70 protein-coding genes, 1 tRNA gene and 1 pseudogene (1 of these 72 running past the window's edge) are annotated in these 115,343 nt (G+C 36.5%); 38 read left to right on the top strand and 34 right to left on the bottom strand.

Annotation, left to right across the window (positions count from 1 at the left end; all coding sequences use genetic code 11):
- Nucleotides 1–1,797, bottom strand: the 5' portion of a protein-coding gene (pheT, locus tag GQR60_RS06045) for a phenylalanine--tRNA ligase subunit beta (protein ID WP_124992078.1). 654 nt of this gene lie to the left of the window's left edge; only the first 1,797 of its 2,451 coding nucleotides appear in the window; it begins with the start codon at nucleotides 1,795–1,797; its stop codon lies beyond the left edge, outside the window.
- Nucleotides 1,798–2,141: 344 nt separating this feature from the next.
- On the opposite strand from pheT, the gene surE reads away from it, so the two are divergent.
- The 3 genes from surE (at nucleotide 2,142) to lpxB (ending at nucleotide 4,431) form a co-directional block, all read left to right on the top strand.
- Complete coding sequence (gene surE / locus GQR60_RS06040; protein WP_124992077.1) at nucleotides 2,142–2,924, top strand: 5'/3'-nucleotidase SurE; 783 nt, start codon at nucleotides 2,142–2,144, stop codon at nucleotides 2,922–2,924.
- Entirely contained in the window at nucleotides 2,908–3,207 is a 300-nt protein-coding gene (locus GQR60_RS06035; protein WP_124992076.1) for a hypothetical protein, read from the top strand. Before surE ends, GQR60_RS06035 begins: the two co-directional genes overlap by 17 nt.
- Before the next feature lie 96 nt (nucleotides 3,208–3,303).
- On the top strand, nucleotides 3,304–4,431 hold the full coding sequence (lpxB, locus tag GQR60_RS06030; protein WP_124992075.1) for a lipid-A-disaccharide synthase: 1,128 nt from the start codon (nucleotides 3,304–3,306) through the stop codon (nucleotides 4,429–4,431).
- Nucleotides 4,432–4,454: 23 nt separating this feature from the next.
- Here lpxB and GQR60_RS06025 read toward each other — a convergent pair whose 3' ends face one another.
- Both GQR60_RS06025 and GQR60_RS06020 read right to left on the bottom strand, forming a co-directional pair.
- Complete coding sequence (locus GQR60_RS06025; protein WP_160463428.1) at nucleotides 4,455–5,198, bottom strand: GIN domain-containing protein; 744 nt, start codon at nucleotides 5,196–5,198, stop codon at nucleotides 4,455–4,457.
- Entirely contained in the window at nucleotides 5,188–6,297 is a 1,110-nt protein-coding gene (locus tag GQR60_RS06020) for an acyloxyacyl hydrolase (RefSeq protein WP_124992073.1), read from the bottom strand. The genes GQR60_RS06025 and GQR60_RS06020 overlap by 11 nt, the downstream gene beginning before the upstream one ends.
- A 195-nt stretch (nucleotides 6,298–6,492) precedes the next feature.
- On the opposite strand from GQR60_RS06020, the gene gldF reads away from it, so the two are divergent.
- The 6 genes from gldF to GQR60_RS05990 all read left to right on the top strand — a co-directional run bounded on the left by gldF (nucleotide 6,493) and on the right by GQR60_RS05990 (nucleotide 13,900).
- Nucleotides 6,493–7,224: a gliding motility-associated ABC transporter permease subunit GldF gene (gldF, locus tag GQR60_RS06015; protein WP_124992072.1), complete on the top strand. Its 732-nt coding sequence runs from the start codon at nucleotides 6,493–6,495 to the stop codon at nucleotides 7,222–7,224.
- A 12-nt stretch (nucleotides 7,225–7,236) separates the two neighbouring features.
- On the top strand, nucleotides 7,237–8,949 hold the full coding sequence (gldG, locus tag GQR60_RS06010) for a gliding motility-associated ABC transporter substrate-binding protein GldG (protein ID WP_124992071.1): 1,713 nt from the start codon (nucleotides 7,237–7,239) through the stop codon (nucleotides 8,947–8,949).
- A gap of 298 nt (nucleotides 8,950–9,247) precedes the next feature.
- Nucleotides 9,248–10,378, top strand: coding sequence for a DNA polymerase III subunit beta (gene dnaN, locus GQR60_RS06005; protein ID WP_124992070.1), 1,131 nt, complete (start codon nucleotides 9,248–9,250; stop codon nucleotides 10,376–10,378).
- Between the two features lie 101 nt (nucleotides 10,379–10,479).
- Nucleotides 10,480–11,247, top strand: a complete 768-nt coding sequence (locus GQR60_RS06000; protein WP_124992069.1) for a 3'-5' exonuclease — start codon at nucleotides 10,480–10,482, stop codon at nucleotides 11,245–11,247.
- 10 nt (nucleotides 11,248–11,257) lie between these two features.
- Nucleotides 11,258–11,869: a fumarylacetoacetate hydrolase family protein gene (locus tag GQR60_RS05995; protein WP_124992068.1), complete on the top strand. Its 612-nt coding sequence runs from the start codon at nucleotides 11,258–11,260 to the stop codon at nucleotides 11,867–11,869.
- A gap of 234 nt (nucleotides 11,870–12,103) precedes the next feature.
- The gene (locus GQR60_RS05990) at nucleotides 12,104–13,900 is read left to right on the top strand and encodes an AMP-dependent synthetase/ligase (protein ID WP_124992067.1); all 1,797 of its coding nucleotides are present in this window, start codon (nucleotides 12,104–12,106) and stop codon (nucleotides 13,898–13,900) included.
- 70 nt (nucleotides 13,901–13,970) lie between these two features.
- Here the strand turns inward: GQR60_RS05990 and GQR60_RS05985 are convergent, their stop codons facing one another.
- The 5 genes and pseudogenes from GQR60_RS05985 to GQR60_RS05970 all read right to left on the bottom strand — a co-directional run bounded on the left by GQR60_RS05985 (nucleotide 13,971) and on the right by GQR60_RS05970 (nucleotide 17,707).
- Nucleotides 13,971–14,840 carry a class I SAM-dependent methyltransferase gene (locus GQR60_RS05985; protein ID WP_124992066.1) on the bottom strand — a complete coding sequence of 290 codons (870 nt, stop codon included), beginning with the start codon at nucleotides 14,838–14,840 and terminating at the stop codon, nucleotides 13,971–13,973.
- Between the two features lie 117 nt (nucleotides 14,841–14,957).
- Complete coding sequence (locus GQR60_RS05980; protein ID WP_160463427.1) at nucleotides 14,958–15,383, bottom strand: GNAT family N-acetyltransferase; 426 nt, start codon at nucleotides 15,381–15,383, stop codon at nucleotides 14,958–14,960.
- Nucleotides 15,364–16,056, bottom strand: a complete 693-nt coding sequence (locus GQR60_RS20375; RefSeq protein ID WP_442358282.1) for an NfeD family protein — start codon at nucleotides 16,054–16,056, stop codon at nucleotides 15,364–15,366. Before GQR60_RS20375 ends, GQR60_RS05980 begins: the two co-directional genes overlap by 20 nt.
- A gap of 51 nt (nucleotides 16,057–16,107) precedes the next feature.
- Nucleotides 16,108–16,743: pseudogene (locus tag GQR60_RS20485) on the bottom strand (NfeD family protein); the annotation flags it as partial.
- 157 nt (nucleotides 16,744–16,900) lie between these two features.
- Nucleotides 16,901–17,707, bottom strand: coding sequence for an EI24 domain-containing protein (locus tag GQR60_RS05970; protein WP_124992063.1), 807 nt, complete (start codon nucleotides 17,705–17,707; stop codon nucleotides 16,901–16,903).
- Nucleotides 17,708–17,876: 169 nt separating this feature from the next.
- Between GQR60_RS05970 and purB the strand changes: the two genes are divergently transcribed.
- From purB to GQR60_RS05955, 3 genes are all read left to right on the top strand, one after another.
- Nucleotides 17,877–19,214 (top strand): adenylosuccinate lyase, encoded by a 1,338-nt coding sequence (gene purB / locus GQR60_RS05965; protein ID WP_124992062.1) that lies wholly within the window; start codon nucleotides 17,877–17,879, stop codon nucleotides 19,212–19,214.
- Nucleotides 19,215–19,318: 104 nt separating this feature from the next.
- Nucleotides 19,319–21,145: an ABC transporter ATP-binding protein gene (locus tag GQR60_RS05960; RefSeq protein WP_124992061.1), complete on the top strand. Its 1,827-nt coding sequence runs from the start codon at nucleotides 19,319–19,321 to the stop codon at nucleotides 21,143–21,145.
- A 131-nt stretch (nucleotides 21,146–21,276) separates the two neighbouring features.
- Nucleotides 21,277–21,432 (top strand): hypothetical protein, encoded by a 156-nt coding sequence (locus tag GQR60_RS05955; RefSeq protein WP_154675800.1) that lies wholly within the window; start codon nucleotides 21,277–21,279, stop codon nucleotides 21,430–21,432.
- A gap of 76 nt (nucleotides 21,433–21,508) precedes the next feature.
- Here GQR60_RS05955 and GQR60_RS05950 read toward each other — a convergent pair.
- Nucleotides 21,509–21,581 (bottom strand) — tRNA-Trp (locus GQR60_RS05950).
- Between the two features lie 256 nt (nucleotides 21,582–21,837).
- Here GQR60_RS05950 and GQR60_RS05945 point away from each other — a divergent pair.
- Nucleotides 21,838–22,281 (top strand): (4Fe-4S)-binding protein, encoded by a 444-nt coding sequence (locus tag GQR60_RS05945; RefSeq protein ID WP_124992060.1) that lies wholly within the window; start codon nucleotides 21,838–21,840, stop codon nucleotides 22,279–22,281.
- Between the two features lie 34 nt (nucleotides 22,282–22,315).
- On the opposite strand, the gene GQR60_RS05940 is transcribed toward GQR60_RS05945, so the two are convergent.
- The 14 genes from GQR60_RS05940 to GQR60_RS05875 all read right to left on the bottom strand — a co-directional run bounded on the left by GQR60_RS05940 (nucleotide 22,316) and on the right by GQR60_RS05875 (nucleotide 46,823).
- A complete protein-coding gene (locus tag GQR60_RS05940) occupies nucleotides 22,316–23,182 on the bottom strand; it encodes a DUF4249 domain-containing protein (protein WP_124992059.1) in 867 nt (288 codons plus the stop codon).
- A 4-nt stretch (nucleotides 23,183–23,186) separates the two neighbouring features.
- A complete protein-coding gene (locus GQR60_RS05935) occupies nucleotides 23,187–25,769 on the bottom strand; it encodes a TonB-dependent receptor (protein WP_124992058.1) in 2,583 nt (860 codons plus the stop codon).
- Nucleotides 25,770–25,777: 8 nt separating this feature from the next.
- Entirely contained in the window at nucleotides 25,778–26,728 is a 951-nt protein-coding gene (locus GQR60_RS05930) for a FecR family protein (RefSeq protein WP_160463426.1), read from the bottom strand.
- Between the two features lie 144 nt (nucleotides 26,729–26,872).
- On the bottom strand, nucleotides 26,873–27,421 hold the full coding sequence (locus GQR60_RS05925; RefSeq protein WP_124992056.1) for an RNA polymerase sigma-70 factor: 549 nt from the start codon (nucleotides 27,419–27,421) through the stop codon (nucleotides 26,873–26,875).
- Nucleotides 27,422–27,563: 142 nt separating this feature from the next.
- Nucleotides 27,564–27,857: a ribosome hibernation-promoting factor, HPF/YfiA family gene (gene hpf / locus GQR60_RS05920; RefSeq protein WP_225441357.1), complete on the bottom strand. Its 294-nt coding sequence runs from the start codon at nucleotides 27,855–27,857 to the stop codon at nucleotides 27,564–27,566.
- Between the two features lie 355 nt (nucleotides 27,858–28,212).
- The gene (gene bglX / locus GQR60_RS05915; protein ID WP_124992055.1) at nucleotides 28,213–30,486 is read right to left on the bottom strand and encodes a beta-glucosidase BglX; all 2,274 of its coding nucleotides are present in this window, start codon (nucleotides 30,484–30,486) and stop codon (nucleotides 28,213–28,215) included.
- Between the two features lie 32 nt (nucleotides 30,487–30,518).
- A complete protein-coding gene (locus tag GQR60_RS05910; protein ID WP_124992054.1) occupies nucleotides 30,519–31,979 on the bottom strand; it encodes a glycoside hydrolase family 30 protein in 1,461 nt (486 codons plus the stop codon).
- Nucleotides 31,980–32,072: 93 nt separating this feature from the next.
- On the bottom strand, nucleotides 32,073–33,608 hold the full coding sequence (locus GQR60_RS05905; RefSeq protein ID WP_124992053.1) for a RagB/SusD family nutrient uptake outer membrane protein: 1,536 nt from the start codon (nucleotides 33,606–33,608) through the stop codon (nucleotides 32,073–32,075).
- A gap of 103 nt (nucleotides 33,609–33,711) precedes the next feature.
- Nucleotides 33,712–36,777, bottom strand: coding sequence for a SusC/RagA family TonB-linked outer membrane protein (locus GQR60_RS05900; RefSeq protein WP_124992052.1), 3,066 nt, complete (start codon nucleotides 36,775–36,777; stop codon nucleotides 33,712–33,714).
- Between the two features lie 360 nt (nucleotides 36,778–37,137).
- A complete protein-coding gene (locus GQR60_RS05895) occupies nucleotides 37,138–38,871 on the bottom strand; it encodes a glycoside hydrolase family 9 protein (RefSeq protein WP_124992051.1) in 1,734 nt (577 codons plus the stop codon).
- A 13-nt stretch (nucleotides 38,872–38,884) separates the two neighbouring features.
- Complete coding sequence (locus GQR60_RS05890; RefSeq protein WP_124992050.1) at nucleotides 38,885–41,317, bottom strand: GH36-type glycosyl hydrolase domain-containing protein; 2,433 nt, start codon at nucleotides 41,315–41,317, stop codon at nucleotides 38,885–38,887.
- A gap of 63 nt (nucleotides 41,318–41,380) precedes the next feature.
- Nucleotides 41,381–42,985, bottom strand: a complete 1,605-nt coding sequence (locus tag GQR60_RS05885) for an MFS transporter (protein ID WP_124992049.1) — start codon at nucleotides 42,983–42,985, stop codon at nucleotides 41,381–41,383.
- A gap of 9 nt (nucleotides 42,986–42,994) precedes the next feature.
- Entirely contained in the window at nucleotides 42,995–43,735 is a 741-nt protein-coding gene (locus GQR60_RS05880; protein WP_124992048.1) for an NUDIX hydrolase, read from the bottom strand.
- A gap of 691 nt (nucleotides 43,736–44,426) precedes the next feature.
- Nucleotides 44,427–46,823, bottom strand: coding sequence for a response regulator (locus GQR60_RS05875; RefSeq protein WP_124992047.1), 2,397 nt, complete (start codon nucleotides 46,821–46,823; stop codon nucleotides 44,427–44,429).
- 490 nt (nucleotides 46,824–47,313) lie between these two features.
- Between GQR60_RS05875 and GQR60_RS05870 the strand changes: the two genes are divergently transcribed.
- The 4 genes from GQR60_RS05870 (at nucleotide 47,314) to glpC (ending at nucleotide 53,260) form a co-directional block, all read left to right on the top strand.
- Nucleotides 47,314–48,777: a hypothetical protein gene (locus GQR60_RS05870; protein ID WP_124992046.1), complete on the top strand. Its 1,464-nt coding sequence runs from the start codon at nucleotides 47,314–47,316 to the stop codon at nucleotides 48,775–48,777.
- Between the two features lie 336 nt (nucleotides 48,778–49,113).
- Nucleotides 49,114–50,739 (top strand): anaerobic glycerol-3-phosphate dehydrogenase subunit A, encoded by a 1,626-nt coding sequence (glpA, locus tag GQR60_RS05865; RefSeq protein WP_124992045.1) that lies wholly within the window; start codon nucleotides 49,114–49,116, stop codon nucleotides 50,737–50,739.
- Between the two features lie 12 nt (nucleotides 50,740–50,751).
- Nucleotides 50,752–51,993: a glycerol-3-phosphate dehydrogenase subunit GlpB gene (gene glpB / locus GQR60_RS05860; protein WP_124992044.1), complete on the top strand. Its 1,242-nt coding sequence runs from the start codon at nucleotides 50,752–50,754 to the stop codon at nucleotides 51,991–51,993.
- Nucleotides 51,994–52,000: 7 nt separating this feature from the next.
- Nucleotides 52,001–53,260: an anaerobic glycerol-3-phosphate dehydrogenase subunit GlpC gene (glpC, locus tag GQR60_RS05855; protein WP_225441356.1), complete on the top strand. Its 1,260-nt coding sequence runs from the start codon at nucleotides 52,001–52,003 to the stop codon at nucleotides 53,258–53,260.
- Nucleotides 53,261–53,613: 353 nt separating this feature from the next.
- Here glpC and GQR60_RS05850 read toward each other — a convergent pair whose 3' ends face one another.
- The 3 genes from GQR60_RS05850 to GQR60_RS05840 form a co-directional block, all read right to left on the bottom strand.
- On the bottom strand, nucleotides 53,614–53,817 hold the full coding sequence (locus GQR60_RS05850; protein ID WP_124992043.1) for a hypothetical protein: 204 nt from the start codon (nucleotides 53,815–53,817) through the stop codon (nucleotides 53,614–53,616).
- 44 nt (nucleotides 53,818–53,861) lie between these two features.
- Nucleotides 53,862–55,376: a Do family serine endopeptidase gene (locus GQR60_RS05845; protein ID WP_124992042.1), complete on the bottom strand. Its 1,515-nt coding sequence runs from the start codon at nucleotides 55,374–55,376 to the stop codon at nucleotides 53,862–53,864.
- 117 nt (nucleotides 55,377–55,493) lie between these two features.
- Complete coding sequence (locus tag GQR60_RS05840) at nucleotides 55,494–55,937, bottom strand: Hsp20/alpha crystallin family protein (protein WP_124992041.1); 444 nt, start codon at nucleotides 55,935–55,937, stop codon at nucleotides 55,494–55,496.
- Between the two features lie 521 nt (nucleotides 55,938–56,458).
- Between GQR60_RS05840 and GQR60_RS05835 the strand changes: the two genes are divergently transcribed.
- Nucleotides 56,459–57,355, top strand: coding sequence for a hypothetical protein (locus GQR60_RS05835; RefSeq protein ID WP_124992040.1), 897 nt, complete (start codon nucleotides 56,459–56,461; stop codon nucleotides 57,353–57,355).
- 9 nt (nucleotides 57,356–57,364) lie between these two features.
- On the opposite strand, the gene GQR60_RS05830 is transcribed toward GQR60_RS05835, so the two are convergent.
- The gene (locus GQR60_RS05830) at nucleotides 57,365–59,761 is read right to left on the bottom strand and encodes a hybrid sensor histidine kinase/response regulator (RefSeq protein WP_124992039.1); all 2,397 of its coding nucleotides are present in this window, start codon (nucleotides 59,759–59,761) and stop codon (nucleotides 57,365–57,367) included.
- A gap of 585 nt (nucleotides 59,762–60,346) precedes the next feature.
- On the opposite strand from GQR60_RS05830, the gene GQR60_RS05825 reads away from it, so the two are divergent.
- On the top strand, nucleotides 60,347–61,879 hold the full coding sequence (locus GQR60_RS05825) for an alpha-N-arabinofuranosidase (RefSeq protein WP_124992038.1): 1,533 nt from the start codon (nucleotides 60,347–60,349) through the stop codon (nucleotides 61,877–61,879).
- Between the two features lie 285 nt (nucleotides 61,880–62,164).
- Here GQR60_RS05825 and GQR60_RS05820 read toward each other — a convergent pair whose 3' ends face one another.
- From GQR60_RS05820 to GQR60_RS05795, 6 genes are all read right to left on the bottom strand, one after another.
- Nucleotides 62,165–63,772, bottom strand: a complete 1,608-nt coding sequence (locus GQR60_RS05820; RefSeq protein WP_124992037.1) for an alpha-N-arabinofuranosidase — start codon at nucleotides 63,770–63,772, stop codon at nucleotides 62,165–62,167.
- A gap of 27 nt (nucleotides 63,773–63,799) precedes the next feature.
- Nucleotides 63,800–64,834, bottom strand: coding sequence for an arabinan endo-1,5-alpha-L-arabinosidase (locus GQR60_RS05815; RefSeq protein WP_225441355.1), 1,035 nt, complete (start codon nucleotides 64,832–64,834; stop codon nucleotides 63,800–63,802).
- A gap of 22 nt (nucleotides 64,835–64,856) precedes the next feature.
- Nucleotides 64,857–66,467, bottom strand: coding sequence for an arabinan endo-1,5-alpha-L-arabinosidase (locus GQR60_RS05810; RefSeq protein ID WP_225441354.1), 1,611 nt, complete (start codon nucleotides 66,465–66,467; stop codon nucleotides 64,857–64,859).
- 236 nt (nucleotides 66,468–66,703) lie between these two features.
- Nucleotides 66,704–68,281, bottom strand: a complete 1,578-nt coding sequence (locus GQR60_RS05805) for a RagB/SusD family nutrient uptake outer membrane protein (RefSeq protein ID WP_124992035.1) — start codon at nucleotides 68,279–68,281, stop codon at nucleotides 66,704–66,706.
- A 25-nt stretch (nucleotides 68,282–68,306) separates the two neighbouring features.
- Nucleotides 68,307–71,321: a SusC/RagA family TonB-linked outer membrane protein gene (locus tag GQR60_RS05800; protein WP_124992034.1), complete on the bottom strand. Its 3,015-nt coding sequence runs from the start codon at nucleotides 71,319–71,321 to the stop codon at nucleotides 68,307–68,309.
- Between the two features lie 137 nt (nucleotides 71,322–71,458).
- Nucleotides 71,459–75,829 (bottom strand): two-component regulator propeller domain-containing protein, encoded by a 4,371-nt coding sequence (locus GQR60_RS05795; protein WP_124992033.1) that lies wholly within the window; start codon nucleotides 75,827–75,829, stop codon nucleotides 71,459–71,461.
- 293 nt (nucleotides 75,830–76,122) lie between these two features.
- Here GQR60_RS05795 and GQR60_RS05790 point away from each other — a divergent pair, with 293 nt between their 5' ends.
- The 6 genes from GQR60_RS05790 (at nucleotide 76,123) to GQR60_RS05765 (ending at nucleotide 84,224) form a co-directional block, all read left to right on the top strand.
- Complete coding sequence (locus GQR60_RS05790; protein ID WP_124992032.1) at nucleotides 76,123–76,803, top strand: NUDIX hydrolase; 681 nt, start codon at nucleotides 76,123–76,125, stop codon at nucleotides 76,801–76,803.
- A 167-nt stretch (nucleotides 76,804–76,970) separates the two neighbouring features.
- Nucleotides 76,971–78,455, top strand: coding sequence for an L-arabinose isomerase (araA, locus tag GQR60_RS05785; RefSeq protein WP_124992031.1), 1,485 nt, complete (start codon nucleotides 76,971–76,973; stop codon nucleotides 78,453–78,455).
- 81 nt (nucleotides 78,456–78,536) lie between these two features.
- Nucleotides 78,537–80,393 carry a sodium:solute symporter family transporter gene (locus GQR60_RS05780; protein ID WP_160463425.1) on the top strand — a complete coding sequence of 619 codons (1,857 nt, stop codon included), beginning with the start codon at nucleotides 78,537–78,539 and terminating at the stop codon, nucleotides 80,391–80,393.
- 91 nt (nucleotides 80,394–80,484) lie between these two features.
- Complete coding sequence (locus tag GQR60_RS05775) at nucleotides 80,485–81,171, top strand: L-ribulose-5-phosphate 4-epimerase (RefSeq protein WP_124992030.1); 687 nt, start codon at nucleotides 80,485–80,487, stop codon at nucleotides 81,169–81,171.
- A gap of 38 nt (nucleotides 81,172–81,209) precedes the next feature.
- Nucleotides 81,210–82,922 carry a ribulokinase gene (locus GQR60_RS05770; RefSeq protein WP_124992029.1) on the top strand — a complete coding sequence of 571 codons (1,713 nt, stop codon included), beginning with the start codon at nucleotides 81,210–81,212 and terminating at the stop codon, nucleotides 82,920–82,922.
- Between the two features lie 180 nt (nucleotides 82,923–83,102).
- Complete coding sequence (locus GQR60_RS05765; protein WP_124992028.1) at nucleotides 83,103–84,224, top strand: aldose epimerase family protein; 1,122 nt, start codon at nucleotides 83,103–83,105, stop codon at nucleotides 84,222–84,224.
- A gap of 78 nt (nucleotides 84,225–84,302) precedes the next feature.
- On the opposite strand, the gene GQR60_RS05760 is transcribed toward GQR60_RS05765, so the two are convergent.
- Nucleotides 84,303–85,361 carry a M24 family metallopeptidase gene (locus GQR60_RS05760; RefSeq protein ID WP_124992027.1) on the bottom strand — a complete coding sequence of 353 codons (1,059 nt, stop codon included), beginning with the start codon at nucleotides 85,359–85,361 and terminating at the stop codon, nucleotides 84,303–84,305.
- Nucleotides 85,362–85,632: 271 nt separating this feature from the next.
- On the opposite strand from GQR60_RS05760, the gene GQR60_RS05755 reads away from it, so the two are divergent.
- The 13 genes from GQR60_RS05755 to GQR60_RS05695 all read left to right on the top strand — a co-directional run.
- A complete protein-coding gene (locus GQR60_RS05755; protein ID WP_160463424.1) occupies nucleotides 85,633–89,670 on the top strand; it encodes a hybrid sensor histidine kinase/response regulator transcription factor in 4,038 nt (1,345 codons plus the stop codon).
- An 876-nt stretch (nucleotides 89,671–90,546) separates the two neighbouring features.
- On the top strand, nucleotides 90,547–90,765 hold the full coding sequence (locus GQR60_RS05750) for a hypothetical protein (RefSeq protein WP_124992025.1): 219 nt from the start codon (nucleotides 90,547–90,549) through the stop codon (nucleotides 90,763–90,765).
- Between the two features lie 153 nt (nucleotides 90,766–90,918).
- Entirely contained in the window at nucleotides 90,919–93,330 is a 2,412-nt protein-coding gene (locus tag GQR60_RS05745) for a glycoside hydrolase family 127 protein (RefSeq protein ID WP_124992024.1), read from the top strand.
- A 38-nt stretch (nucleotides 93,331–93,368) separates the two neighbouring features.
- Complete coding sequence (locus GQR60_RS05740; RefSeq protein ID WP_124992023.1) at nucleotides 93,369–95,774, top strand: glycoside hydrolase family 127 protein; 2,406 nt, start codon at nucleotides 93,369–93,371, stop codon at nucleotides 95,772–95,774.
- 41 nt (nucleotides 95,775–95,815) lie between these two features.
- Nucleotides 95,816–98,179, top strand: coding sequence for a glycoside hydrolase family 127 protein (locus GQR60_RS05735; protein WP_124992022.1), 2,364 nt, complete (start codon nucleotides 95,816–95,818; stop codon nucleotides 98,177–98,179).
- 219 nt (nucleotides 98,180–98,398) lie between these two features.
- Nucleotides 98,399–101,398 (top strand): SusC/RagA family TonB-linked outer membrane protein, encoded by a 3,000-nt coding sequence (locus tag GQR60_RS05730; RefSeq protein WP_124992021.1) that lies wholly within the window; start codon nucleotides 98,399–98,401, stop codon nucleotides 101,396–101,398.
- A gap of 10 nt (nucleotides 101,399–101,408) precedes the next feature.
- Entirely contained in the window at nucleotides 101,409–103,025 is a 1,617-nt protein-coding gene (locus GQR60_RS05725) for a RagB/SusD family nutrient uptake outer membrane protein (protein WP_124992020.1), read from the top strand.
- Nucleotides 103,026–103,181: 156 nt separating this feature from the next.
- Nucleotides 103,182–104,378: a glycoside hydrolase family 27 protein gene (locus GQR60_RS05720; protein WP_124992019.1), complete on the top strand. Its 1,197-nt coding sequence runs from the start codon at nucleotides 103,182–103,184 to the stop codon at nucleotides 104,376–104,378.
- A gap of 15 nt (nucleotides 104,379–104,393) precedes the next feature.
- Nucleotides 104,394–105,218: a M90 metallopeptidase family protein gene (locus GQR60_RS05715; protein WP_124992018.1), complete on the top strand. Its 825-nt coding sequence runs from the start codon at nucleotides 104,394–104,396 to the stop codon at nucleotides 105,216–105,218.
- A gap of 86 nt (nucleotides 105,219–105,304) precedes the next feature.
- Complete coding sequence (locus tag GQR60_RS05710) at nucleotides 105,305–107,575, top strand: S9 family peptidase (RefSeq protein WP_124992017.1); 2,271 nt, start codon at nucleotides 105,305–105,307, stop codon at nucleotides 107,573–107,575.
- 260 nt (nucleotides 107,576–107,835) lie between these two features.
- Entirely contained in the window at nucleotides 107,836–108,741 is a 906-nt protein-coding gene (locus GQR60_RS05705; protein ID WP_124992016.1) for a helix-turn-helix domain-containing protein, read from the top strand.
- A gap of 728 nt (nucleotides 108,742–109,469) precedes the next feature.
- Entirely contained in the window at nucleotides 109,470–109,655 is a 186-nt protein-coding gene (locus GQR60_RS05700; RefSeq protein ID WP_124992015.1) for a hypothetical protein, read from the top strand.
- A gap of 507 nt (nucleotides 109,656–110,162) precedes the next feature.
- The coding region (locus GQR60_RS05695) for an MBG domain-containing protein (protein WP_225441353.1) at nucleotides 110,163–115,343 on the top strand (5,181 nt) is incomplete at its 3' end.

The following is a 115,343-nucleotide window of genomic DNA, read 5'->3' as shown; positions in this document are numbered from 1 at the left end:
GTTTTCTTCATTCTTAAAGTGTTGGTACGATTTACCAAACTCATAGAATTTTAAATCCATATTTCTACGGTTGATATTGTAAGCAATGCATTCCAGTCCACCAAAAAGGAGACTCTGACGCATCGCATTTAAATCGGAACTAAGTGGGTTGAAAATACGAACAGTATTCTCTGGTTTCAAGCTTTCCAAGTTCTCGTAGTAAGATGCTTTGGTCAGCGAGTTGTTCATGATCTCGTTGAAACCAGAATACGACAACAGATCTGCAATGGTATTTCTTAATTTGTGCTCGTCTGGTTTTGGAGCATAGCTTAATGATGCATTTACCTTACCGGGAACTTCAACATTGTTGAAACCATAAATACGCAATACTTCTTCTACAATATCGGCTTCACGTTTTACATCCACACGGTATGGAGGAACCAACAGGTTCAATGTATCATCATCTTCTTTTTCGATACCGATTTCAAGAGCTGTTAAAATGTTTTTGATCGTTTCCTTACCAATTTTCTTACCGATTAAACGCTCGATACGATCAACGCTTACCTCAACTTTAAAATCGGCAACCGGGTTCGGATAAATATCAATCACTTCCGATGAAATGATGCCACCTGCAATCTCCTTAATTAAAAGAGCTGCACGTTTCATCGCATAAATGGTATTGTTGGGATCAGTTCCACGTTCAAAACGGAAAGAAGCATCAGTATTTAAACCATGGCGACGAGCCGTTTTACGAACAGATACTGAATCGAAATAAGCACTTTCAAGAAATACAGAAGTAGTTGATGCGCTAACACCCGATTCTAATCCTCCGAATACACCTGCAATACACATCGGCTCTTCAGCGTTGCAAATCATCAGGTCGTTTTCGTTCAATTCCCTTTTTGTTTCGTCAAGAGTTGTAAATTGCGCTCCACCAGCCAGTGTTTTTACAATTACTTTATTCCCTGCTATTTTCGAGTAATCGAAAGCATGCAATGGCTGACCGGTTTCAAACAATACAAAGTTGGTGATATCCACTATGTTGTTAATCGGTTTTAAGCCAATTGCTTTCAAACGGTTTTGCAGCCATTCCGGTGATTCTGCTATGGTAACACCACTTACACAAACACCTGAGTAACGGTGACAAGCTTCGAGGTTTTCAACAACAACCTCGATTGGAGTACTGTTGTTTTCAACTTTAAAAGCTTCAACCGAAGGCATTTTATATTCTATGGCTTTTTGCTGCTTTAAGTAAGCTGCCAAATCTCTGGCAACACCAATGTGAGATGCACCATCAATACGATTAGGAGTCAAGTCAATTTCAATGGCAATATCGTCTTCCACATTGAAATACTTAGCTGCAGGTGTTCCTACAACAGCTTCCAAAGGAAGTTCCATAATTCCCTCGTGACCTGTACCAACACCAATTTCGTCTTCGGCACAAATCATACCTAGTGAAACCTCGCCTCTAATCTTCGATTTCTTAATGGTAAAGCTTTCATCACCATCGTACAAAACAGTTCCAACTGTGGCTACTACCACTTTTTGTCCCGCTGCAACATTAGCTGCACCACAAACAATTGGTAATAATTCTTCGCCATTCACATCAACACTTGTTATGCTCAAATGATCCGAATTTGGATGGGGAATACAAGTTTTCACTTCACCAATAACCAAACCTTCCAAGCCACCTTTAATGGATTGGATTTTTTCGATTCCACCAACTTCCAAACCAATTTGAGTTAGAATGTCATCCATTTCAGCAGGTGTAAGATCAATATCAATGTAATCTTTAAGCCATTTGTACGATACCTTCATTATATGTGTATTTTATCAGATAGTTTTCAAATTTATGGATAAAGTGATGCATTTACTTCACCTTATTCTACAAGCTTACAAAAGTAGAAATTTTACCTCCAAGTAACAAGTGGGATAGAGGCTTTAAATTAGTAAGCTTTAAGAAAATGAATTAAGCACTAAGACATTCGTTTACTCATTATACTCAAAGTAATGCATAGGGAATGTAAAGACATTAAGAGACCTTCTTTGTGTTCCTTTGTAAAATCCTTGGCGTTTCCTTTGCGGTTAAAATATTTATCGTTCCAGGAAATTGATTATTGCCCCGAATTCGAATATATTTGTAGAATTATCAAAACAAAACTATGAGCGAACTGAAAGAGAAACCAATCATACTTGTAACGAATGACGATGGCCTTAATGCCAAAGGAATAAAGGCTTTGGTGGCTATGGTTAAAGATTTTGGCGATATTTATGTGGTAGCGCCAAATCGGACAAATTCCGGTAAATCGAATTCCATAACTGTTGAGATTCCTATTCGAATTAAGAAAGTTCGGGATGAGGAGAACCTTCATATTTATAGTTGTAAAGGAACTCCTGTTGATTGTGTTAAGCTCGCATTGAATAAGATTTTGCCAAGAGTACCTGATTTTCTGGTTTCAGGGATTAATCATGGCGCAAATACATCGGTAAGTGTTTTGTATTCCGGTACAATGGGCGCTGCTATCGAAGGTTGCATCAATGGAATTCCATCCATCGGATTTTCCTTAAATGTATTTGATGCTGATGCTGATTTTACCCAATCAGTAAAGTATGGCCGTAAAATATTCGCTAATTTGTTGCAGCATGGGTTATCAACCGGTGTTTGTTTAAATGTGAATTTCCCTAAAGATGAGATCAAAGGCATTCGTGTGTGTCGGCAGGCTGCCGGCAGGTGGAATGAGGAATTTGACCACAGACAAGATCCTTTTGGAGGAGATTATTACTGGTTGACCGGACATTTTAAGAATGCAGAGCCTAATAATGAGGAAACCGATGAGTGGGCCATTAAAAATGGATATGCATCGGTGGTTCCAACTCAAATTGATATGACAGCACACGCTTTATTAGAGAATTTAAAAAAATGGAATTATGAAGTCCAGGATTAATTCAACCCCTTTGGGATTGATTATTGGGATTTTGGTTCCTATTCTCTCAATTCTTCTTGTCTTTGCTGTCAGATTTAAAGCCGAGATGAGCTTAGAGACGTTTGTCGATAGCTTGTTAGTTCATAAAATTTACACAAAGGTAATGGCACTTGGAGTGTATTTTGGGAACATTGTTTTCTTCTTTCTTTTTATCAAAACGGATCTGCTAAAAGCAGCCAGAGGAGTATTACTGGCAACTATTTTGTATTCATTCGCGATCATGATTTTCCGTTTTGGGATGTAATTTGTATAGATATAAGATGTTAGAAGTGAGATATGAGACAGTGACGTGTAAATTATTTCAGTTCTTAAATCTTACTTCTCAAATCTATTTTGAAAAATGAAATACTATATCATCACAGGGGAGGCATCGGGAGATCTTCACGCATCGAATTTAATGAAAGAATTGAAAATTCAGGATCCGGAAGCTGAATTTCGATTTTGGGGAGGTGATTTAATGCTGGCACAGGGTGGTGAACTGGTAAAGCATTATCGCGAAACAGCTTTTATGGGTTTTTTGACTGTGGTGAAAAACCTGGGAAAGATAAAAGCGAATTTTTCTCTTTGTGAAACAGATTTGCTGAGATTTAATCCGGATGTTTTGATTTTGGTTGATTACCCAGGATTTAATTTGCGTATGGCAAAATTTGCCAAAAAGCATGGGATTCGTGTTCATTACTACATTTCGCCTAAAATTTGGGCTTGGAAAGAATCCCGGGTGAAGAAGATTAAAGCCTATGTAGATCGGATGTTTACCATTTTTCCTTTCGAGACTGAATTTTATCAGAAGCACAATTTTGAGGTGAGTTTTGGTGGAAATCCACTTTTAGACGCCATTGAGAATCGTCCGAACAAAGAGGAAGGTTTCCCTGATTTTATTAAAAGGAACAAACTGGGTGAAAAACCAATTATTGCTTTACTTGCCGGATCGCGTAAGCAGGAAATTGAGCGGGTGTTGCCTGTTATGTTGGAATGTGTAGATTCTTTTCCTGATCATCAGTTTGTAGTTGCAGCAGCTCCATCAATTGATGCGGAATTTTATGCTTCTGTGGTTGGCGATCAAAATGTGCAATTTGTTTATGGGCAAACCTATGATTTACTGCAGCAAGCGAAAGCCGCTGTTGTTACTTCGGGAACTGCAACTTTGGAGACGGCATTGCTTCGTATTCCTCAGGTAGTTTGTTATCTAACTGGAGGAGGGAAGTTGTTATTTACAATCGGGAAGCGGCTTTTAAAGGTGAAGTACATTTCGCTCGTTAATTTAATTATGGATCAATTGATTGTAAAAGAGCTGATTCAGCATACTTGCAATAAAGAGATGATAACACAGGAACTGAATCAAATCCTTTTCAATAAAGAGTACCGTATTCAAATGCTTTACAATTATCAGCTGTTAAACGAAAAGTTAGGTGGCGCAGGAGCATCAGCACGCTTTGCTAAAATGATTTACGAAGATCTGCAGCGGTAGAAAAGCTGACAAATTGTAGCATGCTATTCCGGCAATACCTTAGCTGTAGGACTTTGGTTGTTAACTTGTATCCGACTGATTGTAACAGCAGGATTTCCTTTGTAATACATGTCTCCGCTGCTGTAAATGGTCACGTTTAGTTCGTTTTCGGCCCAAACATGCGCTTCGCCAATTCCATTTTGTGCCAGATTTACTTTTTTGCTTTGTAACTCAGAAGCTTTAATGTTGATAATGCCGTTCAATACATAATTTGAAGTTGGGCAAATGCCTTTAAATTCATATCCTCCTGCTGCCGTTCCAAAAGAATGAAAATCGAGGAAATCATACTTTAAATCCAGCTTCATTTCTATCAATTCACTTTTTGAAGTGATGTCGATATCCAATCGATTTCCACTTAATACTCCTTTGCTGGAAAAAGAAGCCGGAGCATTTGCTGTAATTAGTTTGAGTTCTTTTAAATGAATTTCAGCTTCGATTAAATCAAAAATTTTAAGATTGTTTTTATGAGAATGATCAATAGTAAGGTTTTGATCGCTTATAACAACAGACGCTTTCGAAATAATGTTCTTACCACCTTTTAACAGAAGAAATTCTTCTTCATCTTTCACTAATGTTATTTTGAATGTGTTGAGATTTTTAATACTGGAAATCTCAGGCAGATCAATCCTTTTTACCGTGTACTCTCCTTCATCCTCAAAAGGATTCAGGGTTTCACAAGATGTTAGTGTGAGAAGTAATAAAACGAATATGTAAATTTTATTTTTCACTTTTGTCTTTTTTGATTCGATACCCGATTCCCCATTCTATATAATCGGCTTTTCCCATATGTGCTTTTAAGCTCAAACTGGTTATTAAATGCTTATTGAGTATGTAACGAATGCCAAGTCGCGTATAAATAGGTTTCTCAGGCTCAGTTTTATAATAGGTGTAAACGCCGATGTTGGCAATGATACTAAATTTCTCTATAACAAGATCATGAGAAATAAAAATTGCTTGACTAAAACGATTCTCAAAGTCTGTCTCAGGTTCAAAATCCCATTTTCCTCTGTTGGCTGCTTTATTGTAAAATAAATCAATTCCAAAGCCTATTTTTTGTTTTGCATTAATCCCGAAAGAATAATTCCCTGTTAAGCTGGATGTGTAATATTTGTGATGATCTTTCTCCGAAGCCTGCTTAATTCCATTGCCCCAAATCAATACAAATTCATCGGGCAATTTCTCTTCTATTACTGCCGGGGTGAATGATTTTCGGCTTTTTTCATTCCAATAGTACTTTACCCCAAAATTACTTGTTAAAATATTTAGTCCCTTATTGGGAGCACTAATTGCACCATTTGAAATGTGATTGAATCCAAGTCCCGCATTAATTCCCCATTTAGAATTGATTGAATAGCTTCCCTGAGCAACTAATTTAAAAAAAGCATTGAATTTGGTGCCGATGGCCAGGTTTGTGTAGTTTTTAACCGGGTCGAAGTGTTTTTTTGTATAACCAAGTCCAATTCCTAATTGTGTGTTCACTTCCCATTTATTACCTCGCGATAGGGGGAAGTTTATGTATGGAAAAACAGCGGTTACATTCCCCAATACCTTATTGTTACCCAAACTGCCATGATACAATCCAAGGCCAACTTCAGGTTGTTTGTACAACTTAGCCCAGTTCTTTTCATTTGATGGTATGTAACCCATATTTAATTCTACGGCAGAAATTTGATCATTTATTAAATAGCTGATGGATTTATGATGAGGCATAACCACTCCGTAATGATATCGAATAGTAGTAGTGAATATGTCCTTATTGTTTTTTTCCTGGGTAAATGCAGTTTTACAGAAAAGAAAAAATATAAAAAGGAGAAAGTAGTTTTTCATTTTATGGTATTGATTTCATCAAAGCTCATTGTTAAATGTTAACTTAGAATTTATCCGAAAAAGTATCGTTTTCAATTGAATTTTGTAATCACGGATCAAATTTATGTAAGTTAAATTGATTTCGCAAAGAGTTTTTTCAACTGGAATAATTTTGCAAATTTGTAGAATAAGAATTTTTAACCAGAACCTAAATATATGTTGCCACTGCTTAGCAAGGAAATCAGGACTTTTTTCAGTTCAATTTCCGGGTACTTAATTCTTTCCATATTTTTAATTGCAACAGGATTATTTGTTTGGGTTTTTCCGGGCAATTCAAATCCTTTGGATTCAGGATATGCGAATTTGGATGTTCTTTTTGAAATGGCACCCTGGATTTATTTGTTTTTGATACCGGCAGTATGCATGCGATTTTTTGCAGAAGAGAAAAAACAGGGTACAATTGAACTTTTAATGACTCGTCCAATATCCGATATGGGAGTTGTGTTGGCAAAATATTTTGCAGGTCTTGCTGTTGTTACATTTTCTCTATTGTTTTGTCTGGTTTACTACTACTCCATTTACTATTTGGGCAGTCCTGCTGGGAGTATTGATTCCGGAGCATTTTGGGGATCTTTTATTGGCCTGTTCTTATTGGCAGGAGTTTATGTTTCGATAGGTGTGTTTGCCAGTTCATTAACAGATAATCAGATTGTTGCTTTCTTATTGGCTTTGGTGTTTTGTTTCATTTTCTTTATTGGTTTCGATTATATAGGTGAGATTAACAGCATGCAATATTTGCAAAACCTGATTGTTTCGATGGGAATTAATGAACATTACAGATCCATTTCAAGAGGAATTGTTGATTCCCGGGACTTGCTGTATTTTATAGGGATTATAACGGCTTTTCTTTTGCTGACGCGGACAGTTCTTAAGAGCAGAAAATGGTAATTGAATTTAGATATGGTACGAAATAGAAAATTAAAAGACCTTTTTCAATTGCTGATATCACTGTTGGCTTTGGTAATTGTTATTCAAGTTTTACAAATGTATTTTTTTCGTTTGGATTTGACTTCCGAAAAACGATATTCTTTATCGGATAATACTAAGGAATTAGTGTCTCATTTAGAGAAAGACTTATATTTTGAAGTGTACCTTTCTGGAGATTTACCTTATGGATTCACAAAACTGCAAAAGGCCTGCCTGGAAATGATTGATGAGTTTTCGTCTTACTCCAATGTTAATATATTGTATTCTTTGATCAATCCTAATGATGTTTCTAATCCGAAAAAACGAAAAGAATTTCTTGATCAATTGGTGAGTAGAGGCTTGAAGCCAATTAATCTGCAGGAGAAAACCACTGACGGCAGCTTAAATCAGAAGTTGGTGGTTCCTGGAATTATTGTTCATGACAGAGAGAAGGAGACTAGTGTTCATTTGTTAAAAAGTGTGGCTGGTTTATCATCCGACCAAAATTTAAATCATTCCATTGAGGAGCTGGAGTTTGAACTGACCTCGGCCATTCGAATGTTACAGAATAATATTCCAAAAGAAATAGCATTTCTTACCGGACATGGTGAATTGGGAGAGTATGAAGTGGCTGATTTTACAGCTTCTCTTCTGCAGCGTTATGAAGTGAATAGAATTAATGCTAAGGATTTAAATATTAAAAAAAATAGGTATTCAGCCTTGGTAATTGCACAACCCCGTAAGGAGTTTTCCGAAGAAGATAAATATCAGATCGATCAGTACGTGATGAATGGCGGACGCGTGATGTGGCTGGTTGATGAGGTGATTGCTTCGATGGATAGTTTGGTGACTAAGGAGAGTACAATGGCCTTTTTTCAGCCATTAAATATGGAAGACCAATTGTTTAGATATGGAGTCAGAATTAATCCTGATTTAGTAATGGATGTTCAGAGTCAGCTGATTCCTGTGCAAACAGCTTTACCTGGTCAGCCAGTTAAGTTTACGCCGGCTCCTTGGTATTACTCACCGCTTTTGGCAGCTCCCGATTCTCATCCAATCACACGAAAATTAAATGTGATAAAAGCTGAGTTTGCAAATTCGATTGATTTTGTAGGTGATAACAAACAGATAAAAAAACAGGTTTTGTTGGCCAGTTCAGAATATACAAGGCTTGAAAAAGTTCCCAAACCAATTAGCCTGAATATTGTAAATCAAAAAATGGAGGCATCCGACTTTCCTGCCGGATCAAAAAATATTGCGGTTTTATTAGAAGGGATATTTCCATCTGTTTTTCAGAATAGAATCTGGAAAGGAATCAATAAAAATGATTTTAAACCGGAAAGTGTGCCAACTAAAATGATTGTAATATCGGATGGTGATGTAATTAAGAACAGGGTAAGAGGAGTGGGGAATAATCGCCAGATTGAAGCTTTGGGATACGACAGATATAGTAAGTCAACATATGGCAATAGAAATTTTTTACTTAACTGTGTTGATTATTTGTGTGATGATAATGGATGGATGCAATTACGGTCAAGGGAAGTGAAATTAAGAATGCTGAACAAAACCAAAATTAGATCGGAAAGATTGTTTTGGCAGCTTGTGAATGTGTTACTACCTCTAATTCTACTTCTTGTTTTTGGGCTTGTTCGTTTCTATGTCAGAAAACGAAAATTTGCGTCATCGGTTGACTCAAATATTGCTTAGAAATACTATTTTTGTCGCCGCTAAAGTAAAGTTTAAGAAGGTCTTCTTTTATTCTGAGTTTTATTTTTATGATTTTTATTGTGGTGCAATAAAGAGTATTAAGGGTAAATGACATCCATTCAATTAAATAGTGATTTTATTTACTGGAACCAGCTTTGTTTTTTGAATGAAGATTGTCAGGATTCCTTAATAAATTTGTATATTCACCACTTATTATTTGTCCTTTGCCACAATTGAATATTTATTGTGTTAGGGTTCCTGATTTTGAATTTTTGGTTAATTTTAAAATATTATGCAAATGAAATTTGTAGTATCAAGTACAGAATTGTTAAGTCATTTACAGGCAATTAGTCGTGTTATTAGTAGTAAGAATACCTTACCTATTCTCGACAATTTTTTGTTTGAATTAAAAAATGATCAATTGGTAGCTACTGCTTCGGATTTAGAATCTACCTTAATTACTACAATTCCATTAGAGACTTCGGTAGGCGAAGGGGTAATTGCTTTTCCAGCTAAAATTTTGACTGATACTTTAAAAGAATTTCCAGAGCAACCACTTACATTCGATATTGATCTGACTTCTTTGGCAGTGAAAATTACTTCCGAAAACGGGGTGTTTAGTATTGTTGGTCAGAACGGAGAAGATTTTCCAAAACTTCCTGCAAAACAGGAAACTAATTTGGTGAATATTTCGGTTGAAGGTTCAGTTCTATTAACTGGTATCAACAAAACATTGTTTGCAACGGCTGATGATGAACTTCGTCCGGTGATGAACGGGATTTTTGTAGAATTGGGAAATAACGACCTTACTTTTGTGGCCTCTGATGCTCATAAATTAGTTCGTTACAAAAGACTGGACGGAAGATCCGAGGTTGAATCATCGTTTATTTTGCCAAAGAAACCAGCATCGCTATTGCGTAATATTCTTCCGAAAGAAACGAATCCTGTTCGCGTAGAGTTTGATGAGAAAAATGCCTTTTTTACTTTGTCGAATTACAAGTTGATTTGTCGTTTGGTTGAAGGAAACTATCCAAGTTACAACTCGGTTATTCCTAAAACCAATCCTAATAAATTAACGATCGACAGGGTTGAACTATATAATACATTAAGACGGGTTTCTGTATTTTCAAATCCGGCAAGTAACCTAATTAAATTTGAATTGAAAGCAAATGAATTGGTTGTTTCTGCTCAGGATATTGATTTTTCAATATCAGCAAGAGAAAGATTACAATGCCAGTATGAAGGACAGGATCTGGAAATCGGATTTAAATCGGTATTTTTGTTAGAGATTTTGTCTAATATTTCGTCCTCAAATGTTATGGTCGAACTATCTGATCCAACAAGAGCAGGTATTTTCCTGCCTTACGATAATGATAATGCCGACGAGGATGTGTTGATGTTGTTAATGCCAATGATGATTAATGCCTAAGCAAAAACTTATATGATTACGAAATAAAATAACCCAACAGAACGTAAAGCTCTGTTGGGTTTTATATTTTTGTTACACAAGCTAAATTTCATAAGAATCCCATGAATTTGAATTTAAAGAATCCAATTGCCTTTATCGACCTTGAAACCACAGGAATTAATGTTGCGAAAGATCGTATTGTAGAAATGTGTATTGTAAAAGTGAATCCCAATGGTGATGAAGAGGTGAAGACCTTTCGGGTAAATCCGGGAATGCCAATTCCGGCACAGTCAAGTGCTATTCATGGCATAACTGATGAGGATGTTAAAAACGAACCATTGTTTAAAGAAGTAGGTAAAACTATTGCAAAATATTTGGAAGGGTGCGATTTGGCTGGATACAATTCCAATCGATTTGATTTTCCGTTACTGGCAGAGGAGTTCTTACGTGCAGATATTGATTTCGATATGAAAAAAAGAAAGTTTGTGGATGTACAGACTATTTTTCATAAAATGGAACAACGCACACTTGTTGCAGCCTATAAATTTTATTGCAATAAAGAACTAGAAGGAGCACACGGTGCCGAGGCAGATACAAAAGCGACTTATGAGGTTTTAAAATCACAGTTAGACAAGTACGACAATCTTGAAAATGATATCGATTATTTGTCTAAATATTCATCTCAGAATAATAATGTTGATTTCGCCGGTTTTATTATCAAGGATGAAAATGGGATTGAAATGTTTAATTTTGGAAAAAATAAAGGTGTGGCTGTAGAAAAAGTATTGGCTGATCAACCTGGTTATTACGGTTGGGTGATGAATAGTGATTTCCCATTGTACACCAAAAAAGTACTTACAGAGATTAAATTGAGAGGGTTTAATAAGTAATAGATTATTGATGAAAATTTTAGCAATAGGAAGAAATTACGAAAATCATGCTAAGGAGCTTAATAATCCGGTTCCTGAAGAGCCTGTGGTGTTTTCGATGCCCGATTCTGCACTTTTAAAAAACAATAATGATTTTTACTATCCTGACTTTTCAAAAGACATTCACCATGAGGTGGAAGTGGTGGTGAAAATTTGTAGAGTAGGTAAGAATATACCTTTGGAATTTGCTCATCGGTATTATGATGAAATCGGATTGGGCATTGATTTTACCGCCCGGGATATTCAAGCTGAATGTAAAAAGGAAGGCTTGCCATGGGAAAAAGCAAAGGCATTTGATGGTGCTGCGCCAATCAGTAAATTTATATCGAAAGATAAGTTCAGGGATGTTAATCAGTTGAATTTCCATTTGGATATCAATGGGAATAGGGTGCAGACAGGTAATACTTCAAATATGATTTTTTCAATTGATTATCTGATCTCGTATTTGTCACAATATTTCACGCTGAAAATCGGAGATCTGATATATACAGGAACACCGGAAGGTGTGGGCCCGGTTAAAATCGGCGATCATCTGATTGCTGAGCTGGAAGGGGAGAAAATGATGGATTTTAGCATTCGCTAAGTAAAATACTGTATTATTTCTTTATTTAAATATATGGAACGACCGGAACACTTATGTTTACGGTCGTTTTCTTATAACCTGTTGAGAGGTAACTACTTTGATGATGTTTTGTTTGAGGGATGTTCTATTTCTATGATATTTAACACTTTAGCTTATTGGCTTTGCTTTCGAAAACCTTTTAATAGTAAGGAAACATCACTATCTTTGCGCCAATATCACAACTAAATAACTTTTATGGAATATCAACATTGGGGCAAATTAATTCGAGATCGTATTGAAAAATATTCAGATCGAATTGCGATGCACTATAAGGATGAAAAAAGTGGGGAATGGGTTGGTGTAACCTGGACTGAATTTGGATTGGAAATTCGGCAAATATCAAAAGCGCTGATAAAAATGGGTGTTGAGGAAAAGCAAATGGTTGCTATATTCTCACAAAATATGCCGGAGTGGATTACGGCCGATTTGGCAATTATGTGTGTGCGGGGTGTAACTGTTCCAATCTATCCAACGAATTCAACAGCAGAAGCAAAATATATCATTGAAGATTCTGAAACGCAGGTTATTTTTGTTGGAGAACAAGAGCAGTATGATCGCGCAGTGGAATTAATTAAGACAGTTCCTCATGTTAAAATGATTGTTGCTTTTGATAAGGATATTGTATTGTCCGATTTTGAAAGATCAATGCATTGGGATGAGTTCTTGATTTATGGAAAGAATGCTATGAATGGTGCTGCTTTTGAAGAACGGTTTGGAAGAGCAGAATTAGATGATCTTGCTACTCTGATATATACTTCGGGAACAACAGGAGAACCAAAGGGAGTAATGATCGATCACAACAATATTTCAAGTGTACTGGTCTCACATGATAAGGAATTGAATGTATCTGATAAAGATGTTTCTCTTAGTTTTTTGCCTTTAAGCCATGTTTATGAACGAATTTGGTGTTTCTTCTGTTTTCATCGTGGAATAGAAATTTATTTCAATCTTGATCCTAAAAAGATTGGTGATGCGATGAAAGAAGTGAAACCTACTCTAATGTGTACGGTTCCCCGAATTTACGAGAAGATTTATGCGGCCATTCAGGAGAAAAGTAAAGGGGCTTCAGCTGTAAAGAGATCTTTAATGAATTGGGCGATTAAAATTGGCGGTAAATATTATAATGAATACCTCCTGTTTGAGAAGAAAGTTCCAGCTGGTTTGAATTTCAAGCATAAGCTTGCTGATCAATTAGTTCTGAGGAAACTTCGTGATATATTTGGTGGCAGAATAAATTTTATGCCTTGTGGCGGAGCTCCGTTAGATTCAAATATTATTGAATATTTTCATGCTGCAGGTTTAAATGTAAAAATGGGATATGGCTTAACCGAAACCATGGCAACTGTATGTTTGTATGGTGATAAGTACATAGATTTTAACACAACAGGACGTATAATTGTTGGAACTGAGATTAAAATTGGTGATAACGATGAAATTTTAGTGAAAGGACCTGGTGTTATGCGGGGATATTACAAGAAACCTGAAGCTACTGCTGAAGTAATAAAGGATGGTTGGTTTTGTACTGGTGATGCAGGTAGAATTGATGAAAATGGTGCTGTAACCATCACCGATCGGATTAAAGATTTGATGAAAACTTCGGGAGGAAAATATGTTGCTCCTCAAAAGCTGGAAAAAACCTTGGTTAACGATCAGTTTATTGAGCAAATAGCTGTAATTGGTGATTGCAGACAATATGTAACTGCTTTGGCAGTTCCGGCAATGGAACCTCTCCAAAAATATGCAATTCAGAATAATATTGGATTTGAAACTATTGAAGAGTTATTGGGTAATTCTCAAATAATAGAGTTTTTTGAAAAACGTTTTGAGGAAATGCAAAAAGAATTCTCGCGTTTCGAGAAGATAAAAAAATTTACTTTATTACCGAAAGAGTTTTCAATCGAGGCTGGAGAGATAACTTCAACGCTGAAATTGAAACGAAAAGTAATTCAGGAGAAATACAAACATCTTATTGATAAGATGTATAAAGAATAATAAACCCACCAGTTTATTTAGTAAACTCCGGCAGAATTAATTTTCTGACGGAGTTTTTTTGTTTTGCTCATCACGTTTTTTGTGCAACAAATCCAATCCATGGACTGTTTTCCTCGAAAGGTTCTCCTTGAAGATCCGACCAGTAATCTTTCACACTAAATCCACTTTCTTTTATCATAGAGATAGCTCGTTCCAGTGAAAAATAATGTTTCCATATGTTATGAGTCCGGATTTCGCCGTTTTTTAAAATCAGCGTGTACTTATCCAATCTAACCTTATCTTTCTTGTATTTGTAATGAGATTGTAACAAAAGGTGTTCTTCCTCACTCCAAAATCCATCTTCTTTGCTAATGTACCACGATTGGTCTGGTTCTTCATTCTCGAAATAATGCTTTGTGAATACATCAAAAATCAAGTAACCTCTTGGTTTTAATGCTTTTTTAACTTTTTGCAGGAGTAAGCTTCTGTCATCATGAGATAACACGCATAAATCGCCGTAAATGAGAGTGATTACATCGAATTCTTCTTTGTAATCCATTTCCATATAGTCCTTGCAGATGTATTTAATACGATAATTAAATTCCTCAGCTTGTTCTTTTGCATAATCAATAGAACTCTGCGAGAAATCAATTCCAGTTACAGCAAAACCCTGTCCATAGAAATTTTCGCTGTACAAACCGGGGCCACAGCCCAAATCAAGTAATTTACTATCTTCCGGAAGTTTCAGGTATTCGCTCAGCCAAAGTACAGATTGCAGTATGTCCTGATATTTTCTGGAACCCTGATCCGATTCATCGTCAAGATGAGCATTTAGCAGATGCTCCGAAACGTATGGGTCTTGCCAAAAATTCCCATCGTCTTTTGCAAACAGTTTAGGTTTCTTGGTAATCTTTTCAAGAAGGGAGAAATCGATTAACCCCTTGGGTGAAATTAAAGTCATAGTTTTCTAAAAAATATATTACTGATTTTGTTGCAATTTTACTCTTTTAATTCCTGAAATACTAAAAACAGAAGTTAAATCAGTCTATTTTAAAGAGTGTTATGCGTGATTTTATTTTTAATGCTTTCGTTTAATCATTACTTCGTATCCTTTAAGGAATTTAAATCCTAGTTTTTTATAAATGTTTAGCGCTGTTTTGTTTGAATGATGAACCTCCAGTTTAATTTGCATGTTTAAGCTTTTAGCATGCGCTAATGCTGTTCCTGTGAGAAGTTTCCCGTATCCTTTTTGTTGATATTCAGGATGAATTCCCACATGATGCAGATACAATCGTCTGGAATCATTTGTGACCCAACAAGAACCAATCAGTTTTCGGGTTTTGGAATCTTCAAGAATCCAGAATTTGCCTCCGTGCAATAAGCTTATCTCGATTGTTTCTGCATTGTCGTCACGTTCTTCACCTCCCAAATTGGTTATTTCCCATAACTTAAGAACGGACTGGTAATCGTCTGATTTATAATTCCTAAGCTTGATTGAGCTCATCATCTTCTTTTTTTATAACATATACCTGACCGGATTCAAAACGGATTACTTCTATAAGTGTGTCTTTGTCTATAAAACCGTCCTCCGATTTAGCATCGTAAATTTGATTTTCGATAAATACTTTGCCCGAAGGACGAAGAACGCTAAGAACGGTTCCTGTTTTCCCTATTAATGATTTGCCTTTCATATCAACACTAACGTAACCATCTTCTGATTTTTCTATTGTGCCAAGAGCTAAATGTCCTAAAAAGGAATTGGAGGCAAACAGCCTTTTGCTAGCATAAATTGATCCCAGTATCGAGGCTAGCATAGAAAAGACAACCAGCATAATTGCACCAAGCAAAGCTCTTATGTGACGAGGTTCAAAATCAAAAGCAACATTGTCAACCAAACTTAAAGCTAGGCCGGTAATGATGAGAATGATTCCGGAAATACCAGCAACACCAAAGCCTGGAATAACAAATATTTCCAGAGCGAGGAGAATGACACCGGCCACAAATAAAAGAATTTCCCAGTTTTCGGCCATTCCTTCCAAATAAAGGGGCGAGAAGTAGAGAACCGCTGCAATTGCGGATGCCAGTATCGGAAATCCGATTCCCGGAGTTTGTAACTCAAAATAAATTCCTCCAATAATAATCATGATTAAGATACCTTGTAAAATAGGATTAATCATGAAATCAATCATTTTTTCAATTCCCGTTGGCTCATATTTTTTAACCGTATATTCTTTTATTCCAGCCTTAGCAAGGACTTCTTCCACACTATTTGCAATTCCTTCGCAGTATCCGTTTTTAATTGCTTCAGCTGGAGTGAAAGTTAAAACTTTTCCAGTGTCAATCACATTTTCAATATAAGTTCGGGGATCAACCATCGCTTCAGCAATTAACGGATCTCTTCGCCATTTGTAGATTGTGTCACCTTTTTGAATTAATGTGTCTTTGCCATGCGATTCGGCTGTTGCACGCATTGTCGATCGCATGTACGATTGATATTTGTCGGGCATTGCCGCACCTGTTTGATTTACAACAGTTGCCGCTCCAATATTGGCTCCGGTTCTCATGTAAATACTATCGCAGGCAATGGAAATAAGAGCTCCGGCAGATGCTGCATTGTTATCAATAAAAACATAAACAGGAATCTTGCTGTTTAAAATGGCCGTTCGAATTGAATCTGCATGAATCACCGTACCGCCGTAGGTATTCATATGAATAAGAACGATATCAGCATTCCATTCAACGGCTTCCTGAAGTGCATCTTTTGTCTGTCTCCAGGCGGCAGGCCCAATCTCCTGTTTAATATCAAACTTGTAAACCTGTGTTTTGTTAATTTCCGGAATACTGTCAGCAGGCTGATTTGCCATAAGTTGGAAAGTCAGCGATAAAGAAAAAATGATAAGAAGAAAGCGACGAATGTTATTCATGTTTGCATTTGTTTTTACTGTGTCTGATTGTATTCAAAACCTAAGCCTGACAATTAACAGGAGGAATTTGAACTTATATGTAAGATAGCAATTAAGTTTAAATTTTGTTTGATTTTCTATTTAGGTATTTGTCATCATCCCAAATTTCATTTACTGCTAAAGTTCCTGCAACAACTGAAATAATAGCTGCAAAACTTGAAAAAGAAACGCCGCAAAATGGAACGATCAGGCAGAGTGAAAAAATAAAACCATTGGCAATTACGATTCCTTTGTTTTCTCTCATGAACAGAACACTTTGTGTAATGCTCATTTTTTTGCGTTCAATTGCATAATCCAGAAATGAAAATCCGTAGAAATACGCTGAAATAAAAAACAGGAATATAGCTGCAATCCAACCTATTATCGGAATAAAACTTAAAATAAACATGAGTATCGTTAAAGCCAGTTCTATTAGCAAGTTTCGAACAGCAATAAAAACGCCGCGTACAATGTCTTTTAGAAATTGTTTTATTTCAAATGGATAGTCATTTCCTGTTTTTATTTTTTCTGTTCGTTCTGATAAATAGGAGAATACAGGTGACATAAGAATGATGATGATATAGCCTCCAAAATATGCGAATATCAAAAAGAATAATAATTTGAATATTACCCAAATAAATCCCCCAAGGGTCGCTTTTAAGAAACCGGAACCCCAAAATTCAGCATTTTTTAAATCCAACCATCCTTCAAGATAGGTTTGCGATTGTTGAGCCAAATCACCAATGTAATCCCAGCCAACCCAAAATAAAATGATATTGAGAAGAATTGGGAATATGAAAAACCAAGCCAATCGTTTTCTGAAAATATATTGAATGGCTTCGGTGTAAGTTCGTAAGCCAAAGCTGAAATCTGTAATGAATTTCATTGATTCTTTTTTAAGTTAAGTGACTTAACAAAAATAACATTTATCGATAAAATGCGAAATATAAGATTCATTGTTTCATCAGATCATTCTCTGAAAACTTTCGCGACTCATCGCTTTTAATTACCTTTGGGCTTCTAAATAACCATTATTGACATTTAATTTTTTTGAAATGCAGAGTTTGACAGCAATTTCGCCGGTTGACGGACGTTACCGTGATAAGGTAGACGTTTTAGGAGAGTATTTTTCGGAATATGCTTTGGTGCGATACAGAGTTTTGGTAGAAGTAGAATATTTTATTGCTTTATGTGAGGTTCCTCTTCCGCAATTAAAAGATTTCGATAAGGATTTATTTGCAGATTTGCGTAGTTTATATCTCGATTTTACAGTTGAAGATGCGCAAAAAGTTAAAGATATTGAAAGCGTAACAAATCATGATGTTAAAGCTGTTGAGTACTTTATTAAGGAAAAATTTGATGCTTTAAATCTTCATAAATACAAAGAGTTTATTCACTTCGGATTAACTTCTCAGGATATTAATAATACAGCAACACCGTATTCATTGCGCGATGCTGTGCATGATGTATATTATCCTCTTTTAGACGAATTGATTAATAAACTGGACAGTCTTTCTGATGATTGGAAAGAAATTTCAATGTTGGCCCGTACTCATGGTCAGCCGGCATCTCCAACTCGTTTGGGAAAAGAAATTCAGGTATACGTATATCGTTTAAAGAAGCAGTTGGATCTCTTGAAAAGTGTTCCATGTTCGGCTAAATTTGGTGGGGCTACCGGTAACTTTAATGCTCATCATGTAGCATATCCTAAAACCGACTGGAAAGAATTTGGGAACCATTTTGTAAATGATATTTTGAAATTGGAACGTGAGGAATTCACTACGCAGATTTCCAATTATGACAATATGGGAGCTATTTTCGATAATCTAAAACGAATTAATACCGTTTTGATTGATTTGAATCGTGATTTTTGGACTTATGTATCCATGAATTATTTCAAACAAAAAATTAAAGAGGGTGAAGTAGGATCATCGGCTATGCCTCATAAGGTTAACCCAATCGATTTTGAAAATTCGGAAGGAAATCTTGGATTGGCAAATGCTACTTTTGAGCATTTATCGGCAAAATTACCAATATCCAGATTGCAACGCGATTTAACAGATTCTACTGTTTTAAGAAACATCGGAGTTCCTTTTGCTCATACTATTATTGCCTTTAAATCTTTATTAAAAGGTTTGGATAAATTGATTATTTCGAAAGAAGCGTTTCAGGCCGATTTGGATGCGAACTGGGCGGTTGTTGCCGAGGCAGTCCAAACCATTCTTCGTCGCGAAGGATATCCAAATCCTTACGAAGCATTAAAAGCTTTAACCCGTACCAATAGTCATATAACAAAAGAAAGTATTGCTGAGTTCATTGACACTTTGGAAATTGATGATAGTTTAAAGGTTGAATTAAAGGCAATTAGTCCTGCGAATTACACAGGAATCTAAAATATTAAATCTTGTTAATACTTTGTAAATAGGCTGTAAGAGTTGTACTTTTACAGCCTTGTTTTTTTACAGCTTATTGATAATTTTTACACACTAATTACTTGATGAAAAATTTTATTAAGGTTCTTAAACGATTCTTGCCTCCTTATCGATTGGATTTGGGAATGATGTTTTTTTATAACTTGCTATCTGCTTTGTTTGGTGCATTTTCATTTGGAGTAATGATTCCCGTACTGAATATCATATTTGGTATTTCAGGAGACCCTGTAACTGAAAAAGTTGCATGGGAGTTTACTACAGATGCCTTAACCAATAATTTTTACTATTATACTTATTTATTGACTCAGAATTATGGTACCGATGCTTCCTTGATGTTTGTTGGGCTTGTTCTTTTGGTTATTGTTTTGTTTAAGGTTGCTTTTGCATTTTTAGGATCTTATCATAGTGTAAGCATTCGAAATGGCGTAGTGCGTGATATGCGTCAGATTATCTATAGTAAGATTGTGAATTTGCCATTGCCTTATTTTACAGATGAAAAGAAAGGTGATATTATGTCCCGTTCAACAGGTGATGTATCTGAGGTTGAAAACTCTATTATGAGTTCAATAGACATGTTTTTTAAGAACCCGGTTATTATTATGGTCTACCTTGTGGGAATGATTATTATGAGCCCTCAACTTACTCTTTTTGTTTTTATATTACTACCTATAGCTGGGTTTATAATAGGTAGAGTTGGCCGGAATTTGAAGAAAAGTTCACGGTCAGGACAGGATAAAATGGGTGATATTCTTTCTACGATTGAAGAAACTTTATCCGGCCTTCGGATCATCAAAGCATTCAATGCTGAGGATAAAATGAACGATCGGTTTATGGTTGAGAGTAATGATTACCGAAAGATCATGAATAGCATGATGAGACGTTACGTTCTGGCTCATCCTTTAAGTGAACTTTTGGGAACGATGGTGATTGTAATTGTTTTATGGTACGGAGGACGATTAATTCTTAATGGTACAGGTAATTTGAATGCGTCTGCCTTTATTGCCTATTTGGCTATGTTTTATTCTGTGATTAACCCTGCAAAGCAATTTTCAAAGGCTGCTTATAGTATTCAAAAGGGATTGGCAGCAATGGATCGTATCGATCAATTATTGGATGCCAAATCGACAATTACAGAAAAGGAGAACGCAAAAAGTGTTGGCGTTTTTCAGGAATTAATTGAATACAGGGATGTATCTTTTTCTTACAATGGAGAACGTAATGTTTTGAAAGAGGTTAGTGTTACTATACCAAAAGGGAAAACAGTAGCATTGGTCGGTCAATCAGGTTCAGGTAAAACTACATTTGCGGATTTATTACCACGGTTTTACGATGTAAACAAAGGTGGTATTTTTGTGGATGGTACTGATATTCGGGATTATAAAATGAAGGATTTGAGAAACTTGATGGGAAATGTGAATCAGGAATCCATTTTGTTTAATGATACTATTTTCAATAATATTGCTTTTGGTGTAGAAAGTGCCACACTGGAAGAAGTGGAAGCGGCAGCAAAAATTGCTAATGCTCATGATTTTATTACAGCAACTGAAGATGGTTATTATACTAATATTGGAGATCGTGGCGGTAAACTTTCCGGTGGTCAGCGTCAGAGGTTGAGTATTGCCAGAGCGGTTCTTAAAAATCCTCCTATTATGATTTTGGATGAAGCTACTTCGGCTTTGGATACGGAATCGGAACGTTTAGTGCAGGATGCTTTGGATAAATTGATGCAGAATCGTACTTCAGTTGTAATTGCTCACCGCTTGTCAACAGTTAAAAATGCCGATTTGATTTGTGTTTTTCATGAAGGAGAGATTGTTGAACGTGGCAAACATGAAGAGCTTATTGCAAAAAATGGTACGTATAAAAAATTGTATGATATGCAGCTTTTGTAGGTATTCAATTCTGAAAAAATAATAAGAAGGATGAATCAATTAAGTGGTTCATCTTTTTTTTGTCACTTATTTTATTTTTTTGCGTAGAAAACAAATAATAGTAAACACTTAGTTTTTTAAAATTTAAAGTTATGTCGAAAACTATTAGATCAATTCAGCCCCAAAAGGAGAAGAAAAAAAGATTTCATTCAAAAAAATCAAAAAGAGAGATTCCAAACTATAAATTGAGAGAAGGAATTGTAGAGATGGATGCAAATGAAAAGTATTACTTAAAGGATAATTTATAAAAAGTGAAAAGCGATCAGAAATGGTCGCTTTTTTTATAAAATAAAAAACCTTCCTAAATAATTAGAAAGGTTTTTGCACGGGTGGAGAGACTCGAACTCCCGACACCTGGTTTTGGAGACCAGTGCTCTACCAACTGAGCTACACCCGTCTGTAATTAGTCTTTTCAAAAATGTTTTCCCGAAAAGTCTGCGACAAAAGTAGGATATTTTTTTTGATGTGCAAGTCCTTTTTTTATCTGGATTTATTTTTTCACAGATGAAACTTTCCTTTGGTTTTGCAGGGGTTTCAGAATGAGATGATTGCTGTTGAAGGAGTAATTTTATTTGTTGGAAAATAATTTAATAATATTCATGAAAATGTAGTAAATTAATAGGTGAAGTAAAAAACATCAAAATTAATGAGCCATGATAAAAACGAAAAAAGAATATTCCAATGGAGTGGTTACAGTAGTGTACGAATCTGATTTATGTATTCATTCCGGTGTTTGTTCTAAAGGATTGCCAGATGTTTTTCAGCCGGGGACAAGACCTTGGGTTAAAGCAAAAGGAGCTGGTACTGAAGAGATCATTAAACAGGTGCAAAAATGTCCGTCCAGAGCGTTGTCTTTTTATATGAATAGTCCCGATCGTGAAGACGGTGAAAAAGGTCCGGTTAAAGCAATTGAAGCCGGGCACAAAGTAGAAGTATTTAAAGATGGTCCTATTATGATGGAAGGACCAATAACTCTTGTTGGTTCAGATGGACAGAGAAAAGTAATGGCAAATGCTTGCTACTTTTGCCGTTGCGGTTCTTCTAAAAGTAAACCATTTTGCGATGGCTCCCATAAGGACATCGGGTTTAAAGAATAAAAAAAGAAAAGAGCACCTTTGGTGCTCTTTAAATTTATTGTTCAGTTTTAACCGTGATGGAATTGCGTGTGATGGAATAAACGGCAAAAAAGCCAACTGCATCATTCGAAATATTGCTTCTTATGTTGGCAGGCGGACCTGAAAACATGGGCGTTTGTTTTTGGTCCATAGTTTGAAATTCATTAACAAAGTCAAAATAGTCTTCAGTCATAGCATAAGTTTCTAAAGTAATTTTGTCATTATCATAAATTATTTCGTCGGGTTTTTCCTGATCGAAAAATCCAACGTCAACACCTTTTGAATCGCCTCCATTAAAGAAAGTGTCTTCGGCTATCACAACTTCAGTTATGGTATCTTTTACCAATATATTATTAATTTGGCAGGCAAAACCATAATAATTTTCTGTTTCGATATCATCTTGTAAATACAAGGAAAGAAGCCAATATGCTTTTCTATCACCATTGTCATTCATGTATCTTTTGTCGTAATTCATCTTAATTGAATCAACATCATATGGGAATGGCATCACGGATTGAGCTTGGTATATTTCCTTTTCACCATTCTGATCGATATCAATATTGGATATTGATAAAGAGTATGTTGTGCCTGGTATTCCCGAAAATTTGGTAACGCTTTCGTAATATCCCCGGCTTGTTTCTTCATAAAGATAATCGGATGTGCCATCGCTGACTTTTATATTCGCTTTAGTAACAGGTATTGCTTCTTTGTTAAAGAATACGTCGCTCGATTCACTTAATTTCACGAAATGCTTTTTGAAATCATTTGTGATTTTGGCTTCAACACATAAGCGGGTAGAAGTGCTGTCTAATTCTACATCCATCTTCTCGGTGCAAGAGCTTAGTATTAATATAGATGTGATAAGATATATTATTCGTTTCATTATTTTAAAATTTAAAATTATAGGTCACTGAAGGAACAAAAGTGAACAGATATGTTTTTTCTGCATAAATCTTTTTAGGATCATTTTCATCCTGAACGAAATTTACAACCCAAGGATTTTTTCTTCCGTAGGCATTGTATAAGGAAAAGTTCCATTCTCCTTCCCATTTTCTATTTGGTTTTTTCTTATTCTTAACGGTTAAAGCCAAATCCATTCGGTGATAATCCGGCAAACGGTAGGAATTTCTATCCGAATATATTTTTATAAATGCACCTTGATATTCTGCCCGTCCTGTTGGGAAGGTTATTGGTTTCCCTGTTGAATAGGTAAAATTAGCAGAGATGCTTGTTCTTTTCGTTAATTGATAACTTAGGGCAGCCTTAATATCATGAGGTACGTCGTAGGGTGAGCGATAGGTGTTGCCTTTATTAATACCTGCAACAGTTCGTTTGGTGCTTGCATAGGTATACCCAAACCATCCATCCAGACGATTTAAATTAAGCTGTGCCATAAATTCTATACCGTAAGCTTCAGAGGAACCAAATCGTAATTCGCCTTCCAATTCTTTGTTTAAGAGCAGATTGGCAAAATCTTTAAAATCAACAGTGTTTTTCATTTTTTTATAGTACAGCTCCACTGATGTTTCTATTGCGTTGTCTTTGAAGTTTCGGAAATATCCTATGGCATATTGATCTGATTTTTGTGGTTTAACATTAGGCGAAGAGGGAAACCAAACATCCAAAGGCATTCCCCCTGAAGAATTCTGAGCAAGCTGCATGTATTGTGAGGTTCTGGAATAGCTCATTTTAACAGAAGAAACCTCATTTAAAGAATATTTTGCTCCAAGTCGTGGTTCCCAGTTGGTATATGTGTTATATATATTTCCTGATTTGTAAATTGTAGAATCAGTAACTTCATAATTGTTATTAAAATCATAAACGGTACCTTTTCCAATATTATTAAACATCGAAAAACGTATTCCATATTTTAATGTTAATCGTTCTCCTATTTTTTGTTCGTTAGAAACGAACAGGGCTTCTTCCAATGCATTCGAATTATTAACCTTGTATTCTGATATAAAAGATTCCTCCCCAATTCCGTGTGCATAACCAGGTTCAAATTTATGGTAGGTGAATATTCCTCCGAATTTGATTGTGTTGTTTGAATTTAAAAAGTAATTGAAATCTTGCTTTACGGACAAATCTTCAAGTTTAGAATCCCACATAAAGGCATTAGCTCCACTGCTATTAGACAATTCATAATTGTATTTGCTCCAAAGTAGAGACGTGTTTGAGAATAGTTTGTTTGAAAATAAATGATTCCACCTAAGAGTTAAGGTTTGATTTCCAAACGAAAGTTGGTTATCGTTGTTTTTAAACTTGTCTTTCCCAAAATAGGTCGAAATAAATATTCGATTCTTACTATTAATCCGATGATTAATTTTAGCGTTTAAATCGTAAAAATACACGATGTTGTCATTTACATCTTCATTTGAAGAAAGACGAAGAAATAGATCCAAATAACTTCTTCGGCCACTTAAAATGAATGATGTTTTATCATTTTTTCCAATTGGTCCTTCCAAAGTTAAGCGCGACGAAATAGTTCCTATTCCACCGCTTCCAGAGAATTTTTTAGAATTTCCATTTTTCATTCTGATATCTAAAAAAGAGGATAACCGGCCTCCTATGTTTGCAGGAATATCTCCCTTGTAGAGTTTTAAATCGCTGATGGCATCGTTATTAAAAATGGAAAAGAAACCTAAAAGATGAGAAGCGTTGTAAACGGGAGCTTCATCCAAAAGAATCAAATTTTGATCCGGATTTCCTCCACGAACGCTAAATCCAGTTCCTCCTTCGGCCGCAGGTTTTACGCCGGGAAGCATTTGAATGGCTTTGATTAAATCAACTTCACCCATTAGTGCAGGAAGTTTTTTTACCGTTGAAACAGGAAGTTTTACAACGCTCATTTCATTCCGCTTGATGTTTTTGGCAGCACCTTCTCCGGTTATCACAACTTCATTTATTTGCTGACTTTCATTATCTAATTCAACAGTTAAAACTTTATCTTCTTCAATTTCGATAATCGATTCTTCTGTTTTGTTGCCTAAAAAGGAATAGCTAACCGTGTATTTCCCGGAAGGGATACTGAGCGAATAAAACCCGTACACATTACTAACTGTTCCACTTGCTAATTCCTTAATGTAACATGCGGCTCCAATTAAGTCTTCACCCGTTTTCTTATCACGAATATATCCACTAATGGTTACTGTTTTTTTTTGTATAGTTTTAAATGATATCTGCTTCTCAATTATCCTGTATTTAAGTTGCAATTGAAGAGATATTTTGTCTAACAGAAGATCCAGTGCATATTCCTTTTTACCCAGATTAATTGTTTTCTGACTGAGATCACTATCTGTTGGATACGTGTAATTGTATCCGGATTGAGTCTTTATCAGGTTCATTAATTCATTTAATGTATAGGAATTCTTTTCTGTTTTTATAATATTATTGATTCTATTTTGTGACAATAGATTTGTACTCCCCAGCAACATTATTATGCAGCTAAGGGTAAGAATGATGTGCTTCATTTATTAATTTACTTTAGTAGGATTATATTTTCTTTTTGTTCGGATTCGAGATTAAGAGTGAAGCAAAGAGATTTTATTATGCTTTCCAGATTTTCATCCTCAAATACCGCAGAAAGCGAAAGTTGAGATTTTGGTACACTTTGGATCTGAATTGTGGTATTAAAAAGTTCGCTTAAATCTTTGCAAACAACTTCCAACCTCTCGTTATTATATTTTAATAGCTTTACAGTAAAATCAATTTCATTAGATTCAGAATCCCTTTTTAGAACCACTTTTTGATTGTTTACAAATTGCGCACAATCACCTTTCAGTAATCTGGTTTTATTTTTCGGATTTCCTTTTTCCATAAACTCCACAATTCCAGTCCGAACTTTTATCGTTGTTCTGTCAATTTCTTCTTTTATTCTAAAAGATGTGCCAACTACCATTGTTCGGGTTTGCCCAGATAAAATAATAAAAGGTTTTTCTTTGTTTTTGGCAACATTAAAAAAAGCTTCTCCCATTAAAGTAACGAGTCTTTCACTCTTCGAAAAATGATTTGGATATTCAATTCTGGATCCTTCTGCAAGAATAATGGATGTACCATCAGGAAGTACCAAAGTTTTTTCAGTTTGTTCCATGTTCGAAACAATTAAGTTTGAATTTTCAGGAGCAATAAAAAGATATCCGAACAAACTGGTTGAAATAAAAGCAACTAAAAGGGCAGCATACCGAAGTGTTCTTTTTAGATATTGTGATTTTATTTTTGATTTTTTTGCTAATAAATTTTGAAATCCTGCTTCTGAATCGAATTCGATTTTTGCAGTTATGGATTCTTTCGCATCCCAATATATCTTTAGCTCATTAAGATACTTCTGATTATCAGGATCTTTATTTAGCCATATTTCTAGCTTTTGCTTTGTTTTGTCGTCACATTTTTCATTTAAATAATCGGTTAATATTTCGGTGTTTACCTTCATGGCGCATGATATTATTGGCATTCGAAACAAAAAAATTGCAATTTTAGTTGTCAGAGTTTCTACAAAATGTAAGGTGTTTTGTTTAAACTCTATTGGTAAGACAATGATTATGCATTTTACCCCTAGTTGAAAAGTGATTTTTTTTTATTTTTTTTCGAGAAAGAAAAAATAGATTAGAAAATCGGACTTGCTTAATTGAGTTCTCAACTTTTTAATTGCTGAATTCATATGATTTTCAATGGTCTTTTTCGAGATATTCAATTCAATTGATATTTCATTATAAGACATTTGAAAATTACGACGAAGCAAGAAAATCTCTTTGCATTTTGGAGGGAGTGAATTGATCGCTTTTTCAATTTTTTTGTTTAAAGCTGTCAGGTCTTTTTCGCGGTTTAATTCATAAGGGGAATCAATAGGATCTTCAATTTCTTCAATTGGAATAATTGACTGCTTATAACTTTTTCTCATATGGTCAAAGCAGGAATTTTTAACAGCTTGGTATAGGTAAGACGATATGGAAGTGTTAATATCAGGAGACTTATCCCATATTTTCAGGAAAACATCTTGTACCAGATCTTCGCATAAATCATGGTCAGAAAGGAAGGAGTAGGCAAAATTGCACAATGGAGAATATAACTCTTTGAATGTTTTTTCAAAATCAAGATTCGTTTTTGTTTTAGAAAGCGCAAGCATAATATCTCCGTTTTAAAAATCAAAAATAGAAAAATAATTTTGTATTAAAGATTTTTTATGTTTTTGGGATGGGTTTTGATGACGGGATGAGTCTGGGGAAGGGGAAAAAGAAAACCCTCTGCGAATGCAGAGGGTTGATATTTTATTTGCTGGCTTTTACTTCTTTGTATTTTAATATTTGAGTTCGTAAAGCTTCTGAAACTAAGTCGGCAGCTTCTTCAAACGAGGTGCTTTTCTTTTTTGCAAAAAGCTCACTTCCAGGAACTTTAATTTTCACTTCAACTACTTTATTGTCTTTTGTACTTGATTTGTCAACATTAAGTATTATATCGTAACCAGTAATTGTACTTTCCAACTTTTCAAGTTTCTTAAATTTTTGGTTAATAAAAGCTTCTAATTTGCTATCTGCCTTAAAACCTACGGATTGCATTTTCATGTTCATCACAATTCCTCCTATATTTTAATATGCAACTTATTGCACAAGTTAATATTCTGTTAAATATAAACCGGTTCTTGTTATTCGCGCGTTAATGACTTTTAAAGCCATAAATGATTAATCTTTCTAGATTGAAAATACGCAAAAAAACTAAGGAAAAGAAATGAAAAAGATGAATTTAAATGTCTTTAACAATTTTAATTTCACAATAGCTTAAGGATAAGGTGTATAATTTTTATTGAAAATTTAACTTTTAAAATTCTATTGTTCCAATTTATCAAAAGGAGTTTGTTTTTTACAGAAAAAGGCGAAAAACAGGATTGTTTTCCGCCCTTTTAAAATCAACTAATATTAACTAATCTATAAGTGTAAAATTAACTTGCCGAACTTCTTGCGAATTTCCACCAACATAAATGTGATATTCCCCCGATTCTATCAGGAATTCTCCTTCTGGGGAATAATATCCCAGGTCTTCAGGTTTTAATGTGAATGATACCATTATATTTTCGTCTGGTTTTAACTTGATTTTTTTGAATTGTTTTAGTTCTTTAACCGGACGGGCATAGGTTGCTTTAGGATCCTGAATGTATAGCTGAACAACTTCTTCACCTTCATATTTTCCTGTATTGGCAAGCGAGATTTTAATCTCAATGGTTTCATCCTTTTTTATTTCACCGGAATTGATTGTTGCTTCCCCGTAGGCAAATGTGGTGTAGCTTAAACCATAACCAAATGGATATAATGGTGTATTTGGTGCATCGGTATAGTGCGACCAAAATACATTATTCGTAGAAGTAGGTCTGCCTGTGTTCATGTGATTGTAGTAAATAGGACATTGGCCTACATTTCTTGGGAACGACATGGTTAATTTACCTGATGGATTGTAATCTCCAAAAAGAACATCTGCAATTGCATTTCCTGCTTCGGAACCACCAAACCATGTTTCCAGAACAGCATCTGCATTTTCAGCTATTTCGGGAATGGCAAGAGGCCGGCCATTCATTAATACAACAACAATGTTCTTGTTTACTTTTTTTACAGCATTAAATAAGTCCTGTTGCAGTCCTTTTAAACGAATGTCTGTTTGACTCCTGCCTTCGCCGGATTGCCAGCAATCTTCTCCAAGAGCCATAATTACGACTTCTGAATTCTGTGCTGCTTTTATTGCATCCTGAAATCCTGATTTGTCATTTTGTTCATAAGAGAGCTCCTGAAGAAAATTTCTATCTCCAATCGTTAGATTACAGCCTTTACTGTAGTTTATTTTCGTTTTTGCAGACACGGCTGATTGAATTCCTTCCAGTAGGGATACTGCCGAGTTTTTAATAGCTTTTGCTCTCCAACTTCCCAGAGGGATATCCTTACTGTCGGCCAGCGGGCCAATAAGGGCAATCGACTTTATTTGTTTCGACAAAGGAAGTAACTGAGCCTTATTTTTAAGAAGTACCATTGAGTGACGGGCTACGTTTCGGGAAGCAGCCCTATTTTCTTTGCTGTAGATTTCTCTTTTTTCACGTTCAATATTAGAGTATTGATATGGATCATTGAACAAGCCTAGTTTGTACTTAATTTTTAAAATGCGTTTAACTGCATCATCAATCAGCTTTTCATCTACTTTGCCTTCATCTACAAGTTCGTTAAGATATTTGCTGTAGGCATTGGACTCCATGTCCATATCCGAACCTGCTTTAATTGCAAGCAGGCCAGCCTCTTTTAGATTTTCGGCAGCTCCGTGATTTGATATTTCTTCAATGCTTCCCCAGTCGGAAACAACAAATCCTTTAAAATTCCATTTGTTTTTTAGTAAGTTGCGTTGAAGATATGGGTTTGCTGTAGAGGGCGTTCCATTTATAATATTGAATGAATTCATGAAAGTAGAAACACCGGCTTCAGCTACCGCTTTAAAGGGTGGTAAAACAATATTGTGAAGTGTATAGGATCCAATATCAACAGTATTGTAATCTCTTCCTGACTCGGAGAATCCATAACCGGCAAAGTGTTTTGCACAGGCAGCAATGGTATTGTTTGCCGATAAATCAATTCCTTGAAATCCTTTAATACGAGCTACAGATAAAACACTTGCTAAATAAGGATCTTCTCCGCAACCTTCCATTACTCTTCCCCAACGTGCATCTCTACCCACATCCATCATGGGAGCAAAAGTCCATTGTAAGCCGGCAGCAGAAGCTTCTTTCGCAGCAACTTGTGCTGATAGTTTAACGATTTCAGGATCCCAGGAAGAGGCTTCAGCTAAAGGAATTGGGAACATGGTTTGATAACCGTGAATTACATCGTATCCAAAAATCATAGGAATGCCTAAGCGGCTGTTTTCAACGGCTAATTTTTGGGCATTAAGAGTAGCATCTGCTCCTGTAACATTTAGCATGGCTCCAACTTCACCATTCTTTATTTGTTCCAGTTGATCCTGAGAGTTATTATTTTTTGGAGCAGGTCCTGTCATTTCCCATCGGCTTGTGTGTTGGTTTAATTGTCCTATTTTCTCAGAAAGAGTCATTTTACCGAGAAGTTCAGACACAAATTCATCTTCTTTAGATTGGGGGTTTTTCTCTTGATTACAGGATAAAAGCACAAGTAATGAGATGATGACCAGATTTACTTTTTTAATCATTATTGTAGTATTTTATATGGAATTTTATTTGATTAAAATATAATGGTTTGTATGGCTCTTGCCGGAATTTCAATTGATGTTGCAATATTGGTTCCAATATATAATTTGTAACTCATAGTTTTTTCTGAACTGTTCATCACAATTGTTGCCATTTTACCATCTTCGTTTATAAATGACGTGCTTTGAAGAAAGCTGGAACTTGTAACAGTACTTACCCTTTTTGCTCCCGGGCGGATATATTTTGAGAAATGTCCCAAGTAGTAATACGATGGGGTGTAAATTAAGCTGTCTGTTCTAGTATCTGCATGAATAGGGGAGAAACATAAATTTCCAACATGATTTGGACCTCCGGTTTCATCCAATAGAATGTTCCAGTCAGTCCAACCAACGGTTCCCCGATTAAAGTCATTAATTATTGAACGACCATATCGTTCTGCATTTGGCCAATACTGATACTTTGAAGAATCGAATGCTTCGTTACAACCTTCGGTAAAAAGTAGTTTTTTATCTGGATAGGCTTCTTGTATTTTCTGTACGTTGTCGAACATAGGTTCGCCACCTCTCCAGGTTTCATACCAATGAAAACCGATTCCCCAGGCATACTTGGCTGCTTCAGGATCATCGAAAATGGTATTTGCCCTGTGTGTGATTAAATCTCTGTTGTGATCCCAAACTACAATATTTTTATCACCAAGTCCTTCTTGTTCTAATATTGGACCTAAATGGTTTTTTAGGAAATCTCTTTCTTCTTCTGCAGTGTAAATGCAAGATTCCCAGCGTTGAACCGCCATGGGTTCGTTTTGGATTGTTATTCCCCAAACAGGAATGCCTTCCTTTTCGTATGCATTAATGAATTTGGCGTAGTATCTGGCCCAGGTATCGTAATATTCAGGAAGCAATTTACCTCCCTGAAGCATGTTGTTATTGTCTTTCATGAATGCTGGCGGGCTCCATGGACTTGCATAAAATAGAATGGAACCTCCGGCTTTTGCAATTGCTTGTTTAATCATTGGCAAACGATATTGTCTGTCGTGATCAATTGAGAAGGTTTCTAAATTTTTGTCTCCTTCTTCGATATATGTGAAGCTGCCGCTACTAAAATCGCAGCTGTGAATAGACGTACGAATTAAGGAATAAGCATTTCCTTTTTTGCCATAGTAGGCTGTAATCAGTTCTTTTTGTTTTTCTTCTGAAAGTTTTGCAAATACTTCGGCAGATGCATCGGTAATGGCTCCACCTATTCCGATAAATGTTTGAAATGTATTGTTTGGATTAACAAAAACAGAATTTTCAGTTTCCTGAGCTTGTTTGGTTTTAATAAATTCTACTTGTCCTGTTTTAGTTAATCTAAGATCTGTATCCTTGGCAGTAGTAATTACAGTTGCCGTTTTTCCTTCAGCAATAAACCCTTTAGTAAAATTGGTTTTCTCGTTCTTGTTTGGTTGCGAGCATGCTGTTAAGGCAATTGCTATAATGGGGATAAATCTTTTCATAGTCTTTTTTTCTATGTTCTAATGAATTAGTAAAAGACTACCCTAAAAATAAGGGTAGTCTTCTCTATGATTCAAATTTGATATAATAATATATTAATATCCAGGGTTTTGATCTGTGTCGTCAATCGAATTATTTGCGATTATTTCACTTTGAGGTATAGGAAACAACTCGTGTTTGTTCGCTGTATATCCTAAACTACCCAATTCTTGAACTGCAAGATCCCAACGAACTAAATCCCAATATCTACTGCCTTCAAAAGCCAATTCCAATTGTCTTTCTTTAACAATTGCCTGAAAAATATCATCAGAAGCAGTAATGTCTGTTAAACCAGCACGATATCTAACTTTGTTTAATTCGATAAGAGCCTGAGGATCATTGGTTGAGAAATGATAGGCTTCGGCTGCCATAAGTAACACATCAGCATATCGCATTAAACGCCAGTTGATTGTGTAATTCAGCTCAGGAACACCATCAGTGCTGGTTTCAGAAGGTCTTGTAACATACTTTAAACGCATGTATCCTTCGTAGTCGTGTGCACTTGGGTTTTTGATAACACCACCGGTTGCTTGAAAATCAGCTGCTGATAATACGGTTGCATTTCCTCGTTCAGTATCTCCGGCATCAACAAATGCCTGACCAATTTTTGCTGACGGAGAGTTGAAACCCCAGCCATTAACAATATCAAGAGTAGAACTTGAAAAATCGAATACCGCATCTCTTGGACCTTGTAACTGGGCTTCGATATTATTTTCGTTGCCACCCCCCCAAGGGAAGTTGCCCCAATCGTAAGATTCTTGAGCAGTGTAGGATACTTCAAACAATGACTCCTGTCCGAATTCAGTTTCTTTTGTCCACACATCGGCAAAATCTGGTTCTAAATCGTATTCCAAACTGCTAATTACCAAAGCAAGTTGAGTTGCTGCGTCACCATATTTCTTTTGGTAAAGAAGAGCTTTTCCATAGTAGGCTTGTGCAGTTCCTTTTGAAAAGCGATAACGATCTGCGGTGCTGTATTCACTCTTTAATGGAAGATCTGGAATTGCTTCGGTAAAATCTTTTTCTATTTGAGTATAAATATCAGCAACGGATGCTCTGGGCAAATGATAATCAACCTCGCTTACAGGATTTACCGTCATAAGAGGAACACCGCCAAACATGGTTACCAATTCGAAGTAGCTATAAGCTCTTAATGCTTTTGCTTCTGCAATCATCTCTTTTTTACCATCAGTATCTGGTTCTACCTGATTAATAATGGTATTGGTTGAACTAATGGTTTTGTAAAAGTTAGACCAGATTAATTTAATTTTATCATTATCTGTTTGAATGGCAAAGTCATCAATATTTTGGTAACCCGATTGGTCACCTTCCGAGGAACCTGCTAGACAGTCGTCTGCGGGTAGATTTTTTACAAAATAGACGCTAGCCCAACTACCGTTGGAGAAGTTGTTTTGTATTGCGTTGTATACTCCAACAATTGCCAGTTTAACTTCACTATCGGTATTTAAGAAATTGTCACTGGTTACACGACCTGTTGGATCTATCTCGAGAAATTTATCTTCGTTGCAGGAAGAACTGGAAATTGCAATGGCGATTCCCAAAATATATTTGAATATTTTTAAATATTTCATGTTTGTATGATTTATGTTACCCCGATAAAATGAACGGAATTAGACTTTTAGCCCAGACTGTTCGTTTTATTTAATCTCGGTACATTTTAAAACTAAATATTGATTAAAAATTAACAGATAAACCAAAAATCACTTTTCCAGAGATTGGATAGATTCCCCGGTCAACACCTTGTCTTGTAACTTCTGAACTACCAGCTTCAGGATCTAAACCTTCATAATCTGTGAAAGTGAAGAAATCATCCAAAGAAACAAACACACGGGCACGATCGATACCAGCTTTCTGAGTTGTCGATTTTGGAAGTGTATAACCCAATTGAATTTGTTTGATACGCATGTATGAACCATCAGATACCATTAAGTCACTACGATAAACATAGTCGCTTGTATTGTCAGCAGCCGGTCTGCTGGCATTGGTGTGAGTAGGAGTCCATCTGTTATCATACATGAACTTTGGTTTGTTAGAGAAAGGTCTGTCGGAACGGAACCAACCCATAAATACATCATTTCCTTCAGATCCTTGTATGAAAAGGTTAAAGTCAAATCCTTTGTACTGAGCATTAAAAGTAGCACCATACAAAAAGTCTGCATGTGGATCGCCAATGTAAGTCTGATCGGCAGCAGAAATTTCACCATCCTTGTTTACATCAACTACAATAGGGGCTCCGGTAGTTTTATCTATACCATTGGTTTTGTATCCTTTGAAATACCAGATTGGGTACCCTTTTTCAAACCAGGTTAAATCATGACCTCTAAGATTATCCCCGACTATTGGAGATCCTGCTTGTTTGGTCACTTCGTTATCTTGTGTTGATAGATTTAAATTAACGCTGTACTTAAATTCATTATCGTTATTTCGATATCCTAATTCGAAATCGAATCCTTTATTGGTAACAGTTCCTGCATTTGCAAAAGGAAATTCGTTCCCGACAGATAATGGCCCTTGCTTAACAAAAATCAAATCTTTTGTTTTCTTGTTGTAGTAATCCATTGAAAAGGAAAGTTTTCCATTCAAAGATCTCAAATCCAAACCAAGATCAAGTTGTTCTGTAGTCTCCCACTTTAAATTTGGGTTGGTTAATTTGTCGATTTCCGCACCGGGTTGGTAAACGTCGTCAGTACCAGGGTATTGTATTCCTGAGAATACCCAGAATTCACGATCTTCATTTCCTGGAAGATTTGATCTGCTACCGTTTTGTCCCCAACTGCCTCTTAATTTCAAGTAATCAATACCTTTGATGTCAAAGAAATCTTCTTCAGACACAATCCATCCTATTGACGCTGCAGAGAAAACAGCAGATTTATCAGTCGTAGGAAAAGCATCAGCCGCATCACGGCGAAGTGATAATTCCATCATATATCTGTTGAGATAATTGTAGGATAAACGACCGAAATATGACGTCATTGTATGGTTTACGTATCCACCACCTGTTCTATCAAATTCATTAGATGTTGTATGTTCCTGATAGGCATACTGGTCACCTTCAGCAATTAGTGGTCCGGAGTGCATTGTGTAATTGGGTTCTTGGTTTTCTTCAGCAGAATAACCGGCTAAAAGAGTAAAGTCGTGATCACCTACTTTTTTATTGTATGTTGCGAAGTTCTCCCACAACCAGGTGTACCACTTGTTAATTTCGTCATCAACCGAAGTTGCTGAGTTTTGGCTTTCGCTTGAGAAATAATAAGTTGGAGCCCATGAATGTTGAGTTTGATAAGTTAAATCAAGTCCAATACGAGTAGTAAAAGACAATCCTTTTATAGGCTTAACTGTTGCATAGGCCATTCCCAAGACTTTATCCTGAGTAATGGTGTTGTGATAAGTTTGCAACATAGCAAGCGGATTAGCTGTTTCCCCAGTTACATATTGTGCCAGACCGAAATAACGCCCATTATTATTTTTTAGAATTGTATTACCACCATCTAATAAACTTTGAACGTTGGCAGGAGTGCCATCATATGTTACAGGAGTAAGAGGATCAATCAAAAGTGCATTGTTTACAACACTTCTGTATTCGTCATCTTCTCCAATATATTTTTGCTTGGAGTGAGAAAAGCTAAAGTTATTACCAACTTCTAACCATTCTTTAAGACTGCTTTTGGCATTAACACGAGCGGTGATACGTTCGTATTTTGCTTTGTCATCACCAACAATACCATTTTGTGAATAGTATGAACCAGAGACCATATAAGTCGATTTTTCGGTTCCGGCGGAGTAACTTAAGTGGTGTTTTTGCATAGGAGCAACTTCGAAAACTTCATCCAGCCAATCGGTATCGTTTCCATTTTGAGTAACGGTTCCTGCACCTGATTCCTGCATCCATTGTTGATACTCGCTGGAATTCATCAATTCCAGGTCACTTCTTGAACTTTGAAGACCATATTGAAAATCGTAAGAGATTTTAGCTTCACCTGCTTTACCCGACTTCGTTGTAATAATGATAACACCATTGGCACCTTCGGTACCGTAAATGGCAGCAGAAGCGGCATCTTTCAAAACATCAAAAGATTCAATATCACCCGGATCAATATTATTAATGTCTCCGGTTTTCATACCATCTACAATGAACAATGGATTTGAATTACCATTTGAGTTTACTCCGCGAATACGAATGTTTGTTCCTGCACCCGGAGAACCTGAATTTGATAAAACAGATACACCTGCAGTACGGCCTTGAATAGCCTGATCTGCTCTTGATGCCGGAGTATTCTGAAGCTCTTCGCCCTTAACACTGGAAATAGATCCTGTATTCAGAGCTTTCTTTTGAACACCGTAGCCAATAACTACAACTTCGTCTACACTTAGTGCATCTTCAGTCATAATAACATTAATTGTTGTTTGATCGCCTACCAAAATTTCCTGTGTTGTGTATCCAATGAAGCTGTATACAATAACGTTTTCGGGGTTGGCGGAAATAGAATAATTTCCATCAATATCGGAAACTGTTCCGATAGTTGTTGACTTTAAGGAAATATTAACACCAGGTATACCAAAACCGAAGGAGTCAGTTATTTTACCAATAATTTCCTTGTTAGTACTTTGACCAAATATGATGGATACATTGCAAAATACCATCAGTAGTAACATGGATGACTTCAAAAGCCATCTACGGTTGTTTAGCTTCCCTGTTTTAAGGCAATGTGTGGGAGCATTAAAATTCTCAGATTTTTTCATAAAATTAATTCATTAGCGTATTATGGTTACAATTTATTTCCCAAAAGGAGAGGACCAACACATCCTAATGGGTTTTTGATATAAACTTTTTTTTAATCTCTGTTTTTTATCATATGTGTATTTTTAGACTTTAAAATTTATGTGTAGTTACTGTAAATCAGATTTACATCGTTTTCGATATTCACAAAAAGAAAATACAAGTATTGTCTTTTGTGAATAGTTGTTTTATTATTGTTTATCAGAGAATTAGTGTTCTTCTAATTCCCCTTTTTTTCATAAATTTGCGCCGATTCATTAGCGTATTAATAAAATGAATTATTTGTCGGAAGGAGAGGACCAACTAATCTTTCCGGCATTTTTTTATTCTTCTTTACTACCTTTTCCATAAGCATCGATTCCTGAGGTTAAATAAACAAGCGGAGCATTCCAGTTAATGGCAATTTCATTAGTCGAATAACTACATTGCTCATCAGCATAGGATTTAGCAGGGTAAGTAGATCTGATAACATCAGAACCACAATCGTTGGGAACAATTAAATTAGGGCCGCCAACCAAAAAGCCAGACACAGGTTCTTGAACAGAATCGGCAGCAGAAGGTCGGTGGTGAATATTCATTGGGCTCAAAGAACCAAAACCTGTTACAAAGCAATAAGCAGTTGCATTTCGGCCAAGCAAATAGTCTAAACTCTCTCTTGCTGAGTTCAGGTATTTGGAATTCTTTGTTATTTGGTATGCAAGTAATTTCATCATTCCTTGGTTGGCAAATTCTGAATTACTTCCCCACTCGTATTTCATAATGGCGATTCTATATGGTGAATTGTTTTCAATCTCAATTAATTGATCGATGTTCTTTAAAAAAATATCTTTCAATTCGGTGTATTCACCCTTCATATCAGAAGTTAGTAATGAAATTATGCCTAAGGTATTTACATCCCGCCATCCCGGAGTTGTGATATTAATATCATCGTTTTTGTGATGTTTATTATACTTATTGTTGGCTGTTGCCATATATAATTCGGCAGATGCCCAGTACCATTCATCGTTTAAATCTGTATCATCATAAGCTCCGGTATTAATATCGGATGCCTGTTTGTATAAGATATTTGGATTTTTAACTGCCCATTTCCATGCTTTTTCTGATTGAATTAAACAAGAATCAGCCAAACCAGGTAAACTCGTATCAAAATCAGCAAAAAGGCGGGAAGCATAAGCCATTGTTGCTGCAAAATCTAGAGTTGCGGCTGTGCTTTTTTGGACCAGATATCTCTTATTTATAGCTTCATGTGGCATTACAAAACCTTCAAAGTTTTTGGTGGTTAGTTTGTGATAAACCCCACCATCAAAAGAATCCTGCATAGTCATCATCCACCTAAGGTTATACAATGCTTCGTCCAAAATATCAGGAATTTTGTTATTTGATTCCGGAATGTTCACGTTCAATTCACTGAAGTAAGTTGGGAATGATTTATATGCAAAAAGTAAAGTGTAGGTTGAAATACTGCTGTTAACGATGTATTTGTTGTAATCCCCGGCATCGTACCAGCCTTTTGGTGATGATACAATACTATTTTCAGGATGATTTTTATCTGCAGCAGAAGAGTGATAATATACAATTGTATCGGGGTGACCTTCCGGGCGAGCCCAAATTCCTCCATACATATTGTCAATTTTCATTCCTGAGCGATTCAGATAGAAAGACTTAAGCGAAGCTTTTGCAAGTTTCGCATAAGGTCTTTCTGTTATGATGATTTTATTTGAGATGATGCTGTCATTTGCTATAATATAATACTCCCCCTTATCGGTTAATTCCGAAAAATCTATTGATTGGATCGTATCACCTGATAATGAACTATATTGTTTCGAACCAGCAGCTTTTTCAAGTATGGTTTTACCATTGCTGTTTTTAATTTGAAACAGATCGGCACTTGTTCTGATCATTGCTTTTTTAGGAGCATTATTTTCATATCCAACTTGATTGGTGAGTATGAGCTGTTCGTTTGCCGGAACAGGCTCATCCAATTTTTGGGTACAAGCGGATGCCGTAAACAGAACAGAAAGCAGGTATGCGTATATTTTATAGTTTTTGATCTTCATCTCTATGTATTTATTATCCTATTGTAACCGTTACTTTGTGAGCTCCTGATTTTAAAATTGGAATCATGTTACCGTTCACTGGTGCTCCATCAATTTCCATTGATTTTACTCCTTTGCTTTTCCCATCAGGATTCAAGATCTTAACTTCATAACTTACTCCACGAAATTGACGGGTTATGGTGTATTCTTTCCATTCTTTAGGAATACAAGGATCAATTCTTAATCCATCGTAATCTGGTTGAATACCTAAAATGTATTGAGAGATGGCATAGAAATTCCACGATGCAGTTCCAGTCAGCCAGCTGTTTTTTCCTTCGCCTGGTTTAAAAGCATCTTTTCCGGCTACCATTTGGCAGTATACGTAGGGTTCTACTTTGTGTAATTCACTGATTTCTTCTAAGTAAGATGGACAGATTTTGCGGAAATAATCCCAGGCCTGATCACCTCTTCCTAAAAGGGCTTCACCAATGATTATCCACGGATTGTTGTGGCAGAAAATACCTGCGTTTTCTTTGTATCCGGCAGGATAGGTGGAGATTTCACCATACTCAATTTTGTATTCGGTGAAGGCTGGATTATTTAAAACAATTCCATAAGGCGTATCCATACGTTCCTTAACACTATCAAGAGCCTTTTCCATCAAACCTTCCTCACGGCCAATTTCGGCCATAGTGCACCAACCTTGAGATTCAATGAAAATCTTGCCTTCTTCGTTTTCTTCTGATCCCACTTTTTTTCCGTAGTAATCATATGCTCTCAAGAACCATTCGCCATCCCATGCATGATCCTTAATTGTTTGAGTCATTGCCTCAACATGCTTCGTGGCTTTATTGGCTTCTTCGGTATTGCCGATTCGCTCGCAAAGCTTAATGAATTCTTTTCCATACACTACGAATAATCCTGCGATCATAACCGATTCAGCAGTTCTTCCTTTTTTATTTCCTGTTGTTTGGAACGATTCGTTTGGATTTGTTGAGAAACAGTTCAGGTTCAAACAATCATTCCAATCGGCACGACCGATTAAAGGCAGTTGATGAGGACCTAAATTATTGACAACGTGATTGAACGATACTTTTAAGTGATGGAATAAGGACTGCGCCTTCGACTCATCATTATCAAAAGGAACCATTTCATCCAGAATACTGAAATCACCTGTTTCTTTGATGTAACATGTTACTGATAAGATCAACCATAAAGGATCATCATTAAAATCCCCTCCTAGGGCATGATTTCCCATTTTTGTTAATGGTTGGTATTGGTGATAACATCCGCCGTCCTCAAATTGGGTGGCAGCAATGTCTAAAATTCGTTGTCTTGCCTCTGCAGGTATCTGATGAACGAAACCAATAATATCCTGATTGGAATCACGGAATCCCATGCCTCGGCCAATTCCACTTTCGAAGAAACTTGCGCTTCTCGACATGTTAAAGGTAACCATGCATTGGTATTGATTCCAGATGCTAACCATTCTGTTTAGCTCTGTCTCTTTACTTTTTAAATTGAATTTGTCAAGAAGTTTGGACCAGTAGTTTTCTAAATCAGCGAAAGCAGAATTTACTTTCTCAGTTGTATCGAACTGAGCCATCATCGCTTGGGCTTTCGTCTTATTGATAACTCCTTTAGATGCCCATTTGTCTTCGTCCTTGTTCTCTACGTATCCTAAAATGAAAACAAATTCCTTTTCTTCACCTGGTTGTAATTCTACTTCGATATAATGCGATGCAACTGGCGACCATCCGTGAGCAATGCTGTTGCTGGCTTTGCCATTTTCAATTGCCTGTGGCTTATCGAATCCGTTGTGCATTCCAATAAAGCTTTCGCGATCGGTATCGAAACCGTTAATTTCCGAATTTACCGAAAAGAAAGCGTAATGATTTCTACGTTCCTTGTATTCTGTTTTGTGATAAAGAGCAGATCCTTCTACTTCTACTTCACCTGTTGATAGGTTGCGTTGAAAGTTGGTCATGTCATCTTCAGCATTCCACAAACACCATTCTGCAAATGAGAATAGTTTTACTTTTTTTACTTTGTCTGATTCGTTTTTCAGTTTCAAAAGATGCACTTCTCCCATATAGTCGAGTGGGATGAAGCAAAGTAAATTTGAAGAAAGTCCATTTTTACTACTTATAAAACGGGTATAACTAAGGCCATGACGGCATTCATATTTATCCAGTTCTGTTTGAGTTGGTTTAAAGCCGGGGTTCCATGTGCACTCCTCATCTTTTATATAGTAATAACGTCCGCCCATGTCTACAGGAACGTTATTGTAACGATATCTGGTTAATCTTCTAAATTTCGCGTCTTTATAAAAAGTATATCCTCCCGCTGTGTTTGATATTAACCCAAAAAAATCTTTATTCCCAAGGTAATTAATCCATGGAAATGGAGTTTTTGGTGAGGTAATAACATACTCCTTGTTGGCATCATCAAAGAAACCGTACTTCATAATACTAATATTAAATTGTTTACTCTTTTAGGTGTTGTTGGCACCTAATTATACTTATATATTCTAATTTTTTTCTCTTGTTCTTCTGTCTGTAAGTTCGAGAGTTATTTCATTCATTTTCGTTTGATTCAATGGATATATTGTCATGAAAATTGCACCTAAAATGGCAATGATCGCGGGTACCCAACTCATCAACATTGTAATTCCTGGAATTGCTCCCTGAATGGCAGAATAATCTTGTCCGTTGTAATGAAAAGCAGCCAAAATAAAACCGATTATTGCACCTGCTATACCACCACCAAATTTGGTGGCAAATGAACCTGCCGAATAGATTAGGCCAGTTGCTCTTCTGCCATTTTTGAATTCAGAATAATCAGCGGCATCGCCAAGCATAGCAAAAAATAGGGTTGGAAATATTGCTGCAGAAAACTCTGATACAATACCCAAAATAAAGATTGCAATGATGTCGCCCGGGCCGCAAAATATGATTGATGCATTCACTACTCCTGAGAAAATTAATGCGTAGATGAACAGCTTTTTCTTTCCTAATTTCTTGCTTAAGGGTGCAGTAATCATTGCGCCGGCAATAGAAGCAAACATTAATGCAACCATAAAAGATGCAGCTAAAATCTGATTGTGTAAATAATGAGTAAAGTAAATTACTACGATTCCCTGCTTAATTGAATTGTAGATGCTGAACAACAATCCGATTGTTAATAAGACTAACCAAGGTTTGTTACGGATCAAATCTCTTAAATCTCTCCAAAGATCGCTTTGCTGCTCTTTGGGGGGTTGAACTCTTTCTTTCGTAGTCCAGAAAGTGATAAACATGAAAAGGACTAAAAAGGCAGACATCACATAAATGGAATAACTATATCCACTTTTTTGGTCGATAATAACAATTTTGTCACTGCTTATATTTTGTTCGCCTGAAACAATGAACGAATAAGTTTTGTTGGCTTCCATTGAGAAACTCTTTCCTGTAGTAGGAGAATTAGTCGGATTGTTATTGTTTTCCCAAATAAAGTTTGCAATGCCATCTTTTGTTTTAATGTTTACATTTTCTACATCGGAAGGAGCAGAGACAGTTACCTGAAATCTATCGGAAGCCAACTCGTTTACACTAATCGTTGGATTGATATTTCCAAAATGTGCAACCAAATAGAGTAAAGCTCCTTGTACGAGCATTCCGCCGGCAAAAGCACCCACCATTCTGTACGATCCAATACTTGTTCTCTCTTTGTCATCACCTGTCATTACCGCCATTAATGCGCCGTAAGGAATATTGTTGGCGGTATAAACTAATGTGAAAATGATATAAGTTGTATAGGCATATATTATTTTGCCCGTAGGACCTAGGTTTGGAGCGGTGAAAAGAAGAGAAAGAATTACGCCTAATGGTATTGCTGTAAATAATATCCAAGGTCGAAACTTACCATACTTCGTATTTGTTCTATCGCCGGCAATTCCCATTAGAACATCGCTAATGCCATCTGAAAGACGGGCAATTAACATTAGTAAACCTACAGCAGCTGGATTTATCCCAAAAACATCAGTGTAGAATATGAATAGAAAAGTTGCTACACCTCTCCAGGCTATATTGGCAGCACCATCGCCAAGAGCGTAACCAAGTTTTTCTTTAAAAGATATTTTAGTAGAATTTGACATTTTTATTTTTTAGACTGTGAAATCAAATAATTCCTTTTTTGTTTTTTCATAAACCTCTCTGCTGAATACATAAAGGCGTGCTGGTTTATGAGCAACTCCTGTTTGTTTTTCATCCGTAGGAATCAAATATTTCATGCGGGCAATTTTTTTTCTGAAATTTCTCTTGTCCAACTCAGTGCTTAATATCACTTCGTATATGTTTTGTAGTTGTGTCAGACTAAATTTTTCAGGAAGCAATTCAAAACCGATAGGTTCTTGCTTAATTTTATTTCGTAATGCAATTAAAGCTTCCTCCAGAATTTGATTGTGATCGAATGCCAGTTCTCCAACTTCTGATACAGGAACCCATTTCACATTTCTGCCTTTCCACTCTAAAGTAATATTCTGTGTTGCCAGAAGGGCAAAATATCCAATTGATACAATTCTTTTATCAGGGTCTCTGCCATCGTGAATTAACCATCTTCTGTCATTCTCTTTTTTTAATCTGTCGGGATGCGCAAATGTTTTGAATTGATCAAGGAATACATTTTTTAAACCTGTTAAGTCAAATAAAACACGATAAGCTGCCTGCTCAATGGTTTCATCTTCATAGATGTGATTTCCTGTTAATGTTAAATCAGTAAATTCGGGCTGTCCTGTAGAATTATTAGTAAGTGTTCTATCTACAAGTAGAACTTGAAGTTCTTGTCCATTGTATCCGAATATTACGCAATCTACAGATATGTAATCGTTAAGTGGTCTGCCTGGCATCTTTATAGTTGGGGTTTATATCTTATTTTTTTAATTAAGTGTTAAAACAACACTAACTATATTTGATGCTAATGTAAATCCTTTTTTAGAAAAATCAAAAAATGATTTATGTCTTTTTCGAAATCGTATGCGGAGTAGGTTGTATAAAGTACACTAAGTTGGGCTGTTTTTCGGGATTTCAGGATGTTGATTCTCTTTTATTAGAAAATGTTATTTGTAATAATTATAAATAAAATTAATCTGAAATTGAGGAAGAAGGAAATGACTTGGAAAATTATGCATAGTTAATAACTGTGCATTAGGATGAAGTTGAGGAGGTGTGGGGGTGTAGATTAAAGGAGATTTTAGATGTGTCTTTAGTTTGTCATATAAAAGCAGCAAAGGCTGTTCATTTGAAGAGCCTTTGCTGAAGTGTGTTATCTTTTTTTTGAAATTCTATTGAGAATTTCTTCATATTCTTTGAATCGATGTTCGCGAACAGGCCTTATTTTTGGTTCTGTTGAAAAATAAAGTAACAAACAAGGAGTAATGTTTTTGTATTTCTCAACGTATTCGTAACGTATCAATTCATTGTTATTAATCCGTTGTTTAATCTTGTTATGATAGGGATACATTATTTCAAATTTAAATCCACCGGCAAAAAATGAGAAACCGATGAATAGTAATAGTAAAAATAAAATTTATTTTTTCATTATTGGACTGTAGTTAGCTGGTTATTTTTGTTGAAACATTTATTGATTGCATCCAACAGTGTGTTTTTTCCTACCGGTTTTGAAAGATAGAGATCGCAGCCGGTGGATAATATCTTTTCCCGATCACCAGACATTGCATATGCTGTTTGTGCAATAATTGGAAGTTCCGGTTTTATATTTTTTATTTGTTTTGTCGCTTCATATCCATTCATTACAGGCATATTGATATCCATTAACAGTAAATCAACTTTTTCTATCGTTTGGCAATAATTGACTGCCTCCCTGCCATTTTTAGCACGAATGCATTGGGCACCTTCTCTACTAAGTATTTCTACCAAATATGAATAACTTGAAGTGTCATCTTCGGCAATAAGAATCGTTTTTCCTTTCAGACTAAGTTTTTGCTGACAAATTCCATTGGTATGGATTTGTTTTGCATCGTCTACATCAACGGGAATCGTAAAAAAGAAGGAAGCACCTTTTCCTATTTCAGATTCAACCCATATTTCACCACCTAATAAATTAATTAATCGTTTGCATATGGTTAACCCTAAGCCGGTTCCACCATATATTCTGGTTTTAGATTCATCAACCTGTCTAAATACTTCGAAAATTAGTTCCTGCTTATCAGGAGGAATACCAATTCCTGAATCAGTAACATAAAATTTCAGCATTGGAATTTGATTCTGGATAGATTCAAGGCAGCCAAATTCAACGCTTCCCCATTGTGTAAATTTTAATGCATTTTTTAACAGGTTAAGTAAAACCTGTTTGATTCTATTTTGATCTGAATTTAAAATCGGATTTATGTTTCCAAAGTCAACATACATTTTAAGTTCTATTTCTTCTTTCCCCAAAATTAATTGCTCATTTTTAATGATGAACTGCACTTCGTCTAACATGGATTGTATTGAAAATGGTTCATTCTCAATTCTGATATCGCCTGTTTCTATTAAAGAGATATCAAAAAGATCTTCAATAAGAGCTAATAAATTATTACCACTCTTGTTTATTATGTCATTAAAACTGAGAATATCTTCCATGTTTGAATTTTCATTAATAAGTTCTGAAAACCCTATTACAGCATTCAGTGGAGTTCTCAATTCATGCGACATACTTGCTAAAAAAGTCGATTTTATCCGGTCACTTTTTTCAGCATCTTCCTTGGCTGTAATTAAAGCTTCGGTAAGGTTTTTTCTTTGTGTAATGTCTTCTATCATAGCTAAATGGCATGAGTCCCCTTTGACCTGCACATCGACTTTCGCGACGGTTAAAGTGATCCATACGCAATCCCCGTTAGGCCGTGTCAGCCTTTTTTCCAATGTAAAATCGGTAATTTCTCCTGTATTTAGCAATTTCATTTGATCCAAGTCTTGCTGTATATCATCAGGATGCGTTATCGATTGCCAATTGATTTTTTTTAAATGCTCTTTGGAGCATCCCGTTATTTCGCAATATTTGAAATTCATTTGAAGAAATTGGCCGTCAGCAGAATTGATCAGGGCAATGCCTAAAGGAGCTCCTTCAAAAATCTTTTGAAATTTTTCTTCGCTTTCTTTTCGTAAATGTTCGGCGTTTTTTTGTTTGGTAATATCTGTAATAAAACCTTCCAGAGATATTAAATGATCGCCGTCAAATACACCGCGGCCACGCTCCCAAATCCAGTGAATTTCACCATTTTTATTTCGAATGGGATATTCGCCTACAAATACACTTTTTTGTCCTAATGCTTCCTGCCATTTATCCCATAAAAGGTCACGGTACTCAGGTAGAATAATTTGATTGAAATTAATTTTCTTTTGGTCTATGAAATCTTTAGGTGTGTATCCTGTTATATCCTTGCATCCCTCACTGATATACTCTATTTTCCAATCTCTGTTGTTTGCACATCGATATACAAAACCAGGAAGATTATTGAGTAAGGTTTCCATTTTACGGTTGCCTTCTTCCAGTTCGGTTATTTTAATTTCAATGTCCGCGCTTAGCTCCTTGTTTTCCTTTCTCAATTTATCCTCCGCATCTTTAATACGAAGCATAGCATTCAATTGAGCAATTAATTCTTCTTCCTCAATTGGTTTGGAAAGGAATGCATCTGCTCCTGTTTCTAATCCTTTAATCCTGCTTTTTTTATCGTCGCGCATGGCTGTAATCAGAATTATGGGAATGTGTTTGGTTTTTGCTTCTTGTTTTAATTTTTCAGAGGTTTCAAACCCATTCATTCCTGGCATAATAATGTCTAAAAGAATGGTGTCGGGTTGTTCTTTTATTGCTGTTTCGATTCCTTCTGAACCCGATTGGCAAGTTATAATTGTACAGTTAGGATAGTAGCTTTTAAGTATTGCCCTATAAACTACCAAATTATCGTTATTGTCGTCAATTGCTAGAATTTTTCTCATAGAATTAAATAAAGAAGTTTTCAATTTTTGATAGAATTTTCAAATGCCCAACCGGCTTTGTTTCATAGGCGTCGCAACCTGCTTGCAGTATTGCTTCTTTGTCTTCGATCATTGCTATCGCAGTCAATGCAATAACTAAAATGTGTTGTATTTTTATATCAGACTTACATTTATCTTACTGTTTCAATAATGTCTATTTTAGGAAAAACAGATACTTTCCCCGAGTATAGAAAAAATCTTTGCGTAAAATAAAAATTTCGGAAATGCTACTAAAAATATTTAATTTAACGCAAATAATCAATATAAATAGATTCTATCTTGTTAAATAAAATATTAATATGTGATAAATGAAAAATAGAGACGGTAAGTGTAGGTGATTTTAGAATAGACCCTTTAAAATTGGGTATTTATCTTGAGAAAGATTAGTAGGAAATAAGTACCTTTGATTTTATTCATCACATTATTCTATAAAGACAAAATAAAAGCGCGTATGATAAATGAAACTGTAAAAGTTCATGATAAATTTTCTGTAGAGATTAAATTGGGCTATGAGCCTCGTAAAGATCGAAAGGTGAGTGAATTTTCTATAAAAACCTGGCTTTTTATACCCAGTGGTTTGGATATTAATTCGTCAACCTATACAAAAGAGGACTTTTACAATGATTTTAATTCGAATATTCGTCTGATTACCCCTACCTATCTATTAAGGGATATTGCTTTAGGTGATCATTCCGTTTTCCAGTATCTGGAGGAAGCCTTTCATAAACTGGCTAATGAATCTAATTCTAAAAATGAGGCCAATTATGAGTACCATATTCGAATGTTTCATATTATTACCAGATCGGCGCTTCGCAGGGAAATTCAGCATATTCTTCAAAACGAATTGCCTGAAGATCGACAGTACCTTATTGATGAATACATTTCGAATGTTCGGAAAATTGGACGACATTACCGCGATTTGCGTAGAATTGTGAATGTGCCGACAATTCAAAAGGAAATGTTCGATTACTATTTGTTCGGTGATGAGTTTATGAGCAATCAGTTTGAGCAGCATTCTTACTATTTGCACCGGGGATTACAAAAAATGCACCATTCCGATTTTGAGCTGAGCAAAGATGAGATTTTACGCTTGGTTAGGGAAGAAGTAGCCTACAAAAGAAGTAAGGGATACTTGGTAGTTGAAGACAAGGCACATGATAAAAATCGTTGGCTGGTGCATCGAAGAGGAGCCTTCAATAAATATTTTGAAGGTCAGTTGCTGCTCAACTCACGTAAGAAAAAGGAGGGGGTTTTGGCCATGCAGATATTATACAGTTTAGCTGCTGGTTTGGCTATGATTTTTGGAGCCGCACTTACCTTTCTTTTTCAGAAAAGCTTAGGAACTTTTACCATGCCTTTGTTTGTGGCTCTGGTGATTATTTATATGCTTAAAGATAGAATTAAGGACCTTAGCCGGCTTTATTTGGTGGGGAAGATTAATAAACGCTTTTTCGATCATAAAACCGTTATTCGTGTAAAAGGAGATGAGGAAATTGGTTGGTGCAAGGAGAGTTTTGACTTTGTACGTGAAGATACTGTTCCTTTGCGGGTGATGAAACACCGCGACCGGTCTAGAATTGTTGATGTAGAAAGTCGTGGAGTTGGAGAGAAAATTATTTTCTATCGCAAACTGCTTCGTCTGGATAGGGTGGCACTGGATAATTCCTATGGAGATTACAACATTACAGGAGTGGTCGATATCATTCGATTTAATGTGTCGAAGTTTATTCAGAAAATGGATAATCCTGAAATACCGCTTTACTATTTAAAAGACGATGATTTTGAAAAAATATCCGGAGAGAAGGTATACTTCGTTAATATGATATTCCGCTTTAAACTCGACAATCAAACAAGTTACCGCCGTTACCGGATTATTTTTAACCGGCGAGGAATAAAAAAAGTAGAGAAAGTATAAGAAGCTATAAATCGCGAAGAGGCTTTATCAGATCTGATAAAGCCTCTTTTTTTTGAATATCCTCAAATTATTTTTAGTTGGAGATCGTTTTTTTTTAGCGCTTGTTTTGGTAGTGTTATTAAGTATTTAGGATCAGAACTTTATAATACAGAATACATCTATATAGTAAGTACTTTGCAATACTAGGTAATTTATTTATATTTGCCATGTGGAAATCAGTAATTGTTGTTTGACTGAAATAAAAACAGAAAGAGTCTTATAAAAGGTTAGGAATAACAGCTTTTATTGAGATGTATACAATGAGTATAGGAAGATGTTAAAAATATAGAATTCATCATGAACAAGAATATATCCAAAGAGTACGATGTAATAATTATTGGAGGAGGAGCTACCGGTGCAGGAACAGCGCGTGATTGTGCGATGCGCGGACTAAGTGTTTTGCTTGTTGAACGTCATGATTTTGCTACCGGGGCTACCGGACGGAATCATGGTTTGCTGCATAGTGGTGCACGATATGCTGTGACCGATCATGAATCAGCGGCAGAATGTATTAAGGAGAATATGATTTTGCGTCGTATTGCGAACCATTGCGTGGAAGAAAATGATGGATTGTTTATTACTCTGCCGGAAGATGACATCTCTTTTCAGTCTCAGTTTGTGGATGCTTGTAAAAGTGCCGGTATCGGGACTGAAATTTTAGATCCTGATTTCGCCCGACGTATTGAGCCTTCGGTCAATCCTGATTTGATTGGTGCCGTAAAAGTTCCGGATGGATCTGTGGATCCTTTCCGCCTGACAATGTCGAATGCCTTGGATGCCAGAATTCATGGAGCGGTTCTTTTAACACAACATGAGGTAACTGGTGTTGTTAAAGAGCAGAATCGGGTGATTGGTGTTGTGTTGTTTAATCATGAAAGAAAAGAAAAAGTAAAATATTACGCTAAGATAATAGTGAATGCCGGGGGAATTTGGGGGCACCATATTGCTGATTTGGCTGGTGTCAATATCAATATGTTTCCAGCAAAAGGTTCTCTGCTTATTTTTGGTCACCGTGTTAATAAAATGGTATTGAACAGATGCAGAAAGCCAGCTAATGCTGATATTCTGGTGCCGGGAGATACTATTTGTCTGATTGGAACTACTTCGGAACGTATTCCTTATGACCAAATTGATAATATGTTTGTATCCAGAAAAGATGTGGATGTTCTGATCCGGGAGGGAGTGAAACTTTCTCCGGCATTGACAGCTACTCGTATTTTACGTGCTTATGCTGGTGTACGCCCTTTAGTTGCAGCAGACAATGATCCAAGCGGACGAAGCATCAGCCGTGGAATTGTACTACTGGATCATCAGGAGCGGGACGGGCTTTCAGGTTTTATCACGATTACTGGCGGCAAGCTGATGACCTACCGTTTGATGGCTGAAGAAGCTACTGATTTAATCTGTAAAAAACTTTCTGTTGACAAGCAGTGCGAAACAGCCGAAAAATCATTGCCAGGAGCCGAAAAGAGTGAGCATCCGCTAAGTATTGCTACCGAAAAAGTTTATACAGGGGCTAATATCTCCCAAAAGTCGGCGAAGGATCGTCATGGTACACTTGCGAAGAATATTTCAAATGGAGACGACTACGAAGATTCATTGGTTTGTGAGTGCGAGGGAGTGTCGATTGCCGAAGTGAAATATGCGATTAATGAATTGCATGTTAATAATTTGATCGATTTACGTCGCCGTACCCGTGTAGGTATGGGCACATGTCAGGGAGAATTGTGTGCCTGCCGTGCGGCCGCTCTCCTTTGCGAATCTTCCGAAAAATCAGGCAAGGCAAAAGATGATTTGGCTAATTTTCTTCAGGAACGATGGAAAGGAATGCTGCCAATTACCTGGGGAGAGGGAATTAATGAGATTCAGTTTACTTCCTGGATTTACGAAGGTATATATGGTTTGAAACCGGATAACAATTAAGCAGGGATTACTATGAAATTCGATAACATTATTATAGGAGGTGGGTTGAGTGGACTCACCTGTGGAATTAAACTGGCAGAACAAGGAAAAAAATGTGCAATAGTTTCATCGGGACAGAGTGCAATCCATTTTTTTTCCGGTTCGTTCGATTTGCTGGGAAAGATAGATGGACAAGATGTGAAAAATCCGCTGGAAGCGATAAAAATATTGCCCGATACGCATCCTTACCAACGTGTTGGGATTGAAAATATATCCCGGTTGGTTGTTGAAGCTCCCAGGTTGTTGGATCGTGCCGGCTTAAATTTTTTTGGCAAGGCAGACGAGAATCATTTTGTGTTAACCCCAATGGGAATTATGAAACCGACGTGGTTGACTATTGATGATTTCACCCGTTTCGAGCAAAATGATGCATTTCCCTGGAAAAAAGCAGTCATCCTAAATTTTAGTGGATTCCTCGATTTCCACACTTTATTTGTACAGGACGGACTGAAAAAATACAACGTGGATACGCAAATTAAAAACTTTGCCATGAAGGAATTTGAAGCAATCCGCCGCAATCCGAGTGAAATGAGATCTACAAATATTGCGAAGGTATTTGATAGTGGAGATGCTCTTGACGAATTTGCTCAAAAGGTAAATCAGCTTAGTGAAGGTTTTGAAGTAGTACTTTTGCCGGCAGTATTCGGGTTGTTTACTAAAAATGTTGCTTTAAATCTTAAAGCAAAAGTAAATAAACCGGTGGTACTGCTTCCGGCCATACCACCATCAGTCCCTGGTATCCGAAGTCAGATATTGCTTCGTAAACGATTCGAAGAATTAGGAGGAACTTATTTCTTGGGTGATATTGTAGAACAAGGCACTTTCAAAAACAACCGACTGGTTGCTGTTCAAACCAATAATCATGGAGATATTAAACTGGAAGCCGATCAATTTGTTTTAGCCAGCGGAAGCTTCTACAGTAAAGGTATTGTGGCGACGCGTGAGAAGTTATACGAGCCTATTTTGGGGCTTGATATTGACGGAGATACCGATAGTGAAAAATGGCTCGATGAGAAGTTCTTTAACGATCAGCCGTATATGCATTATGGAGTTAAAACCGACAGTGGCTTTCATGCATTAAAAAACGGGAAACCAATTGAGAATTTATTTGTGGCAGGTTCTGTGCTTGGAGGGGCTAATGCCCTTAAAGAAGGCAGTGGGGCAGGCATCAGTTTATTGACTTCGCTGCATGTGGCTGAGCAAATTTTAAAATAACAGGACAATGAAAAAGGAAATGTTTGAACCATTCAATAGCAGCGATAATAATTTTGAACAGTGTGTGAAGTGTACAATTTGTACCGTTTATTGTCCCGTTCTGGAAGTGAATCCGGATTATCCGGGACCAAAGCAGTCAGGCCCTGATGGAGAACGGTTACGTTTAAAGGATCAAAATTTTTACGATGAATCATTGAAGCTGTGCCTCAACTGCAAACGTTGCGAGGTAGCTTGCCCGCACGGAGTGAAAATTGGAGATATTATTCAGCTGGCGCGTATCAAATACAGTAAGAAAAAGCCAAAAGTCAGGGATATGATTCTTGCAAATACTGATATTGTAGGTACTATGGCGAGTACGTTTGCACCTATTGTGAATCCTATTGTTGCTCTAAAGCCTGTTCGGCTCATGATGGATGGTGTACTGAAAATAGATCATCACCGTATATTTCCTAAATATGCAGGGATGAGGTTCGAGACCTGGTACCGCAGATATGCTGCATCAAAGCAGAACGATTTCAAGAAACATGTCAGCTACTTTCATGGCTGTTATGTAAATTATAATTTTCCTAAGCAAGGCAAAGACCTGGTTAAAATTATGAATGCGGCAGGTTATGGTGTTCATCTTCTCGAAAAGGAAAAATGTTGCGGCGTAGCTTTAATTTCAAATGGTTTGATTAATCAGGCCACGAAACAGGCAAAACACAATGTGGAAGCCTTTAAAAAATCGATAGTAGACAAAAATATGCCGGTAATATCCACATCCTCAACCTGTATATTCACTATTCGCGATGAGTATCCGCATTTATTGGGGGTGAAGAACGACGAAATTCGCAACGAAAGCGAGCTGGCTACCCGCTTCCTGTTCCGTTTAATCGATTCAGGAAAGCTTACATTGGTTTTTAAGAAGGATTATAAGAAACGTATTGCTTACCATACTCCTTGTCACATGGAGAAGCTTGGCTGGTCTATTTATTCCACCGCCTTACTGAAAATGATTCCGGGAATTGATTTTGTATCGCTTGAATCGCGGTGCTGTGGTATTGCGGGGACTTATGGCTTTAAAAAAGAAAATTACAAAACGTCGCAGGGAGTAGGGAAACCGCTCTTCGATCAGATAGAGAGCTCAGATGTCGATTTTGCAGCTACTGATTGTGAAACCTGTAAGTGGCAAATTGAGATGTCGACTACAAAAAAGGTAGAACATCCGATTTCTATTCTTGCCGAAGCTTTGGATGTGGAAGCAACTGTAAAATTGTGGCAAAAGTAAATTGATGAGAATCATGAGAAGGGTGGCTTAACAGAGTGCCCGGTTTTTATAAATGTTAGGGTGTAATGCCGCAATTATTGGATGAGAAGAATCCTTTTTTTGCGGTATTATTGTTGCCGGTTGATTTTGTTTTTTGTGCATAAAGTATCTGATAAAAAAGCTTACTTCGCTCATGTAATAGTATGTTGTAAATCTGGCGATGAAATCAGCAACCGACCTAATTGGATGATTTTAACCTTCGTGGCAGTAGGAAAGTGGAAGTATAAATGAATTTGATGATACAGATAAAGAGGCTGCATTTAACGCAATGCAGCCTCTTTATCTTTTGCTTTTTCACAAGTTTTGTATTGTTATTAAGCTCCTTCTTTGATTAAAAAATGACTAAAAGCCTGCTTAATAAAATCTTTGTGAGAAAAATAAGAATTACTTTTTAACCAATTAAACAACTCATACAATTCCTTTTCGTTTAACCATTCAAACGATTTCAGAAGTTCTTTTCGAAATAAATGTTCCTGATCTGAAACCGATTTTAAAACAAATTTCTGATGTTCTAACATGACTGAAAATATTTTGATATTACTCAATCGCCAAGCATTGGAATTTAATCCAATCCAAAGGCATAGTAGTACCTACCGGGGTAATTTTCGTAAATACCCGATAGCATGATTCCTCCACCTTTACGGTTTAGGTAGTCCTCGAATTCTCTTAGGCTGTTAATGCTTTTACCATTAACCTGAAGAATAATGAAACCTTCTTTGAGTGAGGTTTGCCGTTCAATCAGCCCTGAATTTATCTTACGAACGCGCAATCCTCCTGATACATCAAGTTTTTTTGCCTCTTTTGCACTAAGTTCTTCCAATTCTATTCCCAACCGAACTAAAACCTGATCTGTCTCTTTTTTGCTAAGATTTGCGTCTCCTTTTGCATTTCTTAGTGTAACGGTAAAATCTTTTACTTTTCCGTTTCGGTTAACATGAAGATTCAGTTTATCGCCCGGACGGTGACGCCCAACTGTTTCGAGCAATTCTGCCGTTGTTTTCACATTGGCATTGTCAACTTTTACAATAACATCGCCTTTTTTAATGCCTGCATCGGCTGCAGCACTGTTGCCTGCAAGACTGTCAACATAAACACCCTCGCTAAGCTCCAAATCTTTTTCCTTTGCCAAATTACCATCAACATTTCTGATTACAATGCCCAAATAACCACGTTGTACAAATCCAAAGCTCATAAGGTCTTCAACCACTTTGCTAACAATGTTCGAAGGAATGGCAAAGCCATATCCGGAATAAGAACCTGTTGGGCTGGCGATGGCTGTGTTGATGCCAACCAAACCACCTTTAAGGTCGACAAGTGCGCCTCCACTGTTGCCCGGATTGATGGCAGCATCAGTCTGAATAAACGATTCGATGGCATTTGAACTTTGCAGGATGTTGATATTCCGGCCTTTGGCACTCACAATTCCGGCTGTAACGGTCGAATTCAAATTAAAGGGATTTCCTACGGCAAGTACCCATTCTCCAACTTCAATTTTGTCGGAATCAACAAAAGGAATATAAACCAAATTTTTCTCTTTAATTTGAATTAAGGCCAAATCGGTTGTAGGATCGGTACCAATTACTTTTGCCTTGTACACTCTGTTATCGTGAAGACCAACCTCAATATCGTCAGCACCTTGAACCATGTGGTTGTTGGTAACGATATAACCATCCGAATTGATAATTACACCCGAGCCGGAACCAATACGTGTCCAGGGAGTATTTTGCCGTGGTTCCTGAGGATTGGAATGAAAGTAAGGACCGAAAAAATCTTTTAGCATATCATCACGAAAAAAATCACGGAAAGGAGAGGGAACTTCCTGCGAATGCTGAATGTTCAGCATGCGTGTCGATTTAATGTGAACAACCGCATCCATCACTTTTTTCGAAACCTCGGTGAACTGCAATGGGGTAAGCACGCCATCTTTAGTTACAGTATAACTTGCACCAACAACAGGAGTGCTGGTAATATGTTCTATTTTAAGTGTTTTTTCATTACTGCGTAATAGTGAAAAGCTTCCTATTGTGAGTGCACTCCCAATGGCTGCAGATAATAATAGTAAGCCAAATTTTTTCATTTTTAGTTATTTTTATAAATTCCGATTTTTCGCTTGTTATTTTTCTCAATAAATATTATTTGTTTGCCAGATATAAAAATGTTTTTTATGGGCAGGGGTAACCTGCCCATCTGTTAATTAAGTAATGGAAATCATTCTTGAAGGTTTTGGTTTTGCTTCTTCCTTTTTGGGCAGATGGATGTTAAGAATTCCATCATTGTACTTGGCTGAAATTTTATCTCCGTTTACCAGATCGATAGGTAATTGAAATGATCTGTGAAACGACTGATAACAAAACTCTCTTCTTGAGAATTTTCCATCTTTGTTTTCCTTTTCTTCTTTTCGTTCCGAAGAAATAGAAAGTTGATTGTTGTCTAAATTGATTTTGAAATCACTTTTTTTCATTCCTGGAGCTGCTACTTCAATAATGTATTCATTATCGTTTTCGCGAACATTTACTGCAGGTAATGTTGTGTTGGTGTTCGAAAAGTTCGAATTGTTCCAATCCATCCAGTCTCTTGAAAAGAAGTTGTCGAACAAAGATGGAAAGAGATTGTCTGAATTTCTTTTTACTAGTGTCATGATAAATCCTCCTAATTTTACAGTTCTTAATTCAAAAATAAATAAATACGTACTTGTAAAAGTATTCGAATTGCAATTCATTATAATTCGATCAAAACAGATGCCAAAATAGAAAATATTAGGAGCGCGATAGTTTTGTAAAAATAATAAAATCAGGTGCTTAAGGCAAAAACTTTTTGATGGTGCGGGCAGGATATTTGTTTGACATTTTGACGCTTTGGATTCTAAGTAAATGTCATTTTGACGTTTCAGATCAGAAATAAATGTCATCTTGACTTAATAAAGATAGGTATTGTAATATTTCTTTGTAAAAAGCATTCGAACATAAGCAATATCAATTGTTAGGTGTCTGCTAATATTGAAATCAGCTTGCTGTTGGTGCGTTTTTTTGACCAATTTATTTTTTTGTTTTGCCAATGAATAAGATTTAATTTTACAAGGCTGTTGAGAATGGCTGCAGGTAGTTTTTTGCCCTCATCAGGAAAAAAAATATTGTAAAATTAAATACAAAGGAAATTGATATGAGTAAGTTGAAAATGATTTTACTGATGGGATTTGTGTGCTTGTACAGCATAAAATTGCAGGCACAATACATCATCGAACAGATAGAATATGAGATTCCCATTAACTATGAATTAGTTCCGGCGGATAAGGAGTTTGAAGATGCTGCTGATGAGGCCCGGTTTTTTCTTCAGCTTCCTGAAAGTAAATTAAAAGATGCGGCTCAAAAAGAGTATGGGGATATCGAGATCATTAAATCAACAATTTATATCGACGGCGATAACTTTGCCGTGGAAAGCCTGTCGAAAGAGGATGGCAGAACTACCGTGATTTTGAACCATAACAAAGGCTTAATTTACTACGTTTTATGGTCGCAGAAGAAGATCTACGAGATGTCGGCTGAGGACATGGCAGAAATTCAGAAAGATGCCGATGCAGTAATGCAAAAAATGATGGCAAACTTGCCACCCGAAATGAAGGAACAGTCGCAACCCGCGAAACAAATTACAGCAACCGGACGCAGGATGGTTAAATACGGACAGCGGTGCAGCGAATATTTATTGGAAGACGAGCAGGAGCTGATGGTAATCTGGGCCTCGGACGATAGTATGGGTTTGGCCAAAAAAGCAAAAAGCATGTCTGAAAAACTGGCTGAAATTTTTCCTTCGATGGATGAGGACGAACAGGACGAATGGGACTTAGCGGCGGGGAAAATACCCGTTGAAGTAAGAACCTTTCGCCTCGATGCAATGGATGGAGCCCAAATGGAGATCCAGGCAATTACCCGAATCAATCAAGTTAATCCTCCTGTCGAAAAATTCATTTTGCCTGCCGAGGCTGTTGGTTTCGAGAGAAGTTCTTTTAAAGACATGATGACCCAAATGCAGCAAATGATGCAGGGAATGGAAGAAGAGTAATCTCGAAGATTAATTCTTTAGCATTAAATAACTACTTGTTAAAGCAAGTAATTTTTCTTTTTTTATTGGTTTTGAAATAAAATCGTTGCAGCCTGCGGCTATCGCTTCTTCTTTCTCCTGAGATGTTGTGTATGCTGTTTGTGCAATAATGGGTAGGTTGTACTTCAATTGTCTGATTTTTTTGGTGGCATCGATACCGTTCATTACAGGCATTTTAATGTCCATAAGAATTAAGTCAATCTGATTATTGGTTTTACAAATCTCTATGGCTTCTTTTCCATTTTTTGCGCGAAGGATTGTTAATTTGTCATCAAACTCAGAAAGAAGAATCTCTAAAAACAGGAAGTTAATGTTTTCGTCTTCGGCAACCAAAATGGTAAAGTTCCTTGTTTTGTCTGAATTGGGAACAGGACTGCTTGGTGTATGACTTATGGTTTGTTTTATTGAATTATAGGGCAGGCTCACATAAAATGTTGCCCCTTTCCCTTTTTCCGATTCCAAAGTGATTTTTCCACCCAGAAGTTCTGCGTTTTCTTTGGCTATTGATAAGCCTAAGCCTAAACCGCCAATATTTTGAGAGACTTCTTTATCTTCCTGCGAAAATCGTTCAAAAATAAGTTCTTGGTTTTCGGGATGTATTCCAATGCCTGTATCTTTCAAATATATTACGATCGTATCATCCTGCAAAGTATACCCCAGTTCTATGAATCCGTCTTGCGTAAATTTTAATGCATTTTCCAATAAATTACTAACGATCCGGTTCAGTTTATAGGGATCGGTGAGCAGGTTACTTTTGCTGTTGGGAAGCCCCATCTTTAGAGATAAGGGTGTCTGGTTTTTTTTTGCCTTTCTTTCGAATATTGTGAATAATTCCGATAAGAATTCATTTAGACACAATTCCTCTATTTGAGGTTTTACTTGTTTTGTTCCAAGTGCAGAAATTTCAAGAATATCATCTATAATGTGGAGTAACTGATTTCCGCTGCTTTGAATGATTTGGATGTAATATTGTCTTTTTGCATTTGTAATATTCGGTTCATTTAATAAATCTGAAAATCCGAGAATTCCATTCATCGGTGTTCGGATTTCATGTGACATATTGTTAATGAATTCAGTTTTTAGCCGGTCACTTTCTTCAGCCTTTTCTTTTGCGGTTTTAAGTTCGTATTCGGTTTTTTTCTGATCTGTAATGTCCCTAAATTCGACAACCCGAACATTTTTTCCCTCATATGGAATTTGGCGGGCTTCTAATCTTATCGGGTATTCATCTCCATTTTTCCGCAAGCCAATACTGTAATACGGGTTTTCGTATTCGTTTAAGATATGTCCCATAACAAGCTCACGTGCCTGCTCAGCGATCAGCAACAATCCATTCATTCCAATTAGCTCTTTAGTAGAGTAGCCGGACATGGCAGCAAGTCCATGATTGCAGTCTAGAATCATTCCTTTGTCGTGTATGGCAATTCCCCCAAAGGAAGCATTATGGAGCGTTTTAAACCGTTTTTCACTTTTTTCGGCTGTTTCTATAGCTGATAATAATTCTTCATTTTGTGCTTGATATTCTTCGTTAAGAACCAGGTATTCTTCATTTTGTTCCTGAAGAAGGGTTTCTGCAATTTTTTTATCGGTAATATCTTCGACACTCGACCATATAAGTTCCTGACCATCTTTTTTAATCATTTTCCCATACAATCGAATAGGAATTAGTTTTCCCGATTTGTGAATGCATTCCTTTTCGTAAGGTCCGTAACATCCGGTATTTCTTAGCGAAGCTAATTGCAGTTCTTCCTGCCAGGCATATTTCTCAGGAGTAATATCCCAATGCGTTAATTTTAGCGTTTCTTCTATTGAGCGGCCAATGATACTTGCATATGCTTTGTTAGCCTCTACCAATTCGCCGGTAAGTTTGGTAAGAACCAAACCAATTGGAGACTCGCTGAAAAGCATTTGAGTGAATTTTTCATTTTGGATGGCCTGCTCTTTCGCACGTGTAGTTTCCTCGTGTTTTTGGTGTAATTTTTTTGATTGGTCCACTATTATTTTTTGATTTTTTTGCTTCGAAGCAATCTCTGCTGACAGCCATTTTTTGATCAGAATAATTAAAATTACAATGGCAACAATAAGGTTTATCATTTTTGGAATAAACACAACTTTAGCCTGGGCTAAATAATGGAATATTTTAATTGGAATTATTTCGGAAAGTGATGTGTACCAGGCGCCAAAATAGATGCTTTCGAAAAGAGTACGGAAAGCATCAATCGACAAAACAATAAGAAGTAATTTCAATAATTTGTCTGAATTACCAACTAATTTTATTTTTCTGACATAAAATATAAGGATGTAAGACCAAATTAGTACCAATAGCGTATAGGTAATTGGTGTAGCAAAATTAAAGAAATCGTCCATATTATTGGTTTTGTGTTAATACCGCTGTTGATTGTCCTACCCAAGATATTCATTTTTTTTAAATATACTGTTGGTGGTGTTATTGAAAAACAGCAGTTGTTTGTTGTCGTTTATGTTTTATTGTGGTTGATGCGGGGGAGAAGAGTGTCTTTGTAATGGTTTAATATAATTCCGATATTTTTAATTTGCCTACTATTTTTTTTAGGCCGTATTTTAATTCTTGCGTGTATTGTGACCGATTTCTGATTTTTTGGAGTTTGAAATTAAATACTTATTTCTAATTTTCCGTGGATTGGATCAATTTAGGAATACGTAATTATTTCATGAAAAATAAAAAATACCTCTATGCCGGACGAAGGCAGAAAGTTTTTTTTAAAGAGTTTGTAACCGGCTTTATTAATGAGTTGTAATACCTGCTTTTTTACAATTTTTAATTAAAAAGTCTAAAATACTTTTATTATATTTATGAGCATTTTATGACTGATGAAAATAAGGTGGTAAGTGAAATATATGTCAACTAATTTATCTCATGCATGGAGTCCCGTTATTTAATTGAAAACCAATATCTAATTAAATATTTTTCGTATGAAAAAAAATACAATTTATTCAATTCTGCTTTTGTCCTTAATCAGCTTTAGTGCGATTGGGCAAAATACAATGACGGTTCATACCGATCTTGCAAAAACAAAAATTAACAAAGAAATCTACGGGCATTTTGCTGAACATTTGGGGCATTGCATTTATGGTGGAATTTATGTTGGTGAAGATTCTCAAATTCCGAATGTAAAAGGATTTCGGGAAGATGTAGTTGGTGCGCTTCTGGATATGAAGATTCCTTTGCTGCGTTGGCCGGGTGGTTGTTTTGCTGATACATATCATTGGAAAGACGGTATCGGACCCAGACAGCAAAGACCTTCAATGGTGAATATTCATTGGGGAGGAGTTACTGAGGATAATAGTTTCGGAACTCATGAATTTCTTGATTTTTGTAAATTGATAAAAGCGGAACCATATATTAATTTGAATGTTGGATCGGGAACGGTTCAGGAGGCTTCGGAGTGGGTTGAATATGTTACTTCGAAAAACATTAGTCCGATGACCGATTTACGAAAGAAAAACGGACAGGAAGAACCTTGGAATGTTAAGTTTTGGGGAATAGGCAACGAAAATTGGGGTTGTGGTGGTAACATGACACCTGAGTATTATGCTGATTTGTATAATCGATTTGCTTCGTACTGTGGTGGTGATTTGTATCGTATTGCCGGCGGACCAAATGTTGATGATTACAATTGGATGGATGTATTGATGAAGAAAACAACCCGCCACCACCATTTAGTTCAAGGTGTTTCGCTTCATAGTTATACATTTACAACAAGCTGGGAAGATAAAGGATCAGCTACTGATTTTGACGAAAGCGGTTGGTTCGCTGATTTAAAAAATACCCTGAATATGGAAACTCTGATTCAGGAACATTCAAAAATAATGGACAAATACGATCCTGAGAAAAAAATTGGATTGATTGTAGATGAGTGGGGAAACTGGTTTAATGTTGAACCTGGTACAAATCCAGGATTTTTGTATCAGCAAAATACACTTCGTGATGCATTGGTTGCCGGGATTAATCTGAATCTTTTTAATAATCATGCCGATCGTGTTGCTATGGCTAATATCGCACAAGCGGTTAATGTGCTGCAATCGGTTATTTTAACCAAAGAGGATGAAATGGTATTAACGCCTACTTATTATGTGTTTAAAATGTACAGTGTGCATCAGGATGCTACTTTGATTCCTACAGATTTGAAATGTGAAAACTACGAGTTTAACGGGAAGTCAATTCCGGCGGTAAATGCTTCGGCTTCGACTAAAGATGGTGTTGTGTCTGTTACTTTTTGTAATTTAAATCCAAACAAGAAGGAATGTATCGATCTGACATTGGCCGGACAAGAATTTAAAAGTGCATCAGGACAGATTATTACGAGCAAAAATATGAATGATTGTAATGATTTTGGCAAAGATGAAATAGTGAAGATTAATTCGTTTGAGGTAAAAAAACCAAAAAATGGAAAACTTAGCATTGATTTGCCTGCTAAGTCAGTTGTTTTGATACAATTAAAATAGAATTAGTTCCATATCCAAAAGGGTGCTGTCACAATTGTGACAGCACCCTTTTTTGTTGAATGGATATTGTAGTGAATGAAAGATTAGGTGATTCTCATTATGTACGAAGTTGTGGAAATCACTTCTGTAAAATGGCTTATTGCTTTATCTCAATTTTATGGATAGTAGGGGATTACGATTGCCGAAAAGATAAAGGAATATGAATTCGTTACAGGGATTATAAAAAAAAGAGATGAGAATTAGTTCTAATTCTCATCTCTAACTATAAACATTGAGCAAATATATTTACTTCACTATAGAGCCTTTTATCATGGTAAAAGAATGTGCCGGAAAATCGTAAGTGATTTTATCACTTTTCTTCACTTTTAAAGAAGACTTTTTCTTTGTCTCCACGCTTGTTTTTCCGAAGTCATTTTCAGATTTAATGTCGGGACCATTTATTTCGTACACCTCAAATTCGCCGTCAAAAATTCCTTCCTGACAAAGTAAATCTGTTGTAATTGCCTTGTCTTTATTACGGTTCATCACGCAAACAATTACTTCGCCGTTATTATAGGTGGCCGAAACATCCAAAAATGGAACGTCTTTTTGAATGGTTGTTGATTCACCCAATCCTATGAAAAATTTGCCCGTGTCATATGTCTCACAATCAACATGAACATCCAGAGAGGTTCCTTTTACATTGTTGGCAAATAACTGAATAGGATAGAAGATGGTTTGCTTAAACATTCCTTTTTCGGATGTGAATATAGGTGCAATAACGTTCACAAGTTGTGCCATATTCGCCATTTTCACGATATCAGCATTACGGATAAATGCATTTAAAAAGCCTGAAATTACCAGTGCATCTTCTAAATTGTAGCGTTCTTCGAGAGCTTTGGTACCTGCCATGGTTTCTTCTCCGCGGGCACGATACCAAATATTGTATTCATCCCAGGCAATATAAATTGGCGGGCGGTTTCCGCGGTCTGCATTTTGCATTTCGCGGTCAATCAAACCTTTTACAACACGGGTTCGTTCTTCCAGAACTAAAGGAGAGGAAACGAAATTGTAATAATTGTTTTCAACATTACCAACATACATATGCAAGGCTAAATAATCAATTACATCACGCAATTCGTGAAGTACTTTTTCGTTCCATTCGTTGGGATCAGCATTGGGACGGTAGTTTGACGAACCGGCTGCTATCAGCTTAATTTCCGGAGATGTTAGTTTCATCAATTTGGCTGCTTCTCTTGCTTTTTTGCTGTAATCTTCAGCATTTAGATGACCCATCTGCCAAAATCCATCCATTTCGTTTCCCAGACTCCAGTATTTAATGTTGTATGGATCTTCGTGACCATTCTTTTTCCGGAGTTCGGCATAATAGGGACCGCTTTTAACGTTGCAATACTCTACCCATTCCTGGGCTTCCTTTATTGTTCCTGTTCCCATGTTTACAGAAAAATAGGGTTCTGTTCCCATTCTTTTGGCATAAGCCATAAATTCATCCGTTCCAAAGCGGTTGCTTTCCAAACGCGACCAAGCCAATTCCATTCTGGCAGGACGATCATCTTTTGGACCAATGCCATCTTTCCAATTGTAATTGGATACGAAGTTTCCTCCCGGGTAACGGGTAATCGAAACATTCAGCTCTTTTACAGCATCCAGTACATCCAAACGAATTCCGTTTTCATCGGAAAGAGGAGAATTTTCTTCGTAAATACCTCCGTATACACAACGACCCAAATGTTCTACGAAATTCCCGTAGATATTTTTGTCTACCTCACCAATAGTTCGGTCTACATCAATTTTGATGCGTGCATTTTGTGCTGATAATGTTTGCGTACCCACCAGAATTGTCAGCGAGCTTAGAACAGCAATTGCATATTTTTTTGATTTTATAATCTTCATATTTACAGTTTTATTTTGTATTGTGTTTTATAATTTAACGGTTGGCCACTGATCTTTATCCCAGTTAATTTCTTTGATTAAGAGCTTCGGATTGCCATTATCAGAAGCATCGTAAGCATGGAAAACTAAATAGTCGGTTCCATCAAAAGTTACAGTTGCATTGTGTCCAAGTCCGTACCAATCCTTATTTCCTGTTAAAAGAATGGTACCACCTCCTGTGTTCATTGGTTTGTTGTCTCTATCCAAATAGGGGCCATTTACATTCTTTGACCGGCCGACAATCATTTTATAGTTGCTGTTTACACCTTTGCAACAATAATCAATAGATGCGAAAAGGTAGTAGTACCCGTCGTTTTTAAAAATAAAGGGAGCTTCTATGGCATTTCCTCCTGCATCGACAGGATTGTTGTCAATTGCCGGAGGATTGGGTAAACGGGAATCTTCTTTACGAGAGGCTATGGTTGGAATTTCCGTTAAATCATCATCTACCGACATTGCATCATCGGAAAGTTTCACCAATTTGATTCCATCCCAAAAAGAACCAAAACTTAGGAATGCCTGTCCTTGTTCATCTACAATTAAATTGGGATCAATGGCATTCCAATTTGTTTTGTTTGGAAAAGATTGGATGATTTTGCCATGATCAACCCATTTAAAATCAGGATCGTTTGCGTTTAGTGTTTTGTTGGTTGCCAATCCAATGCAAGAGGTGTTTTTTCCAAAGGCCGAAACGGAATAGAATAAGTAATACTGTCCTTTGTAAAATGAAATGTCCGGAGCCCAAATATGACCTTTAAAACCATCAACAGCTTCAACAGCCCATTTTGGAGGATTGTCAAATACAGGTTTCTCATCTGTCCAGTTTTTCATATCCGTTGAGGACCAAACATTGATTCCCCATCCGGTACTAAATAAATAGAACGTATCATTCTCACGAATCATCACCGGATCGTGAACGGAAATTTTATTTTGCCCAACAGATATTTGAGTGAACAATAATAAACTTGCAAAGAAGAACAATTTCACAAGCATCCCACTAATTTTTATAGATGATTTTTGCATTGTAATACAGATTTTGTAACTATTATTTTGTTGTTTTTTTACCCCAAACAGGTCTTCCTCCGGCTGTTAAGCCTGAGTAGGTAAAGGTTGTTGTTCGGGGTGATGCTTCCCAGTCCCAAGCTTTTTCCAGATTGAGATGTAACTCACCTATAGTAAGAATCTTTTTATCCTGATCGTAAGACCATGTACCACTTAATGCGCCGGATGCCGTCATGTTGGACGAGAGAATCAGTTGAGATGATTTTTGCTGAACCTTATATTCGTAATTCATTGATATGTTTTCCCACGTACCTGTTAAATCGCTTTCGCTGATGTTTGGTTGTGGCACACCTGAATAACGTTCAGGCATAACAACCGGCCAGCCGTCTTCTGTCCATGCTATTTTCCGAATATTCCCCATCATAATGGCATTGCTGTAGGCATTTCCATTGGTATTGGCAGGCAAACGGGCCTGCGAACTGTAGAACCATTCGTTTGTTTCTTCGTTTTTGAAAACAGCACAGTGCGAAATTCCTACCCAGCCTGAATGATTGTTGAACTTGTACGGGTGTGTTAACATGGGCCAGCATTCGCCTCCTTCAGTAATATTTGTTCCATCAATGCCAAGATATGGACCTGTGATACTTGTTGATCGGCATACTCTGGTATTGTAGGCAACCGATAGCTCATCGTAAGCCAGAAACAGATAATAGAATCCTGTTTTTTCATTGTAAATAATTTCAGGACCTTCCTGTGCCTGCCAACGATTAAGTTCGCTGTTTTGACGGCGAGCAATAAGAGTTCCGTAGTCTTCAATTGATGACAGATTATCGGGTTTTCCTGTTGAAGGATTCACTTGTAATGCAACAATGCCTGAATGCCACGAACCGTAAATCAGCCAGTGATTTCCTTCCGGGGTAATAATAAAAGTTGGATCTATTGCATTCCATTTAAAATAGGCATTCCAATCGCTTGTATTTGAACGCGACCAGTTGTTTTCTCTGTCTGAAACAGAACTAACTACCATTCCTTTATCCACCCAGGTGTTACTGCTTAAGTCATCCGATTCCATAAGACCGATAAAAGCATGTTCTGTCCAGGAACCATCAAAGTTTGCAGGAGTATTGGCTTTTCCTGATTCAATGTAATTGTCAATTACAATGCTGTAATACATTCGGTACTTGTTTCCAACTTTCCGAACAACCGGAGCCCAGTGTCCATAAACAGGAGAGTCTATAATATCAAGCCCTGCCAGAGTTCTCATGCTGTTGAGTGTGTCTTTTACCCACGAAGGAGTTTCGGTCATTGCCATTCCACGAAATTCCCAGTCAACCAAATCCTTTGATCTGCGATAAAGAAAATGTCCGTGACCCTCGTGTGCATTCCCATAGGAAGCATCCGTTCCGTACATATAATAATACTCTCCATCATATACTACAGAAGGGTCATGAACATTGGCTAAATTCCAGAAAGTCCGATTGTCCCAACCTGATATGGCTGAATAATCATCAGCATATTCAGGACCGGAAAAATCATCCGCGGGAGGATTTTCTACTACCGGATCCGGTTCTTCGGGATCAATAATATTGTCATTACTGGAACAGCCTGCAGTCATTAGAAAAATCACGAAGGCTGCTGAAGAAATAAATCTCATCATCTGTTTTTTATAAAATCAGAGTTACTTAGGATTATAATTTCTGTTCTAAATAACTCTATTAATGCTGCTTTTTGTCCTTTATTTTAGGGCTTGAATTTGATGATTTCATCACCAAAACAGATCTATAGGGTCAGAAATACCAAAGTATTCTTCGTGATCTGATTGTTTTAGATGATTAAATAAGGGGGATGTCCACAAGAAGCGGACATCCTCAAAATTAGGTCTGAATTGGCTTAGTAGCCATCATTCTGTACCATTCCCTTGTTTGTATCCATTTCGGATTGAGGGATTGGGAAATATTCGCGGCCAGGAGTGTAGGTGTTGAATTCAGCATCTCTTGATTTTAGCCAGGCTAATTTGGATGCATCTTTTAACCATCCCCAGCGGCGGATGTCATCAAAACGGTGTCCTTCCAAAGAAAGTTCTAAAAACCGTTCATGGGCAATTTGCTCTCTCATTTCAGCCTGTGTCATGTTTGGTTTAACGGTTGCTAAATCAGGCAGATTTACACGATCCCTCACCATCTGTATGTACTGATAGGCATCATTGGTGGCTCCGGTCTCGTTTAAACATTCCGCATACATTAACAGCACATCTGCATAACGCATGATGCGTTCGTTAATTCCAGATCTCCAATCATACTCGTTTGCAAAATCACCATCAGAATTTTCATACTTTCTGCAGTATAAATCATTTAGATTGGATTCGTTAGCTGCATAAAATGTTGCGAAATCCTGACCGTATAATGACATTCCAACACCGTCGTATGCATTTTTATTGTAGAATATTGTTGCGTCTAACCGCGGATCAACTTCTCCATCAACAGTTAATTCTTCTCTGTATTCATTAAACAATGCCCAGGTAGGTTGTAAATCTGCATATCCAAAGCCCGCAGCACCATATGTAATTGCTCTTCCTGAGGTTCTTCCCCAACCAGGTGCCGGCGTTCCTCCCCAGCTTAGATCTACACCGCCAGCTTCTCTGCTAAATTGTACTTCAAATACAGATTCTGAATTGTTTTCGTTTGTTACGGTGAAATTATCACGGTAATCAGCAACTAAAGAGTACACTTTCAGATCAATAACTTTCTTAAATGTCACTTTTGCAGATTCGAAGTCTTTTGTAAATAATTGTGCTTTTCCTATATAGGCCAAAGCTGCACCTTTTGTTGCTCTTCCTATTTGTCCTGCGTCCAGCCCGGATACATCATCGTAGGAAACAGGCAATAAACCGGCAGCCATTTCTAAATCAGAAATTACCTGAGCCCAGCCCTCTTCATTTGTTTTTTGTTCGTGATATAATTCACTGTTGGATAATGGTAAAGGAACATTTTTAAACATGTTTACCATGTGGAAAAAATACAAGCCTCTTAGAAAATAAGCCTGCCCCAGAACACGGTCTTTTAAATTGCTGTCTTCCATTTCAATGGACGGCACATTATCCAATACCTGATTTGCGCGGTAAATTCCCTGATAAAAATCACGATACGCCCAACTGTAAATATCTGGATTTGCAATACTCGAGTTGAATTTGCCGATAACGGACATTGCGGTCCAAGGGCTGTTACTTCTGGTTGCATCATCCTTTAAATCCAGCATCATAGGAGTGCTTCTCATGTAACTGCCGTCTATTAGCATACTGCCATACACCGAATTAATTCCTTTAAGTGCATCGTTATCTGTCTTCCAAAATGCTTCTTCCGTATCAACATTTGGATCTATCTGTACTAAATCGTCCTCACTAACACAACTTGAAACCAAACTGGTCAGCGCAAACAAAATAGCTATACTGTAAATATTTTTATATTTCATTTTATTTCTGTTTTATTTAAGCATTTTAAAAGTCAATCTCTACACCTAAAATAAAAGTTCTTGGATTTGGAAAAGACCCGTAATCGAAACCTCTGGAGAATAATCCATCACTCATAAAATCAGGATCATATCCTTTGTATTTACTAATAGTCAACAAATTTTGTCCTGAAACATAAACTTTTGCATGTTCCACTATATTATTTGCTTTTAATGGAATATTATAGGCCAACTGTGCATTTTGTAGTTTGATATAGTTTCCGTTCTGGATAAATCGGTCAGATGCTCTTGCATTTTGATTGGTTTCCAATTGATCAGGACGTGGAATGTTTGTATTTGTATTGGTTGGAGTCCAGTAATTCAACATGTCTGTATGATGATTTACAAGTCCGCCAATCATCAAACTGTTGTAAGTTCCATTGTAGATTTTATTACCTGCACTACCTTGCCAGAACATTGAGAATTCCCAGTTTTTGTAAGATCCGCTTAAGTTTAAACCATAGCTAATTTTAGGAATTGAAACGCCTTGGTAAGTTCTGTCTTCATCGGTAATTAAACCATCTTTATTTACATCTTTAAACTTAACATCACCTGCAACAGCACCCGGTTGAGTGGCATGTGAATCAACATCTGCCTGACTCTGAAAAAGACCTTCTGTTTCGTACACATAAAGTTCACCAATAGACCGTCCTACTTCGGTTCTTGAGTTGGTTCCATTAATTGGAGTATCATCTGTTCCTATTTTTAATACTCTGTTTTTTAGTGTTCCAACATTTGCCGAAATATTGTACTTAAACTCTTTTGAGGAGTTGGTATAACTCAATAAGAATTCAAAGCCTGTGTTTTTTACTGCCGCTGCATTTGTCATAACCGATGATGACCAATCGTTGCTTATTGTTCCGGTAGAAAGAGGTAGTGGAACTCTGGCTAACAGGTCTGTTGATTTTTTCTCGTAATATTCAGCTGTAAACTGTAATTTGTTATCAAACATTCCTAATTCTACTGCTGCATTTACAGTTTCAGTATCTTCCCATTTAAGATTAGGATCCGTTGCATCAACAACAATTGTACCTGGAGCTAATGTATTTCCAAAAAGATAACTTGCAAAACTATTGGTTGTAGGAGTGTAGGCATATACTCCTGCAGTATTGTTTCCCAAAGTACCATAACCTCCTCTTAACTTCGCTGTATTCATCCACTGTGGAAGAGTGATAAAACTTTCGTTGTGCAATTTCCAGGCTCCGGAAACAGAGAAGTAATCTCCTGTATTATTTTGCTTGGCAAAAAGAGATGTTTTGTCTTGTCTGTAATTTGCTGTTAAAAAGTATTTGTTATCAAAATTGTAGTTAATTCTGCTTAAATAGGATATGCCTGTTATTGTACTTTCGTATTCACCTGTAGAGGTATCGTCAGCATATTCCAAATGACTGATTTCATTGTCTTCAAATCCAACTCCTCTTGACCAGTGATTGTAATAATTTGTTTTTTCCTGAACCCATCCTACAAGTGCATCCAACTTATGTTTGTTTATTTCAATGTTGTAAGTAAGCAGGTTGTCCAGCGAAGTAAAGGTTTTACGGCTATCGTTAATGTCAAGCGAAGATTCCGAATTTGTAGTAATATAATACCATCCTAAATCACTTGGAGGCACAAAATATCTTGTGTGAGTATCCAGTTGATCAGCACTGGCGCTAATTTTATATTTTAAGCCTTTTACAATTTCAATCTCACCCCAGATATTACCAATAAATCTGTTTCTTTCAGCTTCATTATCAATTAGGTTGTTGAATCCAATCACATTTAAAGTGATTGCTTTTTGAGTCAGGTTATCAGTACCTCCATAGCCACCTAGTCTGTTTTCGTCATAAACAGGCATTGTTGGGATCGATTGAAGCAGGTTTATTACCGATGAGGTACCTACATTGTATTCGTTAAAACTTTCTTTATCTGATTTTGTATACCCAAGTTTAGCACCATATTTAAATTTGCCTTTTTTTCCATTCAAATTTAAGCTGGTTGAGATTCGTTCATAATCCTGAGGAGTATCTATATAACTTGAGTTTTTGTAATAATCGGTATTAAAATTGTAACCGAAATTTTCAGAACCTCCGTTGAATGATATTGTATGATTCTGGATGATACCTGTTTTGAAAGCGGCATCCTGCCAGTCGGTATTTACGTTGTCAATATAATACTCGCTGGTAGGATCGTTACCTGGAAGTATCGCTTGTCCTGAATTCAAGTAAGCAGCATTGGTAATTTTTTGGTATCCTTCTCTGTCGGTAAGTGAAATTTTCTTGGCAACATTCTGTATGCCGAAAAGAGATTTGAGTTTCACTTTTAAATCTCCATTTTGAACTCCTTTTTTTGTGGTGATGATTACAACACCATTCGCACCTCTCACACCATAAATGGCAGCGGAAGAAGCATCTTTTAGTACTTGCATTGATTCGATATCGCCGGGAGCGAAATCATTAGGATTGTCAACAATCATTCCATCAATTACAAATAATGGGTTGTTATTATTAAAAGAAGTAATGCCTCGGATTTTAATATTTACCGATCCTCCAGGCTCACCCGAAGATTGAACGGTAACTCCAGGAGCTTGCCCCTGCAGCATTTTGGCTACATCATAAGTCACTGTTTTTTTAGCATCATCGGTATCAATAACACTAACAGCACCTGTTAAATCCGACTTTTTTTGTGTGCCATATCCAATAACAACAACTTCATCAAGTTTTGATACATCTTCTTGTAAGGTAACATTGATTGATGTTTGATTATTTATTGGAATTTCCTGTGATAAATAACCAACAAAGGAATAAATTAAACTTGCATTTGGATCTTGAATGGTTAGGGAATAGTTTCCGTTAATATCCGTTATTGTTCCATTTGTTGTTCCTTTTTGAACAACATTAACTCCAGGGAGTGTTGTATTGCCGGTAGTTTCATAAACAACACCTTTAACGGTAATTTGAGCTTGACTTACTCCTGAAAGAATCAGGAAGCAGAACAAAAATCCGCCTAAAAATATTTTTTTCATAGAATAGAAATTAAATGTTACTTATCGTTTATAACGTTTGCAATGTAAGTCGATAGCTCTTCAAAGAGGTGGACAATTACACAATTGAGGTGGATGATTTCGGAAAATGAAGAAGTATGCTTATTGAAAAACGTAGGTTACTTGTTGTTTTTGAGAGAGTTATGTGTAAAGTCGGAGGGGCTCATTCCATAATGTTTGCGGAATACTCTGCTAAAATATTTTGGGTCATTGAATCCTACGGCAAATGCAATATCAGAAATTGGGAGTTTGTTTTCCTGTATCAACGCCATCGCTTTTTTTAATTTGAATGCGTTTATAAAATTGGTAATGTTTAAGTCTGTTATTGCTTTCAATTTTTTGTATAACAAACTGCTGCTTACAAACATTTCGCCGGCAAACTGATTGATTGTGAAGTCGGGATTGGTGTAGTTTTTTTCCAGTATTCGATATACTTTATTGATGAATTCTTCGTCAACAGGGTTTGATGTAATGTTTTCCGCAGAAATGTTTTGCGACGAATTGAACATTCGTTTTAATTTCATTCTGCTTTCAATCAGATTTTTCATTCTAATCTGTAACAGTTGCAGATTGAAAGGTTTTGAGATGTAATCATCGGCCCCGGTTTCAAGGCCTTCAACCCAGTTTTCAACCATATTCTTTGCTGTTAACAGGATAATGGGAATATGGCTTGTCTGGATCTCCTTTTTCATGCATTTACACAGCTCAATGCCACTAAGCACCGGCATCATCACATCAGAGATGACTAAATCTGGAGAATGCTTTTTAGCCATCGTAAAGCCAATGTTACCATTTTCGGCTCCTAGTATTCTATAGTCCTCTTTTAAGGTTTGCATTAGAAAGGTACGCAAATCAAAATTGTCTTCAACAATCAGTACCAATGGTTTTGATTTATCCTGTTTTCCAGTGTTTTCATATCCTAAATTTGATTCTGAATTAACCATGTTATGAACTAATGTATCAACACGGGCTTTTAATTTCACCTCAGCCAGAGTGTTGTTGCGGTCTAAATCTTTTTCGTTATAACGATCGGTTGTATATGGCAAATAGACTTGAAAACAACTTCCTTTTTTGATCTCACTTTGAACTTGAATTTTACCGTGCAATATTTTAATAATCTCAGAGGTTAAAGCTAAGCCAATACCAGAGTTATTCTTGTCTAATTCTCTTTCGGATTCTACATGGTAAAACCGTTCAAAAATAAATGGCAGATGTTCCTTTGCAATGCCTTTTCCGTTATCAGTAACTTCAATGTATGCATAAGGTGCAGGGAAAATATTATCAGCATCATTCTCTACAAATTTAACTTTCATTGTAATTTCACCATTTTCAGGTGTGTATTTAAAAGCATTGGATAGCAAATTGTAAAAAATATTTTCTAGTTTTTCTGCATCAAACCATGTTTCTGAATTTGTTTGCTGTGCTTCAAAATGGTAATTCATTTGCATGTGTTGAGCCAAATTTTCAAATGATTCAAAAATATCATGTAAGAACTCATTTAAATTGCCTTTACTCACAAGCAGATCCATTTTTTCGTTTTCGATTTGCCGGAAATAAATAAGTCGGTTGATCAGATGAAGCAGTCGTTTGGCATTTCGGTCAATAATTTTTAAAGTGCTGATTGTGTTTTGATCATCGTTTAATTTTTTCATTAATTGTTCCAGAGGATCAATAATTAGCGTAAGGGGAGTTCTAAATTCGTGTGAGATATTCGTGAAAAAACGCAATCGAAGTTGGTTGACCTGTTTCACTTCCTTGTTTAATTCAATCATCTTGTCGCGCTGTTGGGCAATCTTTTTATTTTGAATTTCAAGTTCAAGTTTTTGTCCGCCAATTAACAGCTGTCTGTCCGCTAATTCCTGATTTGTTTGCTGCAAATGCTCAGCCTGGTGTCTTAGTTTGTCTTTTTGTTCTTCGATTTTTTCAGTTCGTTCCAGTACCTGATTCTCTAACTTCCTTTTTTGCTCTTTTAAAAAACGTGTTCTGTATTGAATGTAGCTGATTATTATTAAAACGATTGCAATCAGGAGTGTAAATTGAAACCACATTGTTTGCCAAAAAGGTGGATGAACTTTTATTTTTAATTCTGCAATCTTGTCTGACCACATACCATCGCTGTTAGAGGCTTTAACCATGAATTTGTATTCTCCTCCCGAAAGATTTGTGTAATTGGCAAATCTTCTGCTTGATGGAACATTAACCCAATCCTTATCAACACCTTCCATTTGGTATGAATATTTTATTTTTTCCGGTAAAAAATAATCAAGAGCTGAGAATTCTATCGAGAAAACTGCGTCTTTGTAGGAGAGTTCAATTGAGTTTGTTTCAGATATGGATTTATTTAAAATTACATTGGAATGATATTCTTGTCCAATTTCAACAGGCCTGTTGAATACTGAAAATTCAGTAAAAACCGGTTTTGATGCTTCATGGTATGATTCAACATTTTCCGGCATAAAATAGTTTAATCCAGCTATTCCCCCAAAATAAAGTTTACCATTTTCATCAGCAGCTGATGCTGACCAATAAAATTGGTTACTTAAAAGTCCATCTTTTACAAAATAATTTTGAAAAGATTCAGTTTTCGGATTAAATTTTGAAAGACCATTGTCCGTACTGATCCATAAATTGCCTTGTTTGTCCTCTTCTATGGCATAAGTTACATTATTGCACAAGCCATTTTGGTCATTATAAGTTATAAATTGAAACTTACCGTTATTATCAATAGTGTATTTACAGATTCCATTTCCGTAGGTACCAATCCATATGGTACCGTCTTTCGATTCAAACAAGGAAATGATGTAATTTCCAGGAAGAGAGAATGGGTTATCCTGCTGATTGAAAAAGGCGTCATATTTAATGCTTGTTTTTTTATCAGGTTGATTTAATTCATCTTTTGGAATGCGGAATAATCCATTACGGGTACCTATCCAAACCTGATTTTGCTGATCATTTAAAATACATCCAACTTCGAGATGTGCAGACAGTTTCATTTTCTCATCGAGATGGGTAAAGGTGTTCAGCTTGATATTAAATAAATCGAGTCCTTTTAATGTTCCAATCAGCAACTGGTCTTTATCCAATTCTGTTATTGAGGAAACGAAATTCGAACAAAGGCTGTTCGAAACTTCAAAATTGTTACGATAGGTATCAATGTTTTTGGTGATTACTGATTTTAGTCTTTTTAAACCGTCTCCCCATGTACCTAACCAAAGTTGTTTACTGCTGTTTCTATATATGGAAGTGATAAAGTTCGCGCCAATTTGTTCTTGAGGTGAATTGCTGAGATTAAAATGGTCTACATTCTCTCCATTATTAACGATTCTGTTTAAACCACCACCTGCGGTTCCTATCCAAAGAATGTTTTTTTCACTTAAAATAGAATTGATTGTATTGTGACTTATGCTTTTAGGGTTTAATGGAGTGTGAGTGATAGAATAAAAAGGTTTTTGATAAATGTTGTAAAAATTAACACCTCCTTTATCGGTACCTATCCATACATTTCCTTGTTTATCAGCTAGTAATGAATTAATGAAAGGGTTGTTTAATTTTTGATCTTCTTTGATATCATCACCTAAATGATAAAAAGAGTGCGAATTTGGATCAAAAAAGTTTAGTCCGGCCAAAGTACCAACGATAATTGTGCCTGAATTGTCTTCAACAATTTCTGTAATTGCTATGTGGTTTAAACCAGATGAATTCTGTGGCTGATGCGTGTAAAAATAGATTTGTTTATTGTCTGGCTCATATTGATATAAGCCATTAGAGGTTCCGATCCAAACATTTTCTTTTGTATCTACAAAAATGCAATTTACAACAAGGTTTGTTACAGATTTAATTAGTTTGTTTAATGTGGTATCGTTTTGGAAATTTATCTTGTCAACAATTACCAAGCCGTTCTCGGTTCCAATTAAAATATTTTTTTTATGAATTAAAATGTGACTGATGTGTTGGTTTGGCAAAACAATTTCAGTAATCTTCTTAACTGAATATGAGTCTGTTTTATCTTCCTCAATAAGCCAAACTCCATCATCTTCTGTCGCTATCCAGATCTTATTTTGTTTATCAATTGATATATGAGGTATGGAGTGTCCGTTTAGATTCGACTTTATGTTTTCAGGCAACGAAAAGCGATTCTCATTAAAAAGGAATCTGCTTAATCCATTTTTTGTTCCAATCCAGATATTTCCTTTGCTGTCTTCACTCATCGATTGAATAAAGTTGTCAGGAATACCGCTAAGATCCTTGGTTTTGTTATAGGTAGTAAAAGTGTAACCATCGTAACGGCAAAGTCCGTTCCATGTTCCAAACCACATAAATCCCCGGCTGTCTTGTAAGATACAATCTACTGTGTTTTGCGCTAACCCGTTGTTGTTATTCAGGTAATGGAAACGAATATGCGAAATTGGCGATTTTTGAGTTTCTCCAATAAGTGTATTGCTGCAAAAACAAAGAAGGATAAAGAAACTGAAAAAAATACATCGCCGCATGATATTCTGTATTTTTATAATTTTAAATTAAGAGTGTATCGAACTATCAAAATGTGGTATTTGTACAAGTATACTTACATTCTTTGAATGCGCAAAACCAATAATTCGTAATTTGTATCATTTATTGTTGACTCCGACAGGAATAAATTAACCTTAAAATAAATTAATGCTTGTTATTGCATAAGAGTTTAATATTATTTTTTTTTGTAAATTTCGTCGGAAATTTATTTTTTTTCACAAGAAAATAATAAAAGTCAAAAATACTTTATATATTTGAGGAGAAAATTAATATTATGAATCCACAATATAAACATCCTAAATATCATGTTGCTGTCGATTGTGTAATCTTCGGTTATCATGAAGGGGAACTGAAATTATTACTTTATCCAAGAGGATTTGAGCCTGCGATGGGAAGATGGTCTTTGTTAGGAGGATTTGTTCAGGAAAATGAGTCGGCTGATATGGCTGCCCGCAGAGTGCTTAAGAAAACAACAGGACTGAGTGATATTTACTTAGAGCAAGTGCAATCGTTCTCAGATCCGTCAAGAGATGAGGCTACGCGTGTTATTTCTTTAGCATACTATGCATTAATTCGAATTGATAAGTACGATACGGATTTGGTTCGCGAAAATGGAGCGCATTGGTGGCCAATAAGTAAGCTTCCTACTATGATTTTTGATCATGAAAATATGGTTCACGAAGCGTTGGACAGACTTCAGAAAAAAGCAAGTTTTGATTTAATAGGAGAGGAATTGCTTTCAGAGATGTTTACACTCTTGCAATTACGAAATTTATATCAGGCAATTTTTCAGAGGGAGTTTGATCCTGGAAATTTTAGGAAGAAGGTGCTTTCACTAGGACGTCTGGAAAAGTTGAATATTAAAAATACTACAGAATCCAAGAAAGGGGCATTTTATTATCGGGCGATTAAAGGAGATATTGAAAAGACATTTGATAGAGTTGTTAAATTTTAAAGCTTGATAATTTAAACTAAAGAAGCAATTTTTTGCTTTTTTTTACTTAGTATAAAAGTAGAAAGTACTGATAAAATACTTATTTGAATCTGCTGGTAAGTCTTATTGTTGTTAATGTGAAGATTAATTGTATTTAATAAAAAAGTATAAAATACTATAAGAATAAAATGAAAGAGCTAAAAGAAAAAGAGATTTGGTTTGTAACCGGAAGTCAACACTTGTATGGTCCCGAGACACTAAAACAAGTAAAAGATAATTCAGAAGAAATTGCTGAAGGGCTTAATGCATCAGACGCAATTCCTGTAAAAATTGTTTTTAAATCGGTATTAACAACTCCTGACGAAATTTATAATTGTTGTCTTGAGGCAAATACAGACAACAACTGTATTGGATTGATTACATGGATGCATACTTTTTCGCCATCTAAAATGTGGATTCAAGGTTTAAGTATATTGAGCAAGCCATTTGCACATTTACATACTCAGTACAACAGAGATATTCCCTGGAGTGAGATTGATATGGATTTCATGAATTTGAATCAATCAGCACATGGTGGCCGTGAGTTTGGATTTATCTGCACACGATTGCGATTAAATCGTAAGGTGATTGTAGGTCATTGGAAAGATGAAAAAGTTCGCAAAACCTTAGGAAGCTGGACAAGATCTGCTGTTGGATATAATGAATCTAAAAATTTAAAAATTTGTCGTTTTGGCGATAATATGCGTCATGTTGCCGTAACAGAAGGCGATAAGGTTGAAGCTCAGAAAATATTGGGCTGGCAAGTAAATTATCACGGAGTTGGTGATCTTGTTGTTAGTATGGATTCGATAACAGAGCAAGAAATTGATTCTTTAATGGATGTTTATGCTGCCGAATACAAATTAGAAGATAAAACAAATTCAAACATTCGTTATCAGGCTAAGATAGAATTGGGAATGAAAAAATTCCTGGATGCAAATGGATATAAGGCTTTTACGACCAATTTTGAAGACTTGCATGGTTTGAAACAACTTCCGGGATTGGCTTCTCAACGATTAATGGAACAAGGTTACGGCTTTGGAGCAGAAGGTGACTGGAAACAATCTGCTTTGGTACGAATCATGAAAGTAATGTCGGCTGGTATGAAAGGCGGATGTTCTTTTATGGAAGATTATACTTACCATCTTGATCCTGCTTGTCCTTCAGTGTTAAGTGCACACATGCTTGAGATTTGTCCTTCAATTGCTAAAGAAACTCCAAGTATCGAAGTTCATCCATTGGGAATTGGAGGAAAAGATGCTCCTGCCCGTTTTGTATTCGATGTGCCTGAAGGGGAAGGAATAAATGCAACTCTTGTTGATATGGGAGGACGTATGCGAATGATTGTTAATCCTGTGACAGTTATTACACCTAAAGCATTACCAAAACTTCCTGTTGCCCGTGCCCTATGGGTTCCACAACCAAATCTGGAAATTGGTGCTGCTGCATGGATTCTTGCCGGTGGTGCTCATCACACTAGTTTTAGCATGGCATTAAACAAAGAATGTCTTGAAGACTTTGCTGAAATGGTTGGTGTTGAATTCGTAACGATTGAAAATTCAACTACAATTTCAGATTTTAAGAAAGAGCTGAAATGGAATGATTTATATTACCATTTAGCGAAGGGATTGTAGCGAATATTAAATATCATTTAAACAATACTAATTCAAAATACTCTCGGCTTTTTGCTGAGAGTATTAATAAAACTAATCACTATGAATGCAGGTTTTACGGCCATTGATTATGCTGTTTTTATTGCTTATGCAATATTAATTGTAAGTCTAGGTTTATGGATTTCCCGAGGAAAAAAAGGTGTAGAGGAAAGTTCAAAAGATTATTTTTTAGCTGGAGGTACACTTTCCTGGTGGGCTATTGGAGCATCTTTAATTGCAGCAAATATTTCTGCTGAACAATTTATTGGTATGTCTGGTTCTGGCTTTGTTGTTGGTTTGGGAATTGCAGCTTATGAGTGGATTGCTGCGATTACTCTTATTTTGGTTGCAAAGTTTCTATTGCCGCAAATGATTGATAAGAAAATTTACACAATGCCTCAGTTTGCCAAGGAAAGATATGGCAGCGGAGTCAGTTTCTTTTTCTCATTTTTCTGGTTATTGGTTTATGTTTTTGTAAATCTTACTTCTGTTGCTTGGTTAGGAGCTATTGCAATGGATCAAATTCTTGGATTCCCAATGGAATATGGAGTACCGGCTTTACTTCTTTTTGCAGGTATATATTCTGTTTATGGTGGTCTTAAAGCTGTTGCCTGGACTGACGTTGTGCAGGTTGTCTTCCTTGTTGGAGGTGGATTAATAACTGCGTGGTTTGCTTTGGATGCAGTAGCAGGTGACGGTTCTGCAATAGATGGTTTTTTGCTGGTTCTTAGTAAAGTTAGAGAAGTTCCCGGAGATGTTCATTTCAATATGATTATTGATGAAAATATAGATGCGACAGTCTTCAAAGATTTACCTGGTCTTGCTGTTATTTTTGGAGCGATGTGGCTTACTAATATTGGGTACTGGGGTTTTAATCAGTACATTATTCAAAAAGGATTAGCGGCTAAAAATTTGAAAGAAGCAAAAAGAGGACTTCTTTTTGCAGGATATTTAAAAATTCTAATTCCGATTATTGTTATCGTACCAGGTATTACTGCTTACGTAATGTTTAATCATCCTGATTTAAGAGGTGCTATTGATGGATTATCAGGTGCTATTGACAGACCGGATCAGGCGTATCCTTGGTTGCTTCGTAATTTTGCACCTGAAGGGATTCGAGGTTTAGGGTTTGCAGCACTTGCCGCAGCAGTTGTATCGTCTTTAGCTTCGATGCTGAATTCAACAGCAACGATTTTCACTCTTGATATTTATAAAGAGCATATTAATAAAAATGCATCCGAAAGGAAATTGGTATTGGTGGGGCGTCTTACTGCCGTTTTTGCCTTAATAATCGCTATCATTTCTGCGAAACCATTGTTGGGAGGATTGGATCAGGCATTTCAGTACATTCAGGAATACACCGGATTTATTTATCCTGGGGTAGTTGTTGTATTTGGAATGGGAATTCTTTGGAAACGAGCAACCAACAGAGCAGCTCTTTGGACTACTATTGCGACTTTACCAATGGGGATTTTTATGAAAATGTTATTGCCGGAATTGCCATTTATTATTCGCATGGGATATGTTTGTATGGCTTTAATTTCTTTGGCAGTAATTCTGGTTCTTACTGATAGTCATAAAATAGAAGCTGAAAAAATTTCAGAAAAAAATCGTGAAAAGTTGCTTTTGGGTGGTAAACTATTTACTGGATTAACAATTATTACTTTAGTTGCAGGTATTGTTTGGGGTACTGATTTGTTTGGTGTTAGTTTAGCTCATCTAGGTTTTCATTCAATATTCATGATGACATTTATGATGGCTTTTTTAGCCGTAATCATGTTTACGAATGCAAATTCCAAGAAACAGGATGGTAAGGCGTACTCTTTCGATCCTGAACTTTTCCAGACAGATAAAACATTCTTTATTAGTGCAATGGGTATTGTTGTTATTATTGTTGCATTATATGCTTATTTCTGGTAAAATAATATAATAGGTGTGAATTAAATTGCCTGGTAGTTGAGTTAAATATGGTAAGGTTAAAAACTATCAGGCAATTTTTAAAATTCGAATAATGGACTTAAATAAGTTAAAAGAAGAGGTTTTTAAAGCCAATCTTGAATTGGTGCAATATGGATTGGTACTTTTTACATGGGGAAATGTAAGCGCTATTGACCGGGAAAATGGTTTGGTTGTAATAAAACCAAGTGGTGTTTCCTATTCCGAAATGAAGAGTGAAGACATGGTTGTGGTTGATTTGGACGGGAATGTTGTAGAAGGCAAATTACGTCCTTCGTCAGATACGCCTACTCATCTTGAGCTGTATAAAAGTTTTAAAGAGATAGGCGGAATTGTTCATACTCATTCAACTTATGCAACCGGATGGTCACAAGCAGGAATTGGGATTCCAATACTAGGAACTACACATGCTGATTATTTTAACGGACAGATTCCTTGTACACGGGATATGAATGAAGCTGAGGTAAAGGGAGCTTATGAAAAAGAAACAGGCACCGTAATAATTGAAGCATTTAAAGAATTGAATCCGATGCATGTTCCTGGTGTGATTGTTAAAAATCATGGTCCGTTTACCTGGGGGAAAAATGCAAATGATGCTGTTCACAATAGTGTTGTTTTAGAGGAGCTGGCCAAAATGGCTTTCATAGCAAAAATCATTCAGCCAAATGCCTCAATGAATTCTCTTCTGACTGATAAGCATTTTAGTCGCAAACATGGTAAAGATTCATATTACGGTCAGTAGGTAAAACTGCTTTGATTTAATGATTAAAAATACAGTTTATGAGTGCAAAGAAATATGTAATAGGTCTTGATTATGGTTCAGATTCAGGAAGGGCTGTTGTTGTTGATGTTGCAACCGGAGAAGAAATTGCATCGTCGGTTATGAATTATCCCCGATGGATGGAAGGTAAGTATTGTGATCCTGTAAAGAATCAATATCGCCAACATCCATTGGATTATATAGAAGTTATGGAGTATTTGATTAAAGATGCTCTGGAAAAATCGCCAAAAGGGGTTGCCGGAAGTCTGGTGGGGCTTTCATTTGATACTACAGGAAGTACTCCTGTGTTGACGGATGAGAATGGCACTCCTTTGGCTTTATTGCCTGAATATGCAGAAAATCCGAATGCAATGTTTGTATTGTGGAAGGATCATACTGCTGTTAAGGAAGCTGCCGAAATTAACGAATTGGTGAAAAAATGGGATATTGATTATTCTCAATATGAAGGTGGAATATATTCTTCGGAATGGGTGTGGGCAAAAATGCTGCACGTATTGCGTGAAGATGAATCCATACGGGATAAAGCAGTTTCCTGGATAGAACATTGCGATTGGATGTCGGCGGTATTAACAGGAAAACAGAAGCCAACAGAAGTGGTGCGCAGCCGATGTTCTGCAGGTCATAAAGCGATGTGGCATGAGTTATGGAATGGATTGCCTTCAGAGGAATTTTTGACCAGTCTCGATCCTTTGTTAAAAGGTTACCGCGATCAGTTATATGATGAAACTTATACGAGTGATATTTCTGTGGGAAAGATTTCTCCTGAATGGGCTGAACGTTTGGGTATAAGCACCGATGTAGCTGTTGGAGTTGGAGCATTTGATTGTCATATGGGTGCTGTTGGAGGAGAGGTAACTCCAAACGTATTGGCACGGGCAATAGGAACTTCAACCTGCGATATCATGATCGCTTCTTACGATCAGATTGGTGATAAATTAATTCCTGGTATTTGCGGACAAGTAGATGGTTCGGTAATTCCCGGTTATGTTGGGTTGGAAGCAGGGCAATCAGCTTTTGGTGATTTGTATGCATGGTTTAAAAATGTTGTTGCCTGGCCAATCGAAAATATCCTTTCAAAAACGACTTTGATTGATGAGGAAACCCGTGAAAAATTGATTGAGGAAGCTATCTCGAAGATTATTCCGGAGTTAAGTAAAGAAGCTGAAAAAATTTCAATTGAAGAATCTACAATTGTGGCAGTTGATTGGATGAACGGACGACGCACTCCAGATGCAAGTCAGGAGGTAACAGGTTCTATTGCGGGTTTAACTTTGGGTTCTTCGGCACCTCGTATTTTTAGAGCATTGGTGGAAGCAACTGCTTTTGGGTCAAAAGCTATTGTCGATCGATTTGTTCGTGAAGGTGTTGAGATTAAAGGAATTATTGGTTTAGGTGGAGTAGCCAAGAAGTCACCTTTTGTGATGCAGACTTTAGCAAATGTATTGAATATGCCGATAAAAATTGCGCGTACCGAGCAGACATGTGCTTGCGGTGCAGCAATGTTTGCTGCTGTTGCTGCCGGAGTATACAAAACAGTAGGAGAAGCTCAAAAAGCAATGGGGCAAGGTTTTGATATGGAATACATACCTAATCCGGATCACGCTAAAAAGTATCTGGAGATTTACGAAAAGTATGTAAAATTAGGAACTTTCACCGAGCAGGAATTGTTTGGAAAAGATAAAATAGTTGAAACAATAGGACAAATTAGTTAGATTAGTTAGCGGGAAACCGAGGGGGGAAATGTTAAGTTCCATTCTCTCGGTTTTTTTTGTAACATTTCGGAGTTTATGCAAGCTTCATTTAAAAATTAGTGGTGAATTTAGAATCGATTAATATTGATCTTTTCAGGATTTATGCAATGAGAAGAAATTGATAACAATAAACTAAATATTATGAAACTATTAAATGTGTTATGTGTTGTAATTATTCCTGTTATGATGAGTTGTCAGAAGCCGCAAAAAAAGGAATTGATTTCTGAAACAGATTTTTCTTGTGATTATAATGGAAAAAAGGTTGAACTTTTTACTTTAACGAATAAGAATGGTCTGGTTTGTCAGTTAACAAATTTTGGAGCAAGAGTTGTTAGTTTATGGGTGCCGGATAAAAACGGAAATTTTGCTGATGTTGCTGTTGGATATGGAACAGGAAAGGATTTTATAGATAAAAAAGAATATTTTTTTGGGGGAACAATAGGTCGTTATGGAAACCGAATTGGTCAGGCTAAATTCTCTCTGGATGGAATAGAATATCAGCTTGAAGCAAACAATGGAGAGAATCATTTGCATGGTGGATCAAATGGTTTTTACCGACAAATTTGGGATGTGAATCAAATTGATAAGCAAACTTTGGAATTTAGCCTGCATTCAGCCGATATGGACGGAGGATACCCTGGTAATGTTGATGTAAAAGTAAAATATCAGTTTACAGATGATAACGAATTAAAAATCGAATACTTTGGAACAACAGATAAGCTTACGGTTCTAAATCTTACCAATCATACTTATTTTAATCTTAAAGGAGCAGGAGCAGGAACAATTAACGATCATCAGTTAATGATCAATGCTGATTCTTTCACTCCTGTGGATGCCGGTTTAATTCCAACAGGTGAAATTTTACCTGTAAAAGGGACCGCATTCGATTTTAACAATTTAACCGCTATTGGTGAACGGGTTGATAATGATGAAACGCAGTTAACCTACGGTAAAGGTTACGACCACAATTGGGTGTTGAATAAATCAGACGAAAAGCTGACTTTAGCGGCAAAAGTTGTTGAGCCGTCATCGGGAAGAATTCTTGAAGTTTATACCATTGAACCTGGAATTCAGTTTTATGGCGGTAATTTTTTAGATGGAGTTGTTGGTAAAGGGAATAAGAAATATGATTTCCGAACTGCATTTTGTTTGGAAACACAACATTTCCCAGATAGCCCAAATCAGGCAAACTTTCCTGATGTGACAGTTAAGCCTGGCGAAGAGTATTATTCAATTTGTATCTATAAATTTTCAAGTAAATAGTTTTTAGTTAGTATAGTGAAACAGGCTGAATCTGTTACTGATTCAGCCTATTTTGTATACTTGTAAGAGTGAATTAGTTCACAATTCAATTAAATTTCGTTCGAATAAATTGAGAGGTTCGCATCCATCCTTTGTTACCAATAGAGAGTCTTCAATACGCAAGCCACCCCATTCGGGGATATAGATTCCAGGTTCCATTGTGATCACCATGCCCGATTGAAATGTAAATGATGCATCGTCTCTGATAAAAGGGGGTTCATGTATGTCTAATCCAACTCCATGACCAATTCCCGGATAATAATATTCTAAATATTTAGAAGGTATTTGTTTTCGGACCATTTCAGCAATTTCTTTTCCCTCAACGCCGTCTTTTATTGAATTGATGGCTAGTTTGCCGGCATTATTTATACAATCGTAAATTTCTCTTTGCTGATCGTTTGCTTGTCCCAGAACAAAACTTCGGCTTATATCTGCATGATAGCCATTGTATAAAGCTCCAAAATCGAACAGGATTAAATCACCATTTCCGACACGTTTTTTACCTGGTTTCCCATGTAACAGGGAAGTTCTTTTTCCTGACAAAACCATTGTTTCAAAAGAAAGATTATCTGCGCCGCACTTTTTAAGGTTGTATTCAAGTTCAGCAACGATATCAATTTCCATAACTCCTTCTTTTATTGAAGAGAGTGTGTTTTCAAGTGCCTTATCGGAAATTTGGCTGGCTTTTCTCAGATTTTCAATTTCATCTTTGGATTTTATAATGCGAATCTGTTCTACTAAATTTTGAGTAGGAACTTTTTCACCATTAATTTCAGAATATTCCTGAAATGTGATATGATTACTTTCAAACCCAATTCTTTGAATGAGTAAGGATTTAATGAGAAAATCATAAGTCAAAGAATTGTATCTCTTGTCGTTAATCCATTCAAATACAGTTATATTCTTATGGCATTCATTTTTAGCCTGTTCAGTATATCTGGGGTCAGTTATCAGATAACAAGATTGTTTTCCTATGAGCAAGCGTGATGAATCTCCTGTGAAACCCGATAAATAGGTAACATTTGATTCGGAGGTAACCAGTAAAGCATCAATATCCTGTTCTTCTAATAGCCGAAGTGTTTTTTGTATTCTTTCCATGTTTATATTTTCAAATGAGCTTGATGTAGATTCTATGTAAAGTAAATAAAAATTCAAATTCACAACTACAACAAATGTGTACCAAACTTATATAGGTGTTTTATTTCCCGCTGTAGAAAGAATATATCTATATTAGAAACAGTGGGTAAAAGATTTAGGAAAATTACTATGTTTTAAAACGTATTTAGTACCTTTAAATTCTAATTTAAAGTCTTGTGTTTAAGTAGTTATGTGGGGTGTTAGGGCTTTTATTAAAATAATATTTATTTGTATGAATAGAATGATTTTAATTGTTTTTGCTTTCGTTTGCTCAACTTTGGGAAATTTAGCTCAAGCGGATAATGATTTCTTAAAATTTGTTCATTATACAAATGTGGATGGATTGCCATCATCATATGTGAAGAGTATAACACAAGATCAGGATGGTTTTATCTGGGCGGCAACAAGAAGTGCTGTATGTCGGTTTGATGGAAATAAATTTGAGAATTTCCAATGTATTGATGATGGTAAGTATTCAGATATACAGAGTGATAAGATCTTTATGCTGTGCGATACAATTTTAGTATGCAGAACAATTAAAGGAAAGTACTATCAATTTGATTTTAACAATGAATATTTTAAGCCCTATGAACCATTAAATGAAATAAAGGGACTGGAGATTATTGTTCCAACTGAAGGAGGTGCATGGTTATGTGTTCAGCAGCAATTAAAATATTTTGACGGTGAAAGAGGCCAATGTATAAATCTGGAAGATAAAATTAAATTTGCGGTCTTACCTAAGGATACGAGAATTGTTGATGTTAGGGAAAAAAACAATAAAATTGTAGCTTTAACAGAGAATTCGATCATATATGTTATTGATCGGAATAAGAAATTTGTGAAGGGGATAGACTTGCCCCGTGAGTTGCGGGAGGATTCATTTTTAGCTTTTTTTTTAGAGGATAATTGTAATATTTGGGTAGGAACTTCAAATGCTGGAATTTGCAGAATTAATGCTGAAAATGGGCAGTACATTCATTTTTCAGAAGAGCAAAAAGGTCCGCGTCATATATTACACAATATGGTTCATTGTTTGGCTGAAGATTCGATTGGAAGGGTTTGGATGGGGACCGAAAACGGATTGTGCGTATGGTCACCAGTCACAGAGAAATTCACTTGTCAACAATTTGATTTAACCAATCCTGATGGAATCAATACCAATCCGATATACAATGCGTTTAAGGACAGATGTGGAAATATTTGGTTTGGATCCTATTTTGGGGGGATAAATTTATGGTGTTCTAATTCAAGGTTTTTTAAGAAATGGAAGGCCGGAACCGGTAAAAGAGATTTATCAGGTAATGTAGTTAGTTGTTTGGTTGAAGATCAGAAAGGAGATTTATGGATTGGCCTTGAAGATATGGGGCTGAATAAAATGAATATTTCAACTGGAGAGATAACGGAATTCCAAAGTTGTTCAGAAGGAAATGGCTTGAATTTTAATAATCTGCATTGTCTGATTTTTGAATCCCCCGAAAGATTATGGATTGGAACCTATACCCATGGGATTAATATTTTAAATACTAAAACAGGTCGGTTTGAATACATAACAACAAAAAATCACCCATTATTACCCTCCGATAATATTTATCATTTTTTGAAAAAGGGAAATCTGATCTATATCTCAACTAGTAATGGTGCTGCAGTTTATAATACAATAAGCAAGTCGATATCTCCTTTTTTTAAAGAAATACTGGAAGGCATTCAAATCGAATATATGTGTGATGCTGGTGACTGCATTTGGATTTCATCATTTACTGGGGTGTATCGTTATCATTTACAAGATCAAACGCTATCTAAGTTTGATAAGATTCCTTTTCTGAAAGGAATAAATTTTGTGAAAATAGATTCAAAAAAAAGGGTTTGGATTGGCGACTCTTATGAGGCACTTTGCTATTACGATGAAGCGAATGATAAAGTGGTTCGATTCAATAAAGATAACGGGTTTCCTGTTTCGTGGATTTTTAGTTTGGAAGAAGAAGAAAATGGTGATTTTTGGGCCAGTAGTGATAAGGGCTTGGTTAAATTTAATCCTGAAACAAAGAAATATATTTTATTTGATCTTGATTCAGGCATCCCTTTTGAACAATTTAATTACAGAGCTTCGTATAAGAATAGTCGAGGAAATATATATTTTGGTGGAAATAATGGGATGGTTTCATTTAATGAATCGGGAGAAGAAGTTAAATCTAAACCTCTGGATGTAGTGTTTACCGAAATGCAGCTATTCAATAAGGTTGTAGTTCCTGGTGTTAATTCACCACTTAAAAAATCACTGAACAGATCATCTGAAATCAACTTAAAATATAAAGAAAATGTTTTTACGATAGGTTATACTGCACTAAACTATGAAAATCAAGGTAAGTGTCAGTATGCTTATTACCTTGAGAATTTCGATAAATCATGGAATTACGTTGGAAATAGGGGGTTTGCTACCTATACCAATCTTAGTCCGGGAAATTATACTCTTCATGTTAAGGCTTCTACCGATAAATCGGAATGGAGCGATCATCAACGATCCATCAATATTCATGTTAAACCGCCATTTTATCTGTCCATATGGGGTTATTTAATTTATTTTTTTATTGTTTGTCTCATATTTGCCGGTATTTATCTTGTTGGTTCGCGAATTCAAAAATCTAAGGCTATTGCTAATTTGGAAAGACGCGAGAAAGAATATGCCGTAGAGTTGAATCAGGCAAAACTTGAATTTTTCACTAATATTTCGCATGAATTCAGAACTCCTTTATCACTAATTATTGGTCCTCTTTCAAACATGATTGAAAATGAGAATGTCAGTTTTTCGGTCAAACAGAAATTTATAGGAATTGAAAAAAATGTAAAAAGATTATTGCGGCTTGTAAATGAACTGCTTGATTTTAGAAAGGTAGAGCGGGGAAAAGAAACATTGCAGGTTAGCAAAAACAGTATTAATACTCTTTTACAAGACTTGAAGGAATCATTTTCGACTACAGCTGAAATGAAAGGTGTTGATCTTATCCTTGAGACAGAAGGTTCTGATTCTGAAGTGTGGTTTGATTATTCTAAAATGGAAAAGGTGCTTGTTAATTTATTATCCAATGCTTTCAACTTTACAGACAAGGGCGATTCAATCAGACTGACCGGAAAAGTGCAAAACGAAATTTGTTTAGATAAAGAATTGAAACAGACTCTTGTGTTGTCGGTGTTAGATACTGGACATGGGATAGAATCCGATAAGCTTGATAAAATTTTTGACAGGTATTTTCAAGCCGAAGATAAGGTCAAAGTTTATTCAGGATCGGGAATTGGATTGGCATTTGTAAAGGGATTGGTTACTCTTCATAAAGGAAGTATTGTTGTGGAAAGTAAACTTCAGGAGGGAACTAAATTTACGATTTCACTACCAGTATCTGAATCGGATTACTCTGATGATGAATTGACAGACTGTTGCGGCAGGAGAAGTATTCTAGAGGATATTGAAATGGAAAAAGATCATAAGAGCTATGTTTTGGCAGATAAATCGGAACAAATAAAAAATTCGCCGTCCATTTTGGTCATTGATGATAATCTGGAATTACTTGAATTTATTCGTGAAAGCCTTCAGGAGGAGTATAATGTAACAACGGCTTCAAGTGGTGAAGAGGGGCTGGCTCGAATTGCTGAATGTACTCCGGAACTTATTATTAGTGATGTTATGATGCCTGGGATTGACGGTTTGGAGCTAACGAAAAGGATAAAAACAAATATTGAAACATCGCATATTCCAGTAATTTTATTAACGGCAAAAGGAGGAATCAATAATAAATACATAGGCTTAAAAACAGGTGCTGATTTATTTATTGAGAAGCCTTTTTACCCGCATATATTAAGTCAGAATATTTGTAATATCCTAACTACCAGGAGGAATGTTATTGAACGATTTAAGAAAGATGCCTTTATTGCACCTGCTGATATAACGCATTCTGATTCTGACCGTGAGTTTGTAGAGAGTCTCACTTCTCTGATCATTGAAAATTTAGATCAATCATCAATGGATGTTTCTTTTATCACAAAGGAAATGGGTATTAGCAGATCTCTTTTGCATATTAAATTGAAAAGAATAACGGATTGTTCGGCAACTGAATTTGTTCGTACTGTTCGGTTAAGAGAGGCTGTGAAATTAATTTCTGATGGGAAATGTAATATCTCCGAGGCAGCTTATCGAACAGGATTTTCCAATCCTGCCTATTTTAGCCGAAGATTTAAAGAATTTTTCGGAAAATCTCCGCGCGATTATTTTGAGATATAGTTTTTATATTAATGAATAATTCAAAGTTGAGATATCTAAACTGCTATAGACAATTGTAGTTGGAATAGTCGAAATTAGATTTTTTTTAACCCTAAAAAAATAAATGTTTTAGGTATTTCTATTACTAAACATCTTGAGGGTGTTTAAGTCTTATGTTTGGTGGTAAGTAGCATTAAAATAGCTACTTACCGCCATTTGTTTTGTTGGGTGTTTCAGTTTGTGTTACTCATTAACCCATTCTGAAGACATATGTGTTATTCTTGCAGATAATGGTGAAAGTGAAATGGAGTAATGTTTTACAGATTTGGAACCAATATTGTCCTATTTAAATTTTTAGCATTGTGCTATCCGTCTAAAACCGGCTTCATTTTTTGTTTTAATACAAAAAACGAAGTTGCCGAACAAAGTGAGACCTGGTGATCTTCGAACAAGTTCACAACTTCGGAGTTTTACTAAATCTTGTGGCAAAACAAAAACTCTTTAAAATAGATGCCAATCAGCCTGTAGTTTAAATAACACCCATTAAAGAAATCATGTGCTGTAATATCATCTAAATGAATAAAGTAAAAGCAATTCTCTAAAACGTATAGGACGTGATTGATTTAAATCCTTAATTTGATTTTTAAATGCAAGCGTAATGTGTGCTTATGATGGGTAGGTAATATGTATACCATGCTGCATTATATCATTTATAAGATAGTTTGGGCTATTTATAGCATGGGAAATATGAGGTGTGATTCCGATCCATAGATTTAAAGTGAAAAAATATATGTAAAACCAATATTGTTCTATTAATCCTATTTGCTTTTTGTGCTGAGGCGTAAAAAGCAAATAGAGATTTGATAATTGAGGATAACCAATTACTATTAAGCTACTTTGCCGATCCAATCATTAAAAAAAAATGGAGAAACCTATTATCTGTATTCTACTACCGATGGAATTAAATTGGCATCGGGAGACCTACAGGTTTTGGTAAGTAAAGATTTTGTGAATTGCTACAACACCGAAATAGATATTGAGTTAGTTAAATCCAGTAAAATTAAAGGCGAAAATATTTACTCTAATTTGAGTGCATTTAGAGAATGGAGTGAATAAAGCCTTGATAAATCGATGTAATTGAAGAATTAAAAACATTTGTACTATTATTTTGAACAAACCGACAACTTAATGTGAGCATTTCGATACAATTTTACATTTGAAAAGTAATTAATTTTAGAAATGGTAATATTAAAAAAATAGGATATAACAATGACAACAATTAAAAGAGTTTTAACACTTGCGCTTTGCATTTTGTGTTTTGCAGCAAATGCTCAGGAAAAAAATAAAACAGGTGGATACCCCATTTCTCCTGTTCCTTTTACTTCTGTAAAAGTTACAGATTCGTTTTGGGGACAAAGACTGAAAGCAAGTCGTGAAGTTACTATTCCATTGGCTTTTAGTAAGTGTGAAGAAACCGGTCGATATGAAAACTTTATTAAGGCAGCACATCCAAGTGATACGATTAAAGTGGAAGGCTTTTCATTTGATGATACCGATGTGTATAAAACCATTGAAGGAGCAAGCTATTCAATGCAGACTTTTCCTGATAAAAAATTAGACAAATATATTGACAGTGTGCTGACAATTGTGGCAGCTGCGCAAGAGGCAGATGGATACTTATACACTTCCCGTACAATGAATCCTGCACATCCGCATGAATGGGCAGGAACCAAACGTTGGGAAAAAGAGGAAGACCTTAGCCATGAGTTGTACAATCTGGGACATATGGTTGAAGGTGCTTTGGCACATTATCAGGCAACTGGGAAAACAAATTTTTTAGATATCGCGAAAAAGTATGCCGATTGTGCCGTAAGGGAAGTTGGAGATAAACCAGGACAGGTAACAGTAGTTCCAGGTCATCAGATTGCAGAAATGGCTTTGTCGAAATTATATGTTGCAACTGGAGAACAGAAATATCTTGACTTTGCAAAGTTCCTATTAGATAAGCGGGGGTATACCACAATAAAAAGTGAATACAGTCAGTCGCACGAACCGGTTTTGGAACAGGACGAAGCTGTTGGGCATGCAGTTCGTGCTGCCTATATGTATACCGGCATGGCCGATGTGGCTGCGCTTACCGGTGATACTACCTATGTAAACGCCATCGATAGAATTTGGGAAAACATTGTGGGCAAAAAATTATACATCACAGGAGGTATTGGTGCTACAGGGCATGGTGAGGCTTTTGGTGAAAATTATCAGTTGCCTAATATGTCGGCGTATTGTGAAACCTGTGCTGCCATCGGAAATGTTTATCTCAATTACAGACTATTTCTGCTTCATGGCGAATCAAAATACTACGATGTACTGGAACGCACTCTTTATAATGGGTTGATTAGTGGTGTTTCGTTGGAAGGCGATGGATTTTTCTATCCAAATCCTCTTGAATCAATTGGTCAGCACCAACGCCGGCCATGGTTTGGCTGTGCCTGCTGTCCGTCAAATATTTGCCGGTTTATTCCTTCTGTTCCAGGATATATTTATGCAGTACATAAAAGTGATTTGTATGTAAATTTGTTCATGTCGAATAATTCGGAAATTAAGGTAGATGGAAAACCGGTAGTATTGAAACAAACAACCAATTATCCTTGGGTTGGTGATATTAATCTGGATGTAAATCCAAAGAAGAAACAAAACTTCAACCTTAAAATCCGTATTCCGGGATGGGTGTTAGGTCAGGTAGTACCAAGTGATTTATATACTTTCACTGATAATAAAAAATTATCATACTCAGTTAAAGTAAACGGGCAGTCTGTTACAAGTCAACTTAAAAATGGTTATTTCACTATCAGTCGTACTTGGCGTAAAGGCGACAAGGTTGAAGTTCATTTCGATATGGAAGCGCGCACTGTAAAAGCTCATCCATTGGTTGAGGCTGATCAGGGCAGAGTTGCTGTTGAGCGTGGTCCTGTAGTTTATTGCGCTGAGTGGCCTGATAATGATTATAGTGTATTGAGTGCTGTTATTCCACAAAAACCGGTATTTACTGTTGAAAACAAACAAGACTTACTGTATGGCATCAATATGATTCATACCGATGCTCAGGTACTTAATTACAACAAACAAGGTAAAATCGAAGTAAAAGATGTTCAATTGAACATGATTCCTTACTATGCCTGGGCTCATCGTGGAAGTGGTGAAATGACAGTTTGGCTTTCCAACGATTTAAGTACCAGTCGTCCCATGCAACAACCCACTCTTGCCTCGGAAAGTAAAGTTGATGCCTCGCATTTGGTGAAAGCAATTAGTGCGGTTAACGACCAACTCATCCCTAAAAATGGTAAGGCTCAAGCTGTACCTTATTACCATTGGTGGCCTAAAGAAGGAACAACAGAATGGATTTCATACGAATTTGACGGTGAGAAAACAGTAAGTGGTTCAACCGTTTATTGGTATGATGATGCTCCCTGGGGTGGTTGTCGCATACCAAAAGAGTGGAAAATTTACTATAAAAATAAAGACAGTGAGTGGATGCCTGTTGAGAATAATGAACCCTACACTGCAACAAAAGGTGTTCCCAGCAAAGTTTCATTTAAAACAGTGAAGACCAATGCGATAAAACTTGAAGTGAAGTTGCCTGAAAAAAATGCGTCAGGAATTTTCGAATGGGAATTGGAATAGTTCCGATACCGAATTTTCATACTAAATATAGATATATAATGAGATTAAGATATTATAGTTTCCTGATATTGTTTGGTTTTCTTGCATTTTCTTGTGCTAAAAAGGAGAATGAAACTGTAGGACATTTAAATCCGGTTCCCTTTACCTCTGTTCATTTAAATGATCAGTTTTGGGCTCCTAAAATTGAAATTAACAGAACTGTGTCAATTCCATCAGCATTTAAAAAGTGTGAAGAGACCGGGCGTATGGATAATTTTGCTCTGGCTGGTGGTTTGATCAAAGGAGAACACCAAGGTGATTTCCCATTTGATGATACTGATGTTTACAAAGTGCTGGAAGGAGCTTCATATACGCTGGCGGTAGAGTATGATGCTAAATTGGATCATTATCTGGACAGTTTGATCACTTTAATTGGTGCCGGACAAGAAGAGGATGGTTACCTGTACACTTGCCTAACCAACAAATGTGAGCGTTTGAAGCGTTGGTACGGAGAGGGACGTTGGGATCGTTTGAACAGCCATGAACTTTATAATTGCGGTCATTTATATGAAGCTGCTGTTGCTCATTATCAGGCAACCGGAAAATGTTCTTTACTTACTATTGCGATCAAAAATGCTGATTTGGTGAATCAGGTTTTTGGTCCGGGCGAAGGACAAAAGAAAGTTCCTTCAGGTCATCCGATTGTGGAGATGGCATTGGTAAAATTGTATCGGGTTACAAATGATGAAAAATACCTTAAACTGGCACGATTCTTTATCGACGAAACAGGAAAGGGTACTGATGGTCATGAATTGAATGAATACAGTCAGGATCACAAACCAATTGTTGAACAGGATGAAGCAGTTGGTCATGCTGTTCGTTTGGGATATCTCTACTCAGGTGTAACTGATGTTGCTTCTTTGATGCATGATAAGCAATTGATGGAAGCCACAAAATGTGTTTGGGAAAATGTGGTTTCTAAAAAATTATATATTACGGGTGGAATTGGTTCCCGTGCTCAAGGTGAAGGCTTTGGCCCGAATTACGAATTGCCTAATATGACGGATTATTGTGAGACTTGTGCTTCGATATCAAATGTTTACTGGAATTACCGTTTGTTTTTGAATGATGGAAATTCAAAATACTACGATGTACTTGAACGTGTGTTGTACAACGGAGTTATTTCGGGTGTATCCTTAAGCGGCGATAAATTTTTCTACGATAATCCTCTTGAATCTGTTCATAATCATGATCGCGCACCTTGGTTTGGATGTGCTTGTTGTCCGGGCAATATTACACGGTTTATGGCCTCGATACCGGGTTATATTTATACAACTGATGAACATTCTGTGTATGTAAATTTATTTTCTGAAGGTCACGCTGACGTTGCAGTAGGAAAGGATACCCTGAGTCTGACACAAAAGACACAATATCCTTGGAGTGGTAAGCTTACAATTTCAGTTGATAAAAAGACAAATGAACGTGTTGGTTTGAAAATTCGCATTCCGGGATGGGCACAAAATCAACCTGTACCATCTGATTTGTATCACTTTGTTGAAAATGTCACAGATACTTATACCATTAAAGTAAATGGAAAGAAGAAATCACCCGAAATGGTGAATGGTTATGCCATTTTGAGAGAAAAGTGGGATGCGGGAGATCAGATAGAAGTTGAATTTCCAATGCCTGTGCGTAAAATAAAAGCCAGCGAAAAGGTGATCAATGATCATAATAAATTGGCTTACCAACGTGGCCCAATAGTGTATTGCTTCGAGGATAAAGACAACAATAATGCGTATTTATTCGATGAGTTTGTATCGCAAGATGCAAACGTGAGTTCTCAATTTGAAGAAAATCTTTTAGGTGGGGTGGTAACACTTACAATGAAAGCAAGCAGGGTAAGTCAATCTGGAGATGCAAAAACAATTGAACCTGCAAGTCTTAAAGCCATTCCATATTATGCATGGAACAATCGGGGAACAGCAAATATGTTGGTTTGGCTACCTTCCGCGGAAGAATCGGCTATCGTAAAACCCGCATATTCACCTGCAGATTCGGCCAAGGCATTTTCATCAACAGATTGGTCTCCAGGTTTGAATGATGGGTTTACTCCTAAAAATTCGGGTGATACTGATAAATCATATTTCTACTGGTGGCAGAAAGAAGGATCGGAAGAAACTGTTGATTATGAATTTAAAGAACCTGTTGTATTGTCTCAGTCATCGGTTTATTGGCTTAATATGGATCACTACGACGGCAATTATAAGGTGCCCGAAAAATGGTCATTACTATACAAAGACAGCAAGGGGAAATGGGTTCCTGTCGAAACCAGCGATGTTTTTACAGTGGAACTTGATAAATACAACACAGTGAATTTTAAGCCTGTAAAAACAAAAGCACTTCGAATTACAGCTCAACTGCAAAAAGGTGAGTCGGGTGGTATTTTGGAATGGAAGGTAAAATAATTGAGACTGTAATTTTCTGATAACTATATAATTATTAAAATATGAGATTCGATTTTTGTAGAGCTTTATTCTTTTCAATTTGTATTGGAGTTGGATTATCTTCCTGTTCAGGTATCGAAGATAATCGAATAAGCACGAACGGCCCTGAGGTGGTTGAATTTAAAGTACTGCCATTTGATTTAAAGGATGTTAAATTGCTTGATGGCCCTTTCGAAAAGGCCATGGAATTAAATGTGCAGAGCTTGTTGAATTATGAACCAGACAGATTGCTGGCAAAATTTCGGATCGAAGCAGGTCTTCAGCCTAAAGCAGAGCATTATGATGGTTGGGAGGCAAATACAATAGCAGGACATAGCTTAGGACATTATTTAAGTGCCTGTGCCTTAATGTATAATTCAACAAACGACAAGCGTTTTCTTGACCGGGTTAATTATATAGTTGATGAGCTGGAAGCTTGTCAGAATGCTGACGGTGAAGGATACATAGGTGCTTTCCCTGACGGAAAGCGGATTCTTGAAGAAGAAGTAGCAAAAGGAGATATACGTTCGAAAGGATTTGATTTGAATGGAATATGGGTACCCTATTATACCGAGCATAAAGTGATGGCTGGTTTGACTGATGCTTATAATTTATGCGGGAATAAGAAGGCTTTACAAATCAATATAAAATTTGCAGATTGGTTAACAACCATTGTAAAAGACTTAAATGATGAACAAATTCAGAACATGCTGGATTGTGAGCATGGCGGAATTAATGAGTCGTTGGCTGATCTTTACGGATTAACCAAGAATGAGAAATATCTGCAGCTGTCTAAGGTGTTTCATCACAAAAAGGTGCTTGATTCTTTGGCTCATCATGTTGATATCTTGCCGGGAATACACGCGAATACACAAATTCCAAAACTAGTTGGATGTGCCCGCCGTTATGAGCTTACAGGGTCTTTGTCTGATAGAGAATCATCTGAGTTTTTCTGGGATCGTGTTGTAAATCATCACTCCTATGTTACAGGCGGTAATTGCAATCATGAATATTTTGGGGAGTCGGATCATTTACGCAACCGTCTTAGTCAAAATACGACTGAAACATGCAATGTGTACAATATGTTGAAGCTGTCCCGTCATCTTTTTGAGTGGGATGCCGCTCCTGAGGTTGCCGATTTCTATGAAAGAGCATTATTCAATCATATTTTATCCTCTCAGCACCCTGTTGATGGTCGGGTGATCTATAATTTGTCATTGGAAATGGGAGGTCATAAGGTATATCAGGATCCATATTGGTTTACATGTTGTGTGGGAACAGGAATGGAGAATCATTCAAAATATGGAGCAAACATTTATTTTCACAACAATAATGAATTGTATGTAAGTCAATTTATTGGTTCTGAACTAAAATGGAAAAGCAAAGGTTTGATCGTAAAACAGACAACTGTTTACCCGGAAGAACAAGGGACAAAACTGGAGTTTAACTGCGAAAAACCCAGTAAATTTATGCTTAAACTGCGCTACCCAAAATGGGCTGAAAATGGTGTGGAGATTTATATCAATAATGAAAAGATATCTGTTGATCAAAAGCCGCAAAGTTTTATTTCTATTGAAAGAACCTGGAAAAATGGAGATGTATTGGAATATAAGATGCCTTTTACACTTCGTTTGGAAACCATGCCTGATGACAGCAACCGTGTTGCAATTATGTATGGTCCGATGGTAATGGCTGGTGAATTAGGCCCGGAAGACGATCCAAAAGCAACTGATGCAATGTATGTGCCTGTTATTATGACAGAAGATAGAGATCCTTCGAATTGGTTGAGTTCTGTAGAAGGAGAAGTAAATACATTCAAAACAGAATCGGTTGGATATTTGCATGATTTTGTTTTGAAGCCATTCTATAAAGTGCATGATGTAAGGTATTCTGTATATTTTGATATTTTCAACCAAGAATCATGGGCGAAATACCAAAAGGAATATCAAGCTAAACAAGCACAGAAAAAGAAATTGGAAGAAATGACAGTTGACTTTTTCCAACCAGGAGAAATGCAGCCCGAACGTGATCATAATTTCACGAGCGAAAAATCATCCGTTGATGTGATAAAAAATAAAAGATCCCGTGTTGTTAACAGAGGTGGTGTAATGTCCTTTGAAATGGGATTGATGAAAGGAAATCGATTGGCTTTGGCTGTTGAATATTGGGGCGGAAGTACCGGAGCTAAAACATTTGATATCTTGATTGACGGAAAATTACTTGCGACAGAAAATATCGCAGATAAAAAGCCGGGTGAATTCGTGGATATCTTATATCAATTGTCCGATGATATTTGCATGACCAAAGATAAAGTGTTGGTTACATTTAAACCTCACGAAGGGCATAGAGCAGGACCGGTATTTGGTGTAAGAACTGTTAAGCAATAAATAAGGAAAGAATATTTTAGTTAGTTTTTAATGGTGGATAGTTCTGAAAACTGCAAATCTCTTTTTTGAGGTTTGCATTTTTTTTGTCCGGGAAAGGTTTTTTTTTTCAATAAAATGACTTATAACACATGTTTGTTACTTTTTTAAACAATAGTGATAGTCCAAAGCCTAAAGAATAGACAGATTTGAGTCATATTTTTTAACCCAAAAATAACATTTATGAAAAAAATTGTCATTCCCCCTCAACAGCTTGGTAATAAAAACAGCTGTTTAAGGTTTTTACTTGTTTTAGTGATTTTTTTGAGTTTATCTGGGCAGGTTTTCTCCCAAAAACTTGCTCAAGGTTCTGTAGTGGATGATTCTGGAGTTCCATTACCGGGTGTTTCTGTATTTATTGATGGAACAACCGTTGGAACAGTGTCTGATATCGATGGTAAATTTATGATTCAGGCATCTGTTGGAGATGTAATTCATTTCTCATTTATTGGATTTAAAGATCAGAAGGTTGAGTATACTGATCAGGTGTTAAGCATTGTTATGAGTCCAGATGTTTTTGGACTGGATGAAGTTGTTGCAATCGGTTATGGTAGTGTTAAAAAAGGTGATGTTACCAGTGCTATTGCATCCGTTAAGTCTGATGATTTTATTAAGGGAGCTGTAAAAGATGCGGCTCAATTGATTCAAGGAAAAGTTGCGGGTTTAACCATTGCAACACCTTCAGGAGATCCAACAGAAGGAGCGGTAATTATGTTGCGTGGAAATTCCTCATTGTTAGGAAGTTCTGCTCCTTTGGTATTGGTTGACGGTGTTCCGGGAAGCCTTGAATCTGTTGCTCCGGAAGATATTGAATCTATCGATGTATTAAAAGATGGATCGGCTTCGGCAATATATGGTACCAGGGGAACAAATGGAGTTATCATTATTACAACAAAAAGAAGTACTAAAGGTATGGAACCTACCATTTCCTACGATGGTTATGTCTCAATTGCATCTATCAGCCGAAAGCTCGATTTTATGAATGCTGAAGACTTAAGAGCAAAGTGGAATGAAGGTTATTCGTTCACAGGAGCTAATTTGAAAGATTATGGAGCCAATACAGATTGGCTGGATGAAATTACAAGAAAAGCTGTAAGCCATGTTCACAATGTTGTTTTTAGAGGTGGCACCAAGAATACGAGTTTAACAGCCTCACTTAATTATAAAAATAATCAGGGTGTTTTTATTAAAACAGATAATGAAAAATATACCGGTCGTATTGATGTTAGTCACAGCATGTTTGATGGTAAATTAACTGCAGATATCGGGACTATAATAAGCGAACAAAATTACTGGACTGGTGGAGATGGATATAGTTTTAATAAATATGTTTACCGACAGGCATTAATCCGAAATCCGACTGAACCAATTAAAAATGAAGACGGTCGTTGGTATGAGCGTGATGTATATTTTTACGATAATCCTGTTGCATACCTAAAAGAATCTGATGGTGAGAACAAGTACCGTAATGTGAGATTTAAGGCCAGTTTAACCTATAAATTATTCGAAGGGCTTAACGTAAAGGGAATGTATACCAGAAAAAGCAATTCAAACATTCGCGGATATTATGAAACTAAAAATCATGTTTCAACTACTAAGTATGGGTCAGAAGGTTATGCTTCCCGTGGTACCGAAAATTATTTGGGCAACTATACAGAGTTTACTGTAAATTATAAGAAAGTGATAGCCGGGGATCATAATTTATCTGTTCTTGCTGGTTATAATTATGAAGACAACATGACGGAAGGATTCTGGGCCAACAACAAATACTTTCCTACTGATGGATATACGTACAATAATCTTGAAATTGGAAGTGGTTTGACCAAAGGAGAAGCAGGCATGGACAGTTATAAATACTCTGATAAATTAATTGCTTTCTTTTCCAGGGTAAGTTATTCCTTTGCCAATAAGTATTTATTCATGGCAAGTCTTCGTAGAGAAGGTTCTTCACGGTTTGGTAAAGACCATAAATGGGGAAATTTCCCAGGAGTTTCTTTGGGATGGAGAATGTCTGAAGAAGATTTTGTTAAAGAAATTAACTGGATTGATAACTTAAAATTACGTGCTGGTTTTGGTGTTACCGGAACTAATGTGGCAGATTCTTACAATTCTTTAAGTAGTTTAAATTATAGCGATTATTTTTATTCCAATAAAGAATGGGTTCGAAAGTTAGTTCCTGCCCGAAATGATAATCCTGATTTGCGTTGGGAGAAAAAAGAGGAAATTAATATAGGACTTGATTTTGGATTATTAAATGGTAGAGTTAGCGGAGCTTTTGATTTTTATAACAGAAAAACCAAAGATGCTTTATGGAATTACGATGTTCCAACACCACCATACCTTTATGGCAGCATCATGACAAATGTGGGAGAAATTAAAAATCAGGGTTTTGAAGCTTTGATTAATGTGACTCCTATTAAAACACCAAGCTTTGAGTGGAAAGCTAATATGACCTTTTCAACCAACAAAAATGAATTGGTTTCTTTATCAAATGACAAGTTTAAAACCACAAATGATTTTTTCTATCCTGAAGATGGTTATACCGGCGAGCCTATTCAAACAACAACTCATATTGTTAAAATAGGGGGCGAAATAGGAAATTTCTATGGATTAAAGAGTGTCGATATCTCAGACGATGGCATTTGGATAATAGAAAAACCTAATGGTGAAAGAATTTCAGCAACAGAATCATCAACAGATGATCGTCAGGTATTGGGGAATGGAATTCCAAAATACTATGCTAGCTGGAACAATAGCTTTCGATACAAAAACTTCGATTTGAACATCAACATGAGGGGAGCATTTTCTTATCAAATTTTAAATTTTTCTCGGATGTTTTATGAAAATCCAAAGATTGCATACAACACCTTAAATTCTGCTTATGATAAAGTTTATGGAAAAGCTGTATTGAATGATGATCAGCGCTATGTGAGTTATTATGTTGAGGATGGTGATTATTGGAAAATTGATAACATTACCTTGGGGTACACTGTAAATCTTAAAAATAAAGATGTTTTCAAAAATCTAAGAGTTTACGTATCAGGATTGAATCTACACACTTTTACTGGTTACAAAGGGATTGATCCTGAGGTGAAACAAACAGGTTTAGCTCCGGGTAATGATGAACGAGACAAATATCCTACTACAAGAACATTTACATTTGGTGTTAACGTAACCTTTTAAACTTGGAATCATGAAATTAATATATAAAAAAGAACGTATATATGTAAAGCCGGCATTTACTGGTTTTATTTTATTGCTTGCAATTTTGTTTGGAGGCTGTGTCAAATTGGATGAGGAAGTTTATTCTGAAGTATTGGAAGAAACTTTTACGGCAACGGAAGCTGATGTAACAGCATTAATTGCCTCTGGTTATACCCCGCTTCGTTATATTATGGGATGGCAGGGTTTATTCGATCTTCAAGAAGAACCAGGAGATATAATGATAACTCCAACCAGACCGAATGGATGGGATGATGGTGGAACCTATAAGCGGATGCATTTTCACACATGGGATAACGAACAATGGCAATGTAGAAACACCTGGCTGACCTGCTATGAGGCTATAAATAATGTGAATCGGGTGATGTCTCAAATTCAAAGTGGATCACTTCCAATTGAAGAAGAACAATCAGTAAAAGTATTAGCAGAGTTGCGTGCATTGCGTGCATTGTGGTATTCAATTCTTTGTGATACTCATGGAAATGTTCCTCTTGTTATTGCTTATAATGATGAATTGCCCAAACAATCTTCAAGGGCAGATATTTATAAATTTATCATTGATGAGTTAACTGATACTGATGTTATTGAGAATTTAACCGAAGTTGTTGATCAAACGACATACGGACGTATCACAAAATGGGCTGCTTATCAGTTATTGGCCAGGATGTATCTAAATGCAGAAGTGTATAGTGGCACTGCAGAATGGGAGAAATGTATTCTTGCTTGTAACAAAGTGATTGCTTGTGAGAAATATGATCTTGAATCAAATTATAAGGATATTTTTAAAGTTGATAACGAAGATTCTGATGAAATAGTTTTTGCCGTTCCTTATGACAATAAAAATGGAACTGGTTGGAATGCGCACATGAAACAGCTGTTGCCTGCACATCGTGATGTTTTTAATATGACAGCGCAACCATGGGGTGGTTCAAGTGCAAATCCTCAGTTTATCAATAGTTATGATTCTCAGGATAAGCGATTTGATGCAACATGGTTACATGGCGATCAGCTCAATGCTACTGATGGGAGTGTTGTAATGACTTTAGTCAACAAAATGCCTAGTATTTATGATTGCGAATTTGAGGAAGGTTATCGTGTTTGCAAATATGAAATTGAAGCTGGATGTAAAAGTAACATGAGTAATGATTTGCCTTATTTTAGATATGCAGATGTATTACTTATGAAGGCTGAATGCTTGCTTCGCACAGGAAACAGTGATGAAGCTGCAGTTTTGGTTAGTGAGGTGAGAACACGTGATTTTGACGATATTAACGATGCAAAGGTAACCGGAGCTGAATTGTTGGGAAATACAACTATTCAATATGGAACATTGGCCGAAGATGGAACAATCGATTCTCTTGGAGATCAGTCTGCTGTATTGTATGGTCGGTTTTTAGATGAATTGGGTTGGGAGTTTGCTGCTGAATTCAGACGTAGAACAGACATGATTCGATTTGGTGTATACCAAACAAAAAGCTGGTACAATCATGAACCTCAGGGCGCACATACGATCCTTTTTCCAATTGGACTGGAAGAACTGAATACCAATTCAAATTTGGTTCAAAACCCTGGATATACCGGAGGTTAATAACTTTTAGAATATAATACATATCGCAAAAGCATTTTTAAGTTCTTTCGAGCATAGAATGTTTTTGCGATTTTCTTGTAAGTTGGTTTATAATCTTTTTTACTTAGGGATTCATCTGTAAATAAATAATTTCATCGAACTTAAAAAGTATTGAAAATGATAAGAAAGTATTTTTTAATTTTGATTGTTTTTCAGGTATTTCAAGGATACAGTCAAAAATTTGAAGAGTTAGCACTTACGCCTCCAATGGGATGGAACAGTTGGAATAAATTTGGCTGTAACGTAAGCGAAAGTCTGATTATGGAAATGGCTGATGCAATGGCGGAATGTGGAATGCGGAATGCTGGTTACGAATATTTGGTGATTGATGATTGCTGGCAGGTGGGCCGCGATAGTCTTGGAAATATTATTGCTGATCCGGAACGGTTTCCGTCAGGAGTGAAAGTACTTGTTGATTATGTGCATAGCAAAGATTTAAAATTTGGCATTTACTCCTGTGCCGGGTCAATGACCTGTCAGTCTCGTCCGGGCAGTCGAGGATATCAGTTTCAGGATGCCCGTACTTATGCATCGTGGGGTGTAGATTATTTGAAATACGACTGGTGTTTCGATGAGGGACAAAAAGCTGAAGCGGCTTATAAAACAATGAGTGATGCTCTTAAAGCCAGCGGAAGACCGATTGTATTTTCTATTTGCGAATGGGGCGAAAGTGAGCCTTGGAAGTGGGGGAAAGGAATCGGACATTTGTGGAGGACAACGGCCGATATTCGGGATTGTTACCAATGTACTTTTGATTGGGGCGGACTTGGAGTTCTCGACATTATTGATAAACAAGCTGATTTATATGAATTTGCAGGACCCGGACATTGGAATGATCCTGATATGCTGGAAGTGGGAAATGGAGGCATGACACCGGATGAAAATAAAACACATTTTTCGATGTGGGCCATGTTGGCCGCACCATTGATGGCAGGAAACGACCTGCGAAATTTAAATAAGGCAACAGCTGAAATTCTTATGAATGAGGAGGTAATAGCAATTGATCAGGATTCAGATGGACATCAGGCCAGAAAATTTATAGACATGGGCGAATATGAAATCTGGGCAAAACCGCTTGCAGACGGAGAAGTGGCTGTATGTTTTTTAAACCGTACTGATGAAGTCTGGAAATTAGATTACGACTGGAAAAAACAGACGATGTATTTTGCAGCAGATGTTAGTATCCATCGAAATGTATATAATGTAAAAGATTTGTGGGAACATAAAATTATTGGGAAAACCGATGAAAATCTTGTTAAAGAAATTCCTCCCCATGGAAGCTTGTTAGTTCGCTTGTCGAAGTTAAATAAATAATAAAAAACATTATAAATGAAAAAAATTCTTATTCTAATCGCAGTTTTGATGCCTTTGTTCGTGGCATCTGCAAAGAATGAAAAAACGGATCAGTCAGGGCAAAAAATATTTACAATTACATCTCCGCCTTCCGATTTTAAATTCGATTCATTCTATAAAAAGTATGTTAACGTGAATGGAATTCATATCATGAGCTCCAATAAAGTTCCTGATTCAGCTTTTTATGTGGCTTGTAATATTGTTGATTTTATGACTAAAAGTTTGCCTGGTAAAGTTTTGAATCAGATGGTAAAAGAAAATGCCAGACTTGCTATTATGGCGCGATACGAAGGGACAACCGATATTCCGGAACATGCACATTTGGCTCAGGACACTACTTTGAACTGGGATCTTAGAGCCCGGGGACTAGGCGGCGATATGGAATTGCCGTTAACCTCTTGTGCTGAAGAGAACCTGCTTGCTTATCAGATTGATAAATATCACGCTGAGGATATTTTGGTTCATGAATTTGCACATGCCATTCATTTAATTGGAATTGCACCAATCGATTCTACATTCAACAATTTACTGCAGGAAAAATTGGATAATGCCATTGCTAAAGGGAAATACAAAAAAATGTATGCTGCTACCAATATATATGAATATTGGGCCGAAGGAGTTCAGAACTGGTTTAATGTGAATGCCGAAGTTAAGGTTCCTGATGGAAAACACAATTGGGTGAATACCCGGGAAGATATGAAAAAATACGATCCTGATTTGTATGAAATTGTTGCGCGGTATTTTCCTGAATTCGAAAAAAGTCCATCCCGCCATTCTACAGCCAATTTATACCGGGAATAGTAAAAGAATAAGAAATGGTTGCCGAATAGGGGTGTGAAAGCCTTTAATAAATGAATAATGTACATCATACTATTAATTGAAAACAAATGAAAGTTCAGAAAATAACGATCATTATATTTTTACTGCTTTGCGCAGGAAATATATTTGCGCAGGGAGAGTTGAAAGACTATCAGGAAGCTGAAAAGTGGCTTTACTATAATTCACGGGCTAAAGTTTATAATTCGGGAATTCAACCCAACTGGATTGGTAAGGGGGATTCATTATGGTATTCAACCAAAACAAGAAAAGGGAATGAGTATTTTTTGGCAGACTTAAAAAAGAAACAAAAAACACCTTTGTTTGATCATGCGAAATTGGCAGAAAAAATTTCTGAGTTTTTGCATAAAGAATACAAAGCGTATGATTTAAAATTAACCGGACTTAGCTTAAAGGGCAGAGATACATTAAAGTTTACTGTAGACACTTCCTGCTTTACAATCAATTTGAAAAACTATCAATTAAAATCGGCAGCTAATCCCGAAAAAAGAAATATAACTGAGTTGCCTGCTCCAAACAACAAACAAATTGCATTTATAAAGGATTATAATATCTATCTGAAAGATAAAGATGGCAGCAATATTGTTCCCTTAAGTACAGATGGGTGCGAAACACTTAGTTATGGCAATTCCATTCCGTGGGAATTTGTGCGCAATGAAAGCAAAAAGCAAGATGTAGAATACGGAATAAGTGCGTATTGGTCTCCTGACTCAAAATATCTTATTTGCAGCAAATTTAACCGTAAAGAAGCTCAAAATTTATATATGTATCACAGTTCTCCTGAAAAAGGATTACGGGCCGAAGTATATTCTTACGAACGTGCACTTGCGGGAGATACATGTCTTGCTAAAACTTCGTATGTTATTTTTAATATCGAATCGGGTAAACAAATAGAATGCGACCTTCCTGAATATGCAAGCTTTTTAGAAGGTGGCTTTGAATGGAAATCCAATAAACATGCGTATATCATTCGTTACCAAAGAGGTTATCAAACAAGGGAATTAATCGATGTAAATGTTGAGACAGGAAAAACCAGAACTGTGATTTCTGAAACCGCCGACACCTATGTGGATGTAAATATGCTTTTGTACCGGATCAATAAAACCAGTAACAATATTATTTGGTCATCGGAGAAAGAAGGATGGAATCAGTTATATCTGTACGATTATGAAACCGGTAAGCAAATAAATAAAATCACCAAGGGAGAATATGTGGTTCGCGAAATATGTAAGGTGGATGATAAAAAGGGGAAAATATATTTCACCGCCTGTGGTATAGAAAAGGGTGATCCATATTACACGTATTTGTATTCGATCAACATTGATGGTTCGGGACTTAAATTGCTGAGTCCTGAAAATGCAACTCATACTTGTTCAATAAGTCCGAATGGAAAATATGTATTCGATGATTATTCGCGGGTTGATTTGCCCAACCATTTTCTAATTCGAAGTGTAAAAAACGGAACTAAGATTCTTGACCTTGCTCAACTTGATATTGAGGACCTTGTTGCAATGGGATGGAAAGCTCCGGAGATGTACAAAGTAAAAGCGAGAGATAACAAAACAGATATCTACGGAGTGATTTATCGTCCTTTTAAGATGGATTCTACAAAAAGGTATCCGATAATAGATGGAACTTATTCTGGTCCGCAAACAATTCGTACTCCTAAATCATTTACTTCGGCCTTGTACAGTATGGATGTGTCATTGGCACAAATCGGTTTTGTAGTGATTACGGTTGATGGATTGGGCTCTGCTTATCGATCCAAAAAATTTCATGATTTCTCTTATAAAAACCTTGGTGATATAGGTGCTCCCGATCACATTAAAGCCATCAGGGAAATGGCGGTTAAATATCCTTATATCGATATTGAAAATGTGGGAATTTATGGTCATTCGGCCGGAGGATACGATGTAGCACATGCCCTGTTAACTCATCCTGATTTTTACAAGGTTGGCGTTTCTTCTGCAGGGAATCACGATCACAGAATTGCCAAAGCATGGTGGCCCGAATTGTACATGGGTTTTCCGGCAGGGAAACATTACGACGAGCAATCCAATTTGTCTTTAGCCAGTCAATTGCAGGGGAAATTAATGTTAGCGCATGGAAACATGGATAACAATGTAAATGCGGCTTCATCCATGCGAATGGCAGATGCTTTAATAAAAGCCAATAAAGATTTTGAATTACTGTTGGTACCAGAATGTGATCACAGCAGTCTATACTACAATAAATATTTTATTCGGAAACGTTGGGATTATTTTGTGAAGAATTTGTGGCACAAAAATGTACCGAATTGTTACGAGATAAAAAATAAATAGTAATTATTTAGTTGACACCCATTACTTTAATGAAAAGTAGTGGGTGTTTTATTTGAAATAATAGGTGCTGAATAAGGCTGAACCCAATTTCAATTTGTTGACAATGTGACCGAGAATAGTTGCTTATTTTTTTAATGGTTTTTGCAGTTTGACGGGAAAATGGTGACTTAGCATAAATAAAAAAATACTGTTTTTAACACGAAATGTTAAAAAAAAATTACACATATTTGTTTACAATCTGCAATAAAAATCTTTTATAAATGGAAACAATCATCAAAGTAAATTCTATTTCGCAACTGCATGAGATGTTAAATATGGATGTTCCCAAGAATCCTCTAATTACAATAATCGATGTTTCCGATATAGAGGTAACACAAGAAATGGTTGACATAAAAGTTGTGACAGATTTATACTGTATTGCCTTAAAAGATGTGCATTGTGGTATGGAATATGGAAGAAACAGTTACGATTTTGAAAATGGAGCTTTGATGTTTACTGCACCACTGCAAGCATTTACGGCTACCAAACCAGTTGGAAAAAATGAAAATAAAGGCTGGATGCTTTTTTTTCATCCCAGTTTTCTCAGCAAATCGCATTTGAGTCAGAAAATGAATCAATACTATTTTTTTGAATATCATACTGATGAGGCCTTGCATCTATCCACATCAGAAAGAAATACATTAAATGATATTATTTCTAACATCCAAAAAGAGTATACAGAAAATATTGATTGTCATAGCCAAAAGGTGATTATTTCAAATTTAGAATTGTTACTAAATTACTCTCTTCGTTTTTACGAACGTCAATTTAAAACCCGTAATATTGTACACCAAGGTATTGTAGTAAAGTTTGAAAAAATAGTAAATAATTGGATAGGAAAAAATTTACTTGCTGAAAAGGGAATTCCAACAGTGCAGGACATTGCAGAAAAAATAAACCTATCCCCTAATTATCTAAGTGATGTGCTTCGAAAAGAAGCAGGGATTTCTGCCAAAGATTACATCAACAATTTGATGATTAGGAAAGCAAAGGCAATGTTATTAAGTAGCACTAATTCAGTAAGTGAAATAGCCTATTTACTTGGGTTTAATTATCCCCATTATTTTACCCGCTTTTTTAAATCAAAAACAGGTGCAACACCAACAGAATATAGAAGGGTTAACTAGTTACTATCTGTTTAATCCTTAGCAAGTCCATTTTATTGAGGATTATTAAGAAAGAAAATGGTTTTTAATTTGAGAAGAGAATGGTTTCCCAAAAAGTTAATAAATTGAAATAAGCAGTTTGAAAGAAGCGGCAACTGCAATATTTTGTGGCTAACTGTCTTGCAATAAATTTGTAAGGACAAGCTAATAACATCTTCAGCTTCTTTTGCCCCAATGCGTTTGCCTAAGAGGGCAGAATCTTTTGATTGCCCCTGTATTTTTATTGCAACTGAGCTTTCTTACTGAAAAGAAGGTAGTGTAAACTGCGTCCCCTCTATTATAATATAGGCTTGAATAATTCTTTTGCGTGATGTAGTTTAAAAAAGATTTCTTCTTTAATATTATATTCATCTGCAGATTGTCTGGCGGTATCCATTGTATCTACTTAATTGTTTTGAAGTTTTGAGTTTTTGATTATAAGCTCATTGTTGAGTTCAAAAATTTGGTGTAAATCTGATTGTTCTTAAAAAAAACCAAGGTTCATCAGTAAAAAGTGTTAGAGGATCGATATTATGTGTTATTGTTATTGCCGTTTTTTCTACAGATTTACTGTGTTTCATATTTCGTAGTAATCGATCAAATTCGACTAAATATTTATTCGTACCAAAAAGTAAAACCTGCTTAACATGGAACAAATTGAATTTATAAAACTTTGATGTGTAAAAGGGAGATTTGTAAAACGATTGGAGTTGTGTTTCATAGAATGCATAAAAGGGATTGCATCAGATCTGGAATTTACAAATAATACCATTGGTGCAATTCGTGAAGAAACAATAGCAAATTGCAGAGGTTTGGCTTTAAAAGAGATTGAATCTCATTTTCCATATGAACCTGTATTGAATTTGAAACCAATTCAAATTGTTCAACATCCCTAAATCATACACAGAAGCGTAGAACTTCACAAAGCTCTTATAGAGTATTTGTTTGTTATTTTTCTGGATGAGACAACCAAGAAAACAGAACCAAAAAACCTAAATAAAACTTAAAGAATATTACACATGAGAAAATTTTACCTATTGTACATCATTTTGCTTTGTAACTTAAGTCTGTTAGCACAATCCCCGGAGGTGTCTCAACAGGCCTTAACCTTTGGCTCAAAGCAGATGCCGGTTTTACTTCCAGTAGTTTTAGCAATGCCGAATGGTTGGATCAATCTCCAGGCAACCTGATATTTGATTAGAATCTTATGGTGTTGATTTAGAGTTTGTTGCGCGGTTTGTCGATGCTGTTAATATAATGCTTTTCCTCGACAAAAGTTACATGTTAAAAAGTTGACATTCCTGAGTTTATATTAATTTAAACAAAAACTGGGTTCTTTGGATTGAAGAGAAAACAGGAAAAGTTGAAAACAATACTATTTAATAAATTTTTTATAATTCCACATGATTTACAAATTTACTACACTACTTGGAGGTTTGATGTTTGCGGCGATGAGCTCATTATGCATTGATACTCCACCCGAAATGAATGGGAACGACATTTCTCCAAAGTATTATATCGAAACAAATACTCCGGTAACTGTATTCCCAAACTTTACCATTACCGATGCAGATGGTGACGATATTAAAGGATTAGTAATTGCCTTTACTTCCGGATATTCTGAGAATGAGGACATTCTTTCGTTTACCACCCAGAATGGGATAAGCGGAACTTTTGATAAAGTCAACGGAGCACTCATCCTATCTGGATCAGCTTCGCCTTCTAATTACCAAACTGCTGTGCAAAGTATCACCTATACAAATGATGCTGCACCTGGTTCTGCCAGCTACGCCCAGCGTGAGTTTACGATATCATTTGCTAATTCCGACTATTCCCCATCTACCGGACATTTTTATGAGTTTATAAATAGTACGTTATACTGGGATGCTGCAAAAACGGCGGCCAGCGCTAAAACATATTATGGATTACAGGGATATTTGGCTACTGTTACTTCTGCAGAAGAAAATAGTTTTGTAAAAAGCAAGATATCGAGTTATAATACTTGGCTTGCAGGTTCCGATGCGGCATCGGAAGGAAGCTGGTTATGGGTTACAGGACCTGAAGCAGGAAACCAATTTTCATCGATTTCAGTTGCTTACAATGGTAGTTATGTGAATTGGAAATCCGGAGAACCAAATAACACTGGTGACGCTGAGAATTGTCTGTTAATGAATTCGTCGGACGGAAGCTGGAATGATGGAGGGAACAACACCTCTTTAGGATACACTGTTGAGTATGGTGGAATGGCCGGAGACCCGACAATAAATATGACCACGACAACAACTTTAAATGTAGTCGCTCCCCAACCTCCGGTAATAAATGGAAACAATGATTCGCCAACATATAATACCAGCGAATATAATCCGATAATTGTATTTCCTAATTTTACGGTTACCTATGCAGAGGAGAGCAATATTAAGGGTTTAACAATTCATTTTGGCTCTGGTTACCAGAGTAATCAGGATACCCTGCTTTTTACAAATACAAGCAAAATAACAGGTTATTTTGATGATACGCAAGGAGCATTAGTATTATTAGGCGACGCCTCACCTTTGGAGTACCAAAATGCCATGCGAAGTATTACCTATGTAAACAATGCTCCATTATTTGGTTTAATAGATGGTAGCCAACGTGAATTTACCATTTCACTGGCCAATGACGACTATTTTTCGCAAGACGGAAAATTAGGAAACGGACACTTTTATGAATATGTGAATGCTACTATAACATGGGACCAGGCAGAGGCTGCTGCCAGTGCTAAAACCTATTACGGATTGCAAGGTTACCTTTGTACTGTAACATCGGCAGCCGAGAATAACTTTATTCTGGGCATACAAGATGATACTGATGATGTCTTGTGGTTGGGAGGTTTGGATAGCGAAACAAATGGTACATGGAAATGGGTGACGGGACCAGAGAGTGGAGAGCAATTCTCAACTGGTGCAACTGCTTTCAATGGTAGTTATGTAAACTGGAACGCGGGTCAGCCTTCTGGTGGTGAGTATTGTTTACAATTCTTCACGAATAAATCAGTATACACCGCTGGAACATGGAATGATAGACTAAATACTTCGCCATGCGCATATATTGTTGAGTATGGAGGAATGACTGGTGACCCGACCATCAACATGACAACAACAACAACCCTTAATATTGATGTAGTTCGTCCGAAAGCCCCTGGTGGAGTAATTGACAATTTACGCGTGTGGTTTAATGCCAACAGTGGAACGACAAACGGGGGCAACTCAATAACCAATGGAGATATTGGGAGTTGGGAAGGCCAAAAACCATATGGTGTAAATATAACTACTGTGAATGATGTTGCAGGAGATCCTGCAGTGGTTTCTAACAGTGCAAACTTCAACGCTGCTGTATCTTTTGATGGTGATGATGCGATACGAACCTCCGCTACTTCACCCTATACAACCTATTTCAATTCAACTACAGATGAAAATACTATCTTCTTAGTAAAAAAATCTACAGCAGGAAAGGTTGAAGTTGGGTATGGTTATGATAATGGAGGCGAACATGACAGAGCAGGTTATTTCGAAAGGGCAAATGGTTACCAACGTGCTGATTATGGCAACAATGTTACTACATTGGCTGGAAGTACAACTATGATCGATAAGTATGTTATTGCAAGACAAGATGTGCAGCCAGGAGACCTGTTCCTGTACTTGGACGGTGCTCTGGAGAAACAGACAAGTTCATTCAACTCATTGGCTGGCAGCTCTGATGGTTATTTAGGCTTTGGAGCAAGTCCGTATGATTTATCTTCCTTTTCTACTACAGATGTCGCCGAATATATCATTTATGCTGCTGATCTTTCTGATACTGAAGTAAAAGAGGTCGAATCTTATCTGGCGCTTAAATACGGTATTTCAAAAACCGATGATTATCTGGCTTCTGATGGAAGCACCATCTGGAGCGCTACCGATAATACAGGCTATGATAATGATATTTTCGGAATTGGCCGTGATGATGCCAGTGGGTTAAACCAAAAAGTATCACGATCGGTAAATAGTGGTAACAGCCCTGTTTTGGCAACAAACGCTGATTTCACTTCATCAAACTCCGATGCGGGCAGAACCACCTCACTTGATGATGGCAACTTTATGCTGATGGGGCATAATAATGGAACTGAAAACTCATTTACCTCAAGTTTCGACGGAGGCACCAATAACCGTTCAGACCGTGTCTGGAAAGTGGATGAGACCGGTACGGTAGGAGAGGTGTATTTTGCTATACCAAAAACAGCGATAATGTTCCCTTCTGGAATACCTGTTTTGGTAGCATCTAATGATTTAACATTCAACAGCTCTGACGATATTGTCAATTTAGCTGACGATGGAACTTATTATTGGGCTTCGATAAATCCTGATAATGGAGCATATTTAGCTTTTGCATCAACAACACCAGGTTTTACGGTAAGCGAAACAACCTTAACAATTGATGAAAATGCAGGAACAGGCACGTTCACAGTTGTTTTAGATGTTCAGCCATCCAACGATGTGGTTTTTGATGTTGCAAGCGATAAAACGGAAGAAGCCACGGTAGATAAGGCAACACTGACCTTTACATCGGTTAATTGGGACACGCCGCAGACGGTGACAGTTACTGGTGTGGATGACGATATCGATAGAGATGACACGGCAACAATCACTGTTATGGTGAAGGATGCTTCCAGCGATGACCCTTTCGATGCGCTGACTGATCAAACTGCAGGAATCACCCTGACCGATGATGATACAGCTGGTTTTACGGTAAGCAAAATAGCCTTAACAATTGATGAAAATGCAGGAACAGGCAGCTTTACTGTAGTTTTAAATTCAGAACCGACAAGTGACGTTGTTTTTGATGTTACGAGCGATAAAACGGATGAAGCTACGATAGATAAGTCAACACTGACCTTTACATCGGCTAATTGGGACACGTCGCAGACGGTAACAGTTACTGGTGTGGATGACGATATCGACAGAGATGACACGGCAACAATCACTGTTGCGGTGAAGGATGCTTCCAGCGATGACACTTTCGATGCGCTGACCGATCAAACCGTAGGAATCACCCTGACCGATGATGATGTGGCACCAACAGTTTCTACATCCGCGGTTTCTTCTATCACTTCAGGCTCAGTAACTATGGGAGGTGATATGTCAGATAAAGGTAGTGCTGATGTAACCGAAACCGGGGTTGTCTATTCTTCGATAAACGCATCTCCCGAGATAGGAGGAGCAGATGTAACGCAAGATTCAAATGGGGCAGCGACTGGAATTTTTAGTGAAACTATTGGTTCACTTGCTCCCAATACCACTTACAACTTTCAGGCGTATGCAATTAATAGTGCAGGAACGAGCTATGGTGGGGTTCAAAGTTTTACAACCAAACAAACTCAAACCATTACGTTTAATTCTCTTTCAGATAAAGCGTATGGTAACAGTGACTTTGATCCTTCAGCTACGGCAAGTAGTGGTTTAACGGTCTCTTATAGTAGTTCTAATACATCTGTGGCCACTATTGTGGACGGAAAGATTCATATTGTTGGAGTTGGTTCATGCACTATTTATGCTGACCAAGCCGGTGACGACACTTATGATGTGGCAGCCCAGGTTTCGCAAGGATTAAACATCACTCAAAAAGCAATAACGGTAACAGTTGATGCCGGTCAGACAAAAGTTTACGGAGGTGCAGATCCGACATTTACTTACACTACGTCAGCAACATTGGAAAGTGGCGATTCTTTCACCGGAGCACTTTCAAGAGCAACAGGAGAAGATGTAGGAAGTTATGCTATTACAATCGGAACACTGAGTGCCGGATCGAACTACGATTTAACTTTCGTGAGTAAAGCTTTTAGCATCACTCAAAAAGCAATAACGGTAACAGTTGATGCCGGGCAAACAAAAGTTTACGGAGGTGCAGATCCAACATTTACTTACACGACATCTTCAGCATTGGAAAGTGGCGATTCTTTCACCGGAGCACTTTCAAGAGCAACAGGAGAAGATGTAGGAAGTTATGCTATTACAATCGGAACACTGAGTGCCGGATCGAACTACGATTTAACTTTCGTGAGTAAAGCTTTTAGCATCACTCAAAAAGCAATAACGGTAACAGTTGATACCGGTCAGACAAAAGTTTACGGAGGTGCAGATCCGACATTTACTTACACGGCATCTGCAGCATTGGAAAGCGGTGACTCATTTAGCGGAGTACTATCAAGAACAAGTGGAGAATCTGTAGGTTCTTATGCCATTTTACAGGGAACACTGAGTGCCGGATCGAACTACGATTTAACTTTCGTGAGTAAAGCTTTTAGCATCACTCAAAAAGCAATAACGGTAACAGTTGATGCCGGGCAAACGAAAGTTTATGGACAAGCAGACCCGACTTTCACTTACACCACGTCAGCAACATTGGAAAGTGGCGATTCTTTTACCGGAGCACTTTCAAGAGCAACAGGAGAAGATGTAGGAAGTTATGCTATTACAATCGGAACACTGAGTGCCGGATCGAACTACGATTTAACTTTCGTGAGTAAAGCTTTTAGCATCACTCAAAAAGCAATAACGGTAACAGTTGAT

This window comes from Labilibaculum euxinicum, assembly GCF_009795715.1.
In the GTDB taxonomy this organism is placed as follows: domain Bacteria; phylum Bacteroidota; class Bacteroidia; order Bacteroidales; family Marinifilaceae; genus Labilibaculum; species Labilibaculum euxinus.
Note: the sequence above shows the minus strand (reverse complement) of the source record. Positions and strands in the feature narration are given on the sequence as shown.

Bases quoted from the DNA above. Each gene is read 5' to 3' on its own strand.
- GQR60_RS05850 (WP_124992043.1), bottom strand. From the start codon at position 53,817: ATGTTAGAACATCAGAAATTTGTTTTAAAATCGGTTTCAGATCAGGAA.
- GQR60_RS05900 (WP_124992052.1), bottom strand. From the start codon at position 36,777: ATGAAAAAATCTGAGAATTTTAATGCTCCCACACATTGCCTTAAAACA.
- glpA (WP_124992045.1), top strand. From the start codon at position 49,114: ATGAACAAGAATATATCCAAAGAGTACGATGTAATAATTATTGGAGGA.
- GQR60_RS05755 (WP_160463424.1), top strand. From the start codon at position 85,633: ATGAATAGAATGATTTTAATTGTTTTTGCTTTCGTTTGCTCAACTTTG.
- purB (WP_124992062.1), top strand. From the start codon at position 17,877: ATGCAGAGTTTGACAGCAATTTCGCCGGTTGACGGACGTTACCGTGAT.
- GQR60_RS05740 (WP_124992023.1), top strand. From the start codon at position 93,369: ATGAGATTAAGATATTATAGTTTCCTGATATTGTTTGGTTTTCTTGCA.
- GQR60_RS05825 (WP_124992038.1), top strand. From the start codon at position 60,347: ATGAAAAAAAATACAATTTATTCAATTCTGCTTTTGTCCTTAATCAGC.
- hpf (WP_225441357.1), bottom strand. From the start codon at position 27,857: ATGAAAATGCAATCCGTAGGTTTTAAGGCAGATAGCAAATTAGAAGCT.
- GQR60_RS05725 (WP_124992020.1), top strand. From the start codon at position 101,409: ATGAAATTAATATATAAAAAAGAACGTATATATGTAAAGCCGGCATTT.
- glpB (WP_124992044.1), top strand. From the start codon at position 50,752: ATGAAATTCGATAACATTATTATAGGAGGTGGGTTGAGTGGACTCACC.
- GQR60_RS05940 (WP_124992059.1), bottom strand. From the start codon at position 23,182: ATGAAACGAATAATATATCTTATCACATCTATATTAATACTAAGCTCT.
- GQR60_RS05880 (WP_124992048.1), bottom strand. From the start codon at position 43,735: ATGCCAGGCAGACCACTTAACGATTACATATCTGTAGATTGCGTAATA.
- GQR60_RS05990 (WP_124992067.1), top strand. From the start codon at position 12,104: ATGGAATATCAACATTGGGGCAAATTAATTCGAGATCGTATTGAAAAA.
- GQR60_RS05905 (WP_124992053.1), bottom strand. From the start codon at position 33,608: ATGAAATATTTAAAAATATTCAAATATATTTTGGGAATCGCCATTGCA.
- GQR60_RS05800 (WP_124992034.1), bottom strand. From the start codon at position 71,321: ATGAAAAAAATATTTTTAGGCGGATTTTTGTTCTGCTTCCTGATTCTT.
- GQR60_RS05935 (WP_124992058.1), bottom strand. From the start codon at position 25,769: ATGAAGCACATCATTCTTACCCTTAGCTGCATAATAATGTTGCTGGGG.
- GQR60_RS05820 (WP_124992037.1), bottom strand. From the start codon at position 63,772: ATGAAGATTATAAAATCAAAAAAATATGCAATTGCTGTTCTAAGCTCG.
- GQR60_RS05815 (WP_225441355.1), bottom strand. From the start codon at position 64,834: ATGCAAAAATCATCTATAAAAATTAGTGGGATGCTTGTGAAATTGTTC.
- GQR60_RS05875 (WP_124992047.1), bottom strand. From the start codon at position 46,823: ATGAGAAAAATTCTAGCAATTGACGACAATAACGATAATTTGGTAGTT.
- GQR60_RS05885 (WP_124992049.1), bottom strand. From the start codon at position 42,985: ATGTCAAATTCTACTAAAATATCTTTTAAAGAAAAACTTGGTTACGCT.
- GQR60_RS05710 (WP_124992017.1), top strand. From the start codon at position 105,305: ATGAAAGTTCAGAAAATAACGATCATTATATTTTTACTGCTTTGCGCA.
- GQR60_RS05930 (WP_160463426.1), bottom strand. From the start codon at position 26,728: ATGAAGGTAAACACCGAAATATTAACCGATTATTTAAATGAAAAATGT.
- GQR60_RS05925 (WP_124992056.1), bottom strand. From the start codon at position 27,421: ATGCTTGCGCTTTCTAAAACAAAAACGAATCTTGATTTTGAAAAAACA.
- GQR60_RS05765 (WP_124992028.1), top strand. From the start codon at position 83,103: ATGAAACTATTAAATGTGTTATGTGTTGTAATTATTCCTGTTATGATG.
- GQR60_RS05890 (WP_124992050.1), bottom strand. From the start codon at position 41,317: ATGAAGTACGGTTTCTTTGATGATGCCAACAAGGAGTATGTTATTACC.
- dnaN (WP_124992070.1), top strand. From the start codon at position 9,248: ATGAAATTTGTAGTATCAAGTACAGAATTGTTAAGTCATTTACAGGCA.
- lpxB (WP_124992075.1), top strand. From the start codon at position 3,304: ATGAAATACTATATCATCACAGGGGAGGCATCGGGAGATCTTCACGCA.
- GQR60_RS05945 (WP_124992060.1), top strand. From the start codon at position 21,838: ATGATAAAAACGAAAAAAGAATATTCCAATGGAGTGGTTACAGTAGTG.
- GQR60_RS05845 (WP_124992042.1), bottom strand. From the start codon at position 55,376: ATGAAAAAATTTGGCTTACTATTATTATCTGCAGCCATTGGGAGTGCA.
- GQR60_RS06020 (WP_124992073.1), bottom strand. From the start codon at position 6,297: ATGAAAAACTACTTTCTCCTTTTTATATTTTTTCTTTTCTGTAAAACT.
- GQR60_RS05715 (WP_124992018.1), top strand. From the start codon at position 104,394: ATGAAAAAAATTCTTATTCTAATCGCAGTTTTGATGCCTTTGTTCGTG.
- GQR60_RS05970 (WP_124992063.1), bottom strand. From the start codon at position 17,707: ATGAAATTCATTACAGATTTCAGCTTTGGCTTACGAACTTACACCGAA.
- GQR60_RS05805 (WP_124992035.1), bottom strand. From the start codon at position 68,281: ATGAAATATAAAAATATTTACAGTATAGCTATTTTGTTTGCGCTGACC.
- gldG (WP_124992071.1), top strand. From the start codon at position 7,237: ATGGTACGAAATAGAAAATTAAAAGACCTTTTTCAATTGCTGATATCA.
- GQR60_RS05830 (WP_124992039.1), bottom strand. From the start codon at position 59,761: ATGGACGATTTCTTTAATTTTGCTACACCAATTACCTATACGCTATTG.
- GQR60_RS05985 (WP_124992066.1), bottom strand. From the start codon at position 14,840: ATGACTTTAATTTCACCCAAGGGGTTAATCGATTTCTCCCTTCTTGAA.
- GQR60_RS05980 (WP_160463427.1), bottom strand. From the start codon at position 15,383: ATGAGCTCAATCAAGCTTAGGAATTATAAATCAGACGATTACCAGTCC.
- GQR60_RS05995 (WP_124992068.1), top strand. From the start codon at position 11,258: ATGAAAATTTTAGCAATAGGAAGAAATTACGAAAATCATGCTAAGGAG.
- GQR60_RS05760 (WP_124992027.1), bottom strand. From the start codon at position 85,361: ATGGAAAGAATACAAAAAACACTTCGGCTATTAGAAGAACAGGATATT.
- GQR60_RS05790 (WP_124992032.1), top strand. From the start codon at position 76,123: ATGAATCCACAATATAAACATCCTAAATATCATGTTGCTGTCGATTGT.
- GQR60_RS05795 (WP_124992033.1), bottom strand. From the start codon at position 75,829: ATGCGGCGATGTATTTTTTTCAGTTTCTTTATCCTTCTTTGTTTTTGC.
- GQR60_RS05910 (WP_124992054.1), bottom strand. From the start codon at position 31,979: ATGAAAAGATTTATCCCCATTATAGCAATTGCCTTAACAGCATGCTCG.
- GQR60_RS05720 (WP_124992019.1), top strand. From the start codon at position 103,182: ATGATAAGAAAGTATTTTTTAATTTTGATTGTTTTTCAGGTATTTCAA.
- GQR60_RS06000 (WP_124992069.1), top strand. From the start codon at position 10,480: ATGAATTTGAATTTAAAGAATCCAATTGCCTTTATCGACCTTGAAACC.
- GQR60_RS05730 (WP_124992021.1), top strand. From the start codon at position 98,399: ATGAAAAAAATTGTCATTCCCCCTCAACAGCTTGGTAATAAAAACAGC.
- GQR60_RS05810 (WP_225441354.1), bottom strand. From the start codon at position 66,467: ATGAGATTTATTTCTTCAGCAGCCTTCGTGATTTTTCTAATGACTGCA.
- GQR60_RS05835 (WP_124992040.1), top strand. From the start codon at position 56,459: ATGAGTAAGTTGAAAATGATTTTACTGATGGGATTTGTGTGCTTGTAC.
- glpC (WP_225441356.1), top strand. From the start codon at position 52,001: ATGAAAAAGGAAATGTTTGAACCATTCAATAGCAGCGATAATAATTTT.
- GQR60_RS05745 (WP_124992024.1), top strand. From the start codon at position 90,919: ATGACAACAATTAAAAGAGTTTTAACACTTGCGCTTTGCATTTTGTGT.
- gldF (WP_124992072.1), top strand. From the start codon at position 6,493: ATGTTGCCACTGCTTAGCAAGGAAATCAGGACTTTTTTCAGTTCAATT.
- GQR60_RS05840 (WP_124992041.1), bottom strand. From the start codon at position 55,937: ATGACACTAGTAAAAAGAAATTCAGACAATCTCTTTCCATCTTTGTTC.
- GQR60_RS05895 (WP_124992051.1), bottom strand. From the start codon at position 38,871: ATGAAGATCAAAAACTATAAAATATACGCATACCTGCTTTCTGTTCTG.
- GQR60_RS06035 (WP_124992076.1), top strand. From the start codon at position 2,908: ATGAAGTCCAGGATTAATTCAACCCCTTTGGGATTGATTATTGGGATT.
- GQR60_RS05960 (WP_124992061.1), top strand. From the start codon at position 19,319: ATGAAAAATTTTATTAAGGTTCTTAAACGATTCTTGCCTCCTTATCGA.
- GQR60_RS05770 (WP_124992029.1), top strand. From the start codon at position 81,210: ATGAGTGCAAAGAAATATGTAATAGGTCTTGATTATGGTTCAGATTCA.
- araA (WP_124992031.1), top strand. From the start codon at position 76,971: ATGAAAGAGCTAAAAGAAAAAGAGATTTGGTTTGTAACCGGAAGTCAA.
- GQR60_RS05780 (WP_160463425.1), top strand. From the start codon at position 78,537: ATGAATGCAGGTTTTACGGCCATTGATTATGCTGTTTTTATTGCTTAT.
- GQR60_RS20375 (WP_442358282.1), bottom strand. From the start codon at position 16,056: ATGATTAATCCTATTTTACAAGGTATCTTAATCATGATTATTATTGGA.
- GQR60_RS05870 (WP_124992046.1), top strand. From the start codon at position 47,314: ATGATAAATGAAACTGTAAAAGTTCATGATAAATTTTCTGTAGAGATT.
- GQR60_RS05955 (WP_154675800.1), top strand. From the start codon at position 21,277: ATGTCGAAAACTATTAGATCAATTCAGCCCCAAAAGGAGAAGAAAAAA.
- GQR60_RS05735 (WP_124992022.1), top strand. From the start codon at position 95,816: ATGAGATTCGATTTTTGTAGAGCTTTATTCTTTTCAATTTGTATTGGA.
- bglX (WP_124992055.1), bottom strand. From the start codon at position 30,486: ATGATTAAAAAAGTAAATCTGGTCATCATCTCATTACTTGTGCTTTTA.
- GQR60_RS05705 (WP_124992016.1), top strand. From the start codon at position 107,836: ATGGAAACAATCATCAAAGTAAATTCTATTTCGCAACTGCATGAGATG.
- GQR60_RS05775 (WP_124992030.1), top strand. From the start codon at position 80,485: ATGGACTTAAATAAGTTAAAAGAAGAGGTTTTTAAAGCCAATCTTGAA.
- surE (WP_124992077.1), top strand. From the start codon at position 2,142: ATGAGCGAACTGAAAGAGAAACCAATCATACTTGTAACGAATGACGAT.